This window comes from Saccharibacillus sacchari DSM 19268, from assembly GCF_000585395.1.
Taxonomy (GTDB): domain Bacteria; phylum Bacillota; class Bacilli; order Paenibacillales; family Paenibacillaceae; genus Saccharibacillus; species Saccharibacillus sacchari.
Genome location: NZ_KK073875.1, coordinates 3,021,848 through 3,137,190 on the forward strand (window position 1 = coordinate 3,021,848; position 115,343 = coordinate 3,137,190).

Here is a 115,343-nt window from a genome sequence, read left to right on the forward strand (position 1 = left end):
GCCTGTCCGTAATAGACTACAGGATGACGTTCGCATAAGTTTTTATAACGGTCCATCGCTTTAAAATTTGGAGTATTTGCAGTGCCGAATAATTGAATGCAAAATAGAATAAACTTGTCGGACATCACATCTAATTCTTCGAACTTTCGCTGATTATAAAGGATATGTAAGGCGTTAATCGAAGCATCTAAATATAAATGCGTAGGTAAATAGGGATAGAACGGCAAGAAACGATATAAAATTTTAAGATTAAGGTCGCTGTCCAAGGACATGGCAGAGCGAAAAATTCGATAGTGGCAAGTTGCCAGCAAGCTTTGAGGAATTTCCGTCGTTAGGGTTACGATCCAGTCATACAATAGAGAAGCAGCCTCGCCCATGCCGTCTTTGCTCAGTTCCTCGGCTACGTTGAACACCACAGGCACATAATAAGCATTGTCTTCAAGCCGCTCTATCACATGAAGCAGATGGTGAGTCAAACCAAGCTTGCCGCAGCGTTTTAGAAGCTTTTCGATTCGACTGCGATTAAAATTTTCTTTAGTGAAATACTCTTGGATATAGAGATCGAAAAAATGCTGTTCAGGATACCCTAATGTTAGCGTTATTTTGACTAAATGCTCGAACGAAATTGGTTTGGGGTCTTCTTGTTTGAAAATCAAGCTTAGGGTGCTACGAGAAAGACCGGATTTCGTCGCAAATTGTGAGATTGAAGAATATGCGCTTAGAATTTCTTTTGATAATAAGAAGCGGAGAGGGATGCTTTGTTCCATAACGGCCTCCTACGAAATAATAGTTATAATAAAAAACCAGCTCAGTGAGCTGGTTGAAATTCAAAATTTCTTATGAGTCTTTGTCGTTGGCTTAGGAATCTCCAGCGCCGTTAGTCATCTTTTGATAGACGGCTGCGGGACTAACGCTGGAAACGTCTTTCTGAATCGACTGTTGCGGAGACGTTTGGTCTGCCGATGCTACAGCTGCCGTAGAACTTAAAGCCAGTACTATAAGAAAACTAGAAAGAAATTTACGCATTGCGGTACACACTCCTTATTAGGTTTTCGTATTTCTTTTTCTGTTTTTCAGAAGAGAAGGATCTGAATTCTTCAAAAAAAGGAACGCACTTCATGAACATGTGCTTATTGTTTATTATAATAGCCATTTCCAGACTGAGTAAAGAGCTATTTAAAGCAGAGTAATAATCTTTCTTTTCCAAATAATAAACAGCTAGTTCGAAACAAATTTTGGCGTACCAATTCGTTTTGCTGCGTTTATTATATTGGGTTTGCACTTCCTCGTAAGAATTAAAAAAGTCGTCAAAATGTTCTAAAACTGTACTGATATCGAAATGGTGCTTATTTGCAGACTGTAACAGAATTAGTAAGCTAGGCAGTCTTTCGTTGGGATTTTGATCTAGGAATTCGACAAATGAAGGAAGAACTTCAGTATTTCCTTTCAAAATCTCAATATTCATGGAGTTGGCATGCGCATAAAGCTTGAATTTTTCGACTTCTTTTATTCCTCTTTCATCAAGGCCCTCGAACCAACTTAAATCTTCATAGCCACGGTTATACTCCCTGGCTTCTTCAAGCCTTTGATAATACTCGATTAAAACAGCTTCTTTCATCAGAAATCCTTGTCCGTAATAGACCACGAGAGGGCGTTCCGTATTCAAAGAGATATATTTAACTTTAGCGTTTATTTTTAGCTTTTCTAATTGATAGACAGTTTGAGAAAACGCATAAAGTTGATCTGCGTAAATCTCGGTCTCTGCCCATCTGCCAAGAGCATAATAGGTGTGTGTTAAATGCAATAATCCGTCCAAACGATGATGATCGGGAAGTTTTCCGCAGAATGGCTCGAATCGCATGGTCACTCGAAGATTCTGCTCATTATCCTCCCCCAACGACGCCCGAAAAATCCGATAATGGCTGATCGCCAAGCGTTCTGCATGGTTGTACTTCTCATTCTCCACCACGCACTCGTAAAACACCAACGACTCTTTAACTTTGCCCGAGGTGAACAGGTTCTCCGCAATGTCGAAGATCATCGAGACGTGCTTAAGGTCTTCGAGCAGACGGGAGAGCACTTCGCGGATGCAGTCCGTTTTGCCCAGTTCGGCGCAACGGATTAGGAAGGGCTCGACGCGGCGGCGGTTAGGCTTGCCGTCGTAGAAGCACTCCTCGATATAAAGGTCAAACATCCAGCCTTCCGGGTAGCCGAACGCCCGGGTGATGGCTTCCATCTGGTTTAGCGAGATCGGCTTCGGAGGGCTGCCGTTGAGGATCGCGCTGAAGATGCCGCGGTTGATGCCGGATAATTCGCCGAAGCTGGAAAAGTTCAACCCGAGTTCAGCGATGCCTTTTTCGATTTCCGAACGGAGAGTCATTGTCGTTTCCATAATCTGCACCTCGCTCATGCTGCTAAATTCCATTCAAATTTTAGCATCTCATATAATTCTTTTAATACTAGTAATTTACAATATACAGGAACGAATGAATAAAGGTCAATCGCTTTCGGCTTGGGAAAAACAGGCAGAGGGAAGCAGGAAATAAAACGTTACCATCTCTAGTTTTTAAGGTTTTTTTATTATTTGCTGTGCAAGGTTGAATTGTGCGTTAAATTATATATCGGAATAGAACGAACGGATATGATAGTAATTTTGGGATATTGAGAATATAAGTATTTGGGTATGCGCCGCAAGCAGTTTTTACGCAAAAATCAGTATTCTTTCTATACAGACGAAATTGAATTGGAAAATGTTCAGGTTATTCGCATACTTTTCTCTCAATCATCTATAGGCAAGCGGAACTTGGGTTACATATAAGAGTTGAAAGCGTGCTGGCGGTCCGGTTGCATTTTTGCGTCCGGGAAGCGAAAATAGGTGGAAAGCGGCACAGCCGCGCATTGGAATGCCTTCTATAATAAGCAAGACTTTGTCAAGGTAACAGGAAGGGGCGAATGGCTTGGCGAAAAGGTTGGAAGGAAAACGTATTGCGATTACCGGTCCGCGCAAAGCGGAAGAGTTGAGCAGCATCGTGCATAAAATGGGAGGAGTCGCGCTGATTCGGCCGGCTCAAGGAACGGTATTTCTGGATGAGCCCGAGTTGGGCGGCGGAATTTCGGAATGGATTCGTCTCAAGCCGGAATGGTCCGTTTTGACAACGGGCATGGGCTTGGAAGCTCTGATCAATACGGCGCAGGAGATGGAGTTGGAGGAGAGCTTTATCGAGTCCATCGCGCATTCAAAGATTGCGGCTCGCGGGTATAAGACAGTGAACGCTTTGAAAAAACGCGGGCTGACTTCGCTTGTGCGCGATGACGACGGCAGTACGGAAGGATTGCTGCGTCAGATGGAGGACTACGATTTTACCGGCAAAAATGTAGTTGTTCAGCTTCACGGCGATCCGGCTCCGCATCTGGTATCGTGGTTGGAGGAACGCGGAGCGACGGTGCGAACCGTATTGCCTTATAAGCATATTGCGCCTCCCGAGGAGCAATTGCGCCAGCTGCTGGACGATATTCTGGAACGTCGGGTCGACGCGGTCACGTTCACAAGCGGGCCTCAGGTGCGTTTCCTGATCGGACATGCGGCCGAACGCGGATTGGAGGAGGCGTTGCGAGCTTCGTTCGAAGACGAGGTGGTTGCCGTGGCTGTGGGCAAGGTGACCGCGCAGTCGATCCGTGAGGAGGGCATTGAGCGCGTGGTAGCCCCAAAAGAAGAACGCATGGGCAGTATGATGGTCGAATTGGCCAAATATTATGCAGCTTCGTCCGCCGGAGAATCTTCGGGAGAGTCGGAGTTCCTGTAGTCGGTATGCACAAGCAAGGCAGAGCAAGCGAAAATATTCCATTTGAAAACGGAGGAATCATCCATGAGTGATCTGTTGAAAAAGGCGTTATCGCTGGGAATCGGCCTGACTGTAGCAAGCAAGGAGAAGGTGGAGAAAGTCGTTGACGATCTCGTGAAAAAAGGCGAAATCGCGCCGTCCGAATCCAAGGCTGTCGTGAATAAATTGATCGAGCGCGGAGAAGAAGAACGCAATACGATCAAAAAAATGGTACAGGAACAGGTTCGCCGCGTGCTTCAAGACCTGGATGTTCCCGCGGGCAGCGACGTGGCGAGTCTGGAGCAGCGCATTTCGGTATTGGAACAGCGCGTGTCGGAACTCGAAGGCAACAAGCCTGCCGTAACGGCGGACCCGGCCGCAGAAACGAATACCTACCGTCCGGGCCCGTCCGGGGAAACGACGGCGGAGTAAGATGGCTGTCCATATCCGCCATGCCGGCCGCTACCGGGAGATTGCGGTCGCATTGATCCGGCACGGCTTCGGGTACATGGTCGAGGAGATGGGGCTTACGCGCGTATTGCGCATGCCGATCGGCTGGATTAGAAGCGAGAAACCGGAAACGAAAACGTTAGGCGAGCGTATTCGCTTGGTCATGGAGGCGCTCGGCCCCACTTTTATCAAATTGGGGCAGCTTGCGAGCACGCGCGCGGATTTGCTGCCGCCCGGCGTGATCAAGGAATTATCCAAGCTGCAAGACGACGTGCCTCCTTTCGAAGCGGAGGAGGCACGCCGCATCGTGGAGTTGGAGCTGGGAGGTTCGATCGAAGAGGTCATGAGCGACTTTTCCGAACAACCGATTGCGGCCGCTTCGATCGGACAGGTACATAGCGCCAGGCTCGTCGAGGGCGGACGTCGCGTAGCTGTTAAGGTCCAGCGTCCCGGCGTGAAAAAGCAGGTGACGCGCGATCTGGAAATTCTGCATGATCTGGTTTCCATGGGTGAAAAGCGCTGGGAGTGGGTGACCCGCTACCAGGTTCCGCAGCTGGTCGAAGAGTTTTCGCGTTCGATGGAAGCGGAGATGGATTACACGGCCGAGGCGCGCAACATGGAGCGAATCGCCAAACAGTTCGAGCAGGATTCGCATATTCACGTTCCGGACGTGTTCTGGGATTGTACGTCCGAACGCGTGCTGACGATGTCTTTCGTCGAAGGCGTCAAGCCGACCGACCGCAATTATCTGGAGCAGCGCGGCTACGATGTGAAAGAGATTGCTTCGCGTATCGTCAATGCCGTGCTGAACCAGATCTTCATCGGCGGTTTTTTCCACGCGGACCCGCATCCCGGCAATCTGTTGATCATGAAAGACGGTTCGATCACGTTTCTGGATTTCGGCATGGTCGGGCGGCTCAGTCCGGACATGCGGGAGTATTTGTCTTCGCTGGTCATCGCGCTTATGCGCCAAGACACGCCGGCGATGGTGCGGTCGATCGAGCGCATGGGCATGATTCCGGAAGAAACGGACGTCGGCGCGCTCAAGCGCGACCTGGAGCGGCTGCGGGAGCGATATTACGACGTCGCTTTTTCCGAGGTCAATCTGGGCCAGGTCATCAACGATTTCTTCTCGACGGCCCGGCAGCACGGCATCGGAATCCCGCCGGATTTGCTCATGCTCGGCAAAGCGCTTATCACTACAGAAGGCATGGTGGAGCGGCTTGATCCGACATTGAGTATCGTGACGCTTGCGGAACCGTTTGGACGTAAACTCGCTCGGGAAAAGTTCGGCCCGGACCGATTACGCCGTAAAACGGTCAGCGGTGCGCTGGGATTGGCCGATTCGTTGGCGAATCTGCCCGATCGGCTGCGTCATCTGACGTCTTTTATCAGCGGCGGACGGGTTCGGGTGGAAGTGGAAGTTCCGGAGCTTCGAAAAGCGTCGCGCGGCGTCGATCGCCTAGTCAACCGCCTGGCGTTCAGCATCGTGCTGCTCGCGTTCAGCATCGTGATGGCGGGACTCGTCGTCGGGGCTTCATTGGCGCAAAAAGAGACCGTCATATGGAACTATCCGATCATCGAAACGGGTTTGGTGGTCGCGGTGCTGATGGTGGTGCTGCTGCTTTATTCCATTTTCAGATCGGGCAGATTTTAGTATTTCGACTACAGCGTTTGAATGAAAACATTTCTTGCAAATTTTCGAAAAAGGCAGGATTAAGGAAGCCGGGTGGCGAAAGACGTCGAAAATCGCCGCCTGGCTTCGTTTTATGCCGTTTTACTCCAGTAGCCGCACTTCCTCAAATTCTGTATAATGAGGGTCTTGACTACAACGGACCCGGGTTTTTCTGAAAGGGGAAAACTCCACAACATCATACAGAAATCGAGGATGGTTATGGAGCTAAAACAGCAGTGGTTCGGAAATGTGCGCGGCGATATCCTGTCCGGCATCACGGTGGCGCTCGCGCTTATTCCCGAAGCGATCGGTTTTTCGATCGTGGCGGGCGTTGATCCCATCGTGGGTTTGCATGCCTCGATCGTGATCGCGATTGTGATTGCGTTTGTCGGGGGACGCGCAGGCATGATCTCGGCGGCAACGGGCGCGATGGCTGTGCTTATGGGCAGTTTGTATCGCGATCACGGCATGGAGTATTTGCTTGCGGCAGGGATTTTGGCAGGCGCTATTCAAGTGTTACTTGGGGTGTTCGGCATCGGGAAGTTCATTACGTTCATTCCGAAGCCGGTCATGACCGGGTTTGTCAACGCGCTGGCGATCATCATCTTTATGGCGCAGCTTCCGCAGTTCGTGGGAGCGGGTCCGGCGATGTACGTCATCGTGGCGGGGACGTTGGCGATTATCTACATTTTGCCGCGATTCACCAAAGCTGTTCCGGCGCCGCTTGTCGCGATCGTGGTCATGTCGCTGGTGGCCGTCTGGCTGAAGCTGGACATCAAGACGGTCGGGGAGATGGGAGAGCTGGGCACAATGCCGCCGCTGTTCCATATTCCGCAGATCGACTTGACCTGGAGCATGTTCGCGACCATTTTGCCCGTCTCGATCTCGCTCGCGTTGGTCGGCTTGCTGGAGTCGCTGCTCACCGCTACGATCGTGGACGATATGACCGAGAGCAAGAGCAACAAAAACGTCGAAGCGCGCGGTCAAGGCATTGCCAACATCGTCAACGGCTTTTTCGGCGGAATGGCAGGCTGCGCCATGATCGGACAGTCGGTAATCAATATCAAGTCTGGCGGGCGCGGGCGATTGTCTACGTTTACCGCTGGTGCTTTCTTATTGATTTTGTTAGTGCTGCTCGGCAATGTCGTCAGTCAGATTCCTTTGGCGGCGTTGGTCGGGGTCATGATTATGGTCTCGATCGGGACGTTCGACTGGAGTTCGCTCTATCGGGTGAAAAAGATTCCGATCGCGGATACGGTCGTCATGCTTATCGTCGTCGGAATTGTCGTCATCACGGATAATCTGTCGATCGGGGTAGGCGTGGGCGTTGTCATGTGCACGCTGCATTTCGGTTGGAAGATTGCGAAGCTTAAGGTGACGTCCGAGACAAGCAGCGGGGTAAAAGTATATGAAGTGCGCGGGCAGATGTTTTTCGGAACCGCTGCGCATTTCGTGGATCACTTTACTCCGACGGACGATCCGAATCAAGTGGTGATTGATCTCTCGCATTCGCATGTGTGGGACCACTCCGCCGCTTCGGCGATTGCCCGAGTCAAGTTTGAATATTATAAGCAAGGTAAGCAGGTAGACGTTCGCGGGTTGAATGAAGACAGCCGCGTTTTGATCGAAAAATCGGGACTTTCCGCGCCTTCGGGCCATTGATTTCGGAAAAGGGGTATCCGTTAAGAGGATGACGGATGCCCCTTCTTTTGGAATTCGCGCAAGCGAATGCCAGCATCGCGGAAGACGTCCCCATACGGAGGAATGAATAGAATGAAGACATTTAAAGATTTGGGGATTGCTCCCGAGGTGCTGGACCGTTTGCAAGCACAGGGTATTACCGTACCGACACCGGTACAAGCCGCTTCGCTGCCGCTCGCTTTGGAAGGCCGCGACCTAATGGTACAAGCGCAGACGGGTACGGGCAAGACGCTGGCCTTTATCCTGCCGATCCTGGAAAAAATCGCAGCCGGACGCGAATGGCACGACGGCGGCCGTTCGGAAGGAAAAGGCTTGCCGCCCGCGCTGGTGGTCGCGCCGACGCGCGAACTGGCTTTGCAAATTACCGTCGAAGCTCGTAAAATTGCCGGACCGGAAATGCGGATTCTATCCGTATACGGCGGTCAGGACGTGGTCGCGCAGCTGCACAAGCTCAAAAGCGGCAGTGATCTCATCATCGGCACGCCGGGACGTCTGCTCGACCATATTCGCCGCGAGACGCTCAATCTCAGCCGCGTGAAGACGTTGGTTCTCGACGAAGCGGATCAAATGCTGCATATGGGCTTCCTGAAAGAAGTGCAGTCGATCATCGAAGCGACGCCGCCTTCCCGTCAAACGATGCTGTTCTCCGCGACATTGCCGGATAACGTGCGCCACCTGGCAGGCGCGTATACCCGAAATGCCGAGCAAATCAGCATCACGCCGACAGAAAAGGTTCCGGCGCGCAATATCCGCCAGATCGCGCTGGAGTGTACGGACCGCAACAAGTACGACGCGCTGAAGTTCCTGATCAACCGCGACAACCCTTACCTGGCGGTCGTCTTCTGCCGGACGAAGCGCCGCGCTTCCAAGCTGAACGAAGAATTGCAATTGGAAGGCTACAACTCCGCGGAACTGCACGGCGACTTGTCGCAAAACAAGCGCGAGCAGGTCATGCGCGCGTTCCGCGAAGCCCGTCTGCAAATCCTGATCGCGACGGACGTCGCGGCGCGCGGACTTGACGTCGAAGGCGTCTCGCACGTTTTCAACTTCGATATTCCGCAGGATACGGACAGCTACATCCACCGCATCGGCCGTACGGGCCGCGCGGGGGATAAAGGCCTGGCCTATACGTTCGTGACGCAGCGCGAGCAAAGCACGCTGGATCTGATCGAAGCCGCGACCAATCAACGTCCTGAAAAAGTCGCGTTCCAAAACGGCGGCGTGATCCGCGTCGCCGACGCGACGCGCCGGTCGGGCGAAAGCCGCGAAGACCGCCGCGATAGTCGCGAAGGTTCGGTCAAAGGCGGCGGAAGACGCGGCGCCGGAGCGGGCCGCAGCGGTCAGGAAGGCGGCCGAGGCCGTCGTGGCGGCGAAGGCGGACGCCGGGGCGCGGACAGCGGTCGCGGCGGTGAAAGCCGCGATCAAGCACGCGGCGAAAGTTCGCGCGGCAGCGGCACGCGCCGCGTAGCCGGCGGCGAAGACCGCGCAGGACGCGACGGCGCGGGCGCCAGCCGCCGGGGCGGAAGTTCGCGCGGCGAGAACGCAGGGCGCGCCAGCGCGCGCAGCGAAGGCGGCTACAACGGCGGAAGCGGCCGCGGAAGCCGCAATAACGAAGCCGCACGCAGCGGCGGCTACAACCGCAGCGAGTCCGGCCGTTCGGAATCCGGCCGCGGCGGATCGTCCCGCGGCAACAGCCCTGAACGCGGCGGCAAAAGCAGCGGTACAGGCTCCGCCCGCAATAACGGCGGCCGCAACGACAACGGCAACCGCAGCGGCGGAAACAGCCGCGGCTCCGATCAAGGCAGCGGCCGCGGACGCCGCCGCTAAGATCAATCGCTCTTGCGAAGGCTGAGCAATCGCTGAACGCAAGCATTGCTCCTCAGCTCAGTCGAGAAGGATAAGATCGAACTGAGACACTTAAGCGCCTTTACGGCAAGCTAAAGTCAACCGCAATTCGCATAACTGGATCAAACAGAGCACCTGCGTCCAATCCCAAATCACGCCTAGCCAAAAGCGCTCCCCGCCCTACTCAGGGCTGAGGAGCGCTTTTTAGTGATCGAATTACAACTCCGCAAACTATTAGCTTTCAACCTTAATCAGATTTTCACCTTCGCCTGAAGCGCCGATTTCAAGCCTCAGCCCTACCCCTCGTTTTTCAAATTATCGTACATTTTATTCATCAGCCCGCGAAAATGCTCCCGTTCGTGCTCCGAGAAGTTCCCGAACGTCATAACGTCGATCTCCTCCACCGCGTCATGCACGCGGCGGGAAATCTCATGCCCTTCCGGCGTCAAACGAATGCGCCAAACACGTTGGTCGTGCGGATCGGAGAAGCGCTCGACGAAGCCTGCTTGTTCAAGGCGAGTCAGCATAACCGTAAGGGTGGCAGGCTTGATATGCATGCGCTCCGCCAATTCTTTCTGGTTTAATCCTTCATGATTGGACAAAATAAAAAATACCGGAGCTTGTCCGGGATGGATGTCGAGGGTTTGATGCACGTCGTGCATACGGCTGTGATGGGCGCGGAGCGTCCGGATAAACAGATGCGTCAACTCGTTGGAATCGGGCGGCACGCGCAACCTCCTTTAATTTAAAAATCGGATACGTCAGGTATACCAGAGAAAAGAATCGGGCGTCAATAGATCCAACCGGGCGGGCAAAGCGTATTACCTGTAATGAGTTGTACAAAAAAGTGTGCTTTCATCTGAATTTAGCAAAAATTGTTTTTTACTATCAAAGGCTATGATTAAAAAGTAAGCACGAGAGGGAAGGTGACCGCATTGGCTTACAATTATTATCGCAACGAAGAACCGCTATACACCATGATCGAACGTTTGCGGCATGAGCTGCTGAAGATCACGGAACATAAGAGTTTTTGTGACCGGGACGTTGTCGAATTAAGCCAGCGGTTGGATGCTTATATTGTACTCGCGCAGCGTCAGAAATCGGGACGTTCGGAAGTAGGAGCGAGGTAGCTGCAACAACATGGCTTACCACAGGTCGACAGAAGTCTGACGGCTTTCGATTGAACCATTAAATGATGCTGAAGCCGTACAATGAAATCTCGTGAAAAACCGTTTTGTCAAAACGCATGGATTCCGGCCCCACCGATCCGTCTTTTGATCAAAGCGGTTTTTTTCTATACAAAATTTTAAAAGATGAATCATGTTTACATTTTTTATTTTTTTATTTTTTTGTTATCTTGATGTACCTACGCTTTGCAGTTACAATGAATTTAGCGTGGTTTTGCCTCGGAGGGCCTTACAAATCGCATTTGGATATTCAGTAATTTTTTAAACAAAAAGTAGAAATTATTCCGAAATATGCTATACTGCATATTAAATAAACTTTTTAGCTAAACTCTAACTTCACATAGAGAGGAATTCACAATGAAGGATACCGGTATGATTCGTAGTTTGGATAGTCTCGGGCGGATCGTGATCCCTAGCGAAATTCGGGGGACGAGAAATATCGAGATTGGCGATTCGTTGGAATTTTTCGTAACGGATGACGGCATGCTTGTCATGCGCAAGTATAAGTCAACGGAATGTTCATTCTGCCGCACGCTGGATAGCGTTGTCTATTACAAGGATCAATTCGTATGTGCTTCGTGTCTACAGGAACTCAAGCATGCGCCGGTCGTGCCGGTGACTCAAGCTCCGACCATTGACGAATCTGCATCCAAAAAGCGGATTCGGGTGTCGGATATGCTGCCGCGCTTGGAACAGGCACTGATCGACCATCCGGAAGCCAGTCAAAGCGAGATTGCTCAGATGTTGGGAATCAGCCAGAGTCGGGTAAGCCAGCTCAAAAAGCAATTGAAGTACAAGTCCTAGACGATCGTCGTTACTTTCCAAACTACTTATCCTATATGTGCACGTGTTTGTAGTGCGACTTCCCGATGGGAGAGGTCCAAAAGCCGAGGGGGCTTTTGGGCCTTTTTGTCTGGGTTAACAAAATGGCATCACTCAAATTTAACTTGACATTTGATAATGATTATCAGTATCTTAAACAGTAATGAAGAAAGAATGAAGTTCTGATGATGGCGATAGTATGGACGTAGACGAGCAACTCCATTTGGTTTTCATATAAGGCTCTAAGACTTTTCGGAAGGGAATGATTCATTTATGTTCCGTTTAAGCACAACTAACCTTGATATCGCGTACGAGGATCGTCTGATCGTCAAGGATCTCAATATTGAAATTCCGCAAGGGAAAATTACCGCATTGGTCGGAGCGAACGGCTCGGGCAAATCGACGATCTTGAAAACGATGGCCCGCCTGATGCGCCCGAAAAACGGAAGCGTATTGCTCGACGGAAAATCCATTCACAAGCAGTCGACCCGCGAAATCGCGAAGCAACTGGCCATTCTGCCGCAGACGCCGACCGCACCGGAAGGACTCACCGTGACCGAACTGGTTTCCTACGGTCGTTTTCCTCACCAAAAAGGCTTCGGTACGCTGAAGGCCGAAGATAAAAAGGTCGTAGAATGGGCGCTTGACGTTACGAGCATGCGCGAATTCCATGATCGTCCGATCGACCAGTTATCCGGCGGTCAGCGTCAGCGTGCATGGATCGCGATGGCGCTGGCTCAGGAAACGGACATTCTGTTCCTGGACGAGCCGACCACCTATTTGGATATGGCGCACCAACTCGAAGTTCTTCAACTGCTGTACGATTTGAATAAAACACAGGGCCGTACGATTGTCATGGTCGTGCACGACTTGAACCATGCGTCCCGTTTTGCCCAACATATGATCGCGATTAAGCAGGGGGAAGCACTGGCTTCAGGGACTCCGCTCGAAGTGATGTGCCCGCTCGTCATGCACGAAGTGTTCGGCATCGAAGCGGACATCGTGACCGATCCGCGCACGGGCGTGCCGCTGTGTTTGCCGTACGCGCTGTACGCGTTGTCGGAAGAACGCAAACGCGACGCGACGGTGCAAGGCGTCATGCCGCTCAATAACGGAAGCGGCAGCGAAGTACGCCGTACCGCTTCGCAGTAAGAAGCGATCCGCAGATAAAAAACCGTAGGCCGAGTAAATTTCGGCCTACGGTTTTTCGCTTTTCCGTGACTAATCTTACGTCGGCACGCCCGAATATCGATCAAAAGGCTTTGTTTTGTGACAAATATGTGAATTTAGGCTCAAACTAAAGATTACCACTTGCAATGTGAAAAATGTCACACTATAATAAGGGTATCAGGTGAACACATTCACAAACTAACTCAGCTAGCAAGGTGAAGAATTTCACAATAAAGCGTCACTGCACCTTGAGCCGGGTAGTTGTTAGAAAATCTTTTTTTTAAAACCTTATGTACAAATTTTCACATCACTTTGCAAGCAAAGTCATGTCTCATAAAAAAATCATCCTATTGGAGGAATTCACTCATGAAAATCGCAGTTATCGGTTGTACGCACGCAGGAACCGCCGCTATCGTCCGCACCGCCAAGCTTTACCCGGATGCCGAAATCACGGTGTACGAGCGCAACGATAATATCTCTTTCTTGTCGTGCGGCATCGCGTTATACGTCGGCGGCGTGGTCAAAGACCCTGACGGCCTTTTCTATTCCTCGCCGGAACATCTGATGACGTTGGGCGTGAAGACCCGCATGCGTCATGAAGTGCTGAACGTGAATGCCGAAGGCAAGACCCTCACCGTGCGCAATCTAGAGAACGGCGAAGAGTTCGACGATACGTTCGACAAACTGATCGTGACAACCGGTTCGTGGCCGATCATTCCGCAATTCGAAGGCATTGAGCTGGACAATATCATCCTTTCGAAAAACTTCAATCACTCCAACACGATTATCGAAAAAGCCAAAACCGCCAAAAACGTCGTCGTGATCGGCGCGGGTTACATCGGCGTCGAGCTGGTCGAAGCGTTCGAGATGAACGGCAAAGAAGTGACGCTGATCGACGCGGAAAAACGCATCCTGAGCAAATACCTGGACGCCGAGTTCACGGACCGTATCGAAGACTCGCTGATGGAAAAAGGCATTACGCTGGCATTGGACGAGAAAGTGGAGCGCTTCGAAGGCAAAGACGGCAAAGTGCAAAAAGTCGTCACGTCGAAAGGCGAACATGAAGCGGATCTCGTGATCCTGTGCATCGGCTTCCGTCCGAATACCGAACTGCTCAAAGACCAAGTCGACATGCTGCCGAACGGCGCGATCCTGGTTGACAACTACATGGAAACCAGCGTCAAAGACGTATACGCCGCCGGCGACAGCTGCGCGATCCGTTACAATCCGACAGGCAAAGCCGCGTACATTCCGTTGGCGACCAACGCGGTGCGCATGGGTACGCTCGTCGCGCTGAACCTGGTCGAAAAGAAAATTGCCTACATGGGCACCCAGGGCACAAGCGGCATCAAAATCTACGAAAACAACATCGCGGCGACCGGCATGATCGAAGTAGCGGCTCGCGAAGCAGGTCTTGACGTAGCCGTAGCGACGTTCGAAGATAACTACCGTCCGGAGTTTATGCCGGAGTACGAAAAAGCGACCTTCAAGATCGTGTTCGAAAAAGACAGCCGCCGCATCGTCGGCGCGCAGCTCATGTCGAAGGTAGACCTCACGCAGTCGATCAACACGCTGTCGGTCTGCATTCAAAACAAAATGACCGTCGAAGAACTGGCCTTTGTCGACTTCTTCTTCCAACCGCACTACAACAAACCGTGGAACTACCTGAACTCGCTGGGCTTCGCGGCGATGGACGCGCAGCCGGCTTCGGAGGCGGAAGAAAGAGCGGCACGTTCGGTGAAGGAGCAGACGAACGCCTGATTAAGCTGAGGGCTGCGGGAGAAATTCGTTCAAGACGCTGTCTCACTCGGAAAACTGGATTTGAATTTGAGTAGGTTGTTTTCCGAGTTCAAAGGCGTCTTTCACTGAATTTCTCCCTCCGCTCGCTATAGTCGTCCGTGCTCGGACTTTTAATAAAATAAAAATAAAGATAAAAGAAAAAGCTGTCCCGGCGCCGCATTGCGTCTTGGGACGGCTTTTCGAGTTTGGCTCCGCCGTGCGGCGCGATGCGTCGCACGGCTTATTTGTCGTACCAGATCGGGACGTTTTGCTTGAAGCCGTCGAAGTCGGTCCAGATTTGTCCGGAGCGCTTCAGGGTGTCGCTGATTTCGGGTTCGCCGAAAGGAGCGGCCCAGACGATAGCGTATAGGCATTCCAGGGCGCAGTAGAGGGACAAGCGGCCGAAGAAGTCCGGGGGATGCGGAGCGGATTCCAGGTAACCGTTGAGTTGGCCTTTGGCGAAAGGCAGGCTGATCCGGCTCGTAAAGGTCACCAGGCGGTTGAAATCGCGATAAGGGTCGCCGTAATCGGAGCGGTTGAAGTCGATGATGTGCAGGCTGCCGTCGGGAGCGAGAATCATGTTGCCCGGATGGTAGTCGCCTTGGCGGAATGCCGGATAGACATTCTTCAAAAGCGGGAGACGGGATTCGATCTGAGCGATCAGTTCGCGGTCGAAAGGAAGGCGGTAGACGCATGATTCGTATTTGAGCTGCTTGCGTTTGATCTCTGCCCGGGCGGCAGCGGCAGGCGAAATTGTTCCTGCCGGAGCAGGGAGCGTATGCATGAGGCGCAGCCATTCTCCGGCTTCGCGTCCAAGACGGTACGCTTCGTGGTCAGCAAGGCGAGGCAGAATATCCTGCGCGTCTTCGCCCTCGATCCAACTCAGCAGCGAGTAGACGAAAGGCTGGCCGTCGGGTCCGCCTTGATCGCCCGAGCCTGCGCATAGGCCGAAGTCGATCGGAGACGACATCGGAATGCCCAATGCACGTGCTTGGCTTACGCGCTCGAATTCGGCTTTTTTGGCATCCGCCGACGAGGCTTCGGACAGTCGCAACAGCAGCGAGCGGCCGTCATGCGTGTAAATTCGGTATTTCCGGTCCGCGGACCAGCCTTTATGAATCGGTTCCGCCGCTGTCCAAGCATCGGACCCGGGAATGTTAGTCATCCACTCGGGGATCGGGGAATATACTGAAGCATGGCTATTCATCGTGAACGCCTCCTTTTTTACATACTATAAGACAGAGAAGTCTAAAGTTAAATAGGGAAGGTACGGGACACGTATAGGGATCGCCCTAATGGACAATGAAGGAAATGATTTTCCTGAAAATACGTGAAATTATTCACTTTATCTGCGATTTTATGAGGTTTATCACGTACTCGCTCGACCTTCTAGGCTAAAATGGGGTACGAGAAGGAATTGTTCAAATTTTAGCTATAAAGGGGACGACAATAATGGCTTACAACAAACCGCCGCAAATCGCTGAGGTCACGGTCGAGAACGGCGTCAAGAAGGCGCATAGTCCGCTTTCCTCCGTTCTGATCCTCGGATTTTTGGCCGGGGCGTTTATCTCGCTGGGGTTCCTGCTGGATATTCGGGTGATTGCCAATACGCCGGAAGAATGGGGCAGCATGGCGAACTTTATTGGAGCGGCTGTTTTCCCGGTCGGACTGATTCTGGTTCTGCTTGCGGGTGGGGAACTGCTGACAGGGAATATGATGGCCGTGCCGCTGGCACGTATCGCGCGCCGAATCACGACAGGCGAAATGGTGAAAAATCTTGTCCTGGTCACTATTGCGAACTTTGCCGGGGCGATCTTCGTTGCTTATTTCTTCGGTCACGTCGTGGGTCTGACTTCTTCGGGCCCTTATCTGGACAAGCTGGTGGATATGGCAGGCCATAAGATCGACAGCACCTTCCTGCAATCGTTCATCTCCGGGATCGGCTGTAACTGGCTGGTCGCTCTGGCGGTATGGCTCAGCTACGGCGCAGACAATATGAGCGGCAAAATCCTCGGCATTTGGTTCCCGACGATGGCGTTTGTCGCGATCGGCTTCCAACACGTTGTAGCCAATATGTTCCTGATTCCGGCGGCGATCTTCGAAGGACATTTTACATGGGCCCAGTACTTCGCGAATTTCGTACCGGTATGGCTCGGCAACCTCACGGGCGGAGCGATCTTCGTCGCCGCCGCTTATTGGGGCACATACTTGCGTAAGCCCGCGGAAATGAAAGTTACTGCGGCGGGACAAGGCAGTTATGGCGCTCAAGAGTTGAAAAAGAACGCTTGAAGCTGAAGATTCCCCGATATTCCGAGATGAAAAAAAACCTGTGGAGCGTCGCGCGGAAGGCGGCGTGCACAGGTTCTTTTACTGTCTTTTTCAAAAGACTGAAGTACGACAACGCGTTAAGTCCGTTCCTCGGTTAGAATCTGCGGAACTTCCGGCGCGCGGTAGGCTTGCATCTGATCCAGCAGCGCGGACGGTTCTTGAGCGGTTAACAGGATTTCGCGGTGCTGAGGCGTAACGAAGCCTTCGCCGGTCATCCGGTCGAACAACGCGATCAGCGGGTCGTAATAGCCTGCGGCATTCAGCACGCCTATCGGTTTGGTATGCAGGCCGAGCTGCGCCCAGGTGAATACCTCGAAATATTCTTCCATCGTGCCGGAGCCTCCGGGCAGCGTGACGAAACCTTCGGCAAGCTCGGCCATTTTCGCTTTGCGCTCGTGCATCGACTCGACCATAATCAGCTCGGTCAAGCCCAAATGCGCGATTTCGCGGGTCTGCATGAACGTAGGCAGTACGCCGATCGCGCTTCCGCCGTTATCCAGCACGGCATCGGCGACCGCGCCCATCAGGCCGACTCGCGAGCCGCCGTAGACGAGCGTAATTCCGCGTTTGGCCATCTCAAGACCGAGCGCGCGTGCGCTTTCCATATAAGCAGGCGAAGCCCCTTCTCTCGAACCGCAGAACACGGCAATACTGTTTGGCATGATGTTCGCTCCTTTTTTGAAAATGGATAAACCTGTTGGTGCATCAGGCTCAATATAACATAGCGCCGCCGAAGCCGACAGGTCCGAACGCCGGGTAAAACGCATGTTAAAAAGCATGGAATCGAAGTTGAAAAAGCTCGATGCGCCGCGTAAAGCCGAATCGATACCCGCCCAATTTAATATTGCCACGTGTACAGCGCTTTGCCGTTCTCGTCTTGTCCTTCGATGTATAAAAGCTCCGATTCCATGACGTCTCCCTGATCCGCTCGGACATAAGTCGTCTGATCGTCCTCGATCGGGATCTCGATCTTGCCCAGTTCATAGTTCATGACGATCCGATGAATCCGTTTGTCGTTGATCGTGCCTCCGACCCAGGACAGGCTTTCTTCTTGCCCTTGGATGCTCGTCGAGCCCGTAAAGGGAACGAACGGCAGCGGTTTGCCTTCGTCGGTTAATTCGGGCAAAAAGTCCAGACGTTCATAGACGTAGCTGTTTCCTTTGCGTTTGGCCAATACGGTTCCTTGATAAGGCTCGCCCCGGTAAACGTAAGGAAACGAGGCCAGCACATGATCGCCGTCGATGATCTCGTCGTCGATATGGATTTCGTCGATCTGATGCTTGTATTCGTAGGCCGCCGCTTCTTTCACGATGTCTTCCAGCGACTTGCCCGTTATCGTTTTGACGCGAACCAATATGCTCGTATTCGACGCGCCGAGGTCCACTTCTTCGGGATCGTACATCGTTTGGACTTCCGGCACGTTTTGCCAGGCTGCGCGAGGTTCGGTTTCTCCGCCCCTTTTCCATTCGTATCCGATAAAAGCCGCTGCGGATCCGATTACGGCGGCGATGCGTGTTTTCGTTGTAAGCAAAGTCTTCTCCTCCTCGAATGAACGCGTAATGAAGATGCACCTATAGGTAATAGACGCGTCCGCGGAAGAAAAAGTAATACAAAATAAATTCGCCTTCACAAGTCCGGGGGAAGGAGCTTGTGAAGGCGAATTTCGGGAGTGGTCCATGATATGGCAGAAGGTACAGCTCATGAAGGGGACATCATTTACCGCCTATTTGCCAATGCTTTTAAATAACCGCGAGTACGTATCATTGAAACACTTGTCTGCTTCGCGCGCGAAAAAATATTTCGTCGGCAAATTATGCTACAATAAAGGCCTGGAAGAATTTATGATTTTATGCGAGAAAGGAGCCGTCCGTCATGTCCATGACCGAACGGCCTAGCGGCGTGTTTCCGGCGGTTTGTCCGCTCGACTGTCCGGACACCTGCGGCCTGTTGCTGCACAAGGAAGAAGGCAAAATCGTCAAAGTCACAGGCAATCCCGATCATCCCGCAACCAAAGGGGCGATCTGCAATAAAGTGAGGCATATGGCCGAAAAGGTACATCATCCGGATCGGTTGCTCTATCCTATGAAGCGTTCCGGTCCAAAAGGATCGGGGCGCTTCGTGCGCATTTCGTGGGAGGAAGCTCTTGCGGAGATCGCAGAGAAGTTTGCGAGGTTGTCCGCCGAGCACGGATCGGATTCGATCCTTCCGTACAGTTTCTACGGCAATATGGGCGTGCTGAACGCGGAAGGCATGGATCGCCGTTTCTTCGGCAAATTGGGTGCGTCCAAGCTTGCCTATACGATCTGTAACTCGGCGGGAAATACCGGCTGGAAGTACACGATGGGCTTCGGCGGAGGTTCGAGTCCGGAAGATACGCTGAATGCCAAGCTGTTTATCGTGTGGGGCGGCAATATCGTCAGCACGAGCATGCACCAGACCGTGTTGATGGAGCAAGCACGCAAGAACGGAGCGAAGATCGTCGTGATCGACGTGCATAAAAATTTGACCGGGAGACGGGCGGATTGGTTTATCCCTCTGTATCCGGGCACGGACACGGCGCTTGCGCTCGGGATGATGAATGTCTTGTTTGAACGCGGCCTGACGGACGAAAAGTTCCTGCGGGAGCATACCGTCGGACACGAAGAATTGCGCGAACATGTCAAAGACTATACGCCTGAGCGGGTTTCGCGCATTACGGGCGTTTCGATCGAAGATATCGTTCGATTGGCAACGCTATACGGCGAGACGTCCCCGAGCCATATCCATATCGGCAACGGGCTTCAGCATCACGATAACGGAGGCATGGCCGTGCGAACCGTATCCTGTTTGCCCGCGTTGACCGGACAATGGACGCGCGGCGGCGGTGCGTTCAAGTCCAACGGTTCGTACGCTTCGCTGAACGACGATGCGCTGACGCGTCCCGATCTGCGGCCGAATCCCGGCGTTCGCACGATCAATATGAACAAGCTGGCCGATGCTCTGCTGACAACCGAGCCGAAAGTAAGAGGAATGTTCGTGTTCGGCAGCAATCCCGCCGTCGTCGCGCCGGAGTCCGACCGCGTACGCGAGGGACTGGAGCGAGAAGACCTGTTTACCGTAGTGCATGAACTGTTTCTGACCGATACGGCGAAGTACGCGGATATCGTGCTGCCTGCCACGTCAAGCTTCGAAAATACCGATCTATATACGTCGTATTGGCATCACTACGTGCAGCTTCAAGAGCCGGTAATCGAACCGGTCGGCGAGAGCAAAAGCAACTTCGAGCTGTTCGGCCTGCTCGCTCAGGCGATGGGCTTTGAAGACGAGGCTTTCCGCGAGCCGGAAGCGAACGTCGTTCGCGCGGCGTTGGACAACCCGGATAATCCTTATTTGAAAGGCGTGACGCTGGAGCGTCTGCAAGCCGAACGTTTCGTCGAACTGGATATGTCGCCAAAAGCCGATTACTTGCAGCGATTGACCACGCCTTCAGGCAAAATCGAACTGTATTCGCAGCAGCTTCAAGAACTCGGCCTTCCGCCGCTCCCAACTTACATGCCGCTTGAGGAAGGCTTCGACGGCGAGAATCGCGGGTCCAAAAACAAGAACTACCCGCTCATGTTCGTCAGTCCGCCCAATCACAATTTCCTGAACTCCACGTTCGCGAATGTAGAGAAACATCAGTCCATGGAAAAGGAGCCGACGCTTCAGATTCATCCGCACGACGCGGAAGCCCGCTGCATCGAAGACGGACAACTCGTCGAAGCCTACAACGCCCGCGGCGTTTATACGTTAAAAGCCGTCGTCACCGACTTGATGCTGCCGGGAACCGTTGTCAGCCAAGGACTATGGTGGAACACGAAGCCGAGCGAAACCGCTACAAATAAACGCCGCCTGGCTAACGCTCTCACCTCGTCCCGAATCGCCGACATGGGCGGCGGTGCGACGTTCTTTTCCACAACGGTCGAAGTCAGACACGCGCAGAAAGCGGAGACGCCGCAAAGAGAGATTGAGTGAAGTACAGGATTTTTTAAAAAATAAAAACCTGCCGAGAAAGTCCAACGTAGCTGGAAGCGAGAAGACGGAGAGAAAAATTCAGTGAAAGACGCCTTTGAACTCGGAAAATTCCTTATTTCAATCCAATCCATTTTCCGAGTGAGACAGCGTCTTGAACGAATTTTTCTCGCAGTCTTCTCGCTTCCCTCGCCAAAGTAACTTTCCCGCCAGCCTCAGCTCGACAAAGAAAGGAACAAGAACGTACATGAATTGGCTCCAACGTTATCCCAAAGAAATTCAAGCCTTGCTGCTAGCCAGCCTGATCAACTCCACCGGCAGCGCGCTCATGTGGCCGCTGACCACCATGTACGTGTTCGGCGAGCTGGGCCGCAGCATGCAGGACGCGGGACTGGTCATTTTGCTGCAATCGCTCGGCGGAATCGCCGGACAGTTGGTCGGCGGCGCGATGTATCATCGGATCGGCGTGAAAAAACTGCTGGTCGGTTCGCTGTTCATCAACGCATTATCGCTGTTCGCTTTGCCTATCGTCAGCAGCCATTGGGGATTGTACATGGTGACGATGCTGATCGTCGGCTTCAGCAATGCGATGACCCTGCCTGCGATCCAGGCTTTTATAGGCTTCCGCTTTGCTTCGCGCCGAGGCGAAATTTTCAATACCATCTATGTCGGCAACAATATCGGCGTTGCATTGGGTACGGCACTGAGCGGACCGCTGGCTCAACTTTCGTTTCCGCTCACTTTTGTACTGAACGGTTTTACGTGTCTGTTGTTTGCCGTCTATTTCTTCGTTTATTTGAATCGCGTCGATCGGGCAGGCGGTTTGCATGTGGAAGCGAAAGCGTCCAAGCGTCAGCAAAAAGCGCTGCCGCTGCTGATGAACACGCGCGTCTATCTGTATATGGGACTGGGCGCGTTATTCCTGTGGCTGGGCAACTGTATCTGGAACGGCGGCGTATCGCCGGCGATTCTGTCGGAAGGCAATCCGCCGTCCCACTACAGTATTCTATGGACGATGAACGGCGTGTTGATCTTTGCGCTTCAGCCGCTTATTTCCTGGATGAAGCGCGCTTTCGCCCGCAAGCCGGAATCGCAAATGACCGCAGGCAGCCTGTTTTATCTGGCGGGTTACCTGGTTATCCTGCTATTCCCTCATTACGGAGCGCTGGTCGCGGCAATGTTCCTGGCGACGATCGGCGAGATTTTATTCCAGCCCGCCATGCCTGCTTTTATCTCCGAGCGCACGAGCGCCAATGCGCCGTTCTACCTCGGGGTATCCGGCGGCATCGGGCAAGCGGGACGAGTGATCGGACCTTATATTATGGGGATTTTGTACGATCAAGGCGGGCTTGAGCCTGTCGCATGGCTGGCTGTGGCAGCGGCGATTCTGTCGTGTTTGTTCTTCCTGCTTAACCATCGGCTTCAACGTTCGTCTCAAGCGATTGCAGCGGAATAGATCAGGCAGGCTTTTTTGAAAAGGGAAAACGTACAGAACTGAATGACTCGAGGTAATAGCCCAAGTGGTAGAGGAGGAGCGGGGATGAAGCGAACGATCGAAAATGAAGTCACGATTCGCGAATCGACGATAAAAGATGCCAAGCCGTTGATGCGGATCGATAAGCTGGTGTGGAATTCTCGCAACTCGCCGCAGATTCCGGTCTGGAAGTCGCGTACGCATTATCTGCGCAACTGCCCGCCGGAGAATCAATTGGTGGCCGAATGCGACGGAATCGCGGTGGGCTGCATCGGTTGGCGGCCGCCGACTCTGATGTTCAGCAACGCGCATGTGGCGGAGATCTATATCGCGGTCCATCCGGCCTACCAGGGGGTGGGCGTCGGTCGGAAGCTCATTGCGGCGATCAAGCTGCATACGATGCGTCGGGGCGTGAAAAAATTGCGCTTGCGCGTGCTGTCGACGAACGAGGACGCGATCCGTTTCTATCTGCGCTGCGGCTTTACGATCGAAGGCAAGCTGGAGCGGGAGTATCATATCGACGGAAAATTCGTCGACGACGTGTTGATGAGCTGCTGGCTTCTATAAACGGCAAAGAACACGCTTAAAAAAGCGGCCGCTTCGCGCCCCATTCTTCCGCTAGCATCCCGTAGACCGCATGATCCGCATAACCGTCGTCCAGCTTCTCCGCTTGACGCAGCACGCCTTCAAGCAGAAAGCCGAGTCGTTCGGGAATTCCCCGACTGCGCTTGTTGTTCGTCGCGCAGCGGATCTCGATCCGATGCAGGCCCAGTTCGATGAAAGCATAGTCGATCAGCGCCCGTGAGGCCAGCGACATCAAGCCCCGTCCTTCGAACGATTCGCCGAGCCAATAGCCGATCTGGGTCGAACGGCTGCGCCAGTTGATCTCGTGAAAGCCGATCACTCCCGCCAATCGCTCGCGTTCCCACAGCCCGGCGGTAACCGCGTCGTTGTCGGCATAAAGCCGGGCTGCATTGCCGATAAATTCCTCGGCATCTTCAAGCGCCCGCAATTGCTGCGTCCACGGCATCCAGGGGCCCAGCGTATGGCGGGAGCTTTCGATTAATTGAAGCAGTTCGCGGGCATGGCCGCTGCGCAGCGGTTTGAGCTGTACGGATTCTTTTAACGGAAGGCTGAACATAGAGAGGTCTCCTTTTCGCGGGGATGATGTTCCTTATGCTACTCCAACGCGTTCGGTGCGTCAAAACCGCCGAAGCGGTCTATTGCTTTGTCAACGCTAAAAGTGAGGTTACGCCCGTCTGAAACACACCTAAAGCGTGTGTGTTTCAGCCAAACATAATCCTCTGATTAAGAGTTGACAAAACATTATACCGATTAAAAGACATGCGTTTTTATTGAACGGCAAGACCGATTTGCGTTATATTGAAGTGTAGAGCAAGAGCAGAGGCCGAAAAGAGCAGACATAACGGTTAAAAACCGGTATATCCGGGCATAACGAAAGGTTGATCGATGTGGAGAACGCCAAGACCCCACCGAATTTTATTAAAAGTATCATCGAAGAAGATTTGAAGAACGGCAAAGTCAAAGAAATCGTGACCCGCTTCCCGCCGGAGCCGAACGGCTACATGCATATCGGGCACGTTCGCGCGATCTTTATCGACTTCGCGTTGGCTGACGAGTTCGGCGGACGCACCAACCTGCGTTTCGACGATACCAACCCGGTTAAGGAAGACGTGGAGTACGTGAACTCGATCAAGGAAGATATCAAGTGGCTCGGGTTTGAATGGGATAACCAGTATTACGCGTCGGATTATTTCGATGAAATGTATGAGCGCGCCGTGCTGTTGATCAACAAAGGACTGGCTTATGTCGACGATCAATCGGCCGATGAGATTCGCGAGAACCGCGGTACCTTGACCGAGCCGGGTAAAAACAGCCCGTACCGCGATCGTTCCGTGGAAGAAAACCTGGATCTGTTCACGCGAATGCGTAACGGCGAGTTCCAAAACGGAGAGCGCGTACTGCGCGCGAAGATCGATATGGCATCGCCGAACATCAACCTGCGAGATCCGGTTATCTATCGGATTTCGCATACGACGCACCACAACACGGGCGACAAATGGTGCATCTACCCGATGTACACGTTCGCGCACCCGCTCGAAGACGCGATCGAAGGCGTAACGCATTCCTTGTGTTCGCTCGAATTCGAAGATCAACGTCCGTTCTACGACTGGGTGGTCCGCGAATGCGAGATGGAAGCTCAGCCGCGTCAATACGAATTCGGCCGCCTGAACGTTTCGACGATGGTGACGAGCAAGCGCAAGCTGCGCAAGCTGGTTGAAGAAAACCTGGTTGACGGCTGGGACGATCCGCGCATGCCGACGATCTCGGGGATGCGCCGCCGCGGCTATACGCCGGAAGCGATCAAAGCATTCATCTATGAGACAGGCATTTCGCGCAGCCAAGGTCTGGTCGATATCCAAACGCTGGAGCATTTCGTACGCGAAGACCTGAAGCTCAAAGCGCCGCGCACGATGGCGATTCTGCGTCCGCTCAAAGTCGTCATCACCAACTATCCGGAAGGCGAAAGCGAACTGCTGCCGGCCGAAAACAACACCGAAAACGAAGAGATGGGTATCCGCCAAATTCCGTTTTCGCGTGAAATCTATATCGAGCAGGACGATTTCATGGAAGAGCCGGTCAGCAAGTATTTCCGTCTGTTCCCGGGCAACGAAGTTCGTCTGAAACATGCTTATTTCATCAAATGCCATGATTTCATCAAGGACGAGAACGGCAATGTCGTCGAAATCCACTGTACGTACGACGTGGAAACGAAAAGCGGCAGCGACTTCAACGCCCGCAAAGTCAAAGGCACGATCCATTGGGTCGACGCTTCCGCAGCGGTGCCGGCCGAGTTCCGTTTGTACGAGCCGCTGCTTGGCGAAGACGAGGAATCGGAAGAACTCTCGACGGACGAAACGAACGACGTGTCCGCGGACGAAGTGGATGATTTCCTGAAAAAAGTCAACAAAGACTCGCTGGAAATCGTACACGGATTCGTGGAGCCTCAGCTTCAAGACGCGAAGCCGCAAGACAAGTTCCAATTTTTCCGTCACGGTTACTTCAATGTTGATCCGAAGCTCTCCGAAGCGGGCAAGCCGGTGTTCGGCCGCATCGTGTCGATGAAGAGCTCGTTCAAACTGCCGAAGAAATAAGCCGAAGTTTTGGTGATACGTATCAAACGATAAATATCGGAACCAGCAACATCGTAACCGAACGCATCAAAAGGTCCCGTTCTCCGTACGCCGGAGAATCGGGACCTTTTTGTGCGCCGCATGTTCGGGAATTCTTTTTCGTTATCGTATCGTATTGCATTGCTCGAACTTGTCCGCCCTTATCTTTTGGACCCCGCAGAACCTGTGGAAGCCGCCGCCGGAGTCAGTTGACCGCTTCGGTACAGCGTATAGCCCATCGCGGCGAAGCCGACGGCTCCGATCACGGACAGTACCGTACCGCTCTGATACATCATCGGCGCGCCGAAGTTATCGAACATCCAGCCGCCGAGAATACCCGCCACGATGCCCGATACGCCGCTCCACGACAAGGTAAACAGGGCCTGTCCCGTTCCCCGGTACGCGGTCGGCACGAACATGCTGGTCATCAGCGTTCCCACGTAGAAATAGCCTGCGTACGTGATGCTGTGAAGCATCTGGATATAGACGATATGCATCGGATCGGTCACGGTCGACATGAGGTACCAACGAACGGCGAACAATGCGCTCACGACGGTCAGGCATACCATCATGAAGCCCAGTTTTTTGCGGAAAAAGCGGTCGAATAACAGGAAGAACAGCGCTTCGACAGCCGATGCGGAAAAGACGGCCCAGCCGACCATCTGACGCGATCCGCCGAGGTCGGTGATGTAGAGCGTCATGAACGTCCCGTTCATCGCATTCGGAATAGAGACCAGTACCCCCAGCAGCAGGAAGCTTGCGAAGGTGGGATTTGCCAATACTTTGCCGAACCCGCCAGGCGCGACGATGCTGGTCGCCGTCGGACGACGAAGCGACGGCAGCACGACCGCTACGAGCAGCGTTGCAGCAATGAGACCGGTGAATAACCAGGGTACGCCCGGCGACGTTCCTGCGCGATCGATCACGAAGCCTGCCGCCGCAGCCGTCAAAGCCCAGCCCAGTGAACCCCAAAGGCGGAATCCGCCGAATTTGCGATTCGTTCCGTCGATATAGCCGAGAATCATCGTGTTGCTTTGCGCGAAGACCGGACTTTGGAAAAAGTAAAAAGCGATCATCGCCAGATAGATCATGGCATACGACTGCACGTGAAAAACGAACTGCGACAGCACCAATGTGCCGGCCAGCATAAGAATGAGCATGCGCCGCGTATTTTCCATCCGGTCACCCAAATAGCCCCAGAACGGATTGGCGATCAGCGATACGAACGGCCCGATGGCCATCAACGTTCCGATCTCCAATTTGCTCATGCCCCCATCTTGCAAATAAAGGGGGAAGAAGCTGGCGAAGACTGCAATTGCACCGTAAAGGAAGAAATTGAAGGCTTTGAGCGGGAGGAAAGGCGAAGGGCCTGAAGGTTGATTTTGAGGTTGATTTGATTGTGGTTGCGACACGTCTGGCACGCTCCTTGCGGAAAATCGGTCTTGGTTCAAATAAGTAAGGGCTTTCATTTGATGTCAGGTTTAACGCGGGAACCAAGTCGGACGGCAGGGTCCCTAATCGACAATATAGTCCTTCCCAAGACAGATTACAACAAAATCATCTAAAGCGTTAATAGGAGAAAGGGAAATAACGTCGAAAAAGCCTGCTCTCACGGAGCTTCGGCAGTATCCCGTTCGCGAAATTGTCGGCTGTGCCGAAAATAAATCGCGCGAGGCTTGGTAGAAAGACGCCTATCGACCAGAACTGCTACCGTTTTGTCACATCATGCTATTCGAGCTGTTTCAAATTGCGGGTATAATTTAAGTGTAAGCGTACGCAACCCGAACATTTTAGAACAAGTAATGGGCGACCGGATTCTTTGATCCCGATCGGAATGACTCCGGACGCTTATTCCCATAAGGAGGCTCATGTCCATGACGAGTGCGACGATGGAGAAGGCGGTTACGATGGAGCGAGAAGAGAATCAATGGACGCATACCCGGTGGATGATGTATCAACTGTTAAGCGATTTTATTATTTATAGACCGAGCGTGCATCTGGTAATGAAATGGCGCGGGAAATTGCAACGGCTGGAATGGGAAAGCGAAGCTTTCGATCGGTTCAAAACGATCATTTCCGAACCCGACACGGCTTCGTTGGCAGCTTTTTGCCGAAACGAAACGTCGGAGTACGATCGATTGATCGGGCAACGTCAGGCGGGGATCCCGCTGCGGGAATCTTTCTACGCGGGATGCGAAGCGGAATTGGCGGCGATGCGCGTCAGCGCGGAATACGACCGGGCCGGCGTGATCCTTAACAAGACTTCCGGGGAAAAAGACGACGAGCTGAGCATGGAACTGGAATTCATGGCCGTGCTGTCCGAGCGCTTGACCGAGCAAGGCGTGCGTTCGCAAGGCGAATGCGAGCAGCTCGCGCGGATCCAATGGGGATTCGTCAAACGGCATCTGTTGAATTGGGCGCCCGCGTTTTGCGGCGAGCTGCGCAAGCATACGGACAGTCCGCTGTATTTGAGCTTGTGCGCGTTGATGGAAGAACTGATCGCTTCCGATTATGCCTGGTTAAGCGACCGGGTCAGCAAATAGATAGACGATTAAGCCGCGCGTTTTCTTCTTTCGGGAAGGAAGCGCGCGGCTTTTTTGTTTCGTTTGCTCGCCGCACGTCCAAATGAGGCATAGACCGGACCGCGTCGCTTGGCGAACAGGCGGACGATTCGACGAATCGGGGGCTAGGCGATCGAATCAAGCCGGCGCGCAGCAGGGCCAGAAAGCGAAGGAGGAAGCACGTATGGGATTGTATATCGGGCTGGATATCGGCACGACGAGCACCAAAGCTTTTGTATACGACGAAAAAGGAAAGATTCGCGGAGGTTCGCAATCCGCGTACACGCTGCTCGTTCCCGAAGCCGGGCGGGCGGAGCAGCGGCCGGACGAACTGCTGGATGCGGTGATCGACGCGATTCGCGAAGCGATGACGGACGCGAATGCCCGTGCGGACGATATATCGGCGGTCGGAATCAGCGCGGCGATGCACAGCCTGATGGCCGTGGACCGTGACGGACATCCGCTGACGCCGCTGATTACCTGGGCGGACAATCGCAGTATCGGACAGGTGAACGCTTTGCGGAAAGGCCGCGAAGCCGGAAAATTGTACCGCGCCACGGGCACGCCGATCCATCCGATGTCTCCGCTGACCAAATTGCTGTGGTTTGCCGACCGCGAGCCGGAACTGTTCAAGCGAGCCGCCAAATTCGTGTCGTTCAAAGAATATTTGCTGCACCGGCTGTTCGGCCGGTACGCGCTCGATCTTTCGCTTGCTTCGGCAACCGGCATGCTTGATCTGCATACGCTGAAATGGAACGAGTCGGCGCTAAGTATGACCGGGTTGTCGCCGGATCGATTGGGCGAGATCGTGCCGATCACCGAGCGCTTGAGCGGCATGGACCGCAAGCTGGCCGATCGGATGGGCCTGCATCCCGACACGCCGTGGATCGCAGGCGCAAGCGACGGCGCATTGGCGAATGTCGGCGTAGGCGCGCTGGGCAAAGGCGAAACCGCCGTGACGATCGGCACGAGCGGCGCGGTTCGCTCGTTCGCGGACCGTCCGTCGACGGACCCGAACGGCCGGACCTTCTGCTACGCGTTCGAACAGGATCGCTGGCTAGTCGGCGGGCCGACGAACAACGGCGGCATCGCGCTGCGCTGGTATTTGGAAAAGTTCGTGATTGACGAAGAAGAAGGCGAAAGCGGCGACCTGAAAGAAAAGCAGGCGCTTGACCGGATCGTCAAGCTGGCGGACTCCGTGCCTCCGGGCTCCGAAGGGCTGCTGTTTTTGCCGTACTTGAGCGGCGAACGCGCGCCGTATTGGAACGCGGATGCGCGCGGCGCTTATTTCGGAGCGACGCTGCATCACGGGCGGGCGCATTTCGGCCGGGCCACGATGGAAGGCGTATTGTTTGCCGTGCGAACGGTATACGACGCGCTGACGGAACTTGGCGGAGAGCGCCGGACTTTGCTGGCTTCGGGCGGTTTCGCCAAAAGCGATATTTGGACGCAGATGCTGGCGGATCTGTCGGGGACCCAGGTGGTGGTTCCCGATACGTACGAAGCTTCCGCGTTCGGCGCGGCAGCCGTCGCCATGAAAGCGAACGGGGCGATCGGCGATTATGCCGACTTGAAAAATGAAATCCATATCCTGCGCACGCATGAGCCGGACTCCGGCCGCTTCAAAACGTACGAACAGTATTATTCGCTGTTCAAACGCGTTTACGAGCAATTGGAACCGGTATTCCCGGAGATTGCGGAGCTTCAGCGGGGAACGGGCGTGAACGAGGAGGAAGAAAGCGAGAACGGTCATGCCAAAGCGGAGCGGCACGGTTAGTTGGGCGCGGGAAAGCTGCTGCTTTTAAACATGCTCGACGTAGGAGGTCCGATGGGGCGCCGGTTCATCAGCATGGATCGGAGCGGATCGGAGCGGTTATGACGCAGAGGTATGGCTGGAGCGGCGCTTGGAGCGGCAAGGTTAATACGTTAAGATCAGATCGATCTGGTTGGATCGTTGCGATTGATGAGCGTTCAAAAAACAGGGAAGCATTCGAAAACCGTTCTCTAGCGTGTGCGGAGATTCTAACGGATTGAGGCGACGCTTAGAGGGGATTTGGAGCGGTTTGAGATTTTTAACGGATCGAGGAGACGCTTAGAGCAGAAATCGGCTTGTTTTTTGCGGAAAAAGCGGGGGAATCAGCGTCTAACGGCAATACGATCCGTTAAAATCGCGGAGAGGGTTGATTTGGGCTTGTAAAGGACATAGGATCCGTTAGCCGAGCCGAGCCGAGCCGAGCCGAGCCGAGCCGAGCCGAGCCGAGCCGAGCCGAGCCGAGCCGAGCCGAGCCGCTCATAAGCATTCGCTTCCGCGCAAAAAGCCGCGTTCCCAAGGGAACGCGGCTTTTTGTCGATGTTTGTATTGTCTTTAAGGATGCAACCGTTCAACAAACGCGAGTCGAAGTCCTATCCCTGCTTTTCGTGATAAGGACCCGATCACACTCGTTCGTTAATCCAGCGGCGTCTCCAGCTTTTCCAGTTCCGCGCGTCTGGCGCGGGACTTGCTGCTGATTTTCATCAGGAACTCGTACACGACAGGCACGATGACCAGCGTCAACAGCGTCGAGCTGATCAGGCCGCCGATTACGGTGATCCCGAGGCCTTTGGAAATGATCCCGGCTCCGCCTTCCCAGCCTGCAACAAGCGGAATCAAGGCTCCGATCGTTGCTAGAGCGGTCATCAGGATCGGACGCAGACGGGTCGATCCGGCTTCGAGCAGCGCTTCGCGCGTCGAGAGGCCTTCGCGTTCCTTATGAATTACGCGGTCGATCAGGACGATCGCGTTGGTGACGACGATCCCGATCAGCATCAGTACGCCCATCAGTGCCGATACGCTGAGCGATTCTCCGCCGATCAACAGACCGATCAATGCGCCGATGACGATGAACGGCAGCGAGAACAGAATCGCGAACGGTGCCAGACCGCCGCCGAAGGTGACGACGAGCACGAAATACACGATCGCGATCGCGGCCAGCATAGCGAGGCCGAGCTGCGAGAAGGTATCATTGATCTGCTCGGTAACGCCGCCGAATTCGACGGTGATGCCGTCTGGCAGATCCAGATCGTTAATCTTGTTCTCCAAAGCGGTCGAAGCGCCGCCGACGTCGGAGGAAACGATATTGGCCGACAATTGAGCGACCGTCTTGCCGTCCGAGCGGCTGATCGTGTCCGGTGCAAGGCCTTCTTGAACTTCGACGACGTCGCTGATCGGAACTTGAATGCCGAGCGGCGAAGTCAGTTCGGTGTCTTCGATCTCCGAGAGTGTGGAGTATGTTTTGCTCTCAGTCTCGATGTAGACGTTATGACTTTGCCCGTCCAGATCGACTTCTGTCAATACCGGACGCTGCGTGACCGGAGCGAGCGCCATCGCGATCTGTCCGGCAGTCAGTCCGTATGAACTCAGTTTCTGTTGGTCGGCTACCAGCGTGTATTGGTTATAGCCCTCCTCCAGATTGCTTTCGGCTTCTTCGAAGTTCGAATCCGCCTGAATCAGCTTCAATACTTCGTCGGCTACCGGCTTGAGATCATCCGTGCTGTCGCCGTAGATGCTGACGCTCAGCTGGCTGCCGCCCAGGCCGCCGCCGATATCCATCTGGCTCCATTCGCCGTCCGGAACGCGTTCTTCCAGGCCGGCCAGAAGGTTTTCTTTAACCGTATCGAAATCAGCGGTGTCGCTTTCGAACTCCGTATAGAACAGGGCGGAGTTCGACGAGCCGAAGCCCAGCGGATTCGATCCGCCGATCGAATATTGCATATTGGTCAGATTCGGCTGCTCGCGGACGAATTCTTCGGCGTCCAGCATCCGCTGCTGCGCCTGTTCGTCCGTCGCGCCCGCTTCCGGCGAATACGTGAACGTGAATGTCTTGTCTTCTTGTTCCGGCAGGAAGCTGGTGCCGACATACGGCAGGGTGAACAAGCTGCCGACAAGCAGCACAACCGCGATCAGGAACGTGATCAGCTTATGAGACAGCGACCATTCCAGAATGCGCTTGTAGCCTTCGGACATGCGGCTCGGCTTGTCGTGCGAAACTTTTTTCTTGATGCCGCCGCGGAACAGCGTGTGGGCCAACATCGGCACAAGCGTGATCGCGATCAACAGCGATGCGAGCAGCGCGAACACCATGGTCAGGGCAAAAGGCATGAACAGTTCGCCGACCATGCCGCTGACGAAAGCAAGCGGAACGAATACGGCCAGTGTGACGATGGTCGAGGACATGATCGGCAAGAACATCTCGCGCGTCGCGGCGCTGATCAATTGACGTCCGCGCAGCTTCTCGCTGCTTAACGTCATGCGTCGGTAGATGTTCTCGATGACGACGATCGAGTCGTCGACGACCCGGCCGATCGCGACGGTCATGGCGCCGAGGGTCATCATGTTCAAGGTGACGTCCATCTGCTTGAGCAGCAGAACGGCAATCAACAGCGACAGCGGAATCGACAGGATCGAGATGATCGTCGAGCGGATGTCGCGCAGGAAGATCAGAATGATCAATACGGCGAACAACGCGCCGAAGATTGCTTTTTCCAACATAGTGCGAACGGAATCTTCGATCGGCTTGCCCTGGTCGAGCATGACGGTCAGGTTCAAGCCGGAATATTGGCTCTCCAGGTCCGCGATACGGTCTTTGACCGCATTGACGACGTCAACCGTATTGGCATCGTTGGTCTTGACGATCTGAATGCCGATCGATTCCAGACCGTTGGTACGGGAGACGGACTCGGAGCTGCCCACGACTTCGAGCGTCGCGATATCGCTCAGCTTGACGGTAGGCAGTCCGTTTGCTGCCGCTGCGGCAGCCGCGCCTTGCTGGGCCTCGCCTTCTTGCGCGGCGTCAACGCCTGCGCCTTGCTGGGCCTCGCCTTCTTGAGCGGCGGCCGCGCCTGCGCCCTGCTGCGCTTCACCTTCCTGCGCGGCGTCGACGCCTGCCGCGTCCTGACCGCCCGCGCCTTGCCCGGCGCTTGGCGAGCCGGAAGCGGCCCCGCTGCTTTCGGTTCCGCCAGCCTGCGGCTGCTCGGGAACAACCGGAATTTCCAGCGCCTTCAGATCGTCCAGCGTCGTGACGTTGCCGTCAACGACAACCGCCGATTGCGTGTCGTCCAGCGTAAACAATCCCAGCGGGGCGCGAAGAGACGAAGCGTCAACGATATTTTGTACCGTTTCCCGCGTCAGACCCATTTCGGCCATTTTGGCGTCATCGAAAGTCAGCTGCACTTCGCGTACGTACTGGCCGGAGAGCTGAACCGAGGCGATGCCTTCGATCTTCTCAAGCTCCGGCAGCACCTGTTCCTGCGCGATCCGGGACAGTTCTTCCAGATCGTCCGCACCGGTCTCGGCTGATGCGCTCAGCGAGATGACCGGGAAGGAATTCAGGCTGAAGCGGGTGATTTGCGGACGCTCCACGCCTTCGGGCAGCGTGATTTGGTTCAGCCCTTCGCGAATCTGCGCCGTCGCTTCGTCCAGATTGGCGCCGAAGTTCAACTCGACGGCGAGGGAAGCCACGTTTTCCATCGACGAGGAGGTGACGTTCTGCACGCCGTTCACGTTGCGCAGCATTTGTTCCAGCGGTATGGTCACTTCGTTCATGACCGTCTCCGGCGCGGCGCCTGGATCGACCGCCGTAATGCTCAGGAACGGGACATTGATGTCGGGGATGGTTTCCTGCTTCATGGTGAGTCCGCTGTAAATGCCGGCTGCCGTGATGACAATCGTCAAGAACCAGACCGCAAGCTTGTTTCGCAGGGAAAAGCCGATGATACTTTTCATAAAAAGATTCTCCACTCCTCTTAGATGGACTGCACCCGTTGTCGGGCGTCATTTTCGGGGACGTGCCTATGGTTTCGACGACGGGGATTCATGCGCGGACAATTCGTCCAAACGATAAGAAATAAGCGGACCGAGCTGTTCCAGCGCGCCGTGCAGGACATGGACTTCTTTCAAATTGGCGAACATGCCTTTCACGACGGCTCGTCTCGGCGAGTTCGCAGCAAGTTCTTCTTCCAGCACATCCAGCGTCTCCAGGACTTCTTCGCGCTCGGCGCGCAGCAGGGGACTCCAAGCAAGCGTGTCCCGCATTTGGCGGATCAAGATAAACGGACGTCTGGCCGCGCCCGATTCTTCCGGCGCTTCCTTGACCCACTCTGCCCACAGCGACGAGGGAATCAGCGGTTCCGGCTGCTGCCCAAGCAAGCGCTCCGCGGCCGCATCCACCATGGATTCCAGATGGCGGAGCGCTTCGGGAATCGGAATCTCCGGCATGCCCCAATCGTCGGCGAGCTGAAGGTACGAGAAAGTCAATCCGCTGATCACGATAGACAGGTCGCCCGAGTATCGGTCAATCTCCGGTCCATAGATCCCGATCAGACTGCGACGGATCAAAAGAAAGGCTTGAGTAAGAAGCGGATGCCGTACTGGAGCGCATGCGCCTTCTTCTTGCTTTTTCCTTAACTGATCGCCGATCCCGCTAAATTCCTGCTCCCGGATCTGCATCAGCATGAAGGATTTGAATTCGATCAACGAATGCAGAAGCACTTCGATCTGAGCGAGAAAAGTTTCCCGGGCGGAGCGGTTTTCCGCGGCCGCGGCTTCCAGCTTCTCTTGCAGCGTGCCGAGCGCGTATTCGTGGATGGAGCGGATCAGTTCTTCTTTGGAGCGAAAATGCTGGTACAGCGTCCCCTTGGAAAAACCGCAGCGTTCCGCGATGTCCTGCATGGATGTCGCCTTGATTCCGCGCTCCGAGAACAGGGCGAGGGCCACGGCGAAAATCGTATGTTTGCGCTCTGCGGATTTGTCTGCCAAAACGTCATGCGCCTCCTTGTTTGACTTCTCGGTTCTATGAACGACTGTCGAGTCAGGGAATAGTATAAACGAAAAAAACAGCCGTCTCAACTTTGCCGGAAAACCGGGGTCGGGAACGGCTGTTTTCGATTGCGAAATCTGTTTTACGAGATCAATTTGAGTCCGACCGCCGCGGCCAAGATCATGGCAATGAACAGTAGGCGCTTGGCTTCTTTGGCTTCGCCGTACATGAACATGCCGACGAGCGCGCCGCCTACCGTGCCGATGCCGGTCCAGATCGCATAGGCCGTACCCATCGGAATATGCTGCATGGCGTAAGTGAGCAGCGAGAAGCTGCCCGCGAAGGCGGCAATCAACAGGGCAAAAGCGGGAACGCCTTTGCGCAAAGAAACCTGCTTGAGTCCGATAACGCCGAATACTTCGCAGCATCCGGCCAAAACGAGAGCGATCCACGGCATATCAGATCGCCTCCTTTTTGCTGACGAGGCCTGGAGCGGCTTCATCCTTCGGAGAATCGGTGACAAGCTTCAGGCCGACGACGCCGGATAACAGAAGCAGGATGAGCAGCGTCTTGGCAATGCTGAACGGCTCGCCGAACAGCAGCGTCTCGGCAACGACCGTTCCGGCCGTGCCGAGTCCCGTGAATACTGCATACACGCTGCCGATCGGCAGCACTTTCGAAGCGTTGATCATCAGCCAGAAGCTTGCCGCGATCCCGATCACGGTCAGGAGCCACTCCCAAATATTCGAGGAGTGCTTGAGGCCCGATACCCAGGCGACCTCGAACACTCCTCCGATCAATACATACAACCACCCGCGATTCGCAAGGCTCATGGTATTCACTCTCCTTAAAAAATCAGTTACTCCGCGATAAGCACGCCCCGGCAATACACCGGCCAGATTGCCTCCAGACGCCTTGCCGCTTTTGCCCGGGTCGTATAAATAGCTTCAGCCATCACGCCGTCCAGCACCGTCAGATAAGCCAACGCCGCTTCCTGCGCACATTCCGGGCGCAAGCGTTCGGAATGAACAGGCTGCTCCAGCAGACGAATCAATCCAAGTTCGGCCTGGGCGAAAAACGGATTGACGAGCGCCATCACCTGGTCGTGCAAAGCGCTTGGCGGGAAATAACACATCCGCAGCAAAAACCGCGTCTCCGCATCCGATTCGTGATCGTCCATCAGCCGCTCGACCAACTCGCGCAGCGTCTCTTCGAATGGCCGTTCCGTATCTTGCAAGATATGCCTAAGCAGCATGTATTGCTTGCGGCGCAGCGTTCGTTTGAACACGCACAAGAACAAATCTTCTTTGCTGCGAAAATGGGCATAGATCGAGGGCTTGCGTATCCCGACTGCATCCGCGATCCGGCCCAATGAAGCTCCTTCGAACCCTTCGCTGGCAAAAAGTTGCAGCGCGACATCTTCGATAGCCGGTTTGCGAGTCATGCAGAAGCCCTCCTTTTCCCGTCAAAACAGTATCAAAATCGAACGAACTAACGGTCGTTAGGTTGTAATTTAGCACGGCGGATTCGGAATGTCAACGGGGAGGGTAAAGGGAGTTGACAAGGACGCGAATGATGTTCGAAAAAGGATTCGCCCAACCGAAGAATGAAACCGAACCGGGTTCGGCACGTAGTGACCTGAACGAAGAAATACCCCTATACCCGAGAGGAGCATGCGAAGTGAGACGCGGATTACTTGTATTTATGCTTGCCGTGCTTCTGTTCGTCTTTTATTATTTCGGCGTCGATTTGTTCGGAACGACCGCGGCTGCCGTGATGAGTATTTTCTCCACCCTGACCGTCGTCTCGATTGCTTTCGTGATTTTCATGGACAACCGCAATCCTTCCAGTACGCTATCCTGGATTCTGGTATTGGGGCTGCTTCCGGTCGTGGGACTGATTTTCTATTTCCTGTTCGGACAGAATTATTTCCGCCGCCGCAAGTACGACAAGAAAGCGGAGTGGGATCGTCGCATTTACAAGTGGAGCGAAAAGGATACGCTGGCGGGGATGGAGAATACGGCGCATTTTACCGAGGAACAGCAGCGGATTCTGCGCCTGTCGCGCCGCTTGTCGCTGATGCCCGTCTCTTATTCCAGCCAAACGGCGGTGCTCACCAACGGCGGAAGCACCTTTTCGGAATTGTTGGAGGCTCTGCGCGCGGCGAAGCATCATATCCATATGGAGTATTACATTTATCGGGCAGACGATATCGGCACGCAGATTCAACGGCTGTTGATCGAAAAAGCGAAGGCGGGCGTTGAGGTTCGGTTCATGGTCGATGCGGTCGGCAGCATTCAGCTTCCGCGCAAGTTTTTGGACGAGATGCGGGAAGCGGGAGTGAAAGTGGCGTTATTCGGCGCGACGAAGTTTTTGCTGGCCACGAGCCGGGTCAACTACCGTAACCATCGCAAGATCGTGGTCATCGATAAAAAGATCGGCTTTATCGGCGGACTCAACGTGGGCGACGAATACCTCAGCCGCAGCAAAACGTACGGTTTCTGGCGCGACACGCACATGCGGATCGAAGGCGAGGCGGTCAGCACCTTGCAGCGGATCTTCTTGCGGGACTGGCGGCATATGACGAACGAACAGCCGACGGGACCGGGGTATTTTCAGTCTAAAGGCAAACCGAACCCGGAATTGGGCGCCGTGCAGATCATCGCCAGCGGACCGGATAACGACCGCCGCGCATTGAAGCATATCTTCTTCTCCATGATTACGACCGCAAAAAAGTCGGTCTGGATCGCGACGCCGTATTTTATTCCCGACGAAGACATCCTTACCGCGCTGCGAACCGCCGCTTTATCCGGGCTGGACGTACGCTTGCTCTTCCCGGCCAAACCGGATAAAAAGCTGCCTTTCTGGGCGTCGCACTCGTATTTCCCGATCCTGCTGGACGCGGGCGTCAAGATTTACGAATACGAAAAAGGCTTCCTGCATTCCAAACTGCTGATCGTGGACGGAGAAACGGCCAGCATCGGCACGGCCAATATGGACATGCGCAGCTTCCACCTGAACTTCGAGGTCAACGCGCTGCTTATGAACAACGCCAGCGTGGAGCGCATCGCCGCCGATTTCGAACGCGACCTCCTTAATACAACCATGATCGACCCCGCCAAATTCGGCAGCAAACGCATGGCCGTCCGCTTCATGGAATCAGCAGCCCGCTTACTGTCCCCTCTGTTATAAAAGTAATTTAAGACACACACTATCTTTAGGGCCGTAATCGGCCCTTTTTCCCATCTCCTAAAATCTTGTTTGTGAGACGAAGCTTGCTATGTTAGGCTAAAGGAGATTATTTGAATCGCAAGCCAACCGATTTTACAAAATACATCATTCACAAAACGAGCCGTTAGGCCGGTTATTGGGTAATTAAAAATAATGTGAGAAGTCTAATCACGAAAGGTGAATGGAATGGCGCAAAAGGAAAATCGAAAAACTGCGGTGATCGTAGGAGCAGGACCCGGAGGATTGGCGGCAGCCATGCTGCTCGGCGCGAAGGGATACGAAGTGGACGTGTATGAAAAGCAAGAGGTTCCGGGAGGACGTTCGGGCCGCATCAAGCTGGGAGCGTACACCTTCGATCGGGGCGCAACGTTCGTCATGATGCCGCAACTGCTGGAAGAACTGTTCGAGCAAGCCGGGCGCTCGGTGCATGATTATGTCGAGTTGCACAAGCTGGACCCGTTGTACGGATTGTATTTTGATCGCGGACGTACGGTGTTGATGCCTTCAAGCGACAACGAAGAGACCGCAAAACGTATCCAAGCTCTTTTTCCTGGAGAAGAGGCCGGATTTTACCGTTTTATGACCGACGAGTCAGTGAAGTATGAACATGTGGAACCCTTGCTGCGTCGGCCTTTTGGCGGCTTCGGCGATTATATGAAAAGCGATGCGATCAAAGCTCTTCCCCACCTCAAAGTTACGGATACCGTGTATGGTCAACTTTCGCGTTACTTCAACGATGAACGGCTCAAATACGCGTTCACTTTCCAGTCCAAGTACCTGGGCATGTCCGCGTGGAACTGCCCGGGAACGTTTACGATTCTGTCCTACATGGAACATCGTTACGGACTGGTGCATCCGAAAGGCGGAGTCGCTGCGCTGTGGGACGCCATGGTCAAAGTCGCCGAGGAGCACGGCGTGAGATTCCATATGGGCAGCCCGATTGAACGAATCCTGACGCAAAAAGGCCGCGCCACGGGCGTTCGGTTAACAGGCGGAGAGACTCGGGAAGCGGATCATGTGGTGATCGGAGCGGACTTTGCTTCGGCGATGAACGGCTTGTTCGAACCCGGCGTGCTGAAAAAATATACGCCGAAAAAGCTGGAAGCCAAAAAATATTCCTGCTCGACCGCGATGTTGTATCTGGGCATCGACGGGGAAGTGGATCTGCCGCACCATTCGATTCATTTTGCCGACGATTACGAGAAAAACGTCAAAGAGATCACGGAAAGCCTGACGCTGTCGGAAGATCCGTCCATCTACGTGCATAATCCGTCCAGACTCGATCCGACGCTTGCGCCGGAAGGGAAGTCGTCGCTGTACGTGCTGCTGCCCGTTCCGAATTTGAAAGGCGACGCCGATTGGATTGGACGGCGCGAAGAGCTCAAAGAGCAGATGCTGCAACGTCTCGAACAGATCGAGCAGCTCCGAGACATTCGAGGCCGTATCGAGGAGGAAGCCTTTTTCACGCCGCAGGATTGGCAGGATTCGCTGGACGTCTACCGGGGCGCCACGTTCAACCTGTCGCATAATCTCGGACAGATGATGGCATTCCGGCCGCACAACGAATTCGAAGAAATCGAGCGGGTTTGGCTGGTGGGCGGCGGAACGCATCCGGGCAGCGGCCTGCCGACGATCTTCGAGTCGGCGCGGATCAGCGTGGATTTGATCGAGAAGGCCGACGGCAAAACGCGCAAAAGCCTGGCTCCGCAAGTTATGGGCACAGCAGGAGCAGCCAAGTGAGCCGCGGTCCGAAAGTCGCCATCGTCGGCGGCGGCATCGGGGGACTGACGGCTGCCCTGCTGCTCAGCAAGCAGGGGGCCGAAGTGACGCTGCTCGAAGCACGGGATCGCCTCGGCGGGCGGATCGCGTTCGAGCGCGACGAAGGCGATGTTCGCCGAATCGACCAAGGCCCGACCATTGTGCTGCTGCCGGAAATGCTGCTGTCGATTTTGGAAGAAGGCGGGGTCGAGCGGGAACGCATCAAGCTGATCGAGTCCGACCCGCTGTACCGGATTCATTTCTCGGACGGACAGGTCATGACCAAGCGCAGACATCCCGAGCATCAGGCCAAAGAAATCGATCGCTTGTTTCCCGGAGAGTCGGAAGCGTACATGCGGTACATGAACCGCACGCGCGAATTGTACCCCGACGCGCAAAAGGCGGTGCTGGAACGGACCTTTCCGCGCAAGCGGGACTTTTTTACCCCGCGCCAGATCCGGATGCTCGGTCAGCTTCAAGCCCATCGAAGCGTCAGGGGAGCTGCCGCCCGATACTTCCGAAGCGATAACCTGATCGATGCCTATTCGCTTCAGTCTCTGTATATCGGGGGACAACCTACCGGAACGCCGGGGGTATACTCGATTCTGCCGTACGCGGAGCATGAATTCGGCATTTGGATGATCGAAGGCGGTTATGCCCGTCTTCCGGTCATTTTGGAGGAAGAGCTTCATTCGCGCGGCGTCGAGATCCGACTGAATACGCGCGTCGAGCGTTTAGAGGTTGAAAAGGGACGTTGCACGGGTATTGTAGTGGGTGGCGTACGTGAAGAATATGATGCCGTGCTGTTCAACGGGGACTTCCCGGGCATCTTGCCGCTGCTTGAAGGGCATCCGGAAGCTACCCGGCGGAAAAAGCCGTATCAACCTTCTTCCGGGTGCGTGCTTGTCTTTATGGGGGTATCCAAGCGGTGGGAAGATGCGGCGGCGCATCAATTTTTCCTGCCGGACAGTCTGAGCGACAGTTTGCAAGCCGTTTTCGAACGAGGCATGATTCCGGCGAATCCGTCTTTTTACGTATTCAATCCGGTCGTGCTCGACCCCGATGCCGCGCCGGAAGGCGAAAGCGTACTGTACTTCTTGATTCCCGCTCCCGACGCTTCGCGCATCGCCTGGTCCAAAGAAGGCCGGCGGCTGGCGCGCAAGGTGCTTCGGGCTGCCGAGGAACGAGGGTTTTCGGGGTTGCGCGAATCGATCAAGTGGATCAAGCTGCGCACGCCCGAGGACTCGAAAGCGGACGGCAACTATGTCGGAGGCAGTTTCGGCATTGCCCCGATCCTTGCGCAGTCCGGTCCGTATCGACCGCAGCCGAAACCTTTTAAAACGATTGACGGACTTTATGCGGCGGGGGCTTCCGTGCATCCGGGCGGCGGAGTGCCGATCGTGATGCAGGGAGCGAGAATGGCCGTAAATCAGCTTTTGGAGGAGTGGAATCCATGAACGAACAAATTATGCAGCAATGTGAAGAAACGATGCGACGGGGATCGTCTTCGTTTTACCACGCCTTCCGCGATTTGCCTGAACGCAGGCGGCATGCCGTCTACGTGATCTATGCGTTTTGCCGGCTGATCGACGATAGCGTGGATGAACCGGAGACGTCGCCGTTTACGATCCATGAATTGAGAGAACGGTTTTTGAATTTGGAACAGGCAGAGGGACATTTTATCTGGCCTGCGCTGCGTTGGTTGTTCACCAGCTTCCCGAACCTCGGTCGACAGCCGTTTTTGAATCAAATGGACGGTCAGCTCTCCGACTTCACGCTGCTGCGTTACGAGACGATGGATCAGCTGGAACACTATTGCTATCTGGTGGCCGGAACGGTGGGCGAGATGCTGCTGCCGGTACTGCGAGACGATCTGCATGCAGAGGCGGCGGAAGCCGGAATTGCTTTGGGTAAAGGCATGCAAATCGTCAATATCATTCGCGATGTGGGAGAAGACTTGCGCCGGGGACGGCGTTACATTCCGGCGGAGCTGATGCGTCGTCACGGATATACGGACGAGGATCTGGACAACGGAGTGATCGATGCGCGCTTTGTCGCCATGATCGACGAACTGCACGGCCAGGCGGCGAAGTGGTTCGCGAAAGGGTTGTCCAACCTGGAGACGTATCCGAAGCGCAGCGGATTGGCGGTCGCCTTGGCCGCGGCGTTCTACGGCGCGATCTTCGATCAGGTGCGCCGCAACGGATATGACGTGTTCAATCGCCGCGCGATCGTGCCGGACGAGGAAAAAGGCATGCTGCTTATGAACGTGCTGACCGCTTTCGGCGCGATTGACGGGGCGGCGGATAGCGCAGCGGTATCGTGATCGGCGATTTGGGGGAATATGCGGCGACAGAAAAGATAAGCATGCTTGATCGAACCGTCCGTATTTCGGGTATCGTGTTTTATTTCTGGATGTCGATCGGTCTGACTCTGATGTTGACGTTCGGCGTGCCGAATACGCTTGGTTTTTCGAATGCGTTGTTTCTGGTTTTTTATGCCGCGTATGCGTTCGTGCTGCTTCGTTTGGCGATGGAGCCGACGGCAGCCGAGGCTCGACGGCCGGGACGCCCTTTATTGCGCCTGACGCTGGGCGCAGTCGGAATATGGCTGGGCGGTATGGGAATCGAGTGGAGCGGCGTGCATACGGGTTGGCCGTTCGGAGGGTATCATTATTCGTGGATTCTGGGTCCGCATCTGTTCGGCGTGCCGATCACGTTAGGTTTGGCTTGGATTGCGGTGATCGGCAGCTCGGCCTTGATTGCGGGACCGGGAAGACCGACACTGCCGGGACGATTATGGAAAGCCGTGCAGATCGGGACCTGGACGGTGTTGATCGATTTTGTGCTCGATCCCGCCGCCGCGTCGCGCGGTTTCTGGCACTGGAGCGGGGAAGGCGGCTTTTACGGGATTCCGTGGAGCAACTTCGCCGCCTGGTTCGTGGTAGGGGCAATTTTGTCTTTGCTTCTGCCGCAACGGATTCCGAGCCGCCGGACGTTGCTGCTCGGTTTAAGACTTTATCAATTTATTTTGCTGATGTTCGGCCTGATCGCTTTGCAAGACGGGCTGTACGGTCCCGTCTGGATTGCCGCGGCCGGCATCGTGCTTTCGGAGGCCCAAGTTCGTTATGATATCCGCAGAGCAAGCTCCGGCGTTTCGCGCGCTGTTTGATTTTTATAATCGTCGTTACCTGCTGCCTCGCGCCTTTCGTTCCGTGGGATTATACGGAACGCTGGACGCCGGGATTGAACGGGAACGTCCTGTTTTGTACATAGCCAATCATAGCTCATGGTGGGACGGTCTGCTGCTGTATCATCTGTGGCGTCGCAGCGGCGAACACAATCACTATGTCATGATGGATGAAGCGCAGTTGTCGGAATACCGTTTTTTTCGCAAACTGGGTGCTTATTCGGTGGATAAAAGCGCTGCCGGGGCAAGCCGCGCTTCGCTTCGATACACCGAGCGGCTGCTGGGCGAAGGGGCGAGAGTATGGCTTTTTCCGCAAGGGGATATTCGTCACTTGGAGAGCCGTCCGCTGGAATTGCAGCGGGGAGCCGCCCATTTGCTCAGACGGGTACCGCATACGGCAGTCGTGCCGGTGACGTTCTATTATACGTCGGGCCTGCATTCCAAGCCGGAAGTGTCGCTGGTGGTCGGGCAACCGCTGATTCAAGATTGGGCGGCGTCGGACGGCGCGGCGACGACGCTGTTGTTGCACAGTCGGCTGACGGAGCAGCTTGACCGCCACCGCGGTTATGCGATTGCTGCGGTAAACGACCCGTCGCAGGCCAAGCTGCCCGACCGCGAGCTGCTGCGTACCGGCTTGTCCGTTAACGAAAAATATGACCGTTTGCGCAAAAAAAGGAGGCCCGCGCATTGACTCTCACCTGGATTCTGACTGTCGTTTGCGCACTGCTGATCGCTCAACTGATTTTCGTGCTGCTCAATGCGAAGGCGCTGCCGGTTCCCGGCCGCCGCACCAAGCCGATTGAAGGCCGTCCGCTGGTCTCGGTACTGATTCCCGCGCGCGACGAAGAACGCAATATCGAAGACTGCCTGCGCCGTGTATTGGCTTCCGACGACTCGGAATTCCGGCTTGAAGTGATCGTGTACGATGACGATTCGAGCGACGACACGGGCGGGATCGTGCGCCGGATCGCGATGGAAGATTCGCGCGTCGGGTTGATGCAAGGCGGCGAACTGCCTTCCGGCTGGAAAGGCAAATGTTACGCCTGCCATAACTTGGCGGAACGCGCTTCGGGGAGCTGGTATCTGATGCTCGACGCCGACGTGAGGCTGGAACCGAAGGCGATTCGCGACACGCTGCGTTCGGGGCAGAAGAAAAAAGCCGGCTTGGTCACGGGGTTTCCCAAGCAGGTCACGGTGACGCCGCTGGAAAAGTTGGTCGTGCCGATGATGGAATTCGTCATCTTGTGCCACCTGCCGATCGCCATGGTGTCGCGCTCGCGCAGCGGCTTGTTTGCTGCCGCGCACGGCGCGTATATGCTGATTAAAAAGTCGGCTTACGAATCCGCGGGCGGCTATGAAGCGGTGAAGAACGAGATGGTCGACGATATGGCGATGGCGCGCGCGGTCAAGAAAGCCGGTTACAAAATGCTGCTGGCCGATATGAGCAAGCATGCCCATATGCGCATGTACCATAGCGGGCGCGAAGTGTGGAACGGTTTCAGCAAAAACCTCTTCTCGGGTCTGGGCAAAAATTACTTGCTGCTGTCGGGGTTGCTGATCTGGTACATCGGCTTATACCTGCTTCCTCCGGTTGCCTTGCTCATCGGATTGTTCTCGGGCAATATGCATCTGGCAGCTTTCAGCGGAGGCGCCATGCTGCTCGGCATGGCGATCAAAGCCGTATGCGACGCGCGCGGCGGCTTGACGGCCTGGCACGGCGTCTGGATCGCGGCGACGATTGCCTGCACGCTTGCGATTGCGCTATCGAGCGTGTTCGGCGGCTTGAGCGGTCAGGGGCATGAGTGGAAAGGGCGGCGTTACGGATGAATCGAACAAGAATGGAGGCATGTTCATGAGCCGCAAAGCGGTGATCGTCGGCGGAGGGCTGGGCGGATTGTCTTGCGCGATCGGCCTGGCCGTCGAAGGTTTTGACGTTACGCTGACGGAAAAGGAATCCATGCTCGGCGGCAAGCTGAAGCGCGTGGAGAAGTCCGGCTATCGCTTTGATCGAGGGCCGAGTACGATTACGATGCTGCATGCGTTTCGGCGTGTATTCGAGCGTGCGGGAAGACGGATGGATGATTATATCACGACGTATGAGTTGGAACCGCGCACGCGAAACGTCTTTTTTGACGGGACTACGGTAGATTTGAGCCGGGATGCTTCCTGGATGCGTGAGCAGATTTCTGCTTACAGCCCTGAAGATGCTGTGCGGTATCCGGCATTTTTACAGGAAGCACGGCGTATATACGGGTTGGCGGACGGCCGCTTTTTGAATCGACTGATGCTTTCCACCCGAGAGAAGATCGATCCGCTGCTGCTTCGGGATTTTCTCAAAGTTCGTCCGACCACGACATTGCGCGCTTTGCTGGCTCGTTATTTCAGTCATCCGTATACGTTGGCGATGTTCGGGCGTTATGCGACGTATGTAGGGGCTTCTCCGCTGCGCGCGCCTGCGATTTTTGCTATGCTGACGCATGTGGAAGCGGACTTGGGGATTCACGGCATTCGCGGAGGCACATACGGTCTGGTCGAAGGCATGGAGCGTCTGGCGAGAGAGTTGGGCGTCAAAATCCGGACCGATACGGAAGTGTTGTCGATCAAAGTTCGATCCGGGCGCGCCTACGGCGTGGAGACAACGGCAGGCGTCCTTGAAGCCGGCGAGATCGTATGCAACGGAGACTTGCTGACGACGGCTCGTTTGGTCCCGGATCGTCTGCGTCGCCGGAGCTCGTCCAGCCGCTTGGATACGTACGAGCCGTCTTTGTCCGGTTTCGTTTTGCTGGCCGGAGTGAAGCAGCGTTATGATTCTTTGCTGCATCATACGATGTTGTTTCCCGAAAAGCTGGAGAGCGAATTCGCGGACATTTTCGAGCGCAAGGTTGCGCCGGACGATCCGGCTCTGTACATTTGCAATAGCGGGTATTCGGAAACCGGCACGGCACCGGAGGGCGGAAGCTCTTTGTTCGTGCTCGCGAATGCGCCTTATTTGTCCGAATCCTGGGATTGGCAAAAGCAAAAGGAAACGTATGCGGACAAATTGGTTCGAATGTTGGAAAAGAGAGGGATCGGCGGTTTGGATACGGCAGAGGTATTGGAGCGTTATACGCCTGCCGACTTGCAGCGGGATACCTATGCGCATCGGGGAGCGATTTACGGCATTTCGTCCAACACGCTTCGCCAGACCTTTTTCCGTCCCGGTAATCGCGATCCTGACGTGTCCGGATTATGGTACGTCGGCGGCACGGCGCATCCCGGAGGCGGCACGCCGCTCGTGACGCTGTCGGGCCAACTTGTCGCCGAACGGATTGCAAGCACGAAGGCATGAATGTACGGAGCATGACAAAGTGCCCGCGCAAGAGTTGAGCAGGCCGGCATCGGCTTGTCATTATTAAGGAAGAAAAGAGGGGAGCGGCCATGACGAGAGAGGAAGGGATTTCCGGCCCGTCGACCGGAGATCGAAAAAGCGAGCATGTCCGCCTGTGCCTGGAGGAAGAGGTAGCCGGCGTCGGCGTAACCACGGGATTCGAGCGGTATGTTTTCCGTCATAATGCGCTGCCGGAGCTGAACTTTGACGATATCGATCTCTCCGCCGAATTTGTCGGACGCGCGTTGCAAGCCCCGCTGTTGATCAGCTCCATGACCGGGGGAAGCGCAGGCACGGGACGAATCAACGAGCGCTTGGCGGAAGCGGCGCAACTGCGCGGCTGGGCGATGGGATTAGGTTCGGTACGCGCGGCGGTGGAACGCGAGGATTTGGCGGAGACGTTTAAAGTCCGGCACAAAGCGCCGGATATTCCGGTCATCGCCAATCTGGGTGCCGTACAGCTGAACTACGGATTCGGTACGGACGAGTGCCGCCGCGCGGTAGAGATCGCGGAAGCCGACGCGCTGGTGCTGCATTTGAATAGCTTGCAAGAAGTCTTCCAACCGGAAGGGAATATGAATTTCGCGGATTTGCTGCCGAAGATCAAGCGCCTATGCCTGGAACTTGGCGTACCCGTCGGGATCAAAGAGGTCGGGTGGGGCATCGACGGAGAAACCGCCTTGCGCTTGGCGGAAGCCGGTATTGCATTCATCGACGCGGCAGGCGCAGGCGGCACCTCATGGAGCCAAGTGGAGAAATTTCGCAGCTCCGACCTGATGCGCCGCACGGCGGCCGAAGCCTTCGCGAGTTGGGGCACCGGCACCGCCGATTGCATCACCGAGATCCGCGCCGCACTGCCCGACCTCCCTTTGATCGGCAGCGGCGGCTTAAAAAACGGCGTCGATGCAGCCAAAGCCATCGCGCTCGGAGCGAACCTCGCAGGCGTCGGCCGCGCGCTCCTGGGCCCTGCCGTCGATTCCGTAGAACGCGCAGCCGCAGCCATGGAACAAACCGAATTCGAACTCCGCACCGTCATGTTCGGAATCGGCGCAGCCAATATAACCCAGCTTCGCGAAACGAAGCGATTGCTTCATAAGTAATTCTTGAGCACCTTTCAAGATATGCCGCAATAAATGAAGAATTAGTGCCTTATCAACACTAAAGGTACTAGAACTTGCCCTTCACCCTACAAAAAAATCCAACGTAACTGGAAGCGAGAAGACGAAGAGAGAAATTCAGTTCAAGACGCCTTTGAACTCGGAAAACTCCTTATTTAAATCCAATCCATTTTCCGAGTGAGACAGCGAATTGAACGAATTTTTCTCGCAGTCTTCTCGCTTCCCCCGCATACGTAACTTTTTCCACACCCCTAAGACCTTTTGCAAATTTGGTCTTTTTTTGCGCATGCCAGCTAGATTATTGTGGCAAATAATGTATGATTCTATATATAGAAAAATCCCGACTCTTTGGATAGAACCTTCCATTGCGTCGACTCCATCCCCGGTTCAACCCCATTCGCGCACCATTCCCGAACACATCATGAAAGCGGGCCTGAGCAGGTGGAGGGCAACTTTTTTTGAGCCATCTATTACGCATTTTCGGAAGGGGAATACGTGATGATTAGATTACCGGCAGAACGGTTGAAACAGATTGAATTTTCGGGAATCACCGAGGAATTGCTTGCGCTTTTGAAAAGAAACGAGCATCACTTTTCCAATATCGTAGATCGACTGGTGGATGATTTGTACCGCCATATCATTGCCCAGCCCGAATTGGTGAAGATCATCAACGAGCGCACGACCGTGGATCGCCTCAAGCATTTGCAGCGGGGATACTATATGTCGATGTCCGACGGGTTGATCGACGAGAAATACATCGAATATCGTCTGTTTATCGGGCGTGTGCATTCCAAAATCGGATTGACCAGCGATTGGTTCTTGGGTACTTATCTCAAATATATCGACTTGTCCGCCGAGTATCTGAGTACGGAAACGCAGGAATGGCGCGAATTGGTGCAGGCACTGACCAAAGTGTTCAACCTGGACGCTCAATTGGTGTTGGAAGCTTACGAAGAAGACGAGAAGAATAAAATCCGCGCCATGGCTGACCGGCAAAAGACGATGATCGAAGGGGTCAGCCATGCGGTTGTGCAATTGGCCGAGATGATGAGCATTTTGCAGGGGAACAGTCGAGAAATGGCAGAGAAAGCACGCGAAACGGCGACCAATCAGGTTCAGACCAGCCAGCAGCTCCAAGAATTAAGGGGAGAAATCGAACAAGTGAAAGAAGTCGGCAGCATGATGGGGCGCTTTTCGACACAGACGCATATGCTGGGACTGAATGCGGCGATCGAAGCTTCACGAGCGGGCGAGCAAGGACGCGGATTTAATATCGTAGCAGCTGAAGTGCGTAATTTGGCAACCAAATCGAAAGAATCGCTTCAGCAGATCGATAGCAAACTGAACGTGATCTTCAAGTCGTTGAATGATATTCGGGCGACCTCGGTACGCAATACCCGTTTCGCCGAAGAACAAGCGCTTGCCTCTCAAGAGTTGGAGTCGTTCGTGAGCAGCATTGCCAGACTGTCGCAAGAATTGGATGAATTGCGCCGTCAGGTCTGAGCAGCAAGAATTGAAGCTATCAGACCGGGGCAAATGCTGATATAATAGAGGTTGATTTGTCTATGACAGCATGTATAAGGCACTACGGCCGGGCGCGATGACGTGTCTGCCGTACCCAGAAGATAGAATCAAGAGGAGTTGTGTATTCATATGGCATTGAAAGCTGGTATTGTAGGCCTTCCGAACGTCGGAAAGTCGACATTGTTCAACGCAATCACGCAAGCAGGAGCAGAATCCGCCAACTATCCGTTCTGCACGATCGATCCGAACGTCGGCATCGTTGAAGTTCCCGACGAGCGTCTCGACAAGCTGACGGAAATGGTTACACCGAAGAAAACCGTACCGACGGCTTTTGAATTCGTCGATATCGCAGGTCTGGTGCGCGGCGCGAGCAAGGGCGAAGGTCTGGGCAACAAATTCCTGGCCCATATCCGCGAAGTTGACGCGATCGTACACGTTGTGCGTTGCTTCGTGGACGAGAACATCACGCACGTTGACGGCAAGATCGATCCGGTGAGCGATATCCAGACGATCAATCTGGAGCTGATCCTCGCTGACATCGAGAGCGTGGACAAAAGAATCGAACGCTCGAAGAAGAACATGAAGGGCGGCAACAAGCAGTACGCGCAAGAGATCGAAGTGCTGGAGAAGGTCAAGGAAGCTCTGTACAACGACCAACCCGCTCGCAGCATCGATCTGACGGACGACGAGCTGCAATTGATCCGCGAACTGCATTTGTTGACGCTGAAACCCGTATTGTATGCGGCGAACGTGGCAGAAGACGAAATCGCGGATGTAGCGAACAACGCTTACGTGCAAAAGGTTCGCGATTTCGCGGCTGCCGAAAACGCCGAAGTCGTGCCGATCAGCGCGAAGATCGAAGAAGATATCTCCGAACTTGAAGGCGAAGACAAGCAGATGTTCCTTGAAGAGCTGGGCATTCAGGAATCCGGTCTGAACCTGCTGATCAAAGCGGCTTACAAGCTGCTCGGCCTGTACACGTATTTCACGGCAGGCGTACAGGAAGTTCGCGCATGGACGATTCGTCAAGGCACGAAGGCTCCGGGCGCGGCAGGCGTGATCCACTCCGACTTCGAACGCGGATTTATCCGCGCGGAAGTTGTAGGGTACCATGACCTGGTGAATGCCGGCTCGATGAACGGTGCCAAAGAACGCGGTCAGCTGCGTCTCGAAGGCAAAGAATATATCGTGCAGGACGGCGACGTAATGCACTTCCGTTTCAACGTTTAATCGTTGGACTGAAAAAGCCGCTCTCCTTTTTGATGGGAGAGCGGCTTCAGTTTGTCTATAAAGTCACGTAAGCGGGGGAAGCGAGCAGACTGCGAGAAAAATTCGTTCAAGATGCTGTCTCACTCGGAAAGAATGATTGGAAGTTTTATAAGGAATTTTCCGAGTTCAAAGGCATCCTTCACTGAATTTTTCTCTCCGTCTTCTCCCTTCCAGTTACGTTGGACTTTCTAGGCAAGCTGGCCGTTCTCCTTGCGAAAAGGAGAACGGCTTTTTTGTGATCGATAAAGGTTTCCACTTGCAGGTTTGAAAAATTAATGAAGTGACGTGCCCGTTTATTGCGCAGGCTTTTTGTTATAGCCGAGATCGCCGTAAGGCGTGAGCTTGGCGAGCCATTTATTTTCTAATTCGCCGAGCTGTTCGCGGATGGAGACGTAGGCGTTTTCGGAAGGCTTGAGCACTTCCAAGACTTCGAATTCGAACGCGTCTTCGCCGTAGGTTTTCCAATCCTGTTGAAGCTCTTTATTTTGGAAGCTGCCGTTATTCAGTTCGAAGCGTCGTCCGTCCATCGACTTCAGGTTGGGCAGGGATGCGATGAAAGATTTGCCGCTGGTCTTGTGCATGATGCGGTAGACGCCGCTTTCTTGTTTGATTTCTTTGTAGATGGCCTGTAATTCTTTGCGGCGGTTGGTGTGATTCACGGGGATATCCTCCTTAGGCGCTTTGGTCGTTCGGGGCGCCTTGGTCTTAGTTTTATGCTGGGTTGGCGTTGTAGCTGCGACAGTTTGGATAGCTGCGAAATCGGGCCGACCGCCGCGTGTCGTCCAATAGGCGCTGCCGTCCGGCTCGCGGCTGATGAAGTCGTAGTCAACAAGATTGCGACGCAGAATGGCATAATCCTCGTAGATTGGGGCAAGTTCGGCGTTCAATTCTTTTTCCGTATACAATTTGCCGTCGTCTAATAGGGAGGCGATATGTCGTAATACGGCAAGGCGATGCTTTTCTTTCAGGTCAAAGGTAAGCAGGGGGCCGTTCAGGCCTTCCGGAAAAGCCCGCTCTAGAATTTGTCTTTGTTCATCCTCGGTCATATTGTAACGGTCGTCCATCATGCGGGCCTGGGGATGCGGGGCGATGAAAGCCGGTTCCGGGTCATCGCTTCGCTCCTTGAGCAGTTCCATCAACGCCAGAAAAATCCGCGCTTGCCGTTCTTTTTCCTTCAATACGAATCGATGATTCCGGATCGTCGAAGCGCTGCCGATCTCAAGTTCGGTCTTGATCTCGTCATCGCTGCGTCCCTCGTAAAAAAGCCGCAGCAGCGCATTTTGATGATCGGTCAGTCCGGTTGCTTTTTTGTCGAGACCGATTAAAGCTTGGAATGCCGATCCATGCTGAGATTTGATATGGCGTTGCATGAATTTTTTGGCATCGTAAAAAGTTCCGTCTTCGGCATAGATCAGACCTTGCTCGGTAGCGTGGCCGCAGAATAGGCAGACGAAGGTCTCTCCGTCACGGGCATATCCGTTTTTTAAGTCTTGCACGGGAGCGTTCCATAGGTTATCTGAAGTATTCATGCCACGAATTCATCCTTTGTTTGGAATATAGTAGATATTTTTATTTTTGTTTGATTATATATAAACATATATGAGATATGTTTGTCAAATAATAAACGGTCAGTGAATTTGTTTGCAAAATAAAAAGCCGCTTTCGCCATTAAAGACGAAAGCGGCTTTTGAAGCCTTTTAACAAGATCAAAATCAATTGTCGAACGAGATCAGTACCTCGACCGGCGTATCGTTAGCCAAAAGCTCCACGCTCAACACTTGCTTGGAACTCATTTTGACCGAGATATTATCGCCGGAAAGCAGGGTAGGCGTAGAAATATCGATATTGATGCCCAGGCCCGCAAATTCCGTTGCCGCGGTAGCGGTCAACATGTTAGACAATTCGGACAACGCGCTGCGCGCCATATCGTCAAGCTGCTCGACAGGCATGCCCATCATCATGGTCGACGCGATTTTTTTCGCATGTTCGGCATCGATCCGATAGACGACGTTGCCTTTGAGCGCGCCGACGATCCCGACCAAAATAATGATGCCGGAGCAGGTAAGATCCTGTCCTTTTACGCCGAGCCCGCCTTTGCGAACTTCGGCGAAACCGAGCTGAGGCATGACTTTCATGAACGATTCGATAAACGGGTTAACATGGGTTACGTCCATTTGTCCTCACCTCTTTTGAAGCCGACGTTAAGAAGCACTTCGCCGTAATCGGTATCTCCGACGGCACTTACCGTTTTGAAAGGCGCTTGCGAGATCAGCATATGGTCCCCGTGCATGATCGACGGAGGCGCCAGGCGCAGACCGAATGCTTTGTTTTTCTTGTTCAGGATAGAGCAGGCGTTGCCGGCTACAATATTGGTATACTCCGCGAGAGCGGCCGTAACTTCGTTGAGGTTGGCAGGTTCTTTTCTCATCATGGCCGCAACGAGCGCGTGAGCGGTCTCTTTGCTCAAGTCGATCATCAGTCTGCCGGAGAACTTTCCAATGATGCCGACGATAACCGCTATGCCGCGAGATTCGAAATCGGTATTCAGCTCATATTCGCTTTTATACGTGAGCAGCGTCTTCGTCATGCGGTTCAATCCGTCTTTGAGCGTTTCTTTGAAGACTTCGACGTACTCGTCTTCCAGTTCGGCGAATATTTCTTCAAAAGCGATCGCTTTCTGAATGGCAGCGAGCAGTTCGTCGGCATCAACAGGTTTTTGAATGTAGCCGGATACGTGATTGTCTTTGGCTTCTTTGAGAATTTCGTCATCCATCATGGAGCTGATCACGATGACTTTGATATTCGGATTAATGGCATGGACGGCGCGCGTACATTCCAATCCGTCCGTTCCGGGCAGGGTCATATCCATCGTAACCAAGTCAGGTTGCGTTGCCGCAATGACTTCGTTAACTTCCTCCAGCGTTCCGGCGTCGCCTACGACTTCAAATCCGTTTTCTTCTAGGATGTTTCGAATAACCGCTATTGAAAAAGGTGAATCATCCACAATTACGACTCTTGCTGCTGACATAGAACCCCGTCCTTTCTCTTGCTGTGCATTTTGCTGAAGATCAGTGAGCTTACGCCGTCATCCGGCAGTCGAAGAAACGTTCTTTTGCGGAGGTCGGTGTATTGTAACTAATATCGACAAATACCACGCAGAATTTGAGTGGAAAATCAAGGGATTAAGCAGGAAGTTTCGATAGGCAATTCTGCGGCTCTGTGCTATAATTAAGAGTCGTCGTACACGGGTACGAACGGCTCTTTTTCTTAATCTTTTTCTTTTCAGTAATCGCGGCACAGGAGGCATCGACATGATGTTTATAGGCGTGCACTTATAGCGGGTATAAATAAGTATAACCCTACGCATTCAACCCTACATTCAAACCATTCAAATCTAAACTATATAAAGAGGTGATCGGCCTTGTTGGATAAATTACAGGCACTGGTTGACCGTTACGACAAATTGAGCGAATTGCTGTGTGACCCTGACGTGGCAAGCGATTCGAAAAAGCTGCGCGACTACTCCAAAGAGCAGTCCGACTTGCAACCGGCTTACGAAGCCTATACGGAATACAAACGCGTTGCGGAAGACCTCGACGCGGCAAAAGAAATGCAGGGCGAAAAGCTCGACGACGAAATGCGCGAGATGGTCAAGATGGAGATCGACGAATTGTCCGCGCGCAAAAACGAACTGGAAGAAATCATCCGGGTCGTTCTTTTGCCGAAAGATCCGAACGACGACAAGAACGTGATCGTCGAAATCCGCGGCGCGGCCGGCGGCGACGAAGCGGCATTGTTCGCGGCGGACTTGTACCGGATGTACAGCCGTTATGCGGATACGCAAGGCTGGAAGGTCGAGCTGATGGACGTGAACGAAAGCGACCTGGGCGGCTTCAAGGAAGTCATTTTCATGATCAACGGCCGCGGCGCGTACAGCAAAATGAAATACGAAAGCGGCGCGCACCGCGTTCAGCGGATTCCGGCCACGGAATCGGGCGGCCGTATCCATACGTCGACCTCGACGGTAGCCGTGCTGCCGGAAGTCGAAGAAGTGGATATCGTCATCAGCGACAAAGATATTCGCGTGGACACGTTCTGTTCCAGCGGCGCGGGCGGACAGTCCGTCAACACGACCAAATCGGCCGTGCGCGTGACGCACGTTCCGACCGGAATCGTGGCGACTTGCCAAGACGGCAAATCGCAAAACTCGAATAAGGAAAAAGCGCTTCAGGTGCTTCGTTCCCGGATCTATGACGTCATGCGTCAAGAAGAAGAAGCGAAGTATGCCGGCGAGCGTAAAAGCAAAGTCGGTACGGGCGATCGCAGCGAGCGTATCCGTACCTACAACTTCCCGCAAAGTCGCGTGACCGACCACCGCATCGGTCTGACCATGCACAAACTGGATCAAATCATGAACGGCGATATTCAGGAGATCGTATCCGCGCTGACGATCGCCGAACAGACGGATCTGATCGACGAGAAAGGCATTTAATTCGTTGGGTTCGGATCACTTGAACATGAATCCTTTGAATCGGGCACGTTCGGGCCGGAGCGGCTTTCTATTGCGCGAAGGTCTGACGCTCCGGGAAGCCTTTGCGGAGGCTTCCTCTTTTTTGCGGGAACGGGGCGTCGAAGAAGCGGATGAAAATACGCGGCTACTGCTTAAAGAAATTCTCGGCATGTCGGGCGCGGAGTACGTCATGGCGCTGCGGGATCCTTTTCCTTACGAACACGCGGACGCGGAGCGTTGGGAGAACGCGATTACGCGCAAAGGCGACGGAGAACCGGCGCAGTACATTTTGGGCGATCAGGAGTTTTACGGCTTTATCTTCGAGGTGACGCCGGATGTGCTGATCCCGAGGCCGGAAACGGAGCTCTTGGTGGAAGCGGTGCTGGGCCACGCGAAGACGTTATGGCCGCAAGGAAGCGCTTCGGTGCTCGACGTAGGCACGGGCAGCGGCGCAATCGCGGTCAGCCTGAAGCTGCTGCGTCCGGAACTTGAAGTGACGGCCAGCGATATCTCGCCGGGCGCTTTGGGCGTCGCGCAGCGCAACGCTCAGCGGCTCGGCGCAGAGGTGACGTTCGGCGAGGGGAGTCTGCTGGAACCTTTTGCGGGTCGAAGCTTTGACATTCTGGTCTCGAACCCTCCCTACATTCCGGCTGCCGATATCGAGGAACTCCAACCCGAGGTGCGCGACTTTGAACCTCGCGGGGCGCTGGACGGCGGACCGGACGGGCTATGGCCGTACCGGGAAATCATGAAGCAGCTGAATCTGCTGCAACATGATCCGAAGCTGATCGCGTTCGAGCTGGGCATGGGCCAAGCCGATGCCGTAGCGGAGATGCTGCGCGAGCGCGGAAGTTGGAGCACGGTGGAGACGGTGTTCGATCTGGCGGGGATCGGCAGACATGTGATCGGAATCGCCTGAATAGAATTTGCAAGCATGAAAAGGCCGCGCGGGCGGGAAGCATGGGCGGCAGCGCCGCAGCGCTTCCCGCCTTTTTGTATCCGATGCAGGGAGAGTTGTGCGGGATGTCGTCCACATGACAAGCAGGGGCGTTATCGCCTACAATAGAAAGACGCATAGAGAGAAAAGCTGAAAGGACCGCGTCGCGGTTCGCAAGGCTAATCGCGGCATCGCCGAGGCAGAAACGGAATACCGTTCGCCGGTATGCCGCAAGAGGGAATATTTGGCCTTGAATAGGCTTTTCGGAGGAACCATACCGCATGTTGACCAAATGGAAACATATCGATTGGACCCTGATTATCGTTCTGCTCTGCATGATGGGAATGTGTATTCCTCTCGTGCACAGTGCCGTAGCAACGAGTGATCGATTCAGGGGCCTGGACACACAGATGATTTTTTATTACATTCTCGGCTTTGGCGTTATTTTCTTCATGACTCTGGTCGATTACCGGCTGTACGTGAAGTATTTCTGGATCGTGTACGGCGGGGGCATGCTGCTTTTGCTATTGACGCTGACGCCGCTCGGCCAGACGCAAAACGGCGCTCAAGGTTGGCTGAAGCTCGGACCGATCGGCATGCAGCCGGCGGAATTGTTCAAGTTGGCGCTCGTCATTGCGATCGCCTCCCTTTTAGCCAAACGAAACAAGGAAAAGCTTGGCTTTCTTGCCGATGTGATTCCGATAGGCATCGTGGCGTTTATCCCCTTTGCCGTCGTTATGGTGCAAAATGACTTGGGCAACGCGCTCAGTTATGTGTTGATTCTGATCGGTTTGCTGTGGATCGGCAACCTTAAATTCACGCACGCTTTGATTATTTTCGTATTGGGTGCAGGATTGTTGTTCGGCGGAATCAAAGCTTATATCACCTACCATGACCAGGTGTCGGACTTTATGACGAATACGCTCGGCCGCGCCCACTGGCTGGATCGGATCGATCCTTGGCTGATGCCCGACGAAGCAAGCCGCGACGCCTCGTGGCAGACCAAAAACGGCAAATACGCCATCGCGGGCGGAGGCATGCTGGGTCAAGGCTTCATGCAGGGCGAGATGGTGCAGAACGCCACAGGCTCGCTCGTTCCGTATACGTATTCGGATTCGATTATCGTCGTGATCGGCGAGGAATTCGGTTTTGTGGGGATATCGTTCCTGTTGGTGCTGTACTTCATTATGATTCACCGGATGATCGTGATCGCGCTGGAATGCAAAGACAGGGTAGGGTCCTATATCATCGTGGGGATCGTGGCGATGTTCATGTACCAGATTTTCGAAAATATCGGGATGTTTATCGGATTGATGCCGCTGACGGGGATTACGCTGCCGTTTATCAGTTACGGCGGTACGTCTCTGCTGATCAATATGGCGAGCATCGGCGTCGTGATGAGCATTCGGGCTTGCACGAAGGAAGACCTCGTGCGCGACGAATTTGCGGACGTCAAAGGCGCGAAAGCCGACGACGGCGGGATTCAAGCGATTCGCGGGGCGTTGTCGAGAATAGGCAGATCGAAAAAGGCTTAAGAAGCCGGGCAGGGAAAAAGGCTCGGATGACGGCTTGATCGGATATTGAGGGATTGCGAAGAAAGCGTACGACGACAAAGCGAGCATTCGCTTTGAAATCAACCGACATGCGGTGGCGATCAAGCAGCGCGTGTTGCGGGAGGCTGCGGCGATGCTGGGCAAGATCAAAAATATCGACTGGACGATTGTAGTTATTTTGTTGATGTTGGCGGGGATATGTATTCCTGTCATTCATAGCGCAGTATCAAGCGGAAGCAATGCGAAAATGGCAGGCTCCGAAACGCTGATGGCCGTATATTATGTGCTTGGTTTCGTAGCGTTGTTCATCATTACTTTTGTCGACTATCGACTGCTCGTTAAGTATGCTTTGTACTTGTATATCTTCGGCATCGGCGTGTTGATGTTGGTATGGAGTCCGCTGAGCAGCGAAGGGATCAACGGCGCAAACGGATGGATTCGGGTGCTTGGAGTCAGCGTGCAGCCGGCGGAACTTTTCAAATTGATTCTGATTATCGGAATCGGAGCATTTTTGGCTCGTAAGCAAACGGCCAAGCTTGGGTTTTGGAGAGATGTCTTACCGATCGTTTTGGTCGCGGTGGTTCCGTTCATGATTGTCATTGCACAGAACGATTTGGGCAACGCGCTTTGTTATGCTATCATTTTGGCAGCTTTATTATGGATAGGAAACATCAAATATACGCATGTCTTGATTTTCGGAGTGTTGGCGGGAGGCGTTTTGTACGGTGGTATCACGGCATATCGCAGCTTTCGTACCGAAATCGAGGAATTCATGAAAATTCATATGCCCAGCCAAAAACATTACTTGGTAAGGCTAGATCCTATTTTGATGCCGGATGCGGCTGGAGACAGCTATCATGCAGAACGTGCCCTTGAGTCGATCGCGAGCGGCGGCATGCTTGGAAAAGGCTATATGGCAGGCGACTTGTCTTCCAAAGTTCCTTACACCTACGCCGATTCTATCATCACCGTGATTGGCGAGGAATTTGGTTTCGTAGGTATGGCTTTTTTGTTACTGCTTTACTTTATTTTGATCCACCGCATGATCGTAATTGCTTTGGAGTGTAGGGATCGGTCGGGTCCTTTTATCATCGTAGGCATCGTAGCGATGTTCCTATATCAAATTTTCGAAAATATCGGCATGAATATCGGTATTATGCCTATTACAGGAATCACGCTTCCGTTTATCAGTTACGGCGGAACGTCATTACTGATCAATATGGCAAGTATGGGAATCGTCATGAGTATTCATGTGCATAATCAGGAAGTCATCAAGATGGAGGATCGATTGCAAACAGACCATCTGGATGAGTTGGGCAAAGAAGCAGAGTACAAGCCTCGCGGCTTCAAGTGGCCTTCATTAGGATTCGGCCGGGCTAGAGCTTCGAGAGACAAAAGCAAGTGATGTAAAGTGAGAGGGGTCAAAGGCATGCAAGAACGCATCGATACGCAGATCTGGGAACTTGGCGAGCAGGGTTCCACGGGGAACAATGCTCGAAAGGTTTTGGGAAGTGCGTCCGTTCGAGAAGCCGCTGCCTTGCTCGCCGAAGGCAAACTCATCGCTTTTCCGACCGAAACCGTCTACGGATTGGGCGCTGATGCCCGAAATACAGACGCTGTAGCCGGAATTTTCGCAGCCAAAGGCCGTCCTTCCGACAACCCGCTGATCGTGCACATCGCGAATCGTTCGGAGCTGGACGCGTTTGTAGCAGAAGTATCCGAATCGGACGAAAAGTTGATGGCTGCTTTTTGGCCGGGACCGCTGACGCTGGTGTTGCCGGTTCGCCCTGGCGCTTTATCTCCCAAGGTGACGGCCGGCTTGGACACGGTTGCGGTTCGCATGCCGGATCATCCGGTTGCTTTGGAATTGATTCGAGCTTCCGGCTGTCCGCTTGCGGCACCGAGCGCCAATCGTTCCGGCCGTCCGAGTCCCACGCTTGCTTCCCATGTGCGGGAGGATCTGAACGGCCGTATCGACGGGATCGTGGATGGCGGTCCGGCAGGAGTCGGCGTGGAATCGACCGTGGTGCGGACGAATACGCTCGGCGGCGCAACCGTGCTTCGTCCGGGCGGCGTATCGGTCGATGAACTAAGTCGGGTTCTTGATGCTCCGGTAAGCCAAGTGTCCGCCGACCATGGAGCAGACCTTGATCCGGAGGCGGTCACGGCCGAGGCAGAACCCATACAATCATCGCCGACTGAAGCCGGATCGCATAACGCCGAACTCCGCAGCGAGTTACGGGATGATATTACGCAAGGCGGCGCGACGGAAGAAGCTCCTCGTTCGCCGGGGATGAAGTATACGCATTACGCGCCGAGCGGACAGCTTGAGGTCGTCAGCGGTTCGGACGATCAGGTTGAAAAGAAAATTCGTGAGCGTCTTGCTGCTGCGCGGGTACGCGGAGAAAAGACAGGCGTGTTGGTATTTGACGAACACTTGGCTCATTATGAACAATTGGCTGACGTCGTGTTGTCTTTGGGGAGCCAGTATGATCTGCGTGAAGCGGCTTCCCGTTTATACGCGGCGTTGCGACAATTCGACGAGTCAGGTACGACATATATGCTGGCGGAAGGCTGCTCGGAAGAAGGCATCGGCTTGGCGATCATGAATCGGATGAGCAAAGCGGCCGGCGGACGTATTCATCGGGTTTGATTTTAAAAACACTTTTACGCAAAGGAGACGGTTCGCTTGAAACATATTTTATTCGTATGCACGGGTAACACTTGCCGGAGTCCGATGGCTGAAGGTTTGCTGCGCCAAATGGCGCGGGAGCGCGGCGTAGAGGTGGATGTTCGCTCGGCCGGCGTGGCTGCATCGTGGGGCGTGCCGATCTCCCGCCATGCGGAGGGCGTTCTGCGCGACCACAGCATCAACGATCGTTTGACCTCTTCTCCGTTGGATCGGGATCTAGTGGAGTGGGCGGACTTGATTCTGACGCTAACCGGGTCGCATAAAAGCCATGTACTGAGTTATTTTCCCGAAGCATTCGAGCGTGTCTACACCTTGAAGGAATACGTGGAAAATGATCCTGAGGTGTTGGCCGACCTGGAAGAGTTGGATAGTTTGACGGCGTCGGCCGAGTTGTCGCGCGCGCTAGGCGAAGCCGTGGACGCGACCGTGCGTCAGCGGATGATCGAGCTGCGCCAGCGTATTCCGATCTTCGATATTTCCGATCCGTTCGGCGGTTCGCGAGACGATTATGAATCGACGGCGGCCGAGATTCGGACGGCGCTGGATCGACTGCTGGATAAGCTGGAGAACATCGGGTAAGCGTAAAAGTATAGTCAAAACATACAGCAAGCCGCCTGCGGATTTCGGTGCAGGCGGCTTTTTGCGTAGCGCTTGACGGGAGTGCGCGTGCATAAGAAATCAGAGAAGTAATCGGCGCAGATTAGGGCGTGTACGCAAAATCTGCTTCCGGCGGAGTTTGCGTACACGCCCTAGAAAAATGGGCGAGCAAAGATTTTCAAGGACAGGGACTTGAGACAGCTAACGGAACGAGATGACGCTTAGAAGCTGTTTTTGAGGGTTCGAAAAATCTAACGGAACGAGGCGACGCTTAGCGTGAAAAATGGCCGGATTTCGGTGGGAAAAGCGGAAAAATAAGCGTCTAACGGCAATACGATCCGTTAAAATCGCGGAGAGGGTTGATTTCGGCTTCTAAAGGACATAGAATCCGTTAGCCGAGCCGAGCCGAGCCGAGCCGAGCCGAGCCGAGCCGAGCCGAGCCGAGCCGAGCCGAGCCGAGCTTTTGCATCATTACCGAACGTCTGTGAAATGCTTCTCATTATTTGTCCGTATTTCGCACGAATTTAAGTTGATTTTTGCCCTTTGTTGTCTTATGATGAAGGGGAAATTGCAGATCCGGTGTAACTGGCGACGAGTGTGGGTTCAACCACGATGGAGCACCGGAGTAATCGGCCGGTCGCCTGGGCAAAGAGCAGCTTCGCGCGTTTTTACGCGCGCGGTCGCTCTTTTTGTTTTTTAATCCACGTTCCGCTCCGACTACTCGCTTTCCTTTGAGCGATTTCGGCGTTATGATCGTTAAAGGAAAGCCGTGGCGCAGTCGCTGTTTGACTGCGAACGGCATTAGCGAAGGAGTGACGGAGATGAAGCAGGAACACGAGAATTCGATTCGCCTTCAGGTAACGCTTGCGGTACGTGAATTGGCGGAGAGTGCCGGACTGAAGCCGGGCAAGATTCTGGTGATCGGCACCAGCACAAGCGAAGTGGCAGGCCAGCGGATCGGAACTTCGGGAGCACTCGAAGTCGCCCAATCGCTGCTGGCGGGCATTCGCGAGGTTCAGCAAGAGTTTGGTTTCGACGTGGCCTACCAATGCTGCGAACATCTCAATCGCGCACTTGTGGTCGAGCGTTCGCTGCTGGAGCGACTCAATCTGCGTGAAGTATCGGCCGTGCCGGTACCCAAAGCAGGCGGCTCCATGGCTTCCGCAGCGTATCGCGACATGCAGGAGCCTGCGCTGGCCGAGAGTATCGAGGCTCATGCGGGTCTGGACATCGGCGAGACGCTGATCGGGATGCATTTGCGCCGTGTGGCGGTTCCGCTTCGGCTGTCGGTCAGACAGATCGGCGAAGCCCGAGTGAACGCCGCGCTGACCCGTCCTCCGCTGATCGGCGGGGAACGCGCAGTCTACCGTTTGGCGGAGAATGAAGATTCAACTTTTTGCGAATAACGACATTTTTCAAACCCAGGGAGGAATACGTTAACATGGAAAACTTGAGAAAAAGTGACCCGGCCGTACTGAAAGCAATGGGACTGGAACTGGATCGTCAAAAAGCCAACATCGAGCTGATCGCATCCGAGAATATCGTGAGCGAAGCGGTTATCGAAGCCATGGGCTCGGTGCTGACCAATAAATATGCAGAAGGCTACCCGGGCAAACGTTACTACGGCGGCTGCGAGCATGTCGACGTCGTTGAAGATCTGGCGCGCGACCGTGCCAAAGAACTGTTCGGCGCAGAGCATGTCAACGTGCAGCCTCACTCCGGCGCGCAAGCCAACCTGGGCGTATATCTGGCAGCACTCAAAGCAGGCGATACCGTTCTGGGCATGAACTTGGCACACGGCGGTCACTTGACGCACGGCAGCCCGGTTAACGCTTCGGGTATCCTGTACAACTTCGTGGCTTACGGCGTACGCGAAGACAACTTCCGTATCGACTATGACGACGTGCGTAAGGCTGCATTCAAACACCGCCCTCGCATGCTCGTTGCCGGTGCAAGCGCGTATCCGCGCACGATCGATTTCGAAGCACTGGCTTCGATCGCAAACGACGTTGGCGCACTGTTCATGGTCGACATGGCGCATATCGCGGGTCTGGTCGCTGCGGGTCTGCATCCGTCGCCGGTTCCGCATGCACACTTCGTAACGACAACGACGCATAAAACGCTTCGCGGACCGCGCGGCGGCATGATTATGTGTAAACAACCTTGGGCGCAAGCGATCGACAAAGCGATGTTCCCGGGTACGCAAGGCGGACCTCTGATGCACGTGATCGCTTCGAAAGCCGTTGCTTTCGGCGAAGCGCTTGATCCGTCGTTCAAAGTGTACGCACAGAACGTGATCGACAACGCTCGCGTATTGGCGGACACGCTGATCGGCGAAGGCATCAACATCGTTTCCGGCGGTACCGACAACCACTTGATGCTGATCGACACGCGCGGCGTCGGCATCACGGGTAAAGAAGCGGAGCATGTCCTTGACTCCGTCGGCATCACGGTCAACAAAAACGCGATTCCGTTCGACACGACAAGCCCGTTCATCACAAGCGGCATCCGTCTGGGTACGCCGGCCGCGACTTCCCGCGGCATGGACCAAGACGCCATGAAGTCGATCGGACAGATCATCGCTTCCGTGCTGAAATCGCCTAAAGACGAGTCCGTTCTGGACAAAGCACGTGCAGACGTGAAAGAACTGACCGACCGCTTCCCACTGTATCCTAGCTTGCAATACTAATATTTTTCTGCGATCACGCACCTGACTGCATAAAGTCGCCTTAGAGCCGTACATCGGTTTTAAGGCGGCTTTTTTGCGTTGTCGGAAAACCTGTCTTCCCACACAAACGTAACTTACTCGACAACCCGCGAAAAAGGTAATCCCTCCCTGAATGTTTCTGGCAATTTCAGGATGTGTGACAGACAGCAGCCAAAATGGGGTATATAATCATTACGTTTTGCAATCGCTTTAATCTTTCAGGTACATAAAAAAGCAGAGGGAGAGGATACGGTTGAGCCGCAAAAAACTTTCGCAACTTTCGCAGCAGCTCGTTTTCGTGGGCCCGACGACGATCTTTTTCACGTTAATCGTCCTGGTGCCGTTCTTGCTCGGTGTTTACTACTCCATGACCAACTGGAACGGAGTATCGACCAGCGTCGAGTTCGTGGGCTTCAGCAACTACGTACATATTTTTACGTCGGATCCCGAGTTCCGCAATTCGTTCTGGTTTACGGTAAGGTTTACGGTGATTGCCGTAGTCGGCGCGAATCTGCTCGGATTTTTCCTGGCGTATTTCCTGACCAAGCCGTTGAAAAGCAAAAATATTTTGCGGACCGTCTTTTTCATGCCCAACATGATCGGAGGTCTGCTGCTCGGCTTTATCTGGCAGTTCATCTTCGTGCGCGGATTCGCGGCAATCGGGGAAGCGACGGGCTGGTCATTTTTCAATCTGCCGTGGCTGGGCGACGAACCGACAGCATTCTGGGGCATCGTGATCGTGTTCGTATGGCAGTACGCAGGTTACTTGATGGTCATCTATATCGCGTCGCTCGGCAATGTGTCCAAAGACGTGCTGGAATCGGCCGAGATCGACGGAGCGAACCGCAGCCAAGTCCTGTGGAAAATCATCGTGCCGCTCATCATGCCCGCCGTGACCGTCTGCTTGTTCCTCGCGATCTCCTGGTCTTTTAAAATGTTCGACTTGAACCTGGCGCTGACCAACGGCGGACCGTTCAACGCGACCCGTTCGGTAGCGCTCGACATTTACCGCGAAGCGTTTACGAACAGTCGACTCGGATTGGGTACGGCCAAAGCCGTCATCTTCTTCGTCATCGTCGCGATCATCACGGCTCTTCAAGTACGGGCGACCAAGCGCAGGGAGGTTGAAGCGTAATGGAACAAGATACGAAATATCGCATTCCCACATTGATTATCGAGATCGTTCTTATTCTGATCGGCCTGCTGTTCTTGGTGCCGTTCTACTTCCTGATCTCCAACTCTTTGAAAACGTTCGGAGAAATTCTGTCGGATGCGGCGGCGCTGCCGAGTACGCTTCAATGGTCCAACTACAAGTCGGGCTGGGAGGCGATCAACTTCCCGTCCGCTTTTAAAAACTCGCTGATCATTACGGTCGTCAGCAACGTACTGTTGGTACTGCTCAGTTCGATGACGGCTTATCAGATGGTGCGGCACAACACGAAGTTCAACAAAGCGCTGCTTGCCTTGTTCGTGGCCGCGATGGTCATTCCGTTCCAATCGATCATGCTTCCGCTTACGGACGTGACGAGCCGGATCGGACTCAGCGACAGCCTGATCGGCCTGATTATCGCTTACCTGGGCTTCGGCGCGCCGCTGTCGGTATTCCTTTTCCACGGCAGCATGAAGTCGATCCCGCTCGAAATCGAGCAGGCGGCGCGGGTAGACGGTTCCGGCACGTACGGCGTCTTTTTCCGTATCGTGTATCCGATGATGCGTCCGATGTACGTGACGATCATTATCCTCAACACCCTCTGGATCTGGAACGATTACCTGCTGCCGTCGCTCATGCTGACCAGCGAAAGTTTGCAGACGATTCCGATCGCGACATACATGCTGTTCGGTCAATATACGAAGCAATGGGACTTGGCGCTTCCGGCACTGGTGCTGGGGATCGCTCCGGTCATCATCTTTTTCTTGGCTATGCAAAAATACATCGTGTCCGGCATTGCGGCGGGCGCCGTGAAAGGGTAAGGGGGAGAGTCGTATGTTCGCTAAAAAACTTATGATGCTGCCTGCCTTGATCCTGACCGCCGCAGCTGTGCTGTCCGGCTGCACGCAGGGCGGCAGCGCGGGCGAATCCGGGCAAAAGGTCATCAACATTTATCAGGGCAAAGTCGAGATTTCGGATCAGCTTCAGGAAATGAAAGAATTGTACGAATCGTCCCATCCGGGCGTCGTGCTGAATATCCAATCGGTCGGCGGCGGCACGGACTATGCGGCTTCGCTGAAGTCCCGTTTTTCCGCGGGGGCCCAGCCTGACATTTTCACGATCGGAGGCTTCCAAGAACGCGATCTGTGGCTGGAGTATCTGGAGGATTTATCGGATCAGCCGTGGACGGAGAATATGGACCAGGTGGCAAAAGATCCGATGAGCGCGGACGGGAAGCTGTACGGTTTTCCGCTGAACTATGAGGGTTACGGGTTCTTGTATAACAAAGACATTTTCGAGGAGGCGGGCGTGACCGAAGTTCCCAAGACGTTATCCGAGTTGGAAGCGGCCGCGCAAAAAATTCAGGACGCCGGCTATACGCCGTTCGTGAACGCTTATGCAGAATGGTGGGTGCTGGGCAATCATAACGTGAACGTGCCGTTTGCCCGCCAGGATGATCCGGAAGCCTTCATGCAGGCGTTGGACGAAGGAAACGCGGATATGGCGAGCAACGAGATTTTTGACGGCTGGTTGGACTTGCTCGATCTTACGCTTAAGTACGGCAATGCCAACCCGCTGACGACCGATTACAATACGCAAATGTCCACGTTCGCCAACGGACAGGCCGCGATGACGCAGCAGGGCAACTGGGTACAGCCGACGCTCGACGGGATCAATCCCGATCTCAATGTGGGAATGATGCCGATGCCGATCAGCGACGATGCCGAGGCCAACGACAAGCTGTTCGTGGGCGTGCCGACGTACTGGGTGATCAACAAAAACTCGCCGGTCAAAGAAGAAGCGAAAGAACTGCTTGATTGGATGGCAGGAACGCCGGAAGGACAACAGTTCCTGACCGAGAAGTTCCAGTTCATTCCGGCTTTCAACAATATCGAAGCGGCAGCGGAAGACATCGGACCGCTCGGCGGCGACCTTACAACCTATATCGCGGACGGCAAAGCGCTCAATTGGTACTTCCAGCAGCTGCCGATCGGCACGCCGCAGGATTACGCCAGCTTGATGCAATCGTATATCGCGGGACGGGATACCAGAGAACAATTGCTCGATAATATGCAAGCCTCGTACGATAATCTCAAGGTCAGATAAGGCAAGCTTATTCGATAGAATGGGACTTGCGTAACGCCCTCAGTCGGCATTTCGGCTGAGGGCTTTTTATATGGAAGGAAAATATTGAAAAAGTGCTGCTCAATTTTGTGTCCGTCCGTTTACCGCGGGTGCAAGAGGGCCTTTCTAATGCTATAATGGACAAGATTTACGGTGCGCCGCGTTCTGTATCAACCTTTACCGCAGGAAGCGGCGTGCCCGACGCGGAATTCGAGACGAATTACCCGAATAACGGACTTCTATTGGAGAAGCCGAACATGGTACGGAGGGACGAACCTTATGAGCAAACTGGTGATTTGCGATCATCCGCTGATCCAGCACAAACTGACTTTTATCCGAGACGTAAACACGAACACGAAAGATTTTAGAGAATTGGTCGACGAAGTCGCGACGCTGATGGCGTACGAAATTACGCGCGAAGTTCCGTTGGAGTCGATTCCGGTGGAAACGCCGGTAACCAAGACCGAGGGCAAAGTGATCTCCGGCCGCATGTTGGGTCTGGTACCGATTCTGCGCGCAGGTCTGGGCATGCTCGACGGCGTACTGAAATTGCTTCCGGCGGCAAAAGTCGGACACGTCGGCCTGTTCCGCGATCCGCACACGCTTCAACCGGTCGAGTATTACGTGAAGCTGCCGACGGACGTGCAAGAGCGCGAGTTGATCGTGATCGATCCGATGCTGGCAACGGGCGGCTCCGCGATTGCGGCAATCGACGTGCTCAAAAAGCGCGGCTGCACGCAAATCAAGATGATGAACCTGATCGCGGCGCCGGAAGGCGTGAAGGCCGTGCAGGACGCCCACCCGGACGTGGATATCTATGTGGCCGCACTGGACGAGAAGCTCGACGACCACGGCTATATCGTTCCGGGGCTCGGCGATGCGGGCGACCGTCTGTACGGCACGAAGTAAGAAATTAGAACTCGGTATCTTGACCGCTTAAGAGGTTAGGATACGCCCATCGAGATTTCGTACCTAACCCGTGTACGAAGTCTCCTGCGGAAAACCCGCTTGAACCGTGCGTGTTTCCGATGAACGTAAACCTTAGATTTGATGCGGTTAAGGTACTCGTACCTTATCAACGCTAAAAGTAAGGTTATGCCCGCCGGAAGCCCACCTAAAGCGTGTGGGTTTCCAGCGAACATAATCCTATGATTAAGAGTTGATAATGTACTAGCTGGAACGGTTTGGAGAACGAAGTTAAAAAAGCGCTTTATTTAATGAAGGAATTAAATAGAGCGACAACTGTTTTGGTTTCGAAAAGACCGGATCACGAACGGAAAGGTGAGGGAATATACTGATGAAGAAGATCAAAGTCATGACCATCTTCGGCGTGCGTCCGGAAGCGATCAAGATGGCCCCGTTAATTCTTGAATTGGAGAAGCACCCGGAAGAAATCGAATCGATCGTCTGCGTTACGGCGCAGCATCGGCAGATGTTGGACCAGGTGCTTGAAGTATTCAAGATTACGCCGGATTACGATCTGGACGTCATGAAAGACCGCCAGACGCTGAACGAGATTTCGATTCGCGTGTTGCAGGGACTGGAGCCGGTACTGCGCGAAGCGCAGCCGGATATCGTGCTGGTGCACGGCGACACGCTGACCACGTTCCTGGCCAGCTATTCGGCATTCATGCAGCAGATCAAAGTCGGACACGTGGAAGCGGGATTGCGGACCTGGAACAAGCTTTCGCCGTATCCGGAAGAAATGAACCGTCAGCTGACCGGCGTTTTGGCCGACCTGCATTTCGCGCCGACCTCTTGGTCGGCCGGGAATCTTGCGCAGGAGAACAAGTCAAAGTCAAGCGTTTTTGTCACAGGCAATACGGTTACGGATGTGTTTCAATATACCGTGCAGCCTGATTACACCCATCCGGTGCTCGATTGGGCCAAGGGAAAACGACTGATCCTGATGACGGCGCACCGCCGCGAGTCGCAGGGCGAGCCGCACCGCAATATTTTCCGCGCGGTGAAACGGATCGCCGACGAGTTCGAAGACGTGGCGATCGTTTATCCCGTTCATCCGAGTCCCGCTGTCAAAGAGCCGGCTCACGAAATCCTCGGCGGTCATCCGCGCATCTCGCTGATCGATCCGCTCGACGTCGTGGACCTGCACAATTTTTATCCGCATACCCACATGATTCTGACCGATTCCGGCGGCATGCAGGAAGAAGCACCGTCCTTCGGCGTTCCTGTACTCGTTCTGCGCGATACAACCGAACGGCCGGAAGGAATCGAAGCGGGAACGCTTGAATTGGTGGGAACGGAAGAAGAGAAGGTGTATGCACGGACTCAAGCGCTGCTCAGCGACTCTACTTTGTACGATTCCATGAGCCGGGCCGCCAACCCGTACGGAGATGGCAAAGCGTCGCAACGAATTGTCAATGCGATTCTGCACAGTTTCGGTTTTAAAAAAGGTCGTCCGGAAGAATTTCACACAATGGACACAATTTAAAGCGAACTTGCATTGTGATTGACTAGGTAAACAGTATACAGTATAGCTGTACGGTTGATACGCTTTCACAAATGTGAATCGTGTAGTGTCAAATAATCGTCACAACCTTCCGGGAACGCCGGATACTACCAAAACGTATGAAGAGACGTAACCATTGCCTTTGCAAAAACCATGAAATTTCCAAGAATTTTTCTTTAAAAGGAAAAGTTCGGCGAATTGACAACAACTCTTGCTGTTCAGTAAAATGAATGGGGATTATGAGGTTGACAACCGATGAATAAACGGGACAAACCGTTTAACGATAAGGGCCCTTGGAAAGCGATTGGGCTTGTAAGTGCGATCGGGATCGAGCTTGCCGTCTTTACGCTGATTGGAGTTTTCCTTGGACGTTGGATCGACGAAAAGCTTGGCGGTTCCGGCCTATGGGTTGGCGTCGGCGTGCTTGTGGGTCTGGTCCTGGGTATGCTCGGTGTGGTTGCTATCATCCGTAAAGTCTTGGAGGGAAGCGATGAATGAATTAACCAGGTATATGCGTTGGTTGACTCGCATTACCTATGTGTTGCTCGCAATCGGTGCGATATGGATGTTGATCGCTCCGCATCATCATCCTGTTCTTATGGGCTTGATTCTAGGACTCAGCATCAGCTGTTTGAGCTCTTATTTCTTACTGTACAAGGTCAGAAGAATGACTGACGCCGCTGCGGAGGGTCGAAGAGTCCGCGGAGGGATCGGTTTTGTCTGGCGTGCGCTTGCTGCGGTCGGCGGCATTGTCGTCGCGATCGAGTTTCCGCGCGAGATTAATCTTCAGGCGCTGTTAGCTAGTATGGTAGCCGCCCCGTTCATTCTTTTGATCGTGGGGATATTCATAAACCGCAAAGAAAGCCAGGCCGAGATGGCCCGTTTTGCAGAGCGGAGAAAAGAAGTAGAACAGCTAACCGGAGAAAGGGGTGAAAAAGATGCATGAAGCTCCCGTCATAGAGCTTTACGGTATTCCGCTAGACCTTTCGATCATTATTCCGATGATTGTCAGCTGTATCATCGTTTTTGTTCTCGCAAAAGTGGCAACCCGGAACTTGTCCGTGGAAAACCCGGGCAAACTTCAGAACTTTATGGAGTGGGTGGTCGAATTCGTACAAAACCAGATCGCGAGCACGATGGACTTGAAGCATGGCCGTCCGTATATCGGATTGGCGATCACGCTGATTATGTTCATCTTTGTAAGCAACATGCTGGGCCTTCCGTTCGGTATCGTGATGGGTTACGATAGCGCGGCGGACGCAACGATCTTCGGTCAGCCGATTACAACCGCTGTTGAAGCTTTCAACACGGCTGCAGCCGCTGGCAACGCACATCCGCATGTCGAGGTCGCATTCTGGAAATCGCCTACTGCTGACGTTTCCGTAACAATGACTCTCGCAGCAATCGTGTTCCTGGTCGTTCACTTCCAAGGGATGACGAAGAATACGAAAGGCTACTTCAAGCACTACCTGGAGCCTTATCCGGTATTCCTTCCGATCAACTTGATCGAGCAGTTCTCGAGTTTGCTCACGCACGGTATGCGTCTATACGGCAATATCTTCGCGGGCGAAGTTCTGATCGCAGTTATTCTTAAGCTTAGCGCAGTCGGCGCGGTCGGTCTGGTCGCTTCGATTCCAATGATGATGATCTGGCAAGGTTTCAGTATCTTCATCGGCGCGATTCAAGCCTTTGTCTTTATGATTCTGGCTATGGTTTACATATCCCAGAAGATCGTCAAGCACGAAGACCATTAGCCGTTTTTTAACGAGTAATCGTTAACGAAGAAGCTATGCAGCAAGCGAGTCTCAAGCCCGATCCATTCCAAGCGGAAGCGATTCAGGCAGACTATATATTTTAGCAACACAAAATTGAGGAGGATTACATTCAATGGGACCATTAGCATTTATCGCGGCTGCAATCGCAGTTGGCTTGGGCGCATTTGGCGCGGGTATCGGTAACGGTATGATCATCAGCAAAACGGTAGAGGGTATCGCTCGTCAACCGGAAGCGAAATCCACACTGCAAACGACAATGTTCATCGGTGTAGGTCTGGTCGAAGCTATTCCGATCATCGGTGTCGTACTGGCGTTCCTGTTCTGGGCGGCAGCTTAAGTTAAAAACACGGCGGGGATGGCAGCAGCCTCCGCGCCTTCTTTTTGAAATGAACGCGTTTCGGGTGCGGCGCCGCGGTGTCGCTCTCGCGCAACGCACGAAATATCGAGAAATGCCTAACCTGAAAAACCCGGAAAGGAGTGACTCAAGTGCATTTTGTATGGACCTCTACAGTTGTAACACTCGCCTCTTTTTTGATTCTGTACTTCCTGCTTAACCGCTATGCCTTCGGACCGTTGATGTCCGTGATGGAAAAGCGTCGCGAATTGGTGCTTAGTCAATTGAACGAGGCCGCGGAAACCCGCAGCGAAGCTGCCGCTTACGTCGAACAGCAAAAAGAAGCGCTGCAACAAGCGCGTCAGGAAGCTTACGAAATTCTTGAGCAATCGAGACAGACGAGCAGCAAGCAGGCCGATGCTCTCCTCGCGCAAGCCAAGGAAGAAACGGCTCGCATGAAAGACGAAGCGATTCGCGATATCGACAGCGAGAAGAACAAGGCAATGGCTGCTCTTCGCGGCGAAGTCGGTCGCGTATCGGTACAAATCGCTTCCAAGCTCATCGAGAAAGAGATCGACGAGAAGGCAAACGAAGGCCTTGTTGACCAGTACCTGAAAGACGTAGGGACGAAATCATGAGCCGGGACGTAAAGGTTGCCAAACGATACGCCCGCGCTTTGTTTGAAGTCACGTTTGCCGAAGGCAAAGTTGCCGAAACGCAAGCCGAACTGAAAGCGTTGGCCGAAGTGTTTGCTTCCAACGCGGATTTGCGGGAGTTCGTATCTTCGCCCGGTGTATCTACGGAAGATAAGAAAAAGGCGCTGAACAGCGTTTTCGAAGGTCGCATATCCGTTCCGGTGATCCGTACGGTAGATCTGTTGATCGAACGCGGCCGGACGGGGTTGTTCAGCGAACTGCGCGAGAGTTACGAACGTATTTCGAACGATGCGCTCGGCGTGGCCGAAGCGGTCGTTTATAGTGCTTTTCCTCTGACGGCAGCGGAAGAAGCAGCCGCAGTTGAACGTTTCGGAGTTTTGACAGGCAAGAAAATTACGGTCCGCAACGTAGTGGACAAGAGCGTACTGGGCGGCGCAAGAGTGGTCATCGGCAACACGCTGTATGACGGAAGCCTTGCAGGTAGCCTGGCGCGTCTCGAAAAGTCTTTTGAACGTCAAGCATAAGTGACAGGGGGGAAACCACTTGAGTATCAGACCTGATGAAATCAGCACGCTGATTAAGAGCCAGATTCAACAGTATCAAAATGAAATCGAAGTCGCCGAAGTGGGAACCGTTATTCAAGTCGGCGACGGTATCGCACGCGCGCACGGCCTTGATAACGTATTGTCGGGCGAACTGCTCGAATTTTCCAACGGCGTAATGGGCATGGCCCTCAACCTGGAAGAAGACAATGTCGGTATCGTTATCCTCGGTCCTTACACGGATATCCGTGAAGGCGACCAAGTTAAACGTACAGGCCGCATCATGGAAGTTCCAGTCGGCGAAGCTATGCTTGGCCGCGTCGTGAACCCGCTCGGACAGCCGGTTGACGGCAAAGGTCCGATCGAAACGCCGCATTTCCGTCCTGTAGAAGGTTCGGCTCCGGGCGTTATCGACCGTAAATCGGTACACGAGCCGATGCAAACGGGTATCAAAGCGATCGACTCGATGGTTCCGATCGGCCGCGGTCAGCGCGAGCTGATCATCGGCGACCGTCAAACCGGTAAAACAACCATCGCGATCGATACGATCCTCAACCAAAAAGGCAACAACGTGAAGTGCGTTTACGTCGCAATCGGACAAAAACAATCCACGGTTGCGCAAGTTGTGGAAACGCTGCGTCGCAACGGCGCAATGGAATACACGGTCGTCGTAACGGCATCGGCATCCGATCCGGCTCCGCTTCAGTACATCTCTGCATACGCAGGCTGCGCGATGGGCGAGTACTTCATGTACAAAGGCGAGCACGCGCTGGTTATCTATGACGACTTGTCCAAACAAGCCGCGGCTTACCGCGAACTCTCCTTGCTGCTTCGTCGTCCTCCGGGTCGTGAAGCTTACCCGGGTGACGTATTCTACCTTCACTCCCGCCTGTTGGAGCGCGCCGCAAAATTGAGCGACGCTCGCGGCGGCGGCTCGCTGACGGCTCTGCCGTTCATCGAAACTCAAGCATCCGACGTATCGGCTTACATTCCGACGAACGTAATCTCGATCACCGACGGTCAGATCTTCCTGGAAGCGGACCTGTTCTATTCCGGTCAACGTCCGGCGATAAACGTCGGTATCTCGGTATCCCGCGTCGGCGGTTCCGCACAGATCAAGGCAATGAAAAAAGTTGCCGGCACGCTGCGTCTGGATCTCGCCCAATACCGCGAATTGCAAGCTTTCTCGCAGTTCGGTTCGGACCTTGACAAATCGACGCTGTCCCGCCTTAACCGCGGTGCGCGCATGATGGAAATCCTGAAGCAGGGCGTCAACCAACCGCTTGCTGTCGAACAGCAAGTCGTGAGCTTGTACACCGCTGTCAAAGGCTTCCTCGACGATATCCCGGTTGCCGACGTTCGCCGCTTCGAACGCGAGTTCCTGGCCTACATGACAACCGAGCATCAAGCGATTCTCGATTCGATCGTACAAACCAAAGACCTCACGTCCGACAACGACAAAGCTTTGGTTGCCGCAATCGAACAGTTCAAAAAAGGATTTGCGACAACAGCCTAAGCTGCGCATCTCTTTATGAAGAGCCCTTAACGGCTTCGAACGTGTAAAGCCGCGTCCTTCCCCTGAGGGAAGAGCGGCTTTGCTCGCGAAGCCCGGGCTTATATAACAGTGTTTTTTTCTACTTATAAAGCGATTTTGCTTATGTAAAGTCTGAAAGTGTTGAGAAATTCCGTTTGTATGAAAGCCATTAAGCGGAGGGAGAAATTCAGTTCAAGACGCCTTTGAGCGCGGAAAGCTGTAAGCTTTCTGCACGAAACAGCGTCTCGAACGAATTTCTCCCGCAGCGCCCAAGCTTTCCATACGAATAGGAACTTCTCAACGTTCTGCGGACATAAGTAAGCGAAGTCTGTAGCCCATGCTTACGAAGTAACTTTGCTCACGCAAAGTCTGTAGGAGGTGACAAGATGGCAAAAGGAATACGCGAGATTAAGCGTCAGATTAAGAGTACGCAGAACACCCGCCAAATCACCAAAGCAATGGAGATGGTAGCGGCTTCCAAGCTGCGCCGCGCGCAGGAAAAAACCGAAGCGGCACGTCCGTACTCGGAAAAACTGCGCGAAGTCGTGGCGAGCATCGCTTCCAGCGGAATCGACGCCAGCCATCCGATGTTGGAGAAACGGCCTGTGCGCAGAACGGCGTATCTCGTCATCACGTCTGACCGCGGTCTTGCCGGCGGTTATAACGCGAACATTTTGCGCCGGGTATCGAATGAGCTTCGGGACCGTCATTCGTCTCCGGACGAGTACATTCTGTACGTAATCGGACGCAAAGGTCGGGATTATTTCCGCAGACGCGGGATCACGATCGCGGAAACGGTCACGGAATTGTCCGATGCGCCTTCTTTCGCGGATATCAAAGCAGTCGCGGCCCGAGCGGTAAAAGATTACGAACTCGGCCACTCCGACGCGCTGTACTTATGTTATAACCAATTCGTTAACGCGCTTACGCAGATCCCTCAAGTCGAAGGACTTCTCCCGATGGAGCCCGTTTCGTTCGAAGGAGCGGTTCAAAACTACGAGTTTGAGCCGTCGCCTGCCGAGGTGCTGGATATTCTGTTGCCTCGTTACGCCGAGACGCTGATTTACAAAGCGGTGCTCGAAGGCAAAGCGAGTGAACTGGGTGCGAAAATGACTGCGATGGGTTCGGCAACGAAGAACGCATCCAAGCTGATTAACGAATATACGTTAACGTACAACCGGGCGCGTCAAGCGGCCATTACGCAGGAAATTACCGAAATCGTGGCCGGCGCGAGCGCCGCACAAAGCTGAAGCTTGTAGGAGGGAAAACCAAGCATGAATACAGGACGCATTATCAGCATCATGGGTCCGGTCGTTGACGTGGAATTCGAACGTGGTCAACTTCCTGAAATCCTGAATGCGCTCAAGGTTACAAAAGCGACGGAAAACGGTCAAACGATCGAACTGACTCTGGAAGTCTCGAACCACCTGGGCGACAACACGGTGCGCTGCATCGCGATGTCTTCCACGGACGGATTGACGCGCGGAAGCGCAGCGGTCGACACCGGAGCTCCAATCTCCGTGCCAGTCGGCGAAATTACGCTGGGACGCGTATTTAACGTTCTCGGCGAACCAATCGACGAAGCCGGCGATGTGGTTGCCCCGGTAAATAACCCGATCCACCGTCAGCCTCCGACGTTTGACGAATTGTCGACGCAGGCTGAAATGCTTGAAACCGGAATTAAAGTTATCGACTTGCTGGCTCCTTACGCAAAAGGCGGTAAGATTGGTCTGTTCGGCGGCGCGGGCGTAGGCAAAACCGTTACGATCCAAGAGCTGATCAACAACATCGCACAGGAACATGGCGGTATCTCCGTATTCGCGGGCGTCGGTGAACGCACGCGCGAAGGTAACGACTTGTACCACGAAATGAGAGAGTCCGGCGTTATCAGCAAAACGGCCATGGTATTCGGTCAGATGAACGAGCCTCCGGGCGCGCGTCTGCGCGTTGCCTTGACGGGTCTGACAATGGCTGAGTATTTCCGCGACGAAGAAGGTCGCGACGTACTGCTGTTCGTCGACAACATCTTCCGCTTTACCCAAGCCGGTTCCGAAGTATCCGCCCTGCTGGGCCGCATGCCTTCGGCCGTAGGTTACCAGCCGACGCTGGCGACCGAAATGGGTCAATTGCAAGAACGGATCACGTCGACCAAAAAAGGTTCCGTAACGTCGATTCAAGCGATCTACGTACCGGCGGACGACTATACCGACCCGGCGCCGGCGACGACTTTCGCCCACTTGGACGCGACGACCAACTTGGAGCGTAAAATCTCCGAGATGGGTATCTTCCCTGCCGTAGACCCGCTTGCTTCCAGCTCGCGGATTCTGGCTCCGGACGTTGTCGGCGAAGAGCACTACGAAGTTGCTCAAGGCGTGAAGCAGCTCCTGGCTCGTTACCGCGAGCTTCAGGACATCATTGCGATCTTGGGCATGGACGAGCTGAGCGAAGACGACAAAGTTATCGTTGCTCGCGCGCGCAAAATCCAACGCTTCCTGTCGCAGCCGTTCCACGTTGCCGAAGCCTTCACGGGCCTCAAAGGACGCTACGTACCGGTTAAGGAAACGATCCGCAGCTTCCGTGAAATCCTGGACGGCAAGCATGACGGTCTGCCGGAAGCGGCATTCCTCTTCGTCGGCACGATCGAAGAAGCCGTCGAGAAAGCGAAAACCCTGTAAGCTACTTAGGGTGAGGAGGGATACAAGTGAGCACCTTTTTGCTGGAAATCGTCACGCCGGAGCGTCTTATTTACTCCGGTGAGGTCACCAGTATCATCGCCAAAAGCGTAGAAGGCGACTTGGGTATTTTGCCTGGGCACATTTCGATGGTTGCTCCGCTCCAGATCGGCGCTCTTACGGTGCAGCACGACAAAAAACGTTCGCATATCGCTGTGCACGGCGGCTTCTTGGAAGTTCGTCGCGATAAGGTGGTTGTCTTGGCCGAAAGCGCCGAACTGCCGGAACGCATCGATGTCGATCGCGCTCGCGCTGCAAGAGAAAGAGCTGAGCTTCGGATCGAAAGCAGCAAAATGCATCAAGACGAAGTCGATTTCCGCCGTGCGGAACTTGCGCTTAAGCGCGCAATGACCCGTATCGACGTAAATACTACGGATGTTGTCAATAAATAAGCGCAAGGCCGGTCTCTTCGGAGTCCGGCCTTTTCTCATTGTCCTGTATTTCCCCGGAAATATAGAGAATAGGATTCAAGATGGCGAAAGATTTGCCGATAAAGGGAAAGGGCGGCAAAGGATAGGGTTTTTGAAGAAAAGCGCTTACATAAATTTAAGCAACCAAGCAAAACCCAATGAATAAGCTTCGAAGGAAAGTTATGGGCGCTTTTTTGTAAAAATTGTTTGAATTGTGCTGGATTCTTCGCTCGCTTCCCAGTATTATAGAGGAGTCCGCAAAAATATCGATACGCGGACCGAAGGTCTGACCGGACGAATGAAAGGGGCTTGAAATATGGCTGAAAGTAACCTGGCCGTTTTTTCGCAAACCGGAGTTTCCGGCATTCTGTCTATGGTCGTATCGCTGGGCTGTATTATTCTGGCCTGGTGGGCGCTGCAGAATTTAAAGCTCGATGTAATCATTCGCCATCCGCAGAGCTCGCAGGGAAAGATGCTGCATGTGCTGCTGGCGATCGTGCTCGGGCATTTCGTCGCGAACTTTGTTTTGGATTACGTCGGATGGTCGCAGTTGCTCCGGACAGGATTCTAGAGTCGGAATTGTTTGAAGTCGGAACGCTTGGGTTAATCAGTGATTAGGCTTGTTGGCTACATTTATTTCAAAAGACGAACCGGCTCTCAAGTCGGCATGTGCACAATACCACAAACACAAATTATGGACACACAAAATTAAACGCAAATTAAACGCGCGGAGGGAATACGTAGATGAGCAAATTTATCGTCCGCGGCGGCAAACGATTGACCGGAACCGTCAAAGTTAGCGGTGCCAAGAATTCGGTGCTTCCTATCATCGCTGCCAGTCTTTTAGGACAAGAAGGAGAAAGCATCATTTCCGATGCGCCTCCTCTTGATGACGTCATGACCATCAATAAAGTTTTGGAATCGTTGGGAGCAGGCATTACATACCGTGATGAAGTCATCCGTGTAAATGCGCAAAACCTGACTTCATCTGAAGCGCCATACGAGTGGGTAAGCAAAATGCGTGCCTCGTTCCTCGTTATGGGGCCTCTGCTTGCGCGTTTGGGCGAGACCCGCATTTCGATGCCGGGCGGCTGCGCGATCGGCACGCGTCCGATCGACCAGCATCTCAAAGGCTTCGAAGCCATGGGCGCGAAAGTTACCCTGGGCGAAGGCTATGTCGAAGCCAAAAGCGACGGCAGGCTTCGCGGTGCTAAAATCTATCTGGATTTTGCCAGCGTAGGCGCAACGGAAAATATCATGATGGCTGCAACGATGGCGATCGGTACAACGACAATCGAAAATGCAGCCAAAGAACCTGAAATCGTAGACCTGGCAAACTATCTGAACGCGATGGGGGCGGTTGTTCGCGGCGCGGGTACGGATACCATTCGCATCGAAGGCGTGGATAAGCTGGTCGGCGCTCCGCATACGGTCATTCCCGACCGCATTGAAGCAGGCACCTACATGGTGGCAGCGGCAATCACGGGCGGCGACGTTTATGTGGAAGGCGCAATCGCAGACCATCTGGGTCCGGTAGTGGCCAAGATGGAAGAGATGGGCGTTACGGTTATACCGGACGAGAACGGCATTCGCGTAATCGCGGACAAGCCGCTCCGTGCCGTGGATATCAAGACGCTTCCTTACCCGGGGTTCCCTACGGACATGCAGTCCCAGATGATGGCTTTGCTGCTCAGCTCTACAGGAACAAGCGTCGTGACGGAGACCGTGTTCGAGAACCGTTTCATGCACGTTGATCAGTTCCGTTTGATGAATGCCGAAATCAAGGTTGAAGGACGTTCTTCGTTCGTCAGCGGCGAGACGAAATTCGTCGGAGCGAAAGTGACGGCAACCGATCTGCGCGCAGGCGCGGCTTTGATTTGCGCAGGCCTTGTCGCGGAAGGCACCACCGAAGTCGGCGGAACGCATCACATCGACCGCGGCTACGTGAATCTGACGGAGAAGCTGGTTGGACTGGGTGCGGATATTTGGCGCGTCTCCATGCCGGAGCCTGCCAAAGAAACCGTAACAACAGAAGTGCCGGCACGTACGGAAGCACCTGCATTCAGCGTTCAACCGACGTGGGCATAAGCATAAGATTTCGTTTGAAAAATCCAAGTTCGAGAGAACTTGGATTTTTTGCGTTTTTAGCCTTGATTTCCGGTGAATTTCCGTTGATGTATACCCCATGAATATGGTATGTTAAAAGCTGGTAGTTTACAGGATGGCGGGCGTAAGCGCGCAGTGAAAAAGCCGAATAAACAAGGATGCTGGAGGCCGCGAAAATACATGTTGAGCAAGGATATCGGAATCGACCTGGGCACGGCGAACGTGCTGATTTATGTAAAGGGTAAGGGAGTCGTCATCGATGAACCGTCGGTAGTGGCGGTAGAGAGAGAATCCAAGCGTGTTCTGGCCGTCGGCGAAGAAGCTCGCCGCATGGTAGGACGTACGCCGGGGAATATCGAAGTCGTGCGTCCGCTGCGCGACGGCGTCATTGCCGATTTCGACATTACGGAAGCGATGTTGCGCTACTTCATCAACAAAGTGGGCGGAAGAAGCTGGTACAGCAATCCGCGGATTTTGATCTGCGCGCCGACCAATATCACGTCCGTCGAGCAAAAAGCGATCCGTGAAGCGGCCCAGCGTACCGGAGCGAAAGACGTATATCTGGAAGAAGAACCAAAAGCCGCAGCGATCGGTGCAGGCATGGATATTTATCAACCGAGCGGTAATATGGTTGTCGATATCGGCGGGGGCACTACAGACGTAGCCGTTCTGTCGATGGGGGATATCGTAACGTCCTCTTCGATCAAGGTAGCCGGCGATACGTTCGATGAATCGATTATTCGTTATATCAAAAATAAATATAAATTGCTGATCGGCGAACGGACGGCGGAAGATCTGAAGATCAATATCGCTTCGGTTCATCCCGACGGACGCCAAGTGGAAATGGACATTCGCGGGCGCGACATGGTCAGCGGCCTGCCGCGTACCGTTTCCGTTACATCGGCGGAAGTTAAGGAAGCGCTGGACGAATCCGTTGCGTTGATCGTGAGTGCCGCCAAAACGGTGCTGGAACGCACGCCTCCGGAATTGTCGGCGGATATCATCGATCGCGGCGTCGTGCTGACGGGCGGGGGCGCCCTGCTGCATGGTCTGGACGATCTCTTGGCACAGGAATTGCGGGTGCCGGTCTGGACGGCCGAGGACCCGATGCACTGCGTAGTCAAGGGTACCCAGAAGATGTTGGATCATCTCGACAAAACAGCCAAGAAAAAATTCTGATTTCCCCTCAACAAATTTTCGAATCTGCCGATATATAGAAGACAAGGCCGGAGGGGCTTTTTTGAAAAACGCCGGCCATCAGGACACGGACAACGACAACTTGGATTGGCACAGACGGCAACAGACCGCATCCGCGATATCGGAAAGGGGAAAACATCGAATGCTGAGAGGATTATACACGGCGACCGCAGGCATGATGACGCAGCAGCACAGACATGACACGGTGACGCAGAACATCGCCAACTTGAATACGACGGGTTACAAACAGGTAGAGAGCGTGGCGCGTTCCTTCCCGGAAGTCATGGTCGCGCTGCAAAACGGCGACGGAGGTCGCGATAATCGCGAGGTAGGTAAGCTCAACACGGGCGTGTTTGCCGAAGAAAGCATTTCGATGATGGTCCAAGGCGACGTGACGGAGTCGAATTCGTCGGACGACCTGGCACTGATTTCCGATATCCGGGTCGCGAATCCGCAAGGCGGCAACATTGCGTTTGATGCTTCCGGCAAAGCCGTTCAGGCAAACGGACAAACGATCTATCAGCCGCAGGCTTTTTTCAATGTCGAGAATCCTGCCGGCGGGATCGGCTACACCCGGGATGGCGATATGCATTTGGCTTCCGACGGCCGTCTCGTCACTTCGATGAATCAGAACGTGCTGGGGCAGGACGGACAACCGATCGTGCTGGCCGGCTCGATGGATGATTATTGGGTGCGCGAGAACGGAACGATTTTCAATAAAGCAACAGGCGCCGCGTCCGGACGGATCGGGATCACGGTTGCCGAGCAGCCGAACGGACTGACTCGCGACGGTGAAGGCTTGTTTGCGGAAAAGACGCAAGGGGCCGGTTCGCTGCGAGCTGCAACAAACGAGGACGCAATCGAAGTGAAACAGGGATTCCTGGAGCGTTCCACCGTGGATGCCGCTCAATCGATGGTGGATCTGACGGCGGCGCTTCGTGCTTACGAAGCCAACCAGAAAGTCGTCCAGTTTTACGATAAGAGCTTGGACAAAGCCGTTAACGAAGTCGGAAGAGTCTAACTAAGGGGGCATATTCATGAACAACTCGATGATTAGCGCTGCGGTGACCATGAACGGCCTTCAGCGTAAGCTCGACCTGATTTCGGATAACATCGCTAACCTCGATACCGTCGGCTACAAAGCCAAACAGGGAAACTTCCAGGACGTACTGACCCGCGTGCAGCAGCAGGGCGAATCGTTCCAACTGGACGGACGCCGCACGGATGCGGGATTCAATCTCGGCTTCGGCGCTCGCATGGGCGAAGTCACGGTTGATCTGACGCAAGGACCTCTGAAAGAAACGGGCAGCCTGTCCGATCTCGCGATCGAAGGCAACGCGTTGTTCGAGATTCAAGTGAACGGCGGGAAGGCTTGGACGCGCGAAGGCGCATTCCAGTTGGCCTCTAACGGAACCGACGCGCAGAACGTGTACTTGATGACGAATCAAGGGCATCCGGTCATGGGAACGAACGGACAACCGATTCGCATCCCGGCCACGTCGAAGCTGCAAGTGGATAGCGACGGCACGGTTCGCGCGCTGAACGCTAACGGCACAAGCACGGCCGCGGGTCAGATTTCGCTGGCGCGCGTCGACCGCTCCGAAGGGCTGGTTCAGACGGACGGCAATGTATTCATTTTGGCGGACGGCGCGAATGAAGCGGATGTTTTGACGAATAACGGCGTGACGGCTCAAGTGAGACAACAATACCTGGAACAATCCAACGTGGACATGACCGCGCAGATGACCGAATTGCTTCAAGCGCAGCGCGCTTATCAATTGGCTGCCAAGGCGCTGACGTCCAGCGATACCATGGCAACACTGGCAAACGGAATCCGCCAATAATTGAATGTTCGCACAAATGCATAGATGATAAAATGAAGTCGTCCGAAGCCCCGGTATTTTCGCCGGGGCTTCGGACTTTGCAGCAAGGAGGGTTAGAAGTGGAAAAGGTGATGGACGAGCAGAGCGAAGGATCTGTGCGTCGCAAACGAACATTTGGCAGAAGATTGCTGCGTTTTATTCTTTTTCTGCTTTTTTTCGCACTTTGTCTGGCCGGAGGCCTGGTCTTCGGTTATGTCTATATCGGGAAGCAGGGGCTGGAAGAAGCGTTTAAGCCGGAGACATGGATGCATGTATTCGACCTTGTCTTTGCTCCTTGAAATCAGGAAGATAAGGAAGAGCCGTTCTGGGATCATTGGATCTTGGAGCGGCTCTTTTTCCGTGGCGGTTTTCCGCGATTTCTTTTTGCTTCGGGAAACTGTATAATGATGGGGGAAATTGCCGAAGGGAGTTTTGCTCGTGATGTTGGATTCGCAGCAGATTCAAGAGATTATACCGCACCGCCCGCCGTTTTTGCTGGTGGATCGGATTTTGGAGGTCGAACCGGGCAAACGCGCGGTCGGCATTAAAAACGTAACCGTTAACGAACCTTTCTTTGTGGGGCACTTTCCGGGTTATCCGGTCATGCCGGGGGTATTAATAGTTGAGGCGCTGGCTCAGGTCGGAAGCGTGGCGATGATGATCGTCGAAGAAAACCGGGGGAAACTCGGATTTTTCGCGGGCATCGACGGCTTCCGGTTCAGAGGACAGGTGAAGCCCGGCGATACGCTGCGGCTTGAAGTCGAAATGACTCGCTTCAAGGGGAAGATCGGAAAAGGACATGCCGTAGCAACCGTCGACGGAACCGTGGTTGCCGAAGGCGACATGATGTTTGCGCTCGCCGACCGCGAATAGGCACCTAACCGCGAAGGCCTCTTCACCCCAACAATCCGGACAGGGAGGTACGACAATTATGTTAAATGAAAAAACCGCGGCGGTCGTCAAGCAATGGCTGGAAGACCCGAGCATCGATGAGGAAACCAAACAGGAACTGCGAGGGCTGGAAGCGCAGCCGGACGAACTGGAAGATCGTTTTTACCGGGAGCTGGAGTTCGGCACGGGCGGATTGCGCGGCGTGATCGGCGCAGGCAGCAACCGCATGAACCGCTATACGGTAGGCAAAGCGACGCAAGGACTGGCGGAGTACATACTGGAAACGGCAAAAGGCAAGGCAGGGAAACCTTCCGTCGTCATTGCGCACGATTCGCGTCACTTTTCGCCGGAATTTTCGCTTGAAGCCGCATTGGTCCTGGCTGCTAACGGCATCGTAGCCAAATTGTATCCTTCGCTTCGCACGACGCCGCAGCTGTCTTTCTCGGTGCGTCATTTGCAAGCGGACGGCGGCATCATGGTGACGGCCAGTCACAACCCGCCCGAATATAACGGCTACAAAGTGTACAACCAAGAAGGCGGACAGCTTGTTCCTCATGAAGCGGAGCGCGTCATCAGCCTGGTGCAAGACGTTCAATCGTTCTCGGCAATCAAACGGATTACCCGCGAAGAAGCCGAAGCGCAAGGCCTGCTGGTTTGGCTGGGTGATGCGGAAGACGAAGCTTTCATCGATACCGTAGCGAGCTTGTCCCTGAGCCGCGAGCAATTGGCCGCCGGCAAAGGCGACGACCTGCAAATCGTCTTTACGCCTCTGCACGGTACAGGCAATCTGCCGGTGCGCCAAGTGTTGGAGAAGATCGGCTTCAAAAATGTTGCCGTGGTACCGGAACAGGAGCTGCCGGACGGCGACTTCTCGACGGTAAAATCGCCGAACCCGGAAGAACGCGAAGCGTTCACGCTGGCGATGAAGCTGGGCGAAGAACTGAATGCGGACATCCTGATCGGTACCGATCCGGACTGCGACCGCATGGGCGCCGTGGTTCGCAACCAGGAAGGCAAGTACGTCGTTCTGAGCGGCAACCAATCCGGCGCGATCATGGTCGATTACGTATTAAGCCGCATGAAAGAAGCAGGAACGCTGCCGGAGAACGGCGCGGTCATCAAAACGATCGTAACCAGCGAACTAGGTGCGGTCATTGCCGAGCATTACGGCGCTTCCGTGCTGAACACGCTGACCGGCTTCAAGTACATCGGCGAGAAAATGACGCAATTCGAACAAAGCGGCGAGCATACCTTCTTGTTCGGTTACGAAGAAAGCTACGGTTATCTGGCGGGCAGCTACGCGCGCGACAAAGATGCCGTGCTGGCGGCTATGCTGATTGCGGAAGCGGCAGCTTACTACAAGACGCAGGGCAAGACGTTGTATGACGTGCTGGAAGGACTGTATGCACAGTTCGGAACGTTCATCGAACGTCTGGAATCGCGCACGATGAAAGGCAAAGACGGTCTGGCCAAAATCCAGTCGATCATGGCCGAATGGCGCGATAACCCGCCGACTGAAGTCGCAGGCGTGAAGGTCGTGCAGACTCTCGATTATGCAAAAGGCATCGACGGGCTTCCTTCCGAAAACGTGCTGAAGTATATTTTGGAGGACGACTCCTGGTTCGTTCTGCGCCCATCGGGCACGGAACCGAAAATCAAAGTCTACTTCGCGGTTCGCGGCGACTCGCTCGCAGCGGCCGAAGAAGCCGTGGAACGACTGGTTCAAGCGGTTACGGCAAAAGTAGACGCTTAAGCTTTTTTCTCTACAATTGGATATTGATTAAAAATGGCCGCGGACCGATTACGATTCGCGTTCGCGGCGGTTTTTACAGAACTCCCACGATGCCTCTTGCCGAAGCGCGCCGAAGCGGCGCGTTTCGGCAGGAGGCGTCTGACTTATCAACTTGAACAATGCCGGGACATCGCTTCCGGCAAGGAGGTATACCGAAATTGAGTCAGAAATGGCGTCATTGGAACAAAGCGGCAACAAAGGTATTATGGATTCTGGTCATCCTGGGCATCGTGGCATCTTTACCGGTTGCGTATGACCGGATCCGAACGGAAGGCACGTCCAAAAATGTAGAAATGATTTTCGATTATCGCGATCTGGTGCAAGTGTCATCGTATCAAGGTAATCCTAGCGCTTGGATGAATGAACAGCTCGACGTTCTGCAAGAAGCGGGCATTCACACGATGGCCGTCTATCAAGCGACGTTGACCGAGTTTTCCAATGCGCGCCGCATCACGGTGTACAGCGAGCAGGACGCGGCGCGTTTAACGGGCAAAGTGTTGACCGCTAACGAGAATGCTACATATCTGCTGTTTACGGACGCTGAAAATCAGGCCAAGATCGAACCGATCATCCGCAAAGCTTTTGCAAGCCAGGAGATCGCGGTCGAAGACTGGTCGTTGAATGGGCGCAGCGGGTTGAAAATTGCGACGCCGGTACAAAATGCGGTGTTGAAAACGATGGAACCCGATCCGGTGGCGATGGAAATGCTGGAGTCCAAAGGCTTCCATCTGCTGCCGCGTCTAAGCAACAGTGCCGTGTACGATCAAGAAGGTCTGGCCTCGCTGCTTGATCGATTCAAGGCTATGGGCGTCGATCGTATTCTATTTGACGGAGAAGAAGTGCCGGGTTACGCGGAAGAGCCGGATGAGCGTCATTTGGAAGATTTCGCGCAGCTGCTTAACGAACGCGGAATCGGGATCGCGGCGATCGAGAATCTGCGCGGACCTCAACGCGGCTTCGAGACGCTGGCGAAGGATACGAACTTCAACGTCGCCCGTTTGTATTCGCTGAGCGGTCGCGACTCCGCGCTCGATCCCGACATTATCGCGGACCGTTTTGCGCTGGCTGCGAAAGACCGCAATATTCGCATGATGTTTATTCATACGGCCGTGCAAACGAATTCGGTCGAAGGTCGAATCACCGATACGATCGAGAACCTGGTCGAAAGCCTGGACGGGCCTGAAGGGGCGATCCAGCGTATCGAAAACTACGGTTTTGAGATGGGACCCGCCGCTTCGTTCGAAGTTGCCGAGATGGCCGGACAGAACTATTTCCGCTGGATCGCGATTTTGGGCGCAGTCGCTTTGATTGCCCTGCTCGTCTCGATCTTTATTCCGCCGCTGACGCTGCTCGCCTTTGCCTTGGGCGTAGTCGGTACGGCAGGTCTGTACGTATTGCGGCCGCACCTCATGGAGCAAGCGCTCGCGCTGCTCGCGGGAATCAGTGCGCCGACGATTGCAATGGTATTCGCGATCCGCAAGATCGACCGTTTGTACGAAGTAGGCCAGAAGATGAGCGCGGGACGAAGACTGGCTCACGGCATTCTGTTATTCTTGCGTACAAGCGCCATGTCGTTAATCGCGGTACCGTTCATTATTGCCCTGCTGAACCATGTCACGTACCAATTGGTGCTGGATCAATTCCGCGGCGTCAGCTTGCTGCATTTGGCGCCGATCGCGCTGACTGCTTTGTACGTGCTCTTCTATCGTAAAAATTCGGCGTTCGGCAGCGTGGGCAAGATTTTGCGCATGCCCGTCACGATCGCAATGGTCGTTATTGCGGTAGTCGCAGCCGTGGCCGGCTTGTACTACTTGTCGCGTACAGGAAACAGCGGAAGTGCGAGCGGCATCGAGAAAACGTTCCGGACCCTGCTTGAAAATACAGTAGGCGTGCGTCCGCGATTCAAAGAATTCTTGCTCGGACATCCGATCTTCATTGCAGCCGTATTCGTCGCTCTGAAGTATCGCCATGCCGTTTACGTCATGATTATCGCCTCGATCGGTCAACTGTCCATGGTCGATACGTTTGCTCATATTCACACGCCGGTCTGGATTTCTCTGGTTCGTGACCTGCTGGGTATGGGACTTGGTATTATTGTAGCTCTAGGCTTTGTGCTCGTATGGCAAATCATCGAAAGGTGTTGGAAGAAATGGTCGCCACTGCTCGCAAAATTGTAATCTCTGGCTACTACGGATTCCGCAACAGCGGAGATGAAGCGGTACTCAAGTCGATTTTGACTGCGTTGGAGCAAGAAGGAAAACGCAGCGGCGTTACGTTTGAACCGATCGTTCTGTCCGGCGATCCGTCCTGGACGGCAGGCGTATACGGCGTCAAGGCGGTGCACCGGATGAAAATGGGCGAGGTGCGCCAAGCTTTGAAAGAAAGCGACGGGTTGATCAGCGGCGGCGGAAGTCTGCTGCAGGATGCGACCAGCTCCAAAACGATCCCTTACTATGTAGGCGTGATCCGGCTGGCTCAATGGATGGGCAAGCCGGTGTTCATCTACGCGCAAGGCGTGGGGCCGGTCACCCGGAAGCTTTTCTACCCGTTGATTCACGGATCGTTCAAGCGAAGTCATTATATTTCGGTCCGCGATCAGGAGTCGGCCGCTCTGCTGCGTTCCATGAAAATGGACGGGAGCCGGGTCGAGATCGTGCCTGATCCGGTGATGGGTCTGCCGCTCCCTGCGGGAGCCGCTTCGAAATTTCCGGCCGAGAAGCCCGACGGACTGCCCAAGATCGCGGTGTCGGTACGTTTTTGGAACGAAGATCGCGCCGAACTGATCGGAATCGCGGACGGATTGCGCAAGCTGGCGGAGAGCCGCAAGGTTCACTTCTGTTTCTTGCCTTTTCACCTTCCGGATGACGAAGCGGCTTCCAACTTCGTGATCGAGCGGATGGGCGACGTCAAGTCGCTCGGCTCGAAGATCACGACGCGCCAGACCGAAGATCCTCAGGCGATGCTGCTTGAAGTCGGACGCTGCGATGCTCTTGTCGGCATGCGTCTGCACAGTCTGATCTATGCGGCTTCGCAGCGGGTTCCGGTAGCGGGTATCTCTTACGATCCGAAGATCGACAGCTTTTTGGCCCAATTGAACGTAAAAGCAATCGGGAACAGCGAACAGGTAAGTCCGGAGCGGCTGGCTGAAGAATTGGCTCATCTGCTGGACGACGCCGAAAGCTGGAAAGCGGAGCGCGAGCCGCTTATTGCCGAGTTGAAGCGTGAATCGGCGCGTCCCGCGCGGGCGATCGCTGAATATTTTTCACATAAAGGATGAGCAAACCCTATGAGTCAGATGCAGAATGATGCCGGAATTGGCCAGGTACCGGTCACTTCCATCTTCGGCGTCAACGTTTCGAAGCTGGACATGAAAGGAACCGTTGCCGTGCTGGAACGTGCCGTTGCTTCCAAAAAGCCGCACCAGGTCATCACCGCGAACCCGATCATGATCATGGCTGCGTTGGAAAGCGAAGAGAATATGCGAGCCATGCGCGAAGCCGAGCTGATTGTGCCGGACGGCGCGGGCGTAGTCTGGGCAGCCGAGGAATTCGGTGACCCGGTGGCGGAACGCGTTGCCGGATTCGATCTGCTGCATGAGCTGATGAAGCGCGGGGAAGAGCTGGGTTGGACGGCATACCTGCTGGGCGCTGCGGAAGAAGTGGTTCAGGAAGCAGCCAGTCGGTTACAGAAACAATATCCGAAGGTTCGAATCGTCGGCGTTCGCAACGGTTACTTCGGCGCAGCGGAAAATGCCGGGGTGATCGAGTCGATCCGCCAGGCGCAGCCGGATTTGCTGTTTGTGGCTCGCGATGCCAAAACGCAAGAGCCGTGGATCGCCCGTCATAAGCATGAGCTCGGCGCTTCGGTGATCATGGGAGTCGGCGGAAGTTTCGATGTGATCTCAGGAAAAACGAAGCGCGCGCCGATATTTATGCAGAAGCTTCGTTTGGAATGGTTCTACCGGTTGGCGAAGGAACCTTCCCGGCTGCCGCGAATGATGGCTCTGCCGCAATTCATGCGTAAAGTCAAAAAAGCAAAAAAAAGCATGAAATAGTCGTTGCGCAAAAGGAAATCTACATAATTCGTGCTGGCATTCGGTCCGAGGGCGCGTTATAATGATTTTCGGTTGAAACACATTGGAGGTTTGAGACAACTATGTTCATCGTCTATATTTTAGGTTTCGTACTCGCGCTCGGATTGGCTCTGGGTCTGACGCCGCTCGTGAAGCGGTTTGCGATCAAAGTAGGAGCAGTGGACGTGCCGAACGCCCGCAAAGTGCATACGCGCATCATGCCGAGACTCGGCGGACTCGGGATTTTTCTCGCTTTTGTCATCGCGCTTCTTGCCGTTATGCCTTTCCTTCCGTTCGACTTGTCGGAACGCGACGGTAACTTTATCAAGGCCTTCCTTACAGCCGGAACGATTATCGTGCTTACCGGCGCGTTGGACGACCGATTTGACCTGAATGCCAAATTGAAGTTCCTGATCCAGATCGGCGCGGCCTGCGTGGTTGTCTTCGGATTTGGAATCAAAGTCGAATTCGTCAATATTCCTTTTATGGATGCTTATTCTTCGCTTGAAAACTGGATCGCGATTCCGCTGACCATCTTCTGGATCGTCGGCGTGACGAATGCGGTCAACCTGATCGACGGTCTTGACGGTCTGGCTGCCGGCGTATCGGGTATCGCGATCGGAACCATCCTCGTGATGGCATTGATCAACGGCAACTTCCTGGTCGCGCTGCTTTGCCTGCTGCTGCTGGGAGGCATCATCGGATTCCTGTTCTTCAACTTCCACCCGGCCAAGATCTTCATGGGGGATACGGGTTCCTTGTTCCTGGGCTTCAGCTTGGCGATGCTCTCGCTGCTCGGGTTCAAGCAAATCGCGGTATTGTCGTTCATCACGCCGCTGATCATTATCGGCGTGCCGCTGTCGGATACGTTCTTCGCGATCGTGCGCCGCAAGCTTCAGAAGAAGCCGATCTTCGCTCCGGACAAAGGACACCTGCACCATTGCCTGCGCGAACTGGGCTTCAGCCACCGCCAAACGGTGTTGATCATCTACGGAATCGCAGCGTTCTTCGGCGTGTTGGCGGTTATCCAGTCGGCTTCCGCGATGTTCGAAGCGAGCTGGGTCACGTTCGTCGTGATCTGCATCATGATGTTCTTCATGCAGATCGGTGCCGAAGTGATCGGTCTCGTCGGCCAGACGAAGCGCCCGGTGCTGCAGCTGTTGGCAAGACTTCGCCCGAAGCCGGAAGATCAGGCAAAACCTTGATTTTGTTGAATAATTTTTAAAAAAACTTTAAGCCCTGTTTCCTCTGGATGCCTGGAGAAGCAGGGCTTTTTTTGTTTGTAAAAAATAAGGGCTTTTTATAACATATTCGCCAGATGACGCCGATAAAACAAATAACGAGGAGAAAGGAGCGAGGCTTTGGACGTTGAAATGAGAATGTCGTTTCCGATCACTGACAATCGCAAAATAATTAAGGGGGATATGTTTTGAAATCCAAATTTAAATCATTTATCAGTTTGCTGCTTGCGGCAGCTCTTGTCATAACGCTGATTCCGGGAGGAATGGCGCAAGCGGCCGACGCAACGACAAGCTTTTTTAGCCCGGACGATTCGACATTGCGCAATACCGTTACCTTGAAGCTGGATAGCGGGACTAAGCCTAACCGTACCAATGTACCGGTAGTGACCAACGGGAATTATTCGGTCAGCGGCAGTTACTTCAAAGTAGCGGGTTCGACGCTTTCTGCCGAAGTCAGACAGTTGAACGAAAACCCGACGACGGGTAACTGGACGCAGGATAGCTCCAAAGTTACGCCGGGGGTTATCAACGAAGACGCCACAAGCCCCGACAATCGTTTTAACGCCAGCCTCACGCTGTATCCCGGAATGAACATGATTACGTTCTCCGGTCAACAAGGCAGCATGACTCGTTCGGAAGTCTTCTATGTTCTGTTCGATCAGGTTGCTTATATCGAAAGCTTGCAAATTCTCGGGGGTTCCAGCCCGATCAACTTGAATGAAGGAACGCAGGTCGTCGTGCCGCTCGAACGCATTACGCTTCGCGGTAAAGTTCAAAACTCGACCAGCGTAACCGTGTCCCTGAACGGGGCAGCCGATCAATCCACTTCGCTGCTCGCGGACGGTTCGTTCTTCTCGCCGGAATTGAAGCTGTCGCCGGGATTGAACAAACTGAAATTCAAGATCAAAAACGGCTCCGACAGCATCGTCATCGACCATGAATTGTATTACTACGACGAAGCGAATCCGTTCACGTCGCTTACGTTGAAAGATGCCAATTCCGATATGGATCTGCTGAATGATACGCCGACCTGGACATCCACGACTGCGCCTACGCTTACAGGTCAAGTGCTGATTCCGGACAACGGAAAAACATTCGCGTCCGACGGCAAAATCATCGTCGATCCGGATGCAACGGGCGCAGGTCAAGAAGCGACCGTCGTGTCGGAAGACGTGATTCAAGGAACAAGCGGCGTCGTGCCTACTTATCGCGTCGTGAAATTCGAACTGAAAGACATGGCGTTCAAACAAACCAACGGCGTACCCGATTCGCCTACGCAAAATCACGAATTGCGCCTGACTTACGGAACGACCGTGAATCGCGGCAAGGCGTTCAGCTTCACGTATCAACCGGGTCAGACCGTAATCACGGGCCTGTATTATCTGCCGGGTTACGTTTCGCCTACGCAGCTGGGAGCCAAGCAGTCCCTGAGCGGAGCGGAAGTAAACAACAGCACGTTCATGATCGAAGTCGATACTTCCAGCGCGCCGACTACGGAGCTGTTGGCCAAGTATTTGCCGACAGGCGTAGCGGATATCAATTTGGAGCTGGTCGAAACCATTTCGCCGACCAAATTCGTGTACCGGGTAACCAACTTCCAGAACGGAACGCAAAACGTGCGTTTCCAGTACAAAGACGCTACAGCCTACAAAGACGTTAAGATTTCTTTCGTATCGAAAAACTATATCTACGTCTCCAACCTGCAAGACGGACAGACGTATACGATGAATTCCAGCGAGTCCAAAACCATCGTGGTCAAAGGCGAATATATCGGCTTCGACTTGCAAAACGCGTTCTTCGGAGCTGAAGTGTTCGTGAACGGCGTTACGCCGACAACGGCTTCCGGTTTTAAAGCGGATGTGAAAAACGACGGCAAATTCACGCTTTCCCTCGGCGTTTCCGCCGCGACGGGACCTCTGGTCTTCGGCGAAAACAGAATCGTGTTCACGGGAACGGGCAAAGACGATAAAGGCATCGGTCGCGAGATTCGCAAAGAGCTTCGGATCTATGTCGTCGACGAAAACGTGTCGACCGTATCGAACTTTATTCCGGCATCGGGCAAAAACCGCGTCGAATTGCCTACGGGCCAGTTCTCTGCAACGGACGAAAACGTAGCCAAAATGTTCAATCTGACGACGGATTTCATCTTTAACAACAACAAATATACAACGAGCCTCAAGCAGCATGACCTTGTAGCACGGGGCAGCGGCGCTGCTCAATTGGTCATCAGCCAAGGAACGAAACAAGTCTTCACGCTTCCGATTCCTACCGATGCCAACAGTGCGCAGGGAACAGGCAACTTTGTTTACGAAGGCAAAACGTATGTATACGAATTTGCGGGCAGCCAAAAAGATTTCGTTCTGCGCATTCGCGACCTGCTTTCCGAAAATCCGGGCAGCTACTTCTATACGCTGGACCTGATCAACGATACGGGCGCGAAAACAAGCCAGAAAATCGAAATCGTGCGCGAAGTCAGCGCCTATCGACTGCTGGCGCCGCAGCCTAGCGTAGACGGCAAATATGTCGTGACGCGCAACTATATTCACTTCGATATCGAAGCGGAAGGCGCAACGTCCGTGAAATTCGGTAAAGAAGAAGCAATCAAGCGCCCTGATTTGGGTCCGGATCGCTTCACGTACGATTACGTGGGATTGAAACAGGATAAATCGACGGCGATCAAGTTCACGATCGAGCAAGCAGGCGGGAAAATCAACGGAGAAGTCGATGTGTATTACACGGGCACCGTAGCCGTGGATGCCGCCTACATGGCGCCGAAAGTGGCGAACAAATACAGTATCTTCAATAAAACGTTGGATCTCAGCTTCCCTAAAGGAACGGTACTGGAATCCACGACCTTGAACGGAATCACCAAGTACTATCCGGATACGAAATTGATGTTCGGCATTGCCGATCCGGCCGACGGCGTTGTGGAACGTCGCAACGATTACGGCAATCTGATCGGATTCCCGGGCACGGGGTTGACGGCTGCCGAAACGAATCTGCCTACATGGAGCATTCCGGACGAATATCTGCTGCGCTTCAATTCCCAGGAAAACATGCGTAACTTCACGCCTGTATCGAATGTGTATTGGATCAGCGGAGGATTAGGCGAAAGAGGAAACCAAGGGAACTCGGATTACATTCCGCCGACCAACGGATTGGCTCCGTACTCCGTAAACGGTCTGTTCGGAGATCCGGCTATGTCCTCCGAGCGAATCGTTACGCCTTCGCAACGCGGCGAATTGACTCTTGCTTACAACAGCAACGTAGTCGAAGATGCCGGCACGACGATCTCGGTGTTCCACTACGGATCGGACAGACAATGGAAAAATATCGGCGGCGAAGTCGATGCCAAGAAACACACCGTTACCGTGCCGTTTGACGATTTCGGTTATTACAAAGTCGTGAAGTTGAGCCGCAGCTACACGGACGTGACCAATCACGGTTGGGCGCGCAATATCTTGAACGGCATGTACTCGAAAGGCTTGATGAACAATCTGCGATTCGATCAATTCGGTACGGACGATCAAACGACTCGCGGCGAGTTCGCGACATTGCTCGTCAAAGGCTTGCAGCTTCCGCTTAATTCGTCGGGCAAGCAAACCTTCGTCGATCTCGTGCCGGGCGCTCAATCCTCGACATGGGATTATGCCTCTATCGAAACAGCGGCCCGCGCAGGTATCGTCAGCGGCTTGACCGATGGCGTATTTGCACCGGATCAGCCGATCAACCGCGAGCAGGCTGCGGTAATGATCACCCGCGCGCTCAAGCTCAAGACCGCTGCCAATGACGATAAGCTCAAAGCCTCAGCGGCAAAAGCTTTCCTGGATTCGACCAAAGCCGACAGCTATTCGCTTCCGTCCATCATGGCGGTAAACAGCGCCAAAATCATGTCGGGCGCGGCGGTCAGCGTTCCGGGACAAAAGAAAGCCAGCTTCAACTTTAACCCGAAAGCCAATCTGACTCGTTCGGAAGCTGCCAAGATCGCAGTAGCCCTGCTTCAGAAAGGTACCAAAATCTTCCCTAAAAACTTCAGTTAAGCCTTAAGGAACAAGCTTCTGAACAAGCAAACCCCGAATCCGCCGCATGCGCAGAGTTCGGGGTTTTTTGTCGATTTTGGGAGCACTTCCAATAAGATTTTGTGTTTTGAATCGTTTTACGTTAAAATAGCGAATAACAATACTTACTGCGAAGGTGGAAATAGTTGCGATGAAACCTATTAAGTCAAAAGCACAAATTGATTACATGAAAGCCAAAACGAAATTCGAAGAACGCTCGAAGGTTCTGGAAGCTCGCGTAGCCGAAGAACAACAGACTGCGGAAGTCGAACAGGAATTGATGGAGAAGCTGGTTGTCGATACCGGATTCCACGAAGCCTTCACGAACTTGGCGGAAGCCGAAAGCGAATTGATCTCTTGGTCGCACGCGACGATCAAACACGACAAGACGTATAAAGACAACAAAAAAGCGATCGACGAAATGTACGAGAAGCTGGACGTCGATCCGCAAATGCGCGCGCGAATCATTCAACTGGCCCTGCGGATTCGTTAATCCGAACGACTTCGTATATCGAATGCTTCTATATAATATAGAAGCATCATATAGGCGACAGAAAAAGCGCCCGCGATGTGGCGCTTTTTACGTTTACAAAGCGAAGATGCGGTTTAATTAAATGAGTGGACCTACATAGTTATAGAAACACGTTTTTCGTGCGATGCAGCGTCTCTTAAAAAAAAGTAAAAAAAACTTTTAAAAAGTCGCAACTTTATTGCAACCTCCCGCGTCTAAGTCATTGAGTGTCAAAACAAGGCGCCAAAAACTCCCGATTTTCCAAAGATTGGCCGTAAAACCGTAAAGTTGTGTGCGCTTGTGCGAAAATGGACTTTACGAGGGTTAGCGACCAATGTATAATACGAGAAGCGGGATGGGGCAATCCTTGTATTGCGCTACTTATCAACGTTTACAAGTTTCTGTGATACCCGTCACAGACCTCATTTAATACTTAACACCTGCTCAACTCTGGAAAGGGGGTGCAATCAGCTAATGAGTAACATGAGCGAATGCGAACCAACTACAGACAAAAAAAACACATTTACACTCCAAGGAGGAGAACAAAAAGGTATGAAGAAAATTGTATCCCTGGCCCTCTCCACGGCTATGGCTCTCTCGATGTTCGCTTCGGTCACTTCCGCAGCAACACTGTCGACACAAGAAAAGTATAACGCACTGGTAACTCAAGGTATCTTCGAAGGATACCCAGATGGTAACTCTTACCTCGACAAAGACATGACTCGTGCTGAGTTCGCGAAAGTCGTAGCTCTGTTGACTGGTCTGGACACTGCCGCTACTGGCACGAACACTTACCAAGACCAAAACTATGCGAACGCTTGGTACAAACCTTATGTAGAAGCAGTAACAAAAGCTGGCTACATGCAAGGTACTTCTACTGGAGCTAAAAAACTGTTCAACCCGAACGGTAAAGTAACAGTACAAGAAATGGCAGCTACCCTGGTACGCGCAGCTAAGCTGGAAGTTCCTACTACAGGAATCAACAACACTGCAGCAGCTTGGGCGAAAGGCGAAGTACAAGCAGCAATCAACGCTGGTCTGGTTCCTGCAACTTCGAACTTCACTGCAGCAGCAACTCGCGGCCTGCTGGTTGACACAGCTTACGCTTTCCAAACAGCTGTTAACAAACCAGCCGTAGCTTCTTACGAAGTTCAAGACAACGGCGCAACTGTAGTCTTCACACTGGCTAACGGTGAGAAAGTAACAGTTAAGCCTGAGAAAGCACTGGTAGCTAACACAGCTACTACTGTGAACTTCAAATACGGTGAGTTCGAGTACAGCGAAAGCGTAACTTGGACTGTAACTGACGCTACTGAAGCTTCGAGCGCAGCAGCAACTAACCTGAAACAAGTTATGGTAACATTCAACGGTAAAGTAAGTGCTTCTTCCGCTGAAAACATCAATAACTACACAGTTTCCGGCAGAACAATCGACAGCGCTAGCCTGTCCGAAGACGGCCGCGTAGTTACTCTGCTTCTGGCAGCTGAAACTGACGGTACGAACTCGAACACTCTCGTAGCTAACCGCGAGACTAACGTAGTCGTACGCAACATCATGCCAAGCACTGGCACAACTGCACTGGCTACTAAGACTCTGGCGTTCACGCCTGCTGACGTTGCGGTTCCTACTGTAACTGAAGTTAAAGGTCTGGGAACTCGTGCATTCCAAGTAACGTTCAGCGAGCCAGTTCGTCAATCCGACCTGCGCGCAGCTAACTTCTCCGTTGACGGCCGTGCAATCGCCGGTACTTACAACTATGCTTACCCGAACAGCGTAATCGTTGAGACTCCGCTGACTGAAGGAACGCACACTGTACGTATCAGCGGCGTATCCGACTACTCGGGTCTGACAATGGTTCCTACGGAGCAAACGTTCACAGTAGCAGCTGACACTGCAGTAGCGAAAGCTGTATCCGCAGTAGCAACTGACCTGAACCGTGTTGTCGTTACTTTCGACAAGCCAGTTAAGAGCGTAAGCGGCGCTTATGCTAACGTAACGGGTAACAATGCTAATACTCCAATTACCGTAAACGGTAACCGTGTAACGCTGAACTTCGCTGCAAACAAAACACTGAACTACGGCGCTAACAACATCGTTCTGTCGAACGTGGTTGATTACAACGGTAACGTAGGCAGTGCTTCGGTCAGCGTAACTCCAACGTTCGATCTGGTTGCACCGACTGTAACTAGCGTTGAATTCTCGCAATCTGGTTCGACTTACTTTGCAGAAATCAACCTGAGCAAGAATGTTACAGAAGCTTCGGCTCAAATCCTGGGCAACTACGTACTGAAAAACTCCCGTGGTGAAGTAGTAACAGGCAACGGACGCAATGCTTCCGGTAACCCAACTACTACACCTACCCTGATCAACCAAGGCAGAACTGTACGTGTTAACTTGGGTGCAGGTCTGACTGAAAACTTCTACACTCTGACTGTATCCGGTCTGCGTGATGCAACATTTGCAGGTAACGTACTGTTGCCTTACACAGCTACTCTTGATCGCAACGTTGCTGCAACTGGAAGCATCGTTCGCTCGTGGGCACAAAACGGTTACGTATATGTAGAGTTCAACAAAGCTGTTGCAACTAGTGGTACAGGCAACGCTCTGGACCCAGCTAAATACACAATCACCGGTGCTACTGTGGACGGTACTCAACGTCTGACAACTCGTAGCGCTGACGTAGAAACTTACGGTGCTAACACTGTACGTATCTACGCTAGAAACGTCAATACGGATCTGGTAACACCAGCACGTACGGTAACTGCGAACTATGTAGCAGACGCTAACGGAACTTACTTCCAAAACGCAACTGGTGGTTATGCAGTAACATCGCCAATCACTGCTGCTAACGAAAGACCAACTGTTGTAGCAACTAACAACACTGTTGAAGCTACTTCGAGAAGCTCGGTTGCTGTAACATTCACAGCTCCACTGGCTTCGGTAAGAGCGAGCGACTTCACAATCGTTAACGCTTCGGGTACTGTAGTAGCAACTGCTGTTGGCTATGAACTGAGCAATAACAACAGAACAGTAACTTTGGACTTTAACGATCAAATTCCAGCAACATATACACCAGGTTCGCTGCAACTGCGTATTGCTAATACTTCGGGTACAGTTGACCAGTTCGGTAACTCTGCTACTGTAGGAACAACCCCAATCACAGTAGTTAACGCTATCCGTCCTACAGTAACTGCTGGTCCAACATTTGTTAACCAAGTTAATGCTACTACTGGAGCAAATGCTGCTAACCAAAGAATTATCACTCTTTCGTTCACTGCAAGCCAAAATGTAAATGGTTCTGCTCTGACTAACGCGCCAGGAGCATTCTCGGTAAACTCCAGTAACGGTTCGGCTGTTTCGGTCGAAGCTGTACGCGTAACTAACGGTACTACTGCATTCGAAGTTGATGTAAGAGCTCCTCGTACAGATGTTGGAACTCTGGCAGTTTCGTTGAACGGTACTACAAATGAACAGTCCCGTTTCATCGTAGCTGATACTGCTTCTGCACCAGCATTGGCAGGATTTGATTCCCGTACAATCACAAACATCGATTCTATTGCTGCAGCAACAGTAGTAAGTGCTCAAACTACTAGTGCTACAACGGCAACAATTGAATTTAGCCGTGATGTTAACATCACGCCTGCATCTGCGGGACAATTCACTGTAGCCGGTGCGACTCCAACAGATCCACGTATTCCTGCTACTTCTGCAACTGTAGTTGATGATGTAATCACATTGACATTCGCAGCTCCAGTATTCGTTACTGGTGTAAACTCTGAAGTACAGTACGCACCAGGAGCAACTGCTGCTGATCGTCTGGTAAGTGATCAAGGGCAAGAAAGCCCTAGCTTCACACAAATTCTGACTTCTAACTTCTAAGAATTAATTCTCTAAAAGCCTCGGCATATGCCGAGGCTTTTTCTTTTCCAATTGACACCTCCCCCCAAATCCTTTACCATTACAACCGAGGATGGAACACCCAACCTTCCCCTTTACCGGGCAAGGTTCGTTTTTTGTATACGGGAATTTTTGCAACAACTCAAGGAGGTACACGCTTATGTCGCTTCAAGGACGGCGTTTGTTTACGTCCGAATCCGTAACGGAAGGTCATCCGGATAAGATCTGTGACCAAATTTCCGATGCGGTATTGGATGCCTTTTTAGCTAATGATCCGAATGCTCGGGTCGCTTGCGAAGTCTCGGTCGCTACGGGACTTGTACTGGTGATCGGCGAGATCAGCACGAGATCGGAATACGTCGATATTCCCGCGATCGTACGCAATACGATCAAGGAAATCGGATATACCCGTGCCAAATACGGATTCGATTACAATACATGCGCAGTGTTGACTTCCCTTAACGAGCAGTCGGCGGATATCGCGCAAGGCGTAAACTCGGCTCTGGAGACTCGCGATCCGGAACAGATGAAGCTTGAGACGGAAAACATCGGCGCCGGTGACCAGGGACTCATGTTCGGCTTCGCGTCGAATGAGACACCGGAATTGATGCCGCTTCCGATCGCTTTGTCGCACCGTATCGCGCGCCGCTTGGCCGAAGTACGGAAGAACGGCACGTTGGAATATTTGCGTCCTGACGGTAAAACGCAGGTCACGATCGAGTATGACGGCGATACGCCGGTTCGCGTCGATACGATCGTCGTTTCGACGCAGCATGCGGAAGAAATCACGTTGGAGCAAATTCAGCGCGATATCAAAGAACATGTGATTTTGTCCGTCGTTCCGGCTGAACTGTTGGACGACGAGACCAAATACTTCATTAACCCGACGGGACGCTTCGTGATTGGCGGACCGCAAGGGGATGCCGGCTTGACCGGACGCAAAATCATCGTCGATACGTATGGCGGTTATGCGCGTCACGGCGGCGGCGCCTTCTCGGGCAAAGATCCGACGAAAGTGGACCGTTCGGCGGCTTATGCGGCGCGTTATGTCGCGAAGAACTTGGTTGCGGCTGGCTTGGCCGACAAATGCGAGATTCAGCTTGCCTATGCGATCGGCGTAGCCAATCCGGTATCGATCAGCGTCGATACGTACGGAACCGGCAAAGTCAGCGAAGAGACGTTGGTGCAGCTCGTGCGCGACAACTTCGACCTGCGCCCGACCGGCATTATTCGCATGCTGGATCTGCGTCGTCCGATCTACAGACAGACGGCTGCATACGGCCACTTCGGTCGTACCGACCTCGATTTGCCGTGGGAACGTACAGACAAAGCGGAAGAACTGAAAGCTCAAGCCGGCGATTGATTGAATAGTTGGCCAAATGAGAACCCTCCTAATATCAGGGGGGTTCTTTTTGCGTTTTCCCAAGCTTTCCCTAACATTCTTGCTTGCTCAAGCCGACAAATAAAGAGAATATGTTTTGTGGGAGAAAGGAAGGGAATAACGATGAAAAACAAAATTGCCGCAGGACTGGTATGCGTACTGGCGGCCAATTTGCTTGCAGCCGGACCTATTCCGATCACCGGGAGCTTTTCCGTGGTTCAGGCAGCCGGAGAAACAGCAAGCCTGGAAAGCGTTTATTTCCCGACAACGGCAGCCGTATCGCCGTATCCGGCGTTGTCGGTTACTTTTAAATCCGCCGTACAGCCTGGAGACGCGCTGACGACCAAGTTCTTCACCGTCAAAGCCGACGATGCGACTGTTTTTACGGTTCGCGGGGACAAAATGCGCGTAGCTTCGGACGGACTGCGTGTCGATCTGCCTTTGGAAAATGCGGAATGGGTTAATAGCAATAACCAAGCGCTTGCAGCGGATACCGATTATTACGTCGAAGCATCCGAAGGCATCTTGAAGACCAAGCCGGCAGCCAGCCAGGATGCTTCTGTTCCTTGGGCGGGCATTCCTTCCGGAAACAAGACGGCATGGGCTTTCCATACCGCGCTTACGGATAACGCAGCACCCAAGCTGATCGTCCAATCGCCGAAAACAGGTGCTATAGCCGTTACGGTGACATCGAAGCTCGTGTTGGATTTCGACGAAACGGTAAACTTCGACGAGACGAAAATCGCCGACTTGAAGATCGCCAAGCTTCAGAGCAACGGCACGCCGGGAACAGCGGTCTCATTGAAGGCTGAACAGATCAAAGGTACAGGTACATCCCGTATCACGATCGAGGGTCTGACACTGGACAATGCAGCGGATTACCAGGTCACCTACCCTGCAGGAGTCTTCAAGGATATGGCAGGAAATTCTGCTGCAGCTGTGGCTAACGGGAGTTGGAAATTCCGCACGATCTCCACCGATGAAAATCCGCCGGTCGTCAATGCGTTTTCGCCACGTCCGGGCTTGGTGGGAGCCGACCTGAACGCTCCGTTTACGTTGACGTTCTCCCAGCCCGTGAAGCCTGCGGCCGACAGCGAGAAGAAAACGGTCAAAATCTACCGACTGGATAATAATCAACTGGTACAGACCGTAAGTGCTTCTTCGCTTACGCCGTCCGCAGCCTATTCGCGCAGCGTGCAAGTTCCGCATGACGCGCTTGTTCGCGGAACGTCGTATTACGTGACCGTCGATCCGGGAGCGTTCGTCGATCTGGACGGCCGTCCGTATGCCGGAACGGCAAGCACGAGCGAATGGACGTTTACGACGACCGGAGACGCGTTGACGTTGACGGCGCTAAGTCCGGCCAACGGAGCCGTCGGCGTAGCGCGAACGAATAATCTTCAGCTTTCCTTCAGCCGTCCTGTTCATTTGTCTTCGGTTGAGGGTACATCCGTAACCGTAACCCGCAGCGGCGGAACGGTGCACGAGACGCTGCCGCTTAGCGGGCAGCAGGTGTCCGGATTCGGAACCTCGACCTTGAAGATCGCGATGACCAAGCCGCTGGAAGCGGGATACGTCTATACGGTCGCGCTGACGAACGGCTCGCTTGAAGATGCGGAAGGCAATGCTTTTCCGAGCAGCAGCAAGCCGTTGACCTGGTCTTTTACTACGGTAACCGACGGACAGTCGATCTCGATGACTTCGCTTATGCCGAATGACCGCAGCGTTGACGTGCAGTTGGATACGCCGATCCGTATTGCGTTTAACCGGAATATCGCGGTGGGCAACGGAACCGTCTCTTTGAATAAAGCAACCGGAACCGGGAGCAAGATAGCCGCGCAGGTATCGGTGAATCCGTCGAACGCTCGCGAATTGCTGATCGTGCCTTCGTCGGCGCTCGAACCGGCAACTTCGTATTACGTGGATCTGCCTGCCGGATCGGTGACAGACGCGGTGAGTACGGGCATTCAATTTGCGGGACTCAAAGGTCAGGAACAATGGAGTTTCCGCACGATCGCGGCCGATACGACTGTGCCGACGGTTCAGAGCGCCGTAATGAACAGCAGCAATCAGATTCGTTTGGCTTATAATAAGCAGTTGGACAGCGTAAGCTATCCGCTGTTGAGCAGCTACTCGGTGACGGTCAACGGCGAAAAGCGCGGTCTGAACGATATTTTCGTCAGAGGCGAGAGCGTCTATCTGACTCTGGATACCGGAGCGGCGGTCGGACAGGACGTTAAAGTCTCTTATACGCCGGATGTGCGTCCGCTGCGAGATCTCAAAGGCAACAAAGCCGCGGCTTTGACCGGCTATGCCGTGAAAAACAATATCGAAACCGCTCTGCCCAAGCCCGTGGAAGGCACGGCGTATTCCCGCAGCATCAATCTGACGTTTGCCAGCAACCTGGGGCCGGTCGACAATCGGGCGTATCAGCAGTTCTCGGCGACGGCGGACGGGGGATATATCGGGATCGAAGGCATCACCTACAGCGCCAAATCGATTACCCTGTATACAAGTTCCACGATTCCGGACGGTTCGATCGTAAGCGTCAGCTATACGCCTGGATCTTATCCGATCAAGGATGCGTCGGGACAAAATTTATCGGGATTCCAGTCGTTCAATGTCCGCAACTTGCTGGATCGCCGCCCGCCGGAGTTCGTTTCGGCGGAGCTGTCGGGCAAAGAATTGATTTTGAACTATAATGAAGCGCTAGCGACGGACAAGCTGCCGACCAACAGTCAGTTTTCGGTGCTGGCTAACGGGCTGCCGGTTTATGTGACGGGAGTCGCGGTAGACGGCCAGAAAGTCCGTCTGACATTGGCTTCTTCCTTGATTGCCGCGAACGGAGTCAGCGTCTCCTATGTGCCGGGCGTATTGAAGCTCACCGACCTTAATCTGAATGCGGCAGGGTATCTCAATCTTCAACCGGTAGGCGCCGCCACGGGAACAAGCGGGATTCGTTCCGCGACCGTGAACGGCACTGCCCTGCAAATCACGTTCACGGGAGCGCTGATGGGGACAACCAATCCGCAATCCGCGCAGTTCAGCGTATTTGCCGACGAAGCTTATGCAGGCGTCGACAATATGTCGGTTACCGGAAGCACGGTGAGCCTGAACCTGACCAACCCGATCAAAACAGGTCAAAAAGTACAGGTCTCTTATACGCCGGGGACGGAACCGCTCAAAAACGCGGAAGGCACCGCAGTACCCGCGTTCACCCGTCTGGCCGTGGATAATCTGACCGGAACGGCCGCGGGAGGCAATACGTCGGGAACCGGTTCGATCCCGATCATGAGCGGAACCGAATTCGGCAACAGCATGTCGATTCTGGGCAGCGGAGCGTCGACTTCTTCCGGCGCAAGCACGAAGTATAATCAGGATACGCATACGTACACGCTGCAGCCTGCCGCTCTTAAATCGGCGCTGGAAGCTTCGATGAACAACGGTACGCGCTCGGTGGTGTTCGAGACGCCGGCGACGGATAATTCGGCTTTGGTCAATATCCCGCTGCCGATCTTGTCGGAAGTCGCGAAAAAATCGGACAATCTCTCGGTAGCCGTTCGGTACAAAAACGTATTGTTCGAGCTGCCGCTTAAAGATCTGCAAGCGCTGATGAACGCTTCTCCGACCAGTGCTTACGTACAGGTTGCGATTGAACCGGTACCGGCAGCCGCTTCGCTGGCTCTGCGTTCCACGCTTTTGGACAGCAAAGCCGAGACGTTGGCTGATTCGGTGGACATTCGAATGACGCCGCTCACAGCCGGAATGGCAGCCAATTCCAATGCTCCTGCCGTCAAAGGCAATTATTACTTCAAGCTGCCTGTTTCCTCGGCGGCAGGCCAAACTTCCGTCGTCTATGAAGATAGCGATTCTTCGCGGCCCTTCTTTGTTCCGAGTTACTTGGACTCTTCGGCAGCGGGAACGGTAATTAGCGGAACGACGGTCGGCAATCGCGTATTGACGCCGGTCTCCACGACTTTTGCCTACTCGGACATGAATTCGCACTGGGCGAAAGACACGGTGAACGAATTGGCGTCGAAGTTCATTTTGGAAACGAAAAACGGAAACAATTTCTCGCCGGGTACTACGATTACGCGGGGAACGTTTGCCGAGTATATCGCGCGGGGAATGGGGCTGCCGTTTGACGCGGTTGCCGCCAACCAGTTCCGCGATGCCAATTACAGCCGTTATCTCGGCGGCGCGATCGGGGCGGCAGTCAACGCGGGAATCATTAACGGCAACACCGACGGCACGTTCCGCGCAAACGATCCGATCACGCGCGAGCAGATGGCCGCCATGATGGTTCGCGCTTTGAATTATGCGGGCATCGATCCGACTTTGAACAGCGGTACGGCAGACGTGTTGAGCAAATTCAAAGACAGCCGGAATATCACGTTTACGACTGAAGCAGCCAAAGCCGTACGAGCAGGCGTGATCAAAGGCGGGTCCGACGGAAAGTTCAACCCGAAAGGAAACGCGACCCAAGCGGAAGCGGCCACGATGCTGCAGCGAGTGCTTCAAGAAGCAGGCTATTTGAACTAAACAACTAAATAATTCCAAAGGCCCAGTTCGCCTAGTCCTCCTCGCTCAGAGTTTTTCGAACCGTACACAAAAGCGATCATTTCTTCAAATTATTTGTTGAAATGATCGCTTTTTCTCTTTTCATTTTGCGGAAGTGAGGTAGAATGGTTTATTGTAGTTTGTTTTTTTGTCGAATTTGCAGGAACTTTTGTGCGTCGTTTCAGTCTATTACAATAGTGGCGTATATTGGCCTGACATGAATTAGTCATACATACGCGAACGAATCTGTACAGATAGGGAGCGAAACCGAACATCATGAATAAGCAGGGCAAAAAGATAGGGAAAAAGTGGATGGTTGCCGTATTGGCCGGAGCTTTGGTCGTGCAGCCGCTCGCTGTTCCGGGCTGGGGAGCGTTGACGGGAGTGCACGAAGCTTCTGCGGCGGCAGCCGTTTCCATCAACAAGACGAATGAAGAAATCATCACGTCCGGCGCGAATCTGTTAACCTATAAATACTCCGTACCCCGTTCAGGCAAAGCAGCGACCGGTCTGGCCAGCGTCATCCAGGTCGATCTGCAAAATCCGTACGTTAAGCTGGATGTCATGACCGGAAAAGGCGGTAAGTTCACCACGCTGCAAACCGTTAGCGGCATGGCCAAAGAAACGGATGCCGTAGCAGGCGTCAACGGCGATTATTTCAATACGGCGGCCGAAGGAGCTCCGATGGGAGCGCAAGTCTCGAACGGCGTGCTGATGTCCAGTCCGTCCGAGCTTAAAGGAATGTATGCGTTCGGCGTGACCAAAGACCGCAAACCGGTGATCGACCAGTATGATTTTTCCGGTACGGTCAATTCGGATGGCGGACAAGCGTTCGATCTGGCGGGAATCAATCTGGTCTCGTACAGTCCCGAACCGGACGGAGGCTACAGCCACGTCGATGCGATGTACATCTATACGGATGCCTGGGGCAACGCCGAACGTCCGAAGAACAGCGCGACAATCCCTTCCGAGGCCTTGGTGGAAAACGGTGTCGTCACGAAAGTGTCGCTGAACAAGGCGCTGGAAGGCACGGTTCCGGAAGGCGCGTATATCCTGCGTGCGCACGGGAAAGCAGCGACTTACATGAAAGCGAATCTGACCGTGGGCGCGCGCGTGCAGACCGATTACAGCCTGGTGTCCCGAACGACGGGGCAAAAGCTTGATCCGGCTTCGCTTGAAGTCATGATCGGCGGTCACACCATTCTGGTCGATAACGGCAAAGCCGCGTCGTTTTCCCGTAACGTCAACTCGATCGGCGGCTACCGGGCGCGTACGGCGCTGGGCTACTCGCAAAGCGGGCGTTATGCGTACATTGTGACGGTTCAAGACAACGACGGCAGCAGCGGCATGTCCTTGACCGAGCTTCAGGGCTTCATGACGAGCCTGGGCATCTGGAAAGGCATCAACCTGGACGGAGGCGGCTCGACCACGATGGTGTCGCGTCCGCTCGGCGAAGAACAGGCGCAGCTCACGTTCACGACCGAATACGGCGGTCAGACGCAGCGCAGCGTCGTGAACGGGTTGGGCGTGTATACGACGGCTCCGGAAGGCAAGCTCAAAGGCTTTGCGGTAAGCGGCAAAACGCAGTTGTTGATCGGAGAAACGGCCAACTACAGCGTAAAGGGCTATGATACCTACTATAACCCGATCGCCGCGGCGAATATCAATCCGTCGTGGAAATCGAGCAATTCGAACGTCGTTTGGAACGGCAGCACATTGACGGCGAAAAAAGCAGGAACGGCCACGTTGACGGCGACCAGCAGCGGAGTCAGCTCGACGCTTCAGGTTGAAGTGCTGGGCGCCGATTCCCTCTCGTCTTTGAATCTGGGAGCAGCAACGGCGTCGCTTAAGGTAGGGACGGTCGTTCCGTTGTCCGTAACCGCGACCTTGAAATCCGGCAACACGGTCAGCATTGATCCTTCGGCGCTGGATTGGGAGTTTGTCGGCTTCAAAGGAAGAATCAAGGACGGCTCGTTGAATGTAACGTCCGTGAACAGCGGAGCGAAAGTCGGTTACGCGATTGCCAGCTATGAAGGCTTCAAGACCATGCTGACGCTGGCCGACGTGCAAGAGACGGATTGGGAAACCTTCGAAAATGTGGCCTACGGTTTGTCGTTTACAGGCAGCCCGTCCGCGGTAACCGGCAAAGTGCAGATCAAGTCGGGTACGGGTACGCATTCCGGTTCGAAAGTGCTGCGTCTCGATTACGATACAACAGCAGGGACAGGCAACAAATATGCATACGTCAACCTGAACGGCTCGTCTGGCAAAACGCTACCGTCGGGTGCAAGCGCGCTGAGCCTGGATGTATTGGGTGATAATAGCTACAACTGGCTCCGGGCCGAGGTCGTCGGCGCAGACGGCAAGACCGTTTACGTCGATCTGGCGAAGAGCCTGAACTTTACCGGTTGGAAAACGCTTAGTGTGAACCTGAACCAGTATGGTACAATTGCGTATCCGGCCAAAGTCAAGCGAATCTATGTCGTGAATTTGGCGGAAGGACAGGACGAACGTTCGGCAAGCGGCTTCGTGGAGATCGATAACATCAAGACGACTTCCCCGGCGGACGCGGGCTCGCTGGGTCTTCCGTCGGGCGTGAACGCCAAGATGACGGTCGGTTCCAAAACGCTGCTGACGAACGGCAAAGCAAGCACGATGGATGTATCGCCTGTCGTGCGCGGCGGAGTCACCTACCTTCCGGTCAAATACATCACGGATGCGTTCGGCGGAACGTCGGGCTGGGAAGCAAAAAGCGGTTCAATCTCGATTCGGCGCGGGGATCAGCTTCTTGTATTAAATTTGAATAAAAAGGACTATATTCTAAACGGAAAACGCAAAACTTCCGATTCGGCCACCATAAGTGTATCGAATAGGACTTTAGTCCCTGTAAGATTGGTTTCCGAGCAGCTTGGATTGCTTGTAAAATGGGAACAAGAAACGAAGACTGTGACTATCGAGTCATGATACGATAGGTTCTGAACGATCACCTGTTTGACAATAAGGTGAACGCCGGAGAGAATGGAGTCGATTTTGCCCGTGGATTTCCAAGCGGATGCTTTGAACCGAGTCATCAAAAATACCATCCAAGTCGTCGAAGACAGCAAGTATCAAATTTTTGAGATATTGGACCAGTCCCGCGCCGAACTCAACTCGCTCACCGAAGAACTGCAGAAGGTCATCAAGGAAACTTCGGACACGGCCGACATGGTCGATGATCTCGAAGGGAAATTCCGTCTTTCCCGTATCCGGCTCACGGAAGTGAGTCGGGATTTCGTTAAATATACGGAGAATGATATTCGGCAGGCCTATGAGCGGGCCACGCAGTTCCAATTGGAACTTTCGGTGTATAGGGAAAAAGAAGCTTATTTGCGAGCCCGTCGAGACGAGCTTCATCTTCGCGTGCGCAATGCCACGAGTTCGATCGAGCGCGCCGAGGCGCTGGGCTCGCAAATGAGTGTCGTCACCGAATATTTGTCCGGCGGAGAAGTCGGACAAGCAACCAAGATGTTGGAATCCGCAAAAACCCGCCAGATGGTCGGCTTGAAAATCATTCTGGCTCAGGAAGAAGAACGTAAACGCATTTCCAGGGAAATTCATGACGGTCCGGCGCAACTAATGGCTAATATGGCGCTCCGGACCGAAATCGTCGAACGCATGCTGGGCAAGCAGGATTACGGCCGCGTTCAAGAAGAAGTGGCGGATCTCAAAAAGCAGGTGCGTTTCAGCCTGGAAGAGATTCGCAAAGTCATTTTCAATCTCCGACCGATGGCGCTTGACGACCTCGGATTGATTCCGACGCTTCGCAAGTACACGCGCGACTACGAGGAAAAAAACCGGATTCGCACCGTATTCGAGACGAGGGGCAAAGAGTATCGGCTCTCTTCCGCCATGGAGGCTGCCGTCTTCCGCTTGATTCAGGAGGCGCTCACCAACGCGGCCAAGCACGGAGACCCTACTCATGTCGTCGTCGAGATCGCCTACCAGACGCAGCTTGTCAAAATCTCGATTCGGGATAACGGACGCGGCTTTAACATGGATATCTTGGAACAAAAGGCGAACCAGCATGCGCATTTCGGTTTGATTGGAATGCGGGAAAGAGTCGAGCTGCTTGAGGGACGAATGGAGATCGAATCAGCCGAGAATCAAGGAACCAAAATCGTGATCCATATCCCGACGAATGTAGAAAATGGAAAGGGGTATGAAGATGGAGAGCATGAACTCGGAACAACCTAAAATTAAAGTGCTTTTGGCTGACGATCACCAATTGTTCCGTGAAGGATTGAAAAGGATTTTGAACATGGAGGACGATATCGAGGTGATTGGGGAGTGCAGCGACGGCATTCAAGTGCTGGAATTCTGCAACGCCTACAGACCCGACGTCATCCTGATGGACATCAACATGCCCAACGAGAACGGCGTGGAAGCTACGGCGAAACTCCGCGAGATTTTCCCGGACATCAAAGTCATCATGCTGTCGATTCACGACGATGAAAGCTATGTCTTCGAGACGCTGCGCAAGGGAGCCAGCGGTTATCTCTTGAAAGACATGGAAGCGGAGTCGCTTATTAATGCGATTCGCAGCGTAGCGGCCGGCCACGCGTATATTCATCCCAAAGTGACGGGCAAACTGATTCAACAGCTTCAGCGCATGACGTTCGTGAACGAACGCGGCGCCATGTTCGAAGGCGTGCAAGACGAAGAAGCCGGCGTTAAATTCATCGGCGGCGAAGACAACCCGCTTACGCGCCGCGAAGCTGAAGTGCTGCGTCTGATGTCCGAAGGCAAAAGCAACAAAGCCATCGGAGAATTTTTGTTCATCAGTGAGAAAACGGTTAAAAACCACGTCAGCAGCATTCTGCAAAAGATGGAAGTCGAAGACCGGACGCAGGCCGTCATCAACGCAATCAAGATGGGCTGGGTTACGCTGTAAGCAACGCCTTCATTTTACGGACGAAAGTAGGGAATTGACGCTCATGTTTCCTAGTACGTTGTCTCCGTCTCATACCCAACACATCAAGCAGCTCTGCGAACAGGTTGAGACAGCGTAACGGGACCGATCTTGCGAAAGCAGGGTTCGGAAAAAGTTAGTAAGTGAAGAAAATAACGTATTATCAGGAATGAAGCACACTCCTTATACGCTCGCAAGAGCGCAAAGGGTGTGCTTTTTTTGTTGAATTTTTTAAAAAAATTATCGGAGGAATAGAAATGAAAGCAGGGGTTTATGTTGCCGGACATGCAAAGAAACTAAGCTGTTATATGTCGCTGGATTTGAATGTGGATCGATGCTGGTGGGGACTGCAGCAAGCCAGAGGGACAGAAGCGGTATTTTTTCGTCTCATTTCCCGCGGAATGCCCCTGCAATGGGCGACTGCATTGGCGGGGCTTCAGCTTAATGCGCATATTCCGACTTGGACAAATTCCGATTGGAGCCGATATATCCGTTCTGGTTTGGGCCGAATGCTGAACGAGGAAGATCTGGCCTCTTTTGAGCATTTATCGGGTATTGTAGAGTTCGATGAAGCGCAAGATGCGGCAATGCCTGTCCTTGGAAACCCGTTAAATGAAGCAACGGCGTCGACTTGGCTTAGACAGTTGCATGATTCCGCAGGACGATTGATTGCACGGTTGAACGGGAGGTCGCTGCTTGGGGGAGAAGTGGAGTCCATGTTGAAGGAGTTGGATCCTGCTTTGGAAAAGCAATGGAGATCCGTCGCGCAATTTGCGTATTTGCAAGGAACGATCAAGCTGGAGAACGCCGTGAAAACGAAGCCTAGAAGCGTTGCGGTTCGACAGGGTCTTAAGAATGTGTTTGGTTTGGGAAGTATGCTTGCTGAAAAATCGGCACATCAGTGCATGCGCTGCGGCAGTGCTGCCGACGGAGGACCCTGCGGTTCATGCGGCTCGTCCGATTGTGCGAGATGCGAGGCTTGCCGCGCACTCGGGCGAAGCCGTTCCTGCGAGGTGTTGGTATCGAGCATGCAGCAAGAGGGTTGCGCAGCGTCAGATCGCGGCCTATTAAGGGGGCAGAAACTAACGCAAGCAGACCTGCGGGCGAGACTGACGTATTGGAATCTCAGTCCGGCACAGACCGAAGCCTCCGAACAAGCCGTGCGTTTTCTGGAATCGCCGATCGGATCGTCCCGATCGGCTGCCGCCAAACAGATGAAGCGTCGACGGATTCTCCGTATAGCCATACAGTCTAACACCCAAAGACCCGATACATCCGGCTACGCCGCACAAGATCCAAGTAGCCGGTTTCTGCTTTGGGCGGTGACCGGAGCGGGCAAGACGGAGATGTTGTTTCCGTTAATCGAACACGTTCGTAGTCAAGGCGGCCGCGTGCTGGTCGCTACGCCCCGGCGTGACGTCGTATTGGAATTGGCCCCGCGTCTGCGTAAAGCTTTTCCCGATGAAACGCTGGTCGCTCTGTATGGAGGCAGCGAGGAGCGGTGGCGGCGAGGAGGGGTTACATTGGCCACGACGCATCAAGTGCTGCGTTTCGATCATGCCTTCGATCTGGTGGTGATTGATGAACTGGACGCTTTTCCTTTTCACGGGGATCCCATGCTGGCTTACGCCGCGGAACGGTGCCGGGCAGCCGGCGGGAGAACCGTCTATTTGTCGGCGACGCCGCCCAAAGAGCTTCAGTCGCTGGTGCGCAAAGGGCATCTGGCTTGCGCGAAAGTGCCGGTCCGATACCATCGTTATCCGCTGCCTGTCCCCATGCTGCTTCGGATGAGTTCGTTGTCTGAATGTTTGCGGAAAAAACGGCTGCCGGACGTGCTGCTGCGAAAATGGCGAGTATCGTTGGAGAGAGGGGCGCAGGTTTTTATTTTCGTTCCGAAGATTGCCTTCGCGGAGCCGCTGGCGGCGCTGCTGCGAGTCGTTTTTCCGGGGATTGCTGTCGGGGCGACTTCCTCGCAGGATGAAGAGCGCGGAGGCAAAGTGTCATCTTTTCGGGCAACCGACTTGAGAATGCTGGTGACGACGACCATATTGGAGAGAGGGGTCACGGTTCCGCGCAGCGACGTCTATATTTTGGATGCGGACAGCGGGCTGTTCGACGAAGCGTCGCTGGTTCAGATGGCAGGTCGCGCAGGACGTTCGGCAGACGATCCCGCAGGCAAGGTCGTTTTTGCAGCGGTTCAGAAAACGAAAGCCCAGGTCGGAGCCCGTCGCCAAATTCGCCGGATGAACCGATTAGCCCGGCCGTTTCTGCTGCCTCGGCATGCCCGAAAAAGCTCGGAGTCCAAACGATGAATATCGGGGCCTTATTACGCACATTATTGATGCCGACCCGCGAGCACTGCCTGGCGTGCGGTCGGCCGGCCAAGCTGGGCATCGTTCTTCCGTTGCTCTGCGAACGCTGCGCCGACCGAATTCCCTGGATCGTCGAGCCGCGCTGCCTCATATGCGGTCGGGCGCAAGGATGTCCGGATTGCCGGCGTCCCGAAGCGGGAGCAAGAGCTTTTTCCATCAATCGCAGCGCCGTCCTCTATGACGCGACGATGCGGGAGTGGATATCGGCGTACAAATACGGAGGAGCGGAACGCTTTGCGGAGCCTTTTTCGATCATGTTGGAGCAGGCTTACCGCCGGATGTGCCGTGAACTGTCCGCAGCGGGCGCGTGGCAAGCGGATCTGGTCACTTGGGTTCCCGTGAGCGCAGAGCGCCTTGAGGAAAGAGGGTTCAACCAAGCCGAGCTTGTTGCCCGCCGGTTGGCGAAACGTTTGAAGCTTCCGGCTTGCGACCTTTTAACGCGAAACGTGCACACGGGCAAGCAGAGCTTCAAGAGTCGGGCTGAACGTTTGCGGAATCTGGACGATGCCTTTTCGTTACTTCCTAATTTAGACCCCGGGGACTTTAAACAATGGGAAGCAATAGGAAGCGTAAAACATCCCGGCGGGTCTTTTCCTATTAAGGTCCTGCTGGTGGACGACATTTATACGACGGGGACGACTGCCGCCGTGTGCGCTTCGGTGTTAAAAAGTTTGGAAAGCGTTATAGATCGACCCGTGCTTGTGTACAGCCTGACGCTTGCCCGCTCGTAAAAGCGCTTGTAATGTATGCGTTATGCGTTAAAATGATAGAAGTAGGTAGAACCTTTCAACTCTTAATCAGAGGATTAAGTTTGGCTGAAACACACATGCTTTATGTAGGTTTTAGCCGGGCGTAACCTTACTTCTAGTGTTGATAAGGTGCTAGTACCTTTAATACATGAGAAAATTATCCGATATATAAGGTTAGGCATAGTTCAACATCGGCAACGAACACGAAGGAGGCGCCCTCGAGATGAATTTGGCGAATTGTCCGCGCTGCGGCAAGGTTTTTGTGATGAATTTTAAAGGAGTCTGTGCAGCCTGCTTAAAAGATATCGAGAATGAATACGAAGCATGCGTCAAATATTTACGGGATAATAAAGGTGCCCATATGCAGGAATTGTCGGATGAGACCGGCGTCAGCGTCAAACAAATTACTACCTTTATTCGCGAAGGACGCATTTCGACCGCAAGCGCCCCGAACCTGAGTTACGGCTGCGAAGTGTGCGGAACTTTTATTCATGAAGGAAATATTTGCGAATCATGCCGGGCAAAATTGACGGGCGATTTGCGGGAAGCCGCCAAAGAGCAGCCTAAGGCTCAAAAAAATACATCCAGCGGTGCCTACAAAGCCGTCGATCGGTTCAGAAACGACTAAAAAGTCCGTGCTCGTTTACCCAGCAATAGGAACAACGAAACAGAAATAGTCCAAATTTACGCTTGACAATTTAAAATTTTTATTTGAATAGCTCTAAACAATGTTTGAACAGGCACCGATAAACTTATTATAAGCTTATCGGTGCTTTTACTTACTCAGCGAAAACTCAAACCTTTAGGAGGTTGACCATATTATGAAGATCAACGACACATCGAGAATCGGAGCCATTAACCCTTACCAACGCACGCAAGAGACGCAACGTACCGAAGAAACGAAGAAAACGGCGCGCAAAGACGAAGTGACGATTTCCACGGAGGCGATGGATATGCTGAAAGCAGCAAACAAACCGGCCGACAGCGATCGCGCAGCACGCATCCAAGACTTGAAGCAGCAAGTAGCGGCCGGCACTTATTCGGTAGACGCAAATAAAATTGCCGAAAAGCTCTTACCATATCTCGGATAATAACCGATAAAGGTTATAACGGAATGGGGGACTTTTTCAGAAACCCGGTTAATCCGGCGTTTTTGGGAAAGTCCCCTTTTTAAAATAATCGGAAAGAAAGGTGAACGATCTTGGCACTGAAGCAGTTGATCGGACAGCTGGAGCAGCTGAACCGTTCCCATCTTGAAATGATCGAAATCGCGGAGACGAAAAAGGAAGCCGTGATTAAAAACGAAATCGACGTATTTATCGCTACGATGAATCGCGAGTCGAAATTGTTGAAACGGATCCAGACGGAAGACGAGCTGCGTACGGAGCTGGCTTATGCTTTTATGCAGGAACGCGGAATCAAATCCCGACTGAAGCTGACGATTGCCGAAATTTCAAGATTGGTCTTCGATCCGGACGAGAAACGGGAACTGCTGGACGTGCACGCTCGCCTTTCGGATACGCTGATGCGTCTCAAGCAAATCAACGACATGAATCGCCAACTGATCGAACAGGCGCTGTCGTTTATCGACTTTTCCATGGAACTCATGGCGCACCGCCCCGAGCAGGAAGTCACGTATCAGCACCCGGCATCCCAGGGTTACGGTTACGGCAGCTCGGGCATGTTCGACAGACGCGGTTAAGAGAGTAAAGGAGAGAACCTATGACATCGACATTCCATTCCCTGGAGACGGCCAAGCGCAGCCTGTATACGCAGACGACGGCGCTTAGCACGACCGGACATAATATCTCGAACGCCAATACGGCGGGCTATTCGCGCCAAGTGGTGAAGACGCAAGCGACCAGCGCTTTTGAAATGCCGGGATTGCGCAACTGGACCAGCGCCGGACAGTTGGGCAGCGGGGTAGAAGTGACGGCGATCGCGCGGGTGCGCGATTCGTATCTGGACGATCAGTTCCGCAGCGAGAACAGCGGACTCGGCGGTTGGACGGTACGACAAGAAACGCTCAGCAAGCTGGAAGCCATCGTGAACGAACCTTCGGAAACCGGCCTGAGCACGGTCATGAACAACTTCTGGTCGGCGTGGTCGGATTTCAGCAAAGACCCGCAGGATATCACGAACCGGAAGATCATTAAGGAAACGACGCTTGCGATGACGGATTCCTTGAATCAAACATCGAAGCAGTTGGATGCGATGACAACGGACATTACGGCAAATATCAATTTGAAGGCAACCGAGATCAACTCGTTGCTTCAAACGATTGCGGATTTGAACGCGGGCATCAAAAAAGTCGAAGATATGGGCAACAATGCGAACGACTTGAGCGATCAACGTGACTATGCGGTCGATCAGTTGTCGAAAATCGCGAATGTTTCGGTGACGAAGCTGGATACGGGGTATCAGGTCACTTTGGGCGGTGCTGCGGCGGTAGCGGGCACAACGGTGACTCCGGTAACGGAAGCGAGCCTGAAGGCTGCTTTTGACGGAGGAGCACTGAATAAAGGCGAAGTGTACGGCATGTTCGTTTCACGGGACGATTATGTTGTGGATTATCGCGCGCAGTTAGATACGTTGGCAAATACGCTGGCGAATGGGCAATTTGAGGTTACGCTTCCTGCAGGCAGCGTGCTTCCGGACGGTACAACGCTGAACGTAGTGAACGCAGACGGCACGCAGACGAGCACGACGTTCTCGAATACGGCGGGCAACCGGACG

The 115,343-nt window shown here is 53.7% G+C and carries 92 protein-coding genes and 1 riboswitch (2 of these 93 running past the window's edge); of the genes, 76 read left to right on the forward strand and 16 right to left on the reverse strand.

Features of this window, described 5'->3' with window-relative positions:
- Together SACSAC_RS12905 and SACSAC_RS12910 are read right to left on the reverse strand one after the other, a co-directional pair.
- Positions 1-767, reverse strand: partial view of a helix-turn-helix domain-containing protein gene (locus SACSAC_RS12905; RefSeq protein WP_037286978.1) — the 5' portion only. The gene continues 562 nt to the left of window position 1, outside the view; 767 of the gene's 1,329 nt are visible here — the first part of the coding sequence; its start codon is at positions 765-767; its stop codon lies beyond the left edge, outside the window.
- Between the two features lie 251 nt (positions 768-1,018).
- Positions 1,019-2,410, reverse strand: coding sequence for a DNA-binding protein (locus SACSAC_RS12910; protein WP_245608637.1), 1,392 nt, complete (start codon positions 2,408-2,410; stop codon positions 1,019-1,021).
- Between the two features lie 547 nt (positions 2,411-2,957).
- Here SACSAC_RS12910 and SACSAC_RS12915 point away from each other — a divergent pair.
- The 5 genes from SACSAC_RS12915 to SACSAC_RS12935 all read left to right on the forward strand — a co-directional run bounded on the left by SACSAC_RS12915 (position 2,958) and on the right by SACSAC_RS12935 (position 9,474).
- Entirely contained in the window at positions 2,958-3,803 is an 846-nt protein-coding gene (locus SACSAC_RS12915) for a uroporphyrinogen-III synthase (RefSeq protein ID WP_037286981.1), read from the forward strand.
- A gap of 63 nt (positions 3,804-3,866) precedes the next feature.
- Positions 3,867-4,253: a phasin family protein gene (locus SACSAC_RS12920; RefSeq protein ID WP_037286984.1), complete on the forward strand. Its 387-nt coding sequence runs from the start codon at positions 3,867-3,869 to the stop codon at positions 4,251-4,253.
- Position 4,254: 1 nt separating this feature from the next.
- Entirely contained in the window at positions 4,255-5,928 is a 1,674-nt protein-coding gene (locus SACSAC_RS12925; RefSeq protein WP_037286986.1) for an ABC1 kinase family protein, read from the forward strand.
- A gap of 237 nt (positions 5,929-6,165) precedes the next feature.
- Complete coding sequence (locus tag SACSAC_RS12930) at positions 6,166-7,608, forward strand: SulP family inorganic anion transporter (RefSeq protein WP_037292774.1); 1,443 nt, start codon at positions 6,166-6,168, stop codon at positions 7,606-7,608.
- Between the two features lie 111 nt (positions 7,609-7,719).
- A complete protein-coding gene (locus SACSAC_RS12935) occupies positions 7,720-9,474 on the forward strand; it encodes a DEAD/DEAH box helicase (RefSeq protein WP_037286989.1) in 1,755 nt (584 codons plus the stop codon).
- Between the two features lie 314 nt (positions 9,475-9,788).
- Here the strand turns inward: SACSAC_RS12935 and SACSAC_RS12940 are convergent, their stop codons facing one another.
- Positions 9,789-10,220 (reverse strand): MarR family winged helix-turn-helix transcriptional regulator, encoded by a 432-nt coding sequence (locus tag SACSAC_RS12940; RefSeq protein ID WP_037286991.1) that lies wholly within the window; start codon positions 10,218-10,220, stop codon positions 9,789-9,791.
- Between the two features lie 198 nt (positions 10,221-10,418).
- On the opposite strand from SACSAC_RS12940, the gene SACSAC_RS12945 reads away from it, so the two are divergent.
- The 4 genes from SACSAC_RS12945 (at position 10,419) to SACSAC_RS12960 (ending at position 14,432) form a co-directional block, all read left to right on the forward strand.
- Positions 10,419-10,622, forward strand: a complete 204-nt coding sequence (locus tag SACSAC_RS12945; protein ID WP_245608638.1) for an aspartyl-phosphate phosphatase Spo0E family protein — start codon at positions 10,419-10,421, stop codon at positions 10,620-10,622.
- 414 nt (positions 10,623-11,036) lie between these two features.
- Positions 11,037-11,483 carry an AbrB/MazE/SpoVT family DNA-binding domain-containing protein gene (locus tag SACSAC_RS12950; RefSeq protein ID WP_037286996.1) on the forward strand — a complete coding sequence of 149 codons (447 nt, stop codon included), beginning with the start codon at positions 11,037-11,039 and terminating at the stop codon, positions 11,481-11,483.
- A gap of 291 nt (positions 11,484-11,774) precedes the next feature.
- Positions 11,775-12,653: an ABC transporter ATP-binding protein gene (locus tag SACSAC_RS12955; RefSeq protein ID WP_037286999.1), complete on the forward strand. Its 879-nt coding sequence runs from the start codon at positions 11,775-11,777 to the stop codon at positions 12,651-12,653.
- Positions 12,654-13,037: 384 nt separating this feature from the next.
- Complete coding sequence (locus SACSAC_RS12960) at positions 13,038-14,432, forward strand: FAD-dependent oxidoreductase (RefSeq protein ID WP_037287002.1); 1,395 nt, start codon at positions 13,038-13,040, stop codon at positions 14,430-14,432.
- Positions 14,433-14,691: 259 nt separating this feature from the next.
- Here SACSAC_RS12960 and SACSAC_RS12965 read toward each other — a convergent pair whose 3' ends face one another.
- Complete coding sequence (locus tag SACSAC_RS12965) at positions 14,692-15,657, reverse strand: aminoglycoside phosphotransferase family protein (RefSeq protein WP_084778046.1); 966 nt, start codon at positions 15,655-15,657, stop codon at positions 14,692-14,694.
- Positions 15,658-15,902: 245 nt separating this feature from the next.
- Here SACSAC_RS12965 and SACSAC_RS12970 point away from each other — a divergent pair, with 245 nt between their 5' ends.
- Positions 15,903-16,739: a formate/nitrite transporter family protein gene (locus SACSAC_RS12970; protein WP_037287004.1), complete on the forward strand. Its 837-nt coding sequence runs from the start codon at positions 15,903-15,905 to the stop codon at positions 16,737-16,739.
- 116 nt (positions 16,740-16,855) lie between these two features.
- Here the strand turns inward: SACSAC_RS12970 and SACSAC_RS12975 are convergent, their stop codons facing one another.
- Together SACSAC_RS12975 and SACSAC_RS12980 are read right to left on the reverse strand one after the other, a co-directional pair.
- Positions 16,856-17,440 (reverse strand): LOG family protein, encoded by a 585-nt coding sequence (locus SACSAC_RS12975; protein WP_037292777.1) that lies wholly within the window; start codon positions 17,438-17,440, stop codon positions 16,856-16,858.
- Between the two features lie 176 nt (positions 17,441-17,616).
- Complete coding sequence (locus tag SACSAC_RS12980) at positions 17,617-18,309, reverse strand: hypothetical protein (RefSeq protein ID WP_037287008.1); 693 nt, start codon at positions 18,307-18,309, stop codon at positions 17,617-17,619.
- A gap of 347 nt (positions 18,310-18,656) precedes the next feature.
- Between SACSAC_RS12980 and SACSAC_RS12985 the strand changes: the two genes are divergently transcribed.
- From SACSAC_RS12985 to SACSAC_RS12995, 3 genes are all read left to right on the forward strand, one after another.
- On the forward strand, positions 18,657-20,771 hold the full coding sequence (locus SACSAC_RS12985; RefSeq protein ID WP_037292778.1) for a molybdopterin-containing oxidoreductase family protein: 2,115 nt from the start codon (positions 18,657-18,659) through the stop codon (positions 20,769-20,771).
- A gap of 244 nt (positions 20,772-21,015) precedes the next feature.
- Positions 21,016-22,224, forward strand: a complete 1,209-nt coding sequence (locus SACSAC_RS12990; protein WP_037287011.1) for an MFS transporter — start codon at positions 21,016-21,018, stop codon at positions 22,222-22,224.
- 84 nt (positions 22,225-22,308) lie between these two features.
- The gene (locus SACSAC_RS12995) at positions 22,309-22,809 is read left to right on the forward strand and encodes a GNAT family N-acetyltransferase (RefSeq protein WP_037287014.1); all 501 of its coding nucleotides are present in this window, start codon (positions 22,309-22,311) and stop codon (positions 22,807-22,809) included.
- 16 nt (positions 22,810-22,825) lie between these two features.
- Here SACSAC_RS12995 and SACSAC_RS13000 read toward each other — a convergent pair whose 3' ends face one another.
- The gene (locus SACSAC_RS13000) at positions 22,826-23,383 is read right to left on the reverse strand and encodes a GNAT family N-acetyltransferase (RefSeq protein ID WP_037287016.1); all 558 of its coding nucleotides are present in this window, start codon (positions 23,381-23,383) and stop codon (positions 22,826-22,828) included.
- A 331-nt stretch (positions 23,384-23,714) separates the two neighbouring features.
- Here SACSAC_RS13000 and SACSAC_RS13005 point away from each other — a divergent pair, with 331 nt between their 5' ends.
- A complete protein-coding gene (locus SACSAC_RS13005) occupies positions 23,715-25,418 on the forward strand; it encodes a glutamine--tRNA ligase/YqeY domain fusion protein (protein WP_051507093.1) in 1,704 nt (567 codons plus the stop codon).
- A 179-nt stretch (positions 25,419-25,597) separates the two neighbouring features.
- On the opposite strand, the gene SACSAC_RS13010 is transcribed toward SACSAC_RS13005, so the two are convergent.
- Complete coding sequence (locus tag SACSAC_RS13010; RefSeq protein ID WP_084778047.1) at positions 25,598-26,905, reverse strand: MFS transporter; 1,308 nt, start codon at positions 26,903-26,905, stop codon at positions 25,598-25,600.
- 405 nt (positions 26,906-27,310) lie between these two features.
- Between SACSAC_RS13010 and SACSAC_RS27110 the strand changes: the two genes are divergently transcribed.
- Both SACSAC_RS27110 and SACSAC_RS13020 read left to right on the forward strand, forming a co-directional pair.
- Positions 27,311-27,979: a TorD/DmsD family molecular chaperone gene (locus tag SACSAC_RS27110; RefSeq protein WP_051507094.1), complete on the forward strand. Its 669-nt coding sequence runs from the start codon at positions 27,311-27,313 to the stop codon at positions 27,977-27,979.
- A 202-nt stretch (positions 27,980-28,181) separates the two neighbouring features.
- Positions 28,182-29,774, forward strand: coding sequence for a gluconokinase (locus SACSAC_RS13020; RefSeq protein ID WP_037287023.1), 1,593 nt, complete (start codon positions 28,182-28,184; stop codon positions 29,772-29,774).
- A 669-nt stretch (positions 29,775-30,443) separates the two neighbouring features.
- On the opposite strand, the gene SACSAC_RS13025 is transcribed toward SACSAC_RS13020, so the two are convergent.
- From SACSAC_RS13025 to SACSAC_RS13045, 5 genes are all read right to left on the reverse strand, one after another.
- Complete coding sequence (locus SACSAC_RS13025; protein WP_037287025.1) at positions 30,444-33,758, reverse strand: efflux RND transporter permease subunit; 3,315 nt, start codon at positions 33,756-33,758, stop codon at positions 30,444-30,446.
- A gap of 66 nt (positions 33,759-33,824) precedes the next feature.
- Positions 33,825-34,790 (reverse strand): TetR/AcrR family transcriptional regulator, encoded by a 966-nt coding sequence (locus SACSAC_RS27115; RefSeq protein WP_051507095.1) that lies wholly within the window; start codon positions 34,788-34,790, stop codon positions 33,825-33,827.
- 143 nt (positions 34,791-34,933) lie between these two features.
- Complete coding sequence (locus SACSAC_RS28245) at positions 34,934-35,248, reverse strand: DMT family transporter (RefSeq protein WP_037287028.1); 315 nt, start codon at positions 35,246-35,248, stop codon at positions 34,934-34,936.
- Between the two features lies 1 nt (position 35,249).
- Complete coding sequence (locus SACSAC_RS13040) at positions 35,250-35,624, reverse strand: DMT family transporter (RefSeq protein ID WP_037287031.1); 375 nt, start codon at positions 35,622-35,624, stop codon at positions 35,250-35,252.
- A 26-nt stretch (positions 35,625-35,650) separates the two neighbouring features.
- On the reverse strand, positions 35,651-36,235 hold the full coding sequence (locus tag SACSAC_RS13045; protein ID WP_037287034.1) for a TetR/AcrR family transcriptional regulator: 585 nt from the start codon (positions 36,233-36,235) through the stop codon (positions 35,651-35,653).
- A gap of 236 nt (positions 36,236-36,471) precedes the next feature.
- Here SACSAC_RS13045 and cls point away from each other — a divergent pair, with 236 nt between their 5' ends.
- From cls to ychF, 11 genes are all read left to right on the forward strand, one after another.
- On the forward strand, positions 36,472-37,983 hold the full coding sequence (cls, locus tag SACSAC_RS13050) for a cardiolipin synthase (protein ID WP_037287037.1): 1,512 nt from the start codon (positions 36,472-36,474) through the stop codon (positions 37,981-37,983).
- 225 nt (positions 37,984-38,208) lie between these two features.
- The gene (locus SACSAC_RS13055) at positions 38,209-39,762 is read left to right on the forward strand and encodes a phytoene desaturase family protein (RefSeq protein ID WP_037287039.1); all 1,554 of its coding nucleotides are present in this window, start codon (positions 38,209-38,211) and stop codon (positions 39,760-39,762) included.
- Positions 39,759-41,237: a phytoene desaturase family protein gene (locus tag SACSAC_RS13060; RefSeq protein WP_037287042.1), complete on the forward strand. Its 1,479-nt coding sequence runs from the start codon at positions 39,759-39,761 to the stop codon at positions 41,235-41,237. Before SACSAC_RS13055 ends, SACSAC_RS13060 begins: the two co-directional genes overlap by 4 nt.
- Entirely contained in the window at positions 41,234-42,106 is an 873-nt protein-coding gene (locus tag SACSAC_RS13065; RefSeq protein WP_037287045.1) for a phytoene/squalene synthase family protein, read from the forward strand. The genes SACSAC_RS13060 and SACSAC_RS13065 overlap by 4 nt, the downstream gene beginning before the upstream one ends.
- A 41-nt stretch (positions 42,107-42,147) precedes the next feature.
- Positions 42,148-42,951, forward strand: a complete 804-nt coding sequence (locus SACSAC_RS13070; protein WP_037292781.1) for a carotenoid biosynthesis protein — start codon at positions 42,148-42,150, stop codon at positions 42,949-42,951.
- Positions 42,908-43,660, forward strand: a complete 753-nt coding sequence (locus SACSAC_RS13075; protein WP_037287049.1) for a lysophospholipid acyltransferase family protein — start codon at positions 42,908-42,910, stop codon at positions 43,658-43,660. The genes SACSAC_RS13070 and SACSAC_RS13075 overlap by 44 nt, the downstream gene beginning before the upstream one ends.
- Positions 43,657-44,796, forward strand: coding sequence for a glycosyltransferase family 2 protein (locus tag SACSAC_RS13080; protein ID WP_051507096.1), 1,140 nt, complete (start codon positions 43,657-43,659; stop codon positions 44,794-44,796). The genes SACSAC_RS13075 and SACSAC_RS13080 overlap by 4 nt, the downstream gene beginning before the upstream one ends.
- A gap of 25 nt (positions 44,797-44,821) precedes the next feature.
- Positions 44,822-46,297 (forward strand): phytoene desaturase family protein, encoded by a 1,476-nt coding sequence (locus tag SACSAC_RS13085; protein ID WP_037287051.1) that lies wholly within the window; start codon positions 44,822-44,824, stop codon positions 46,295-46,297.
- 89 nt (positions 46,298-46,386) lie between these two features.
- Positions 46,387-47,436, forward strand: coding sequence for a type 2 isopentenyl-diphosphate Delta-isomerase (gene fni / locus SACSAC_RS13090; RefSeq protein ID WP_037287053.1), 1,050 nt, complete (start codon positions 46,387-46,389; stop codon positions 47,434-47,436).
- Positions 47,437-47,952: 516 nt separating this feature from the next.
- Complete coding sequence (locus SACSAC_RS13100; RefSeq protein ID WP_037287057.1) at positions 47,953-48,957, forward strand: globin-coupled sensor protein; 1,005 nt, start codon at positions 47,953-47,955, stop codon at positions 48,955-48,957.
- 150 nt (positions 48,958-49,107) lie between these two features.
- Positions 49,108-50,208 carry a redox-regulated ATPase YchF gene (ychF, locus tag SACSAC_RS13105; protein ID WP_037287060.1) on the forward strand — a complete coding sequence of 367 codons (1,101 nt, stop codon included), beginning with the start codon at positions 49,108-49,110 and terminating at the stop codon, positions 50,206-50,208.
- Between the two features lie 332 nt (positions 50,209-50,540).
- Here ychF and SACSAC_RS27700 read toward each other — a convergent pair whose 3' ends face one another.
- The 3 genes from SACSAC_RS27700 to SACSAC_RS13120 form a co-directional block, all read right to left on the reverse strand.
- Positions 50,541-51,776, reverse strand: a complete 1,236-nt coding sequence (locus tag SACSAC_RS27700; protein WP_037287063.1) for a DUF2087 domain-containing protein — start codon at positions 51,774-51,776, stop codon at positions 50,541-50,543.
- 183 nt (positions 51,777-51,959) lie between these two features.
- Positions 51,960-52,421, reverse strand: coding sequence for a chemotaxis protein CheX (locus SACSAC_RS13115; protein ID WP_037287066.1), 462 nt, complete (start codon positions 52,419-52,421; stop codon positions 51,960-51,962).
- Positions 52,412-53,275, reverse strand: a complete 864-nt coding sequence (locus SACSAC_RS13120; RefSeq protein ID WP_037287069.1) for a response regulator — start codon at positions 53,273-53,275, stop codon at positions 52,412-52,414. Before SACSAC_RS13120 ends, SACSAC_RS13115 begins: the two co-directional genes overlap by 10 nt.
- Positions 53,276-53,668: 393 nt before the next feature.
- Here SACSAC_RS13120 and prfA point away from each other — a divergent pair, with 393 nt between their 5' ends.
- The 49 genes from prfA to flgK form a co-directional block, all read left to right on the forward strand.
- Complete coding sequence (gene prfA / locus SACSAC_RS13125; protein ID WP_037287071.1) at positions 53,669-54,739, forward strand: peptide chain release factor 1; 1,071 nt, start codon at positions 53,669-53,671, stop codon at positions 54,737-54,739.
- A 25-nt stretch (positions 54,740-54,764) separates the two neighbouring features.
- Positions 54,765-55,676: a peptide chain release factor N(5)-glutamine methyltransferase gene (prmC, locus tag SACSAC_RS13130; RefSeq protein ID WP_037292784.1), complete on the forward strand. Its 912-nt coding sequence runs from the start codon at positions 54,765-54,767 to the stop codon at positions 55,674-55,676.
- A 299-nt stretch (positions 55,677-55,975) separates the two neighbouring features.
- Entirely contained in the window at positions 55,976-57,229 is a 1,254-nt protein-coding gene (locus SACSAC_RS13135; RefSeq protein ID WP_037287074.1) for an FtsW/RodA/SpoVE family cell cycle protein, read from the forward strand.
- Positions 57,230-57,380: 151 nt separating this feature from the next.
- On the forward strand, positions 57,381-58,652 hold the full coding sequence (locus tag SACSAC_RS13140) for an FtsW/RodA/SpoVE family cell cycle protein (protein WP_084778050.1): 1,272 nt from the start codon (positions 57,381-57,383) through the stop codon (positions 58,650-58,652).
- Positions 58,653-58,676: 24 nt separating this feature from the next.
- Complete coding sequence (locus SACSAC_RS13145; protein WP_037287077.1) at positions 58,677-59,900, forward strand: L-threonylcarbamoyladenylate synthase; 1,224 nt, start codon at positions 58,677-58,679, stop codon at positions 59,898-59,900.
- Positions 59,901-59,936: 36 nt separating this feature from the next.
- Positions 59,937-60,518: a low molecular weight protein arginine phosphatase gene (locus tag SACSAC_RS13150; RefSeq protein ID WP_037287080.1), complete on the forward strand. Its 582-nt coding sequence runs from the start codon at positions 59,937-59,939 to the stop codon at positions 60,516-60,518.
- Positions 60,519-61,107: 589 nt separating this feature from the next.
- A riboswitch (ZMP/ZTP riboswitch) is annotated at positions 61,108-61,190 on the forward strand.
- Positions 61,191-61,357: 167 nt separating this feature from the next.
- Positions 61,358-61,942: a TIGR01440 family protein gene (locus tag SACSAC_RS13155; RefSeq protein ID WP_037287082.1), complete on the forward strand. Its 585-nt coding sequence runs from the start codon at positions 61,358-61,360 to the stop codon at positions 61,940-61,942.
- A gap of 35 nt (positions 61,943-61,977) precedes the next feature.
- A complete protein-coding gene (locus tag SACSAC_RS13160) occupies positions 61,978-63,225 on the forward strand; it encodes a serine hydroxymethyltransferase (protein ID WP_037287085.1) in 1,248 nt (415 codons plus the stop codon).
- 271 nt (positions 63,226-63,496) lie between these two features.
- Positions 63,497-64,378 (forward strand): carbohydrate ABC transporter permease, encoded by an 882-nt coding sequence (locus SACSAC_RS13165; RefSeq protein ID WP_037287088.1) that lies wholly within the window; start codon positions 63,497-63,499, stop codon positions 64,376-64,378.
- A complete protein-coding gene (locus SACSAC_RS13170; RefSeq protein WP_037287091.1) occupies positions 64,378-65,214 on the forward strand; it encodes a carbohydrate ABC transporter permease in 837 nt (278 codons plus the stop codon). The genes SACSAC_RS13165 and SACSAC_RS13170 overlap by 1 nt, the downstream gene beginning before the upstream one ends.
- A gap of 13 nt (positions 65,215-65,227) precedes the next feature.
- Positions 65,228-66,499, forward strand: a complete 1,272-nt coding sequence (locus tag SACSAC_RS13175; RefSeq protein WP_037287093.1) for an ABC transporter substrate-binding protein — start codon at positions 65,228-65,230, stop codon at positions 66,497-66,499.
- 297 nt (positions 66,500-66,796) lie between these two features.
- Positions 66,797-67,426, forward strand: coding sequence for a uracil phosphoribosyltransferase (upp, locus tag SACSAC_RS13180; RefSeq protein WP_037287096.1), 630 nt, complete (start codon positions 66,797-66,799; stop codon positions 67,424-67,426).
- 388 nt (positions 67,427-67,814) lie between these two features.
- Positions 67,815-68,969, forward strand: coding sequence for a non-hydrolyzing UDP-N-acetylglucosamine 2-epimerase (gene wecB / locus SACSAC_RS13185; RefSeq protein WP_037287098.1), 1,155 nt, complete (start codon positions 67,815-67,817; stop codon positions 68,967-68,969).
- Positions 68,970-69,242: 273 nt separating this feature from the next.
- Complete coding sequence (locus tag SACSAC_RS13190) at positions 69,243-69,485, forward strand: AtpZ/AtpI family protein (protein WP_037287099.1); 243 nt, start codon at positions 69,243-69,245, stop codon at positions 69,483-69,485.
- Positions 69,478-69,933: an ATP synthase subunit I gene (locus tag SACSAC_RS13195; RefSeq protein ID WP_037287102.1), complete on the forward strand. Its 456-nt coding sequence runs from the start codon at positions 69,478-69,480 to the stop codon at positions 69,931-69,933. The genes SACSAC_RS13190 and SACSAC_RS13195 overlap by 8 nt, the downstream gene beginning before the upstream one ends.
- Positions 69,926-70,741: a F0F1 ATP synthase subunit A gene (gene atpB, locus SACSAC_RS13200; RefSeq protein WP_037287104.1), complete on the forward strand. Its 816-nt coding sequence runs from the start codon at positions 69,926-69,928 to the stop codon at positions 70,739-70,741. The genes SACSAC_RS13195 and atpB overlap by 8 nt, the downstream gene beginning before the upstream one ends.
- A gap of 133 nt (positions 70,742-70,874) precedes the next feature.
- Complete coding sequence (gene atpE, locus SACSAC_RS13205) at positions 70,875-71,099, forward strand: F0F1 ATP synthase subunit C (protein ID WP_037287105.1); 225 nt, start codon at positions 70,875-70,877, stop codon at positions 71,097-71,099.
- Between the two features lie 149 nt (positions 71,100-71,248).
- Positions 71,249-71,734 carry a F0F1 ATP synthase subunit B gene (gene atpF / locus SACSAC_RS13210; RefSeq protein ID WP_037287107.1) on the forward strand — a complete coding sequence of 162 codons (486 nt, stop codon included), beginning with the start codon at positions 71,249-71,251 and terminating at the stop codon, positions 71,732-71,734.
- Entirely contained in the window at positions 71,731-72,276 is a 546-nt protein-coding gene (locus SACSAC_RS13215) for a F0F1 ATP synthase subunit delta (RefSeq protein ID WP_037287110.1), read from the forward strand. Before atpF ends, SACSAC_RS13215 begins: the two co-directional genes overlap by 4 nt.
- 19 nt (positions 72,277-72,295) lie before the next feature.
- Positions 72,296-73,810, forward strand: a complete 1,515-nt coding sequence (gene atpA, locus SACSAC_RS13220) for a F0F1 ATP synthase subunit alpha (protein ID WP_037287112.1) — start codon at positions 72,296-72,298, stop codon at positions 73,808-73,810.
- 404 nt (positions 73,811-74,214) lie between these two features.
- Positions 74,215-75,078 (forward strand): ATP synthase F1 subunit gamma, encoded by an 864-nt coding sequence (gene atpG / locus SACSAC_RS13225; RefSeq protein ID WP_037287115.1) that lies wholly within the window; start codon positions 74,215-74,217, stop codon positions 75,076-75,078.
- 24 nt (positions 75,079-75,102) lie between these two features.
- The gene (gene atpD, locus SACSAC_RS13230; RefSeq protein ID WP_037287117.1) at positions 75,103-76,503 is read left to right on the forward strand and encodes a F0F1 ATP synthase subunit beta; all 1,401 of its coding nucleotides are present in this window, start codon (positions 75,103-75,105) and stop codon (positions 76,501-76,503) included.
- 26 nt (positions 76,504-76,529) lie between these two features.
- Positions 76,530-76,952: a F0F1 ATP synthase subunit epsilon gene (locus tag SACSAC_RS13235; protein WP_037287120.1), complete on the forward strand. Its 423-nt coding sequence runs from the start codon at positions 76,530-76,532 to the stop codon at positions 76,950-76,952.
- 334 nt (positions 76,953-77,286) lie between these two features.
- Positions 77,287-77,541 carry a DUF1146 family protein gene (locus SACSAC_RS13240; RefSeq protein ID WP_051507097.1) on the forward strand — a complete coding sequence of 85 codons (255 nt, stop codon included), beginning with the start codon at positions 77,287-77,289 and terminating at the stop codon, positions 77,539-77,541.
- A 173-nt stretch (positions 77,542-77,714) separates the two neighbouring features.
- Positions 77,715-79,058 carry a UDP-N-acetylglucosamine 1-carboxyvinyltransferase gene (murA, locus tag SACSAC_RS13245; RefSeq protein ID WP_037287123.1) on the forward strand — a complete coding sequence of 448 codons (1,344 nt, stop codon included), beginning with the start codon at positions 77,715-77,717 and terminating at the stop codon, positions 79,056-79,058.
- Positions 79,059-79,256: 198 nt separating this feature from the next.
- Positions 79,257-80,255, forward strand: coding sequence for a rod shape-determining protein (gene mreB, locus SACSAC_RS13250; RefSeq protein WP_037287125.1), 999 nt, complete (start codon positions 79,257-79,259; stop codon positions 80,253-80,255).
- Between the two features lie 160 nt (positions 80,256-80,415).
- Positions 80,416-81,294: a flagellar hook-basal body protein gene (locus tag SACSAC_RS13255; protein ID WP_037287128.1), complete on the forward strand. Its 879-nt coding sequence runs from the start codon at positions 80,416-80,418 to the stop codon at positions 81,292-81,294.
- Positions 81,295-81,310: 16 nt separating this feature from the next.
- Complete coding sequence (locus SACSAC_RS13260; protein WP_037287131.1) at positions 81,311-82,117, forward strand: flagellar hook-basal body protein; 807 nt, start codon at positions 81,311-81,313, stop codon at positions 82,115-82,117.
- Between the two features lie 98 nt (positions 82,118-82,215).
- Positions 82,216-82,434, forward strand: coding sequence for a DNA-directed RNA polymerase subunit beta (locus SACSAC_RS13265; RefSeq protein WP_229714336.1), 219 nt, complete (start codon positions 82,216-82,218; stop codon positions 82,432-82,434).
- A 142-nt stretch (positions 82,435-82,576) separates the two neighbouring features.
- On the forward strand, positions 82,577-83,008 hold the full coding sequence (fabZ, locus tag SACSAC_RS13270) for a 3-hydroxyacyl-ACP dehydratase FabZ (protein ID WP_037287133.1): 432 nt from the start codon (positions 82,577-82,579) through the stop codon (positions 83,006-83,008).
- Positions 83,009-83,066: 58 nt separating this feature from the next.
- Complete coding sequence (locus SACSAC_RS13275; protein WP_037287135.1) at positions 83,067-84,779, forward strand: phospho-sugar mutase; 1,713 nt, start codon at positions 83,067-83,069, stop codon at positions 84,777-84,779.
- A 197-nt stretch (positions 84,780-84,976) separates the two neighbouring features.
- Positions 84,977-86,995: a DUF5693 family protein gene (locus tag SACSAC_RS13280; protein WP_037287139.1), complete on the forward strand. Its 2,019-nt coding sequence runs from the start codon at positions 84,977-84,979 to the stop codon at positions 86,993-86,995.
- The gene (gene csaB / locus SACSAC_RS13285; protein ID WP_037287143.1) at positions 86,968-88,095 is read left to right on the forward strand and encodes a polysaccharide pyruvyl transferase CsaB; all 1,128 of its coding nucleotides are present in this window, start codon (positions 86,968-86,970) and stop codon (positions 88,093-88,095) included. Before SACSAC_RS13280 ends, csaB begins: the two co-directional genes overlap by 28 nt.
- Positions 88,096-88,104: 9 nt before the next feature.
- On the forward strand, positions 88,105-88,872 hold the full coding sequence (locus tag SACSAC_RS13290) for a WecB/TagA/CpsF family glycosyltransferase (protein ID WP_156951000.1): 768 nt from the start codon (positions 88,105-88,107) through the stop codon (positions 88,870-88,872).
- A 101-nt stretch (positions 88,873-88,973) separates the two neighbouring features.
- Positions 88,974-90,095 (forward strand): MraY family glycosyltransferase, encoded by a 1,122-nt coding sequence (locus SACSAC_RS13295; protein WP_037287145.1) that lies wholly within the window; start codon positions 88,974-88,976, stop codon positions 90,093-90,095.
- Between the two features lie 224 nt (positions 90,096-90,319).
- Entirely contained in the window at positions 90,320-94,171 is a 3,852-nt protein-coding gene (locus SACSAC_RS13300; protein ID WP_037287149.1) for an S-layer homology domain-containing protein, read from the forward strand.
- A gap of 169 nt (positions 94,172-94,340) precedes the next feature.
- Positions 94,341-94,682: a hypothetical protein gene (locus tag SACSAC_RS13305; RefSeq protein ID WP_037287150.1), complete on the forward strand. Its 342-nt coding sequence runs from the start codon at positions 94,341-94,343 to the stop codon at positions 94,680-94,682.
- Positions 94,683-95,174: 492 nt separating this feature from the next.
- Positions 95,175-98,579 carry an S-layer homology domain-containing protein gene (locus tag SACSAC_RS13310; RefSeq protein WP_051507098.1) on the forward strand — a complete coding sequence of 1,135 codons (3,405 nt, stop codon included), beginning with the start codon at positions 95,175-95,177 and terminating at the stop codon, positions 98,577-98,579.
- 178 nt (positions 98,580-98,757) lie between these two features.
- Positions 98,758-99,960, forward strand: coding sequence for a methionine adenosyltransferase (gene metK / locus SACSAC_RS13315; RefSeq protein WP_037287153.1), 1,203 nt, complete (start codon positions 98,758-98,760; stop codon positions 99,958-99,960).
- Positions 99,961-100,101: 141 nt separating this feature from the next.
- The gene (locus SACSAC_RS13320; RefSeq protein WP_037287156.1) at positions 100,102-104,520 is read left to right on the forward strand and encodes an Ig-like domain-containing protein; all 4,419 of its coding nucleotides are present in this window, start codon (positions 100,102-100,104) and stop codon (positions 104,518-104,520) included.
- A 294-nt stretch (positions 104,521-104,814) separates the two neighbouring features.
- Positions 104,815-107,502, forward strand: coding sequence for a stalk domain-containing protein (locus SACSAC_RS13325; protein WP_037287159.1), 2,688 nt, complete (start codon positions 104,815-104,817; stop codon positions 107,500-107,502).
- A 72-nt stretch (positions 107,503-107,574) separates the two neighbouring features.
- Positions 107,575-108,771, forward strand: a complete 1,197-nt coding sequence (locus SACSAC_RS13330) for a sensor histidine kinase (RefSeq protein WP_037292791.1) — start codon at positions 107,575-107,577, stop codon at positions 108,769-108,771.
- Complete coding sequence (locus tag SACSAC_RS13335) at positions 108,743-109,468, forward strand: response regulator (protein ID WP_037287163.1); 726 nt, start codon at positions 108,743-108,745, stop codon at positions 109,466-109,468. Before SACSAC_RS13330 ends, SACSAC_RS13335 begins: the two co-directional genes overlap by 29 nt.
- Before the next feature lie 275 nt (positions 109,469-109,743).
- On the forward strand, positions 109,744-111,798 hold the full coding sequence (locus SACSAC_RS13340; protein WP_051507099.1) for an ATP-dependent helicase ComFA: 2,055 nt from the start codon (positions 109,744-109,746) through the stop codon (positions 111,796-111,798).
- Positions 111,795-112,589 carry a ComFC family protein gene (locus SACSAC_RS13345; RefSeq protein ID WP_037287166.1) on the forward strand — a complete coding sequence of 265 codons (795 nt, stop codon included), beginning with the start codon at positions 111,795-111,797 and terminating at the stop codon, positions 112,587-112,589. Before SACSAC_RS13340 ends, SACSAC_RS13345 begins: the two co-directional genes overlap by 4 nt.
- A gap of 241 nt (positions 112,590-112,830) precedes the next feature.
- Positions 112,831-113,235, forward strand: a complete 405-nt coding sequence (locus SACSAC_RS13350) for a TIGR03826 family flagellar region protein (RefSeq protein ID WP_037287169.1) — start codon at positions 112,831-112,833, stop codon at positions 113,233-113,235.
- Positions 113,236-113,428: 193 nt separating this feature from the next.
- Complete coding sequence (gene flgM / locus SACSAC_RS13355; protein ID WP_037287172.1) at positions 113,429-113,698, forward strand: flagellar biosynthesis anti-sigma factor FlgM; 270 nt, start codon at positions 113,429-113,431, stop codon at positions 113,696-113,698.
- Between the two features lie 110 nt (positions 113,699-113,808).
- Positions 113,809-114,309 (forward strand): flagellar protein FlgN, encoded by a 501-nt coding sequence (locus SACSAC_RS13360; protein WP_037287175.1) that lies wholly within the window; start codon positions 113,809-113,811, stop codon positions 114,307-114,309.
- A 20-nt stretch (positions 114,310-114,329) separates the two neighbouring features.
- Positions 114,330-115,343, forward strand: the 5' portion of a protein-coding gene (flgK, locus tag SACSAC_RS13365; protein ID WP_037287178.1) for a flagellar hook-associated protein FlgK. Its footprint extends 585 nt past the window's final position; 1,014 of the gene's 1,599 nt are visible here — the first part of the coding sequence; the start codon lies at positions 114,330-114,332; its stop codon lies beyond the right edge, outside the window.

Bases quoted from the DNA above. Each gene is read 5' to 3' on its own strand.
- SACSAC_RS12910 (WP_245608637.1), bottom strand. From the start codon at position 2,410: ATGAGCGAGGTGCAGATTATGGAAACGACAATGACTCTCCGTTCGGAA.
- SACSAC_RS12920 (WP_037286984.1), top strand. From the start codon at position 3,867: ATGAGTGATCTGTTGAAAAAGGCGTTATCGCTGGGAATCGGCCTGACT.
- SACSAC_RS12925 (WP_037286986.1), top strand. From the start codon at position 4,255: ATGGCTGTCCATATCCGCCATGCCGGCCGCTACCGGGAGATTGCGGTC.
- SACSAC_RS12930 (WP_037292774.1), top strand. From the start codon at position 6,166: ATGGAGCTAAAACAGCAGTGGTTCGGAAATGTGCGCGGCGATATCCTG.
- SACSAC_RS12935 (WP_037286989.1), top strand. From the start codon at position 7,720: ATGAAGACATTTAAAGATTTGGGGATTGCTCCCGAGGTGCTGGACCGT.
- SACSAC_RS12950 (WP_037286996.1), top strand. From the start codon at position 11,037: ATGAAGGATACCGGTATGATTCGTAGTTTGGATAGTCTCGGGCGGATC.
- SACSAC_RS12955 (WP_037286999.1), top strand. From the start codon at position 11,775: ATGTTCCGTTTAAGCACAACTAACCTTGATATCGCGTACGAGGATCGT.
- SACSAC_RS12960 (WP_037287002.1), top strand. From the start codon at position 13,038: ATGAAAATCGCAGTTATCGGTTGTACGCACGCAGGAACCGCCGCTATC.
- SACSAC_RS12965 (WP_084778046.1), bottom strand. From the start codon at position 15,657: ATGAATAGCCATGCTTCAGTATATTCCCCGATCCCCGAGTGGATGACT.
- SACSAC_RS12970 (WP_037287004.1), top strand. From the start codon at position 15,903: ATGGCTTACAACAAACCGCCGCAAATCGCTGAGGTCACGGTCGAGAAC.
- SACSAC_RS12975 (WP_037292777.1), bottom strand. From the start codon at position 17,440: ATGCCAAACAGTATTGCCGTGTTCTGCGGTTCGAGAGAAGGGGCTTCG.
- SACSAC_RS12985 (WP_037292778.1), top strand. From the start codon at position 18,657: ATGACCGAACGGCCTAGCGGCGTGTTTCCGGCGGTTTGTCCGCTCGAC.
- SACSAC_RS12990 (WP_037287011.1), top strand. From the start codon at position 21,016: ATGAATTGGCTCCAACGTTATCCCAAAGAAATTCAAGCCTTGCTGCTA.
- SACSAC_RS12995 (WP_037287014.1), top strand. From the start codon at position 22,309: ATGAAGCGAACGATCGAAAATGAAGTCACGATTCGCGAATCGACGATA.
- SACSAC_RS13000 (WP_037287016.1), bottom strand. From the start codon at position 23,383: ATGTTCAGCCTTCCGTTAAAAGAATCCGTACAGCTCAAACCGCTGCGC.
- SACSAC_RS13010 (WP_084778047.1), bottom strand. From the start codon at position 26,905: ATGAAAGCCCTTACTTATTTGAACCAAGACCGATTTTCCGCAAGGAGC.
- SACSAC_RS27110 (WP_051507094.1), top strand. From the start codon at position 27,311: ATGACGAGTGCGACGATGGAGAAGGCGGTTACGATGGAGCGAGAAGAG.
- SACSAC_RS13020 (WP_037287023.1), top strand. From the start codon at position 28,182: ATGGGATTGTATATCGGGCTGGATATCGGCACGACGAGCACCAAAGCT.
- SACSAC_RS13025 (WP_037287025.1), bottom strand. From the start codon at position 33,758: ATGAAAAGTATCATCGGCTTTTCCCTGCGAAACAAGCTTGCGGTCTGG.
- SACSAC_RS28245 (WP_037287028.1), bottom strand. From the start codon at position 35,248: ATGCCGTGGATCGCTCTCGTTTTGGCCGGATGCTGCGAAGTATTCGGC.
- SACSAC_RS13040 (WP_037287031.1), bottom strand. From the start codon at position 35,624: ATGAGCCTTGCGAATCGCGGGTGGTTGTATGTATTGATCGGAGGAGTG.
- SACSAC_RS13045 (WP_037287034.1), bottom strand. From the start codon at position 36,235: ATGACTCGCAAACCGGCTATCGAAGATGTCGCGCTGCAACTTTTTGCC.
- SACSAC_RS13055 (WP_037287039.1), top strand. From the start codon at position 38,209: ATGGCGCAAAAGGAAAATCGAAAAACTGCGGTGATCGTAGGAGCAGGA.
- SACSAC_RS13065 (WP_037287045.1), top strand. From the start codon at position 41,234: ATGAACGAACAAATTATGCAGCAATGTGAAGAAACGATGCGACGGGGA.
- SACSAC_RS13070 (WP_037292781.1), top strand. From the start codon at position 42,148: ATGCTTGATCGAACCGTCCGTATTTCGGGTATCGTGTTTTATTTCTGG.
- SACSAC_RS13075 (WP_037287049.1), top strand. From the start codon at position 42,908: ATGATATCCGCAGAGCAAGCTCCGGCGTTTCGCGCGCTGTTTGATTTT.
- SACSAC_RS13085 (WP_037287051.1), top strand. From the start codon at position 44,822: ATGAGCCGCAAAGCGGTGATCGTCGGCGGAGGGCTGGGCGGATTGTCT.
- fni (WP_037287053.1), top strand. From the start codon at position 46,387: ATGACGAGAGAGGAAGGGATTTCCGGCCCGTCGACCGGAGATCGAAAA.
- SACSAC_RS13100 (WP_037287057.1), top strand. From the start codon at position 47,953: ATGATTAGATTACCGGCAGAACGGTTGAAACAGATTGAATTTTCGGGA.
- ychF (WP_037287060.1), top strand. From the start codon at position 49,108: ATGGCATTGAAAGCTGGTATTGTAGGCCTTCCGAACGTCGGAAAGTCG.
- SACSAC_RS27700 (WP_037287063.1), bottom strand. From the start codon at position 51,776: ATGAATACTTCAGATAACCTATGGAACGCTCCCGTGCAAGACTTAAAA.
- SACSAC_RS13115 (WP_037287066.1), bottom strand. From the start codon at position 52,421: ATGGACGTAACCCATGTTAACCCGTTTATCGAATCGTTCATGAAAGTC.
- SACSAC_RS13120 (WP_037287069.1), bottom strand. From the start codon at position 53,275: ATGTCAGCAGCAAGAGTCGTAATTGTGGATGATTCACCTTTTTCAATA.
- prmC (WP_037292784.1), top strand. From the start codon at position 54,765: ATGAATCCTTTGAATCGGGCACGTTCGGGCCGGAGCGGCTTTCTATTG.
- SACSAC_RS13135 (WP_037287074.1), top strand. From the start codon at position 55,976: ATGTTGACCAAATGGAAACATATCGATTGGACCCTGATTATCGTTCTG.
- SACSAC_RS13140 (WP_084778050.1), top strand. From the start codon at position 57,381: ATGCTGGGCAAGATCAAAAATATCGACTGGACGATTGTAGTTATTTTG.
- SACSAC_RS13145 (WP_037287077.1), top strand. From the start codon at position 58,677: ATGCAAGAACGCATCGATACGCAGATCTGGGAACTTGGCGAGCAGGGT.
- SACSAC_RS13155 (WP_037287082.1), top strand. From the start codon at position 61,358: ATGAAGCAGGAACACGAGAATTCGATTCGCCTTCAGGTAACGCTTGCG.
- SACSAC_RS13160 (WP_037287085.1), top strand. From the start codon at position 61,978: ATGGAAAACTTGAGAAAAAGTGACCCGGCCGTACTGAAAGCAATGGGA.
- SACSAC_RS13170 (WP_037287091.1), top strand. From the start codon at position 64,378: ATGGAACAAGATACGAAATATCGCATTCCCACATTGATTATCGAGATC.
- SACSAC_RS13175 (WP_037287093.1), top strand. From the start codon at position 65,228: ATGTTCGCTAAAAAACTTATGATGCTGCCTGCCTTGATCCTGACCGCC.
- upp (WP_037287096.1), top strand. From the start codon at position 66,797: ATGAGCAAACTGGTGATTTGCGATCATCCGCTGATCCAGCACAAACTG.
- wecB (WP_037287098.1), top strand. From the start codon at position 67,815: ATGAAGAAGATCAAAGTCATGACCATCTTCGGCGTGCGTCCGGAAGCG.
- SACSAC_RS13190 (WP_037287099.1), top strand. From the start codon at position 69,243: ATGAATAAACGGGACAAACCGTTTAACGATAAGGGCCCTTGGAAAGCG.
- SACSAC_RS13195 (WP_037287102.1), top strand. From the start codon at position 69,478: ATGAATGAATTAACCAGGTATATGCGTTGGTTGACTCGCATTACCTAT.
- atpB (WP_037287104.1), top strand. From the start codon at position 69,926: ATGCATGAAGCTCCCGTCATAGAGCTTTACGGTATTCCGCTAGACCTT.
- atpE (WP_037287105.1), top strand. From the start codon at position 70,875: ATGGGACCATTAGCATTTATCGCGGCTGCAATCGCAGTTGGCTTGGGC.
- SACSAC_RS13215 (WP_037287110.1), top strand. From the start codon at position 71,731: ATGAGCCGGGACGTAAAGGTTGCCAAACGATACGCCCGCGCTTTGTTT.
- atpG (WP_037287115.1), top strand. From the start codon at position 74,215: ATGGCAAAAGGAATACGCGAGATTAAGCGTCAGATTAAGAGTACGCAG.
- atpD (WP_037287117.1), top strand. From the start codon at position 75,103: ATGAATACAGGACGCATTATCAGCATCATGGGTCCGGTCGTTGACGTG.
- SACSAC_RS13240 (WP_051507097.1), top strand. From the start codon at position 77,287: ATGGCTGAAAGTAACCTGGCCGTTTTTTCGCAAACCGGAGTTTCCGGC.
- murA (WP_037287123.1), top strand. From the start codon at position 77,715: ATGAGCAAATTTATCGTCCGCGGCGGCAAACGATTGACCGGAACCGTC.
- mreB (WP_037287125.1), top strand. From the start codon at position 79,257: ATGTTGAGCAAGGATATCGGAATCGACCTGGGCACGGCGAACGTGCTG.
- SACSAC_RS13255 (WP_037287128.1), top strand. From the start codon at position 80,416: ATGCTGAGAGGATTATACACGGCGACCGCAGGCATGATGACGCAGCAG.
- SACSAC_RS13260 (WP_037287131.1), top strand. From the start codon at position 81,311: ATGAACAACTCGATGATTAGCGCTGCGGTGACCATGAACGGCCTTCAG.
- fabZ (WP_037287133.1), top strand. From the start codon at position 82,577: ATGTTGGATTCGCAGCAGATTCAAGAGATTATACCGCACCGCCCGCCG.
- SACSAC_RS13275 (WP_037287135.1), top strand. From the start codon at position 83,067: ATGTTAAATGAAAAAACCGCGGCGGTCGTCAAGCAATGGCTGGAAGAC.
- csaB (WP_037287143.1), top strand. From the start codon at position 86,968: ATGGTCGCCACTGCTCGCAAAATTGTAATCTCTGGCTACTACGGATTC.
- SACSAC_RS13290 (WP_156951000.1), top strand. From the start codon at position 88,105: ATGAGTCAGATGCAGAATGATGCCGGAATTGGCCAGGTACCGGTCACT.
- SACSAC_RS13295 (WP_037287145.1), top strand. From the start codon at position 88,974: ATGTTCATCGTCTATATTTTAGGTTTCGTACTCGCGCTCGGATTGGCT.
- SACSAC_RS13305 (WP_037287150.1), top strand. From the start codon at position 94,341: ATGAAACCTATTAAGTCAAAAGCACAAATTGATTACATGAAAGCCAAA.
- SACSAC_RS13310 (WP_051507098.1), top strand. From the start codon at position 95,175: ATGAGTAACATGAGCGAATGCGAACCAACTACAGACAAAAAAAACACA.
- metK (WP_037287153.1), top strand. From the start codon at position 98,758: ATGTCGCTTCAAGGACGGCGTTTGTTTACGTCCGAATCCGTAACGGAA.
- SACSAC_RS13320 (WP_037287156.1), top strand. From the start codon at position 100,102: ATGAAAAACAAAATTGCCGCAGGACTGGTATGCGTACTGGCGGCCAAT.
- SACSAC_RS13325 (WP_037287159.1), top strand. From the start codon at position 104,815: ATGAATAAGCAGGGCAAAAAGATAGGGAAAAAGTGGATGGTTGCCGTA.
- SACSAC_RS13335 (WP_037287163.1), top strand. From the start codon at position 108,743: ATGGAGAGCATGAACTCGGAACAACCTAAAATTAAAGTGCTTTTGGCT.
- SACSAC_RS13340 (WP_051507099.1), top strand. From the start codon at position 109,744: ATGAAAGCAGGGGTTTATGTTGCCGGACATGCAAAGAAACTAAGCTGT.
- SACSAC_RS13345 (WP_037287166.1), top strand. From the start codon at position 111,795: ATGAATATCGGGGCCTTATTACGCACATTATTGATGCCGACCCGCGAG.
- SACSAC_RS13350 (WP_037287169.1), top strand. From the start codon at position 112,831: ATGAATTTGGCGAATTGTCCGCGCTGCGGCAAGGTTTTTGTGATGAAT.
- flgM (WP_037287172.1), top strand. From the start codon at position 113,429: ATGAAGATCAACGACACATCGAGAATCGGAGCCATTAACCCTTACCAA.